At 29.8% G+C, this 115,343-nt stretch carries 114 protein-coding genes and 1 tRNA gene (2 of these 115 only partly in view); 45 read left to right on the top strand and 70 right to left on the bottom strand.

All coding sequences use genetic code 11. The features are described 5' to 3' along the window. Window positions 1–134, bottom strand: partial view of a ribosome silencing factor gene (gene rsfS / locus ACJJVY_RS09030; protein WP_405607135.1) — the 5' portion only. 235 nt of this gene lie to the left of the window's left edge; only the first 134 of its 369 coding nucleotides appear in the window; it begins with the start codon at window positions 132–134; its stop codon lies off the left edge, out of view. Window positions 135–220: 86 nt separating this feature from the next. On the opposite strand from rsfS, the gene ACJJVY_RS09025 reads away from it, so the two are divergent. Next, window positions 221–952, top strand: a complete 732-nt coding sequence (locus ACJJVY_RS09025) for a biotin--[acetyl-CoA-carboxylase] ligase (protein ID WP_405607132.1) — start codon at window positions 221–223, stop codon at window positions 950–952. On the opposite strand, the gene ACJJVY_RS09020 is transcribed toward ACJJVY_RS09025, so the two are convergent. Together ACJJVY_RS09020 and pyrE are read right to left on the bottom strand one after the other, a co-directional pair. Continuing rightward, window positions 949–1,338: an SRPBCC family protein gene (locus tag ACJJVY_RS09020; protein WP_405607129.1), complete on the bottom strand. Its 390-nt coding sequence runs from the start codon at window positions 1,336–1,338 to the stop codon at window positions 949–951. The genes ACJJVY_RS09025 and ACJJVY_RS09020 overlap by 4 nt on opposite strands. Window positions 1,339–1,346: 8 nt before the next feature. Then, a complete protein-coding gene (pyrE, locus tag ACJJVY_RS09015) occupies window positions 1,347–1,988 on the bottom strand; it encodes an orotate phosphoribosyltransferase (protein ID WP_405607126.1) in 642 nt (213 codons plus the stop codon). A gap of 7 nt (window positions 1,989–1,995) precedes the next feature. Here pyrE and ACJJVY_RS09010 point away from each other — a divergent pair, with 7 nt between their 5' ends. From ACJJVY_RS09010 to ACJJVY_RS09000, 3 genes are read left to right on the top strand one after another with little or no spacing between them, the layout of a single operon-like run. Then, entirely contained in the window at window positions 1,996–2,589 is a 594-nt protein-coding gene (locus ACJJVY_RS09010) for an NUDIX hydrolase (protein ID WP_405607123.1), read from the top strand. A gap of 52 nt (window positions 2,590–2,641) precedes the next feature. Continuing rightward, window positions 2,642–4,534 (top strand): SulP family inorganic anion transporter, encoded by a 1,893-nt coding sequence (locus ACJJVY_RS09005; protein WP_405607120.1) that lies wholly within the window; start codon window positions 2,642–2,644, stop codon window positions 4,532–4,534. A 4-nt stretch (window positions 4,535–4,538) separates the two neighbouring features. Continuing rightward, the gene (locus ACJJVY_RS09000) at window positions 4,539–5,510 is read left to right on the top strand and encodes a bile acid:sodium symporter family protein (RefSeq protein ID WP_405607117.1); all 972 of its coding nucleotides are present in this window, start codon (window positions 4,539–4,541) and stop codon (window positions 5,508–5,510) included. On the opposite strand, the gene ACJJVY_RS08995 is transcribed toward ACJJVY_RS09000, so the two are convergent. The 9 genes from ACJJVY_RS08995 to ACJJVY_RS08955 form a co-directional block, all read right to left on the bottom strand. Continuing rightward, entirely contained in the window at window positions 5,503–6,519 is a 1,017-nt protein-coding gene (locus ACJJVY_RS08995) for a cytochrome-c peroxidase (RefSeq protein ID WP_405607114.1), read from the bottom strand. The two genes, ACJJVY_RS09000 and ACJJVY_RS08995, sit on opposite strands and share 8 nt — an antisense overlap. Window positions 6,520–6,596: 77 nt before the next feature. Next, the gene (locus tag ACJJVY_RS08990; RefSeq protein ID WP_405607111.1) at window positions 6,597–7,469 is read right to left on the bottom strand and encodes an MbnP family protein; all 873 of its coding nucleotides are present in this window, start codon (window positions 7,467–7,469) and stop codon (window positions 6,597–6,599) included. A 38-nt stretch (window positions 7,470–7,507) separates the two neighbouring features. Further along, on the bottom strand, window positions 7,508–9,496 hold the full coding sequence (locus ACJJVY_RS08985) for a TonB-dependent receptor (protein ID WP_405607108.1): 1,989 nt from the start codon (window positions 9,494–9,496) through the stop codon (window positions 7,508–7,510). A gap of 4 nt (window positions 9,497–9,500) precedes the next feature. Then, entirely contained in the window at window positions 9,501–10,424 is a 924-nt protein-coding gene (locus ACJJVY_RS08980; protein ID WP_405607105.1) for a hypothetical protein, read from the bottom strand. 333 nt (window positions 10,425–10,757) lie between these two features. Next, window positions 10,758–11,123, bottom strand: a complete 366-nt coding sequence (locus ACJJVY_RS08975; protein ID WP_405607102.1) for a hypothetical protein — start codon at window positions 11,121–11,123, stop codon at window positions 10,758–10,760. Window positions 11,124–11,227: 104 nt separating this feature from the next. Next, window positions 11,228–12,334 carry a lactonase family protein gene (locus tag ACJJVY_RS08970; protein WP_405607099.1) on the bottom strand — a complete coding sequence of 369 codons (1,107 nt, stop codon included), beginning with the start codon at window positions 12,332–12,334 and terminating at the stop codon, window positions 11,228–11,230. Between the two features lie 3 nt (window positions 12,335–12,337). Beyond that, the gene (locus ACJJVY_RS08965) at window positions 12,338–14,107 is read right to left on the bottom strand and encodes a M14 family metallopeptidase (protein ID WP_405607096.1); all 1,770 of its coding nucleotides are present in this window, start codon (window positions 14,105–14,107) and stop codon (window positions 12,338–12,340) included. Window positions 14,108–14,111: 4 nt separating this feature from the next. Next, complete coding sequence (gene coaD, locus ACJJVY_RS08960; RefSeq protein WP_405607093.1) at window positions 14,112–14,567, bottom strand: pantetheine-phosphate adenylyltransferase; 456 nt, start codon at window positions 14,565–14,567, stop codon at window positions 14,112–14,114. Between the two features lie 42 nt (window positions 14,568–14,609). Continuing rightward, window positions 14,610–15,584 (bottom strand): D-alanine--D-alanine ligase, encoded by a 975-nt coding sequence (locus tag ACJJVY_RS08955; protein ID WP_405607090.1) that lies wholly within the window; start codon window positions 15,582–15,584, stop codon window positions 14,610–14,612. 92 nt (window positions 15,585–15,676) lie between these two features. Between ACJJVY_RS08955 and ACJJVY_RS08950 the strand changes: the two genes are divergently transcribed. Both ACJJVY_RS08950 and ACJJVY_RS08945 read left to right on the top strand, forming a co-directional pair. After that, window positions 15,677–16,234: a PASTA domain-containing protein gene (locus ACJJVY_RS08950; protein WP_405607087.1), complete on the top strand. Its 558-nt coding sequence runs from the start codon at window positions 15,677–15,679 to the stop codon at window positions 16,232–16,234. A 34-nt stretch (window positions 16,235–16,268) separates the two neighbouring features. Further along, entirely contained in the window at window positions 16,269–17,309 is a 1,041-nt protein-coding gene (locus ACJJVY_RS08945) for an RluA family pseudouridine synthase (protein WP_405607084.1), read from the top strand. A 60-nt stretch (window positions 17,310–17,369) separates the two neighbouring features. Here ACJJVY_RS08945 and ACJJVY_RS08940 read toward each other — a convergent pair whose 3' ends face one another. Continuing rightward, a complete protein-coding gene (locus ACJJVY_RS08940; protein ID WP_405607081.1) occupies window positions 17,370–17,888 on the bottom strand; it encodes a GNAT family N-acetyltransferase in 519 nt (172 codons plus the stop codon). A 160-nt stretch (window positions 17,889–18,048) separates the two neighbouring features. Between ACJJVY_RS08940 and yaaA the strand changes: the two genes are divergently transcribed. Further along, a complete protein-coding gene (yaaA, locus tag ACJJVY_RS08935; protein WP_405607078.1) occupies window positions 18,049–18,807 on the top strand; it encodes a peroxide stress protein YaaA in 759 nt (252 codons plus the stop codon). Window positions 18,808–18,878: 71 nt separating this feature from the next. Here yaaA and ACJJVY_RS08930 read toward each other — a convergent pair whose 3' ends face one another. Both ACJJVY_RS08930 and ACJJVY_RS08925 read right to left on the bottom strand, forming a co-directional pair. Beyond that, window positions 18,879–20,303, bottom strand: a complete 1,425-nt coding sequence (locus tag ACJJVY_RS08930; RefSeq protein ID WP_405607075.1) for an L-serine ammonia-lyase — start codon at window positions 20,301–20,303, stop codon at window positions 18,879–18,881. An 85-nt stretch (window positions 20,304–20,388) separates the two neighbouring features. After that, window positions 20,389–20,727, bottom strand: coding sequence for a DUF2853 family protein (locus ACJJVY_RS08925; RefSeq protein WP_405607072.1), 339 nt, complete (start codon window positions 20,725–20,727; stop codon window positions 20,389–20,391). A 248-nt stretch (window positions 20,728–20,975) separates the two neighbouring features. Here ACJJVY_RS08925 and dnaK point away from each other — a divergent pair, with 248 nt between their 5' ends. The 25 genes from dnaK to ACJJVY_RS08800 all read left to right on the top strand — a co-directional run bounded on the left by dnaK (window position 20,976) and on the right by ACJJVY_RS08800 (window position 52,177). Continuing rightward, window positions 20,976–22,886 carry a molecular chaperone DnaK gene (gene dnaK, locus ACJJVY_RS08920; RefSeq protein ID WP_405607069.1) on the top strand — a complete coding sequence of 637 codons (1,911 nt, stop codon included), beginning with the start codon at window positions 20,976–20,978 and terminating at the stop codon, window positions 22,884–22,886. Between the two features lie 189 nt (window positions 22,887–23,075). Then, window positions 23,076–23,627, top strand: coding sequence for a helix-turn-helix domain-containing protein (locus tag ACJJVY_RS08915; protein WP_405607066.1), 552 nt, complete (start codon window positions 23,076–23,078; stop codon window positions 23,625–23,627). Window positions 23,628–23,637: 10 nt separating this feature from the next. Continuing rightward, window positions 23,638–24,888: a tyrosine-type recombinase/integrase gene (locus tag ACJJVY_RS08910; protein WP_405607063.1), complete on the top strand. Its 1,251-nt coding sequence runs from the start codon at window positions 23,638–23,640 to the stop codon at window positions 24,886–24,888. Window positions 24,889–24,891: 3 nt separating this feature from the next. After that, window positions 24,892–25,731, top strand: coding sequence for a hypothetical protein (locus ACJJVY_RS08905; RefSeq protein WP_405607060.1), 840 nt, complete (start codon window positions 24,892–24,894; stop codon window positions 25,729–25,731). An 89-nt stretch (window positions 25,732–25,820) separates the two neighbouring features. Further along, entirely contained in the window at window positions 25,821–26,168 is a 348-nt protein-coding gene (locus ACJJVY_RS08900; protein WP_405607057.1) for a helix-turn-helix domain-containing protein, read from the top strand. Window positions 26,169–26,172: 4 nt separating this feature from the next. Next, a complete protein-coding gene (locus ACJJVY_RS08895) occupies window positions 26,173–27,381 on the top strand; it encodes a primase-helicase family protein (RefSeq protein ID WP_405607054.1) in 1,209 nt (402 codons plus the stop codon). A 222-nt stretch (window positions 27,382–27,603) separates the two neighbouring features. Further along, on the top strand, window positions 27,604–28,473 hold the full coding sequence (locus ACJJVY_RS08890; protein ID WP_405607051.1) for a toprim domain-containing protein: 870 nt from the start codon (window positions 27,604–27,606) through the stop codon (window positions 28,471–28,473). 95 nt (window positions 28,474–28,568) lie between these two features. Continuing rightward, window positions 28,569–28,868: a plasmid mobilization protein gene (locus ACJJVY_RS08885; RefSeq protein WP_405607048.1), complete on the top strand. Its 300-nt coding sequence runs from the start codon at window positions 28,569–28,571 to the stop codon at window positions 28,866–28,868. After that, window positions 28,865–29,761 (top strand): relaxase/mobilization nuclease domain-containing protein, encoded by an 897-nt coding sequence (locus ACJJVY_RS08880; RefSeq protein ID WP_405607045.1) that lies wholly within the window; start codon window positions 28,865–28,867, stop codon window positions 29,759–29,761. Before ACJJVY_RS08885 ends, ACJJVY_RS08880 begins: the two co-directional genes overlap by 4 nt. 7 nt (window positions 29,762–29,768) lie before the next feature. Beyond that, window positions 29,769–30,266 (top strand): hypothetical protein, encoded by a 498-nt coding sequence (locus ACJJVY_RS08875; protein WP_405607042.1) that lies wholly within the window; start codon window positions 29,769–29,771, stop codon window positions 30,264–30,266. A 319-nt stretch (window positions 30,267–30,585) separates the two neighbouring features. Then, window positions 30,586–31,671, top strand: coding sequence for a Fic family protein (locus ACJJVY_RS08870; protein ID WP_405607039.1), 1,086 nt, complete (start codon window positions 30,586–30,588; stop codon window positions 31,669–31,671). A gap of 98 nt (window positions 31,672–31,769) precedes the next feature. After that, window positions 31,770–33,326 carry an N-6 DNA methylase gene (locus tag ACJJVY_RS08865; protein ID WP_405607036.1) on the top strand — a complete coding sequence of 519 codons (1,557 nt, stop codon included), beginning with the start codon at window positions 31,770–31,772 and terminating at the stop codon, window positions 33,324–33,326. Continuing rightward, on the top strand, window positions 33,316–34,563 hold the full coding sequence (locus ACJJVY_RS08860) for a restriction endonuclease subunit S (RefSeq protein WP_405607033.1): 1,248 nt from the start codon (window positions 33,316–33,318) through the stop codon (window positions 34,561–34,563). The genes ACJJVY_RS08865 and ACJJVY_RS08860 overlap by 11 nt, the downstream gene beginning before the upstream one ends. Window positions 34,564–34,582: 19 nt before the next feature. After that, window positions 34,583–37,684 (top strand): metallophosphoesterase, encoded by a 3,102-nt coding sequence (locus ACJJVY_RS08855; RefSeq protein WP_405607030.1) that lies wholly within the window; start codon window positions 34,583–34,585, stop codon window positions 37,682–37,684. Window positions 37,685–37,718: 34 nt separating this feature from the next. Further along, on the top strand, window positions 37,719–39,509 hold the full coding sequence (locus ACJJVY_RS08850; RefSeq protein WP_405607027.1) for a DUF262 domain-containing protein: 1,791 nt from the start codon (window positions 37,719–37,721) through the stop codon (window positions 39,507–39,509). A gap of 10 nt (window positions 39,510–39,519) precedes the next feature. Beyond that, window positions 39,520–42,744 (top strand): type I restriction endonuclease subunit R, encoded by a 3,225-nt coding sequence (locus ACJJVY_RS08845; RefSeq protein ID WP_405607024.1) that lies wholly within the window; start codon window positions 39,520–39,522, stop codon window positions 42,742–42,744. A 345-nt stretch (window positions 42,745–43,089) separates the two neighbouring features. Further along, window positions 43,090–43,614, top strand: coding sequence for a hypothetical protein (locus tag ACJJVY_RS08840; protein WP_405607021.1), 525 nt, complete (start codon window positions 43,090–43,092; stop codon window positions 43,612–43,614). 78 nt (window positions 43,615–43,692) lie between these two features. Beyond that, complete coding sequence (locus tag ACJJVY_RS08835) at window positions 43,693–44,982, top strand: NAD(P)/FAD-dependent oxidoreductase (protein ID WP_405607018.1); 1,290 nt, start codon at window positions 43,693–43,695, stop codon at window positions 44,980–44,982. Beyond that, a complete protein-coding gene (locus ACJJVY_RS08830) occupies window positions 44,969–45,826 on the top strand; it encodes a LytR/AlgR family response regulator transcription factor (RefSeq protein ID WP_405607015.1) in 858 nt (285 codons plus the stop codon). The genes ACJJVY_RS08835 and ACJJVY_RS08830 overlap by 14 nt, the downstream gene beginning before the upstream one ends. A 106-nt stretch (window positions 45,827–45,932) precedes the next feature. Further along, entirely contained in the window at window positions 45,933–47,042 is a 1,110-nt protein-coding gene (locus ACJJVY_RS08825; protein WP_405607012.1) for an acyltransferase, read from the top strand. A 37-nt stretch (window positions 47,043–47,079) separates the two neighbouring features. Next, window positions 47,080–47,385, top strand: coding sequence for a hypothetical protein (locus ACJJVY_RS08820; RefSeq protein ID WP_405607009.1), 306 nt, complete (start codon window positions 47,080–47,082; stop codon window positions 47,383–47,385). 351 nt (window positions 47,386–47,736) lie between these two features. Further along, the gene (locus ACJJVY_RS08815) at window positions 47,737–48,654 is read left to right on the top strand and encodes a GyrI-like domain-containing protein (protein WP_405607006.1); all 918 of its coding nucleotides are present in this window, start codon (window positions 47,737–47,739) and stop codon (window positions 48,652–48,654) included. A gap of 97 nt (window positions 48,655–48,751) precedes the next feature. Then, the gene (locus ACJJVY_RS08810; RefSeq protein ID WP_405607003.1) at window positions 48,752–50,908 is read left to right on the top strand and encodes a TonB-dependent receptor; all 2,157 of its coding nucleotides are present in this window, start codon (window positions 48,752–48,754) and stop codon (window positions 50,906–50,908) included. A 200-nt stretch (window positions 50,909–51,108) separates the two neighbouring features. Next, complete coding sequence (locus ACJJVY_RS08805) at window positions 51,109–51,528, top strand: DUF2141 domain-containing protein (RefSeq protein ID WP_405607000.1); 420 nt, start codon at window positions 51,109–51,111, stop codon at window positions 51,526–51,528. 25 nt (window positions 51,529–51,553) lie between these two features. Further along, entirely contained in the window at window positions 51,554–52,177 is a 624-nt protein-coding gene (locus tag ACJJVY_RS08800) for a hypothetical protein (protein ID WP_405606997.1), read from the top strand. A gap of 95 nt (window positions 52,178–52,272) precedes the next feature. Here the strand turns inward: ACJJVY_RS08800 and ACJJVY_RS08795 are convergent, their stop codons facing one another. From ACJJVY_RS08795 to ACJJVY_RS08765, 7 genes are all read right to left on the bottom strand, one after another. Beyond that, window positions 52,273–53,358 (bottom strand): amidohydrolase family protein, encoded by a 1,086-nt coding sequence (locus tag ACJJVY_RS08795; RefSeq protein ID WP_405606994.1) that lies wholly within the window; start codon window positions 53,356–53,358, stop codon window positions 52,273–52,275. Window positions 53,359–53,444: 86 nt separating this feature from the next. Next, complete coding sequence (locus ACJJVY_RS08790; RefSeq protein WP_405606991.1) at window positions 53,445–53,975, bottom strand: 3-hydroxyanthranilate 3,4-dioxygenase; 531 nt, start codon at window positions 53,973–53,975, stop codon at window positions 53,445–53,447. Between the two features lie 162 nt (window positions 53,976–54,137). Continuing rightward, window positions 54,138–54,353, bottom strand: a complete 216-nt coding sequence (locus ACJJVY_RS08785; protein ID WP_405606988.1) for a DUF6500 family protein — start codon at window positions 54,351–54,353, stop codon at window positions 54,138–54,140. Window positions 54,354–54,355: 2 nt separating this feature from the next. After that, window positions 54,356–54,877 carry a DUF1697 domain-containing protein gene (locus tag ACJJVY_RS08780; RefSeq protein ID WP_405606985.1) on the bottom strand — a complete coding sequence of 174 codons (522 nt, stop codon included), beginning with the start codon at window positions 54,875–54,877 and terminating at the stop codon, window positions 54,356–54,358. Then, complete coding sequence (locus ACJJVY_RS08775) at window positions 54,878–56,302, bottom strand: FAD-dependent oxidoreductase (RefSeq protein ID WP_405606982.1); 1,425 nt, start codon at window positions 56,300–56,302, stop codon at window positions 54,878–54,880. Window positions 56,303–56,381: 79 nt separating this feature from the next. Next, window positions 56,382–57,641: a kynureninase gene (gene kynU / locus ACJJVY_RS08770; RefSeq protein WP_405606979.1), complete on the bottom strand. Its 1,260-nt coding sequence runs from the start codon at window positions 57,639–57,641 to the stop codon at window positions 56,382–56,384. Window positions 57,642–57,688: 47 nt separating this feature from the next. Further along, window positions 57,689–58,492 carry a M23 family metallopeptidase gene (locus ACJJVY_RS08765; RefSeq protein WP_405606976.1) on the bottom strand — a complete coding sequence of 268 codons (804 nt, stop codon included), beginning with the start codon at window positions 58,490–58,492 and terminating at the stop codon, window positions 57,689–57,691. A gap of 91 nt (window positions 58,493–58,583) precedes the next feature. Between ACJJVY_RS08765 and ACJJVY_RS08760 the strand changes: the two genes are divergently transcribed. After that, window positions 58,584–59,771: an NlpC/P60 family protein gene (locus tag ACJJVY_RS08760; RefSeq protein WP_405606973.1), complete on the top strand. Its 1,188-nt coding sequence runs from the start codon at window positions 58,584–58,586 to the stop codon at window positions 59,769–59,771. Between the two features lie 215 nt (window positions 59,772–59,986). Here ACJJVY_RS08760 and serA read toward each other — a convergent pair whose 3' ends face one another. Then, window positions 59,987–61,879, bottom strand: coding sequence for a phosphoglycerate dehydrogenase (serA, locus tag ACJJVY_RS08755; RefSeq protein ID WP_405606970.1), 1,893 nt, complete (start codon window positions 61,877–61,879; stop codon window positions 59,987–59,989). Window positions 61,880–62,019: 140 nt separating this feature from the next. After that, window positions 62,020–62,841 (bottom strand): hypothetical protein, encoded by an 822-nt coding sequence (locus ACJJVY_RS08750; protein ID WP_405606967.1) that lies wholly within the window; start codon window positions 62,839–62,841, stop codon window positions 62,020–62,022. Between the two features lie 187 nt (window positions 62,842–63,028). Here ACJJVY_RS08750 and gcvP point away from each other — a divergent pair, with 187 nt between their 5' ends. The 7 genes from gcvP to ACJJVY_RS08715 all read left to right on the top strand — a co-directional run bounded on the left by gcvP (window position 63,029) and on the right by ACJJVY_RS08715 (window position 78,598). After that, on the top strand, window positions 63,029–65,914 hold the full coding sequence (gcvP, locus tag ACJJVY_RS08745) for an aminomethyl-transferring glycine dehydrogenase (protein WP_405606964.1): 2,886 nt from the start codon (window positions 63,029–63,031) through the stop codon (window positions 65,912–65,914). Between the two features lie 179 nt (window positions 65,915–66,093). After that, entirely contained in the window at window positions 66,094–66,687 is a 594-nt protein-coding gene (locus tag ACJJVY_RS08740) for an outer membrane beta-barrel protein (protein ID WP_405606961.1), read from the top strand. Between the two features lie 870 nt (window positions 66,688–67,557). Continuing rightward, window positions 67,558–70,329, top strand: coding sequence for a triple tyrosine motif-containing protein (locus ACJJVY_RS08735; protein ID WP_405606958.1), 2,772 nt, complete (start codon window positions 67,558–67,560; stop codon window positions 70,327–70,329). A 302-nt stretch (window positions 70,330–70,631) separates the two neighbouring features. After that, window positions 70,632–73,664, top strand: coding sequence for a SusC/RagA family TonB-linked outer membrane protein (locus ACJJVY_RS08730; RefSeq protein WP_405606955.1), 3,033 nt, complete (start codon window positions 70,632–70,634; stop codon window positions 73,662–73,664). Window positions 73,665–73,720: 56 nt separating this feature from the next. Next, window positions 73,721–75,283: a RagB/SusD family nutrient uptake outer membrane protein gene (locus ACJJVY_RS08725; RefSeq protein WP_405606952.1), complete on the top strand. Its 1,563-nt coding sequence runs from the start codon at window positions 73,721–73,723 to the stop codon at window positions 75,281–75,283. Between the two features lie 154 nt (window positions 75,284–75,437). Then, window positions 75,438–77,753, top strand: coding sequence for a glycerophosphodiester phosphodiesterase family protein (locus ACJJVY_RS08720; protein WP_405606949.1), 2,316 nt, complete (start codon window positions 75,438–75,440; stop codon window positions 77,751–77,753). Further along, window positions 77,753–78,598 carry an endonuclease/exonuclease/phosphatase family protein gene (locus ACJJVY_RS08715; RefSeq protein WP_405606946.1) on the top strand — a complete coding sequence of 282 codons (846 nt, stop codon included), beginning with the start codon at window positions 77,753–77,755 and terminating at the stop codon, window positions 78,596–78,598. The genes ACJJVY_RS08720 and ACJJVY_RS08715 overlap by 1 nt, the downstream gene beginning before the upstream one ends. A 16-nt stretch (window positions 78,599–78,614) precedes the next feature. Here the strand turns inward: ACJJVY_RS08715 and ACJJVY_RS08710 are convergent, their stop codons facing one another. The 6 genes from ACJJVY_RS08710 to ACJJVY_RS08685 all read right to left on the bottom strand — a co-directional run bounded on the left by ACJJVY_RS08710 (window position 78,615) and on the right by ACJJVY_RS08685 (window position 84,498). Continuing rightward, window positions 78,615–79,382 (bottom strand): helix-turn-helix domain-containing protein, encoded by a 768-nt coding sequence (locus ACJJVY_RS08710; protein WP_405606943.1) that lies wholly within the window; start codon window positions 79,380–79,382, stop codon window positions 78,615–78,617. A gap of 45 nt (window positions 79,383–79,427) precedes the next feature. Beyond that, the gene (locus tag ACJJVY_RS08705; protein ID WP_405606940.1) at window positions 79,428–80,570 is read right to left on the bottom strand and encodes an MFS transporter; all 1,143 of its coding nucleotides are present in this window, start codon (window positions 80,568–80,570) and stop codon (window positions 79,428–79,430) included. Window positions 80,571–80,773: 203 nt separating this feature from the next. After that, window positions 80,774–81,529, bottom strand: coding sequence for a Type 1 glutamine amidotransferase-like domain-containing protein (locus ACJJVY_RS08700; protein WP_405606937.1), 756 nt, complete (start codon window positions 81,527–81,529; stop codon window positions 80,774–80,776). 66 nt (window positions 81,530–81,595) lie between these two features. Then, the gene (locus ACJJVY_RS08695) at window positions 81,596–82,561 is read right to left on the bottom strand and encodes a YpdA family putative bacillithiol disulfide reductase (protein WP_405606934.1); all 966 of its coding nucleotides are present in this window, start codon (window positions 82,559–82,561) and stop codon (window positions 81,596–81,598) included. Between the two features lie 12 nt (window positions 82,562–82,573). Beyond that, complete coding sequence (locus ACJJVY_RS08690; protein ID WP_405606931.1) at window positions 82,574–84,085, bottom strand: FMN-binding glutamate synthase family protein; 1,512 nt, start codon at window positions 84,083–84,085, stop codon at window positions 82,574–82,576. Window positions 84,086–84,246: 161 nt separating this feature from the next. Then, a complete protein-coding gene (locus tag ACJJVY_RS08685; RefSeq protein ID WP_068363688.1) occupies window positions 84,247–84,498 on the bottom strand; it encodes a type B 50S ribosomal protein L31 in 252 nt (83 codons plus the stop codon). A 251-nt stretch (window positions 84,499–84,749) separates the two neighbouring features. On the opposite strand from ACJJVY_RS08685, the gene ACJJVY_RS08680 reads away from it, so the two are divergent. The 4 genes from ACJJVY_RS08680 (at window position 84,750) to ACJJVY_RS08665 (ending at window position 88,724) form a co-directional block, all read left to right on the top strand. After that, window positions 84,750–85,793, top strand: a complete 1,044-nt coding sequence (locus ACJJVY_RS08680; protein WP_405606928.1) for a glutaminyl-peptide cyclotransferase — start codon at window positions 84,750–84,752, stop codon at window positions 85,791–85,793. A gap of 73 nt (window positions 85,794–85,866) precedes the next feature. Beyond that, the gene (locus ACJJVY_RS08675; protein WP_405606925.1) at window positions 85,867–87,384 is read left to right on the top strand and encodes a hypothetical protein; all 1,518 of its coding nucleotides are present in this window, start codon (window positions 85,867–85,869) and stop codon (window positions 87,382–87,384) included. Between the two features lie 52 nt (window positions 87,385–87,436). After that, window positions 87,437–88,117 (top strand): SDR family NAD(P)-dependent oxidoreductase, encoded by a 681-nt coding sequence (locus ACJJVY_RS08670; RefSeq protein ID WP_405606922.1) that lies wholly within the window; start codon window positions 87,437–87,439, stop codon window positions 88,115–88,117. Window positions 88,118–88,127: 10 nt separating this feature from the next. Next, complete coding sequence (locus ACJJVY_RS08665) at window positions 88,128–88,724, top strand: SprT-like domain-containing protein (RefSeq protein ID WP_405606919.1); 597 nt, start codon at window positions 88,128–88,130, stop codon at window positions 88,722–88,724. A gap of 46 nt (window positions 88,725–88,770) precedes the next feature. Here ACJJVY_RS08665 and ACJJVY_RS08660 read toward each other — a convergent pair whose 3' ends face one another. The 4 genes from ACJJVY_RS08660 to ACJJVY_RS08645 form a co-directional block, all read right to left on the bottom strand. Continuing rightward, window positions 88,771–90,234 (bottom strand): DUF389 domain-containing protein, encoded by a 1,464-nt coding sequence (locus tag ACJJVY_RS08660; RefSeq protein WP_405606916.1) that lies wholly within the window; start codon window positions 90,232–90,234, stop codon window positions 88,771–88,773. A gap of 124 nt (window positions 90,235–90,358) precedes the next feature. After that, window positions 90,359–90,431, bottom strand: a tRNA-Lys gene (locus ACJJVY_RS08655). Between the two features lie 62 nt (window positions 90,432–90,493). Further along, entirely contained in the window at window positions 90,494–91,261 is a 768-nt protein-coding gene (locus ACJJVY_RS08650; RefSeq protein WP_405606913.1) for an ABC transporter ATP-binding protein, read from the bottom strand. 3 nt (window positions 91,262–91,264) lie between these two features. Further along, window positions 91,265–92,005: an MlaE family ABC transporter permease gene (locus ACJJVY_RS08645; protein ID WP_405606910.1), complete on the bottom strand. Its 741-nt coding sequence runs from the start codon at window positions 92,003–92,005 to the stop codon at window positions 91,265–91,267. Between the two features lie 110 nt (window positions 92,006–92,115). On the opposite strand from ACJJVY_RS08645, the gene pafA reads away from it, so the two are divergent. Further along, window positions 92,116–93,768: an alkaline phosphatase PafA gene (pafA, locus tag ACJJVY_RS08640; protein WP_405606907.1), complete on the top strand. Its 1,653-nt coding sequence runs from the start codon at window positions 92,116–92,118 to the stop codon at window positions 93,766–93,768. A gap of 31 nt (window positions 93,769–93,799) precedes the next feature. On the opposite strand, the gene ACJJVY_RS08635 is transcribed toward pafA, so the two are convergent. The 36 genes from ACJJVY_RS08635 to fusA form a co-directional block, all read right to left on the bottom strand. Further along, window positions 93,800–94,474: a PrsW family intramembrane metalloprotease gene (locus ACJJVY_RS08635; protein WP_405606904.1), complete on the bottom strand. Its 675-nt coding sequence runs from the start codon at window positions 94,472–94,474 to the stop codon at window positions 93,800–93,802. Between the two features lie 3 nt (window positions 94,475–94,477). Next, complete coding sequence (ctlX, locus tag ACJJVY_RS08630) at window positions 94,478–95,413, bottom strand: citrulline utilization hydrolase CtlX (protein WP_405606901.1); 936 nt, start codon at window positions 95,411–95,413, stop codon at window positions 94,478–94,480. 17 nt (window positions 95,414–95,430) lie between these two features. Then, window positions 95,431–96,345: a dimethylarginine dimethylaminohydrolase family protein gene (locus ACJJVY_RS08625; protein ID WP_405606898.1), complete on the bottom strand. Its 915-nt coding sequence runs from the start codon at window positions 96,343–96,345 to the stop codon at window positions 95,431–95,433. A gap of 72 nt (window positions 96,346–96,417) precedes the next feature. Then, window positions 96,418–97,704, bottom strand: a complete 1,287-nt coding sequence (locus tag ACJJVY_RS08620) for a citrate synthase (RefSeq protein WP_405606895.1) — start codon at window positions 97,702–97,704, stop codon at window positions 96,418–96,420. A gap of 166 nt (window positions 97,705–97,870) precedes the next feature. Then, a complete protein-coding gene (eno, locus tag ACJJVY_RS08615; protein ID WP_405606892.1) occupies window positions 97,871–99,160 on the bottom strand; it encodes a phosphopyruvate hydratase in 1,290 nt (429 codons plus the stop codon). Between the two features lie 272 nt (window positions 99,161–99,432). Further along, on the bottom strand, window positions 99,433–100,551 hold the full coding sequence (gene carA, locus ACJJVY_RS08610) for a glutamine-hydrolyzing carbamoyl-phosphate synthase small subunit (protein WP_405606889.1): 1,119 nt from the start codon (window positions 100,549–100,551) through the stop codon (window positions 99,433–99,435). A 111-nt stretch (window positions 100,552–100,662) separates the two neighbouring features. Then, window positions 100,663–101,133: a 50S ribosomal protein L17 gene (gene rplQ / locus ACJJVY_RS08605; protein ID WP_405606885.1), complete on the bottom strand. Its 471-nt coding sequence runs from the start codon at window positions 101,131–101,133 to the stop codon at window positions 100,663–100,665. A gap of 60 nt (window positions 101,134–101,193) precedes the next feature. Next, window positions 101,194–102,186, bottom strand: a complete 993-nt coding sequence (locus tag ACJJVY_RS08600) for a DNA-directed RNA polymerase subunit alpha (protein WP_405606882.1) — start codon at window positions 102,184–102,186, stop codon at window positions 101,194–101,196. A gap of 93 nt (window positions 102,187–102,279) precedes the next feature. Beyond that, a complete protein-coding gene (gene rpsD / locus ACJJVY_RS08595; RefSeq protein ID WP_405606879.1) occupies window positions 102,280–102,885 on the bottom strand; it encodes a 30S ribosomal protein S4 in 606 nt (201 codons plus the stop codon). 81 nt (window positions 102,886–102,966) lie between these two features. Then, window positions 102,967–103,350, bottom strand: coding sequence for a 30S ribosomal protein S11 (rpsK, locus tag ACJJVY_RS08590; protein ID WP_237588097.1), 384 nt, complete (start codon window positions 103,348–103,350; stop codon window positions 102,967–102,969). 79 nt (window positions 103,351–103,429) lie between these two features. Continuing rightward, window positions 103,430–103,795 carry a 30S ribosomal protein S13 gene (rpsM, locus tag ACJJVY_RS08585; RefSeq protein ID WP_405606875.1) on the bottom strand — a complete coding sequence of 122 codons (366 nt, stop codon included), beginning with the start codon at window positions 103,793–103,795 and terminating at the stop codon, window positions 103,430–103,432. Next, the gene (gene ykgO / locus ACJJVY_RS08580; protein WP_004568720.1) at window positions 103,795–103,911 is read right to left on the bottom strand and encodes a type B 50S ribosomal protein L36; all 117 of its coding nucleotides are present in this window, start codon (window positions 103,909–103,911) and stop codon (window positions 103,795–103,797) included. The genes rpsM and ykgO overlap by 1 nt, the downstream gene beginning before the upstream one ends. Before the next feature lie 13 nt (window positions 103,912–103,924). After that, complete coding sequence (gene infA / locus ACJJVY_RS08575; RefSeq protein WP_004568721.1) at window positions 103,925–104,140, bottom strand: translation initiation factor IF-1; 216 nt, start codon at window positions 104,138–104,140, stop codon at window positions 103,925–103,927. A gap of 1 nt (window position 104,141) precedes the next feature. Continuing rightward, window positions 104,142–105,464 (bottom strand): preprotein translocase subunit SecY, encoded by a 1,323-nt coding sequence (gene secY / locus ACJJVY_RS08570; protein WP_405611629.1) that lies wholly within the window; start codon window positions 105,462–105,464, stop codon window positions 104,142–104,144. A 13-nt stretch (window positions 105,465–105,477) separates the two neighbouring features. Further along, window positions 105,478–105,927 (bottom strand): 50S ribosomal protein L15, encoded by a 450-nt coding sequence (rplO, locus tag ACJJVY_RS08565; RefSeq protein ID WP_405606870.1) that lies wholly within the window; start codon window positions 105,925–105,927, stop codon window positions 105,478–105,480. A 13-nt stretch (window positions 105,928–105,940) separates the two neighbouring features. Next, window positions 105,941–106,123, bottom strand: coding sequence for a 50S ribosomal protein L30 (gene rpmD / locus ACJJVY_RS08560; protein WP_405606867.1), 183 nt, complete (start codon window positions 106,121–106,123; stop codon window positions 105,941–105,943). Window positions 106,124–106,134: 11 nt separating this feature from the next. Further along, window positions 106,135–106,659: a 30S ribosomal protein S5 gene (gene rpsE, locus ACJJVY_RS08555; protein WP_405611626.1), complete on the bottom strand. Its 525-nt coding sequence runs from the start codon at window positions 106,657–106,659 to the stop codon at window positions 106,135–106,137. 3 nt (window positions 106,660–106,662) lie between these two features. Next, the gene (gene rplR, locus ACJJVY_RS08550; protein ID WP_405606866.1) at window positions 106,663–107,013 is read right to left on the bottom strand and encodes a 50S ribosomal protein L18; all 351 of its coding nucleotides are present in this window, start codon (window positions 107,011–107,013) and stop codon (window positions 106,663–106,665) included. A gap of 11 nt (window positions 107,014–107,024) precedes the next feature. Continuing rightward, window positions 107,025–107,570: a 50S ribosomal protein L6 gene (gene rplF / locus ACJJVY_RS08545; RefSeq protein WP_405606864.1), complete on the bottom strand. Its 546-nt coding sequence runs from the start codon at window positions 107,568–107,570 to the stop codon at window positions 107,025–107,027. A 10-nt stretch (window positions 107,571–107,580) separates the two neighbouring features. Continuing rightward, on the bottom strand, window positions 107,581–107,979 hold the full coding sequence (gene rpsH / locus ACJJVY_RS08540; RefSeq protein WP_208079943.1) for a 30S ribosomal protein S8: 399 nt from the start codon (window positions 107,977–107,979) through the stop codon (window positions 107,581–107,583). A gap of 162 nt (window positions 107,980–108,141) precedes the next feature. Then, window positions 108,142–108,411: a 30S ribosomal protein S14 gene (rpsN, locus tag ACJJVY_RS08535; RefSeq protein ID WP_068363324.1), complete on the bottom strand. Its 270-nt coding sequence runs from the start codon at window positions 108,409–108,411 to the stop codon at window positions 108,142–108,144. Window positions 108,412–108,414: 3 nt separating this feature from the next. Next, window positions 108,415–108,966, bottom strand: coding sequence for a 50S ribosomal protein L5 (gene rplE / locus ACJJVY_RS08530; RefSeq protein WP_405606861.1), 552 nt, complete (start codon window positions 108,964–108,966; stop codon window positions 108,415–108,417). Window positions 108,967–108,974: 8 nt separating this feature from the next. Then, the gene (gene rplX, locus ACJJVY_RS08525; RefSeq protein ID WP_405606859.1) at window positions 108,975–109,277 is read right to left on the bottom strand and encodes a 50S ribosomal protein L24; all 303 of its coding nucleotides are present in this window, start codon (window positions 109,275–109,277) and stop codon (window positions 108,975–108,977) included. Between the two features lie 13 nt (window positions 109,278–109,290). Beyond that, window positions 109,291–109,659, bottom strand: coding sequence for a 50S ribosomal protein L14 (gene rplN, locus ACJJVY_RS08520; RefSeq protein WP_405606857.1), 369 nt, complete (start codon window positions 109,657–109,659; stop codon window positions 109,291–109,293). Window position 109,660: 1 nt separating this feature from the next. Beyond that, window positions 109,661–109,918, bottom strand: coding sequence for a 30S ribosomal protein S17 (gene rpsQ / locus ACJJVY_RS08515; protein WP_091891527.1), 258 nt, complete (start codon window positions 109,916–109,918; stop codon window positions 109,661–109,663). Window positions 109,919–109,938: 20 nt separating this feature from the next. Then, window positions 109,939–110,130 (bottom strand): 50S ribosomal protein L29, encoded by a 192-nt coding sequence (rpmC, locus tag ACJJVY_RS08510; protein ID WP_077809829.1) that lies wholly within the window; start codon window positions 110,128–110,130, stop codon window positions 109,939–109,941. A gap of 11 nt (window positions 110,131–110,141) precedes the next feature. Next, window positions 110,142–110,573 (bottom strand): 50S ribosomal protein L16, encoded by a 432-nt coding sequence (gene rplP, locus ACJJVY_RS08505; protein ID WP_405606854.1) that lies wholly within the window; start codon window positions 110,571–110,573, stop codon window positions 110,142–110,144. Window positions 110,574–110,595: 22 nt separating this feature from the next. Beyond that, on the bottom strand, window positions 110,596–111,318 hold the full coding sequence (gene rpsC / locus ACJJVY_RS08500; RefSeq protein ID WP_405606852.1) for a 30S ribosomal protein S3: 723 nt from the start codon (window positions 111,316–111,318) through the stop codon (window positions 110,596–110,598). 11 nt (window positions 111,319–111,329) lie between these two features. Then, window positions 111,330–111,734 carry a 50S ribosomal protein L22 gene (gene rplV, locus ACJJVY_RS08495; protein ID WP_249981695.1) on the bottom strand — a complete coding sequence of 135 codons (405 nt, stop codon included), beginning with the start codon at window positions 111,732–111,734 and terminating at the stop codon, window positions 111,330–111,332. A 6-nt stretch (window positions 111,735–111,740) separates the two neighbouring features. After that, window positions 111,741–112,019 carry a 30S ribosomal protein S19 gene (rpsS, locus tag ACJJVY_RS08490; RefSeq protein ID WP_109403430.1) on the bottom strand — a complete coding sequence of 93 codons (279 nt, stop codon included), beginning with the start codon at window positions 112,017–112,019 and terminating at the stop codon, window positions 111,741–111,743. A 7-nt stretch (window positions 112,020–112,026) separates the two neighbouring features. Further along, window positions 112,027–112,851, bottom strand: coding sequence for a 50S ribosomal protein L2 (rplB, locus tag ACJJVY_RS08485; RefSeq protein ID WP_405606849.1), 825 nt, complete (start codon window positions 112,849–112,851; stop codon window positions 112,027–112,029). Between the two features lie 14 nt (window positions 112,852–112,865). Beyond that, a complete protein-coding gene (rplW, locus tag ACJJVY_RS08480) occupies window positions 112,866–113,156 on the bottom strand; it encodes a 50S ribosomal protein L23 (protein WP_405606847.1) in 291 nt (96 codons plus the stop codon). An 8-nt stretch (window positions 113,157–113,164) separates the two neighbouring features. Beyond that, entirely contained in the window at window positions 113,165–113,794 is a 630-nt protein-coding gene (gene rplD, locus ACJJVY_RS08475) for a 50S ribosomal protein L4 (RefSeq protein WP_405606845.1), read from the bottom strand. Continuing rightward, window positions 113,794–114,411, bottom strand: coding sequence for a 50S ribosomal protein L3 (gene rplC, locus ACJJVY_RS08470; RefSeq protein WP_405606843.1), 618 nt, complete (start codon window positions 114,409–114,411; stop codon window positions 113,794–113,796). Before rplC ends, rplD begins: the two co-directional genes overlap by 1 nt. Before the next feature lie 286 nt (window positions 114,412–114,697). Further along, window positions 114,698–115,003 carry a 30S ribosomal protein S10 gene (gene rpsJ, locus ACJJVY_RS08465; RefSeq protein WP_068363283.1) on the bottom strand — a complete coding sequence of 102 codons (306 nt, stop codon included), beginning with the start codon at window positions 115,001–115,003 and terminating at the stop codon, window positions 114,698–114,700. A gap of 18 nt (window positions 115,004–115,021) precedes the next feature. Continuing rightward, window positions 115,022–115,343 carry the 3' end of an elongation factor G gene (fusA, locus tag ACJJVY_RS08460; protein WP_405606841.1) on the bottom strand. The gene runs 1,796 nt beyond the window's last position, so 322 of the gene's 2,118 nt are visible here — the last part of the coding sequence; the start codon falls outside the window, past its right edge; it ends in the stop codon at window positions 115,022–115,024.

Below are 115,343 nucleotides of genomic sequence, written 5' to 3'. Positions count from 1 at the left end.
ATTATAAAATAATCGCAAACGGTATTTTCTATCTCTCGTAAGTCTAATAATTGAATATCTTCTCCTTTTACCTCATCAATTCCTTTTATGATTACAGAAATTAAATCGTCTGTACTTACTTTTTTATTTGTCATTAACTTTTTTCTAATTTAACGCAAAGTTATTATTTTTTTGCGACTATTTTGTGTAATTTTACAGTAGTTTACACTTTATTTAACACTTGAAAATAATCAAACTTAGTGCCATTGATTCTACAAATTCTTTTTTAAAGAATTTAGCACAAAATTCTAGCTTAGAAAATTTTACTGCAGTTGTTACCAAACATCAAACAAACGGAAGAGGTCAACAAGAAAGTGGCTGGGTAACTGACCCTAATAAAAACCTTACATTCAGCCTGTTTTTAAGGTTTAAGGACATAAAAATAGAGCAAAAAAAATATTTAAATTTCGCTGTTTCTTTAGCTGTTTATAATTTACTTTTTGACAAAAATGTGCCAAAACTTTCAATAAAATGGCCTAACGACATTCTGTCAGTTAACAGTAAGATTTGTGGCATTTTAATAGAAAATACTTTTTCTGGAGATAGAATCAAGAATACAATTATAGGAATTGGGTTAAATGTTAATCAAGAAATTTTCCCTCAATTTAATAGAAGTGCTACTTCCTTAAAATTAAAAACTAATAAAGAATATAATTTAGACCTTCTATTAGATGAGCTTTTAAAAGAAATTGAAAAAACTGTCAATTTATTTAAGTCTAAAAAATTTGATCAATTAGATAAAATGTATTTAGATGCTTTGTACAAAAAAAATATCCCTACTATGTTTAAAGATAGTAAGGATAAAGTTTTTATGGGAATGATCTCTGGGATTTCTAAAAATGGAAATCTACTAATTATATTAGAAGACGATTCGATAAAAGAATTCGGAATAAAAGAGGTTTCTTTCCTTTAAAGTTTTGCTATATTTTCTGTAAGTGTACCAACAAATTTTGTCAATGGTTTTTTAATCATCATTGTCATCATCGGATTAAACTCTCCATTAAATTTTAATTCTACTTCTGTTTTATTATCAGAAATTTTATTAATATCCGCAGCTAATGTAAAAGGTAATTTACTACTTGCAGCACCCAATGTAACATTAGAATATTCCGTTTTATCTTTTAATACCAATCTAATTTCTGGCATACCAGGTAAACTAAACAAAAAAGAATCTCCATCAACTTCAAATTTCTGGATATTTTCTGGCATCAATTGTTTAAAATTCTGTAAATCTGTAAAAAAAGTAAATACTTCCTCTGCTGATTTTTCTACGATAACTTTATTTCCGTTTATATTCATTGCTTTTGTTATTGTTTCCAGTCACTCGGACTTTTTCTCCAATCATTTAATGTAATCAACTCTTTATCTGTAATATAATCACTTTCTAAAGCTTGTTCCAGTAAATTTGTGTAATTACTCAAAGTAGTTAAACTTACATTTTTCTCTTCAAAATTCTTACTTGCAATATCAAATCCATAAGAAAAAATAGCAACCATACCTTTAACAACAGCGCCAGCTTCTTTTAAAGCTTCTACTGCATTTAAACTACTGTTACCGGTACTTATTAAATCTTCTATTACAACAACATTTTGTCCACTTTCTAAATGCCCTTCAATTTGGTTCTTTCTTCCATGTTTTTTAGGCTCTGGCCTAACATAAATAAAAGGCACTCCTAATTCTTGAGCCACTAAAACACCAATAGCAATTGCACCTGTTGCAACGCCTGCTATAACATCTGGTTTACCGTATTCTAATTCTACAATTTTTGCAATTTCTTCTTTTAAAAATATACGAACTGGAGGATAAGATAACGTAATTCTGTTATCGCAATATATTGGCGATTTCCAGCCTGAAGCCCAATTAAATGGATCATTCGGACTCAATTTTATTGCTTTAATTTGCAATAAAAGTTCAGCTGTTTTTTTTGCCGTATCTTTGTTTAAAATCATACTGCAAATGTATAAAGTTTTTGTAAATGAAAAACCAATTATTATAACTTCTTCAAACAAAGATGCTATTTTTCCTGTTTTTTCATTTAAAAGCATTGTTTTTAATGAAATTATCAACAAATTAGAAAACACAGAAACAAAAGGAATTATATTAATTTCTGATGACTTAGAATCTGATTGGAAATCTTTTCTTACAAACCTTAAAATGATTCCTGCTGCAGGTGGTTTAGTCTTAAACCCTAAAAATGAAATTTTATTTATCTACAGAAACGGTGTTTGGGATTTACCAAAAGGTTGGATTGAGAAAGGTGAGTCGATAGAAAACGCAGCTATTAGAGAAGTAGAAGAAGAATGTGGTATTTCTAATTTAAAGATTATAAACTCTTTAATAACCACATATCATATTTATTTTCATAAAGGAATTAAGTTAAAACAAACTTATTGGTTTTTAATGACTTCTGATGATTGTCAAGGGCTAACACCACAACTAGAAGAAGGTATTACCCAAGTTTCTTTTAAAAATAATACAGAAACAAAAGAAGCTTTAAAAAATACTTACCAAAACATTAAATTAGTGATTGATACCTACAAAGAAAGTTAGTTTTTTAAAAAAACCTTCTATCTTTGCCCACTTGTAAAAATTAACCAATACCATGACCGAATTTATCAAAAAAATAATACCTAACGCAAAAGATGATGTTTTAGCAGGAATAACCGTTTCTTTAGCTATGATTCCAGAAGTTGTAGCATTTGCTTTTGTGGCACAAATTAGCCCGATAGTAGCTTTATTTGGAGCCTTTGTTGTCGGAATTATTTCTGCATCTTTTGGAGGAAGACCTGGATTAATATCTGGAGCAGCGGGAGCTGTTGCTGTTATTTTTGTACATATGATACAAGAAGGACACGCTAAAGGTTTGTTATTTGAAAACCCTGTTGAAAACATGGGATATTTTTACTTACTAGCCGCAGTTGTTTTAATGGGGATTATACAAATACTTGCAGGTTTATTTAAACTCGGTAAATTTGTACGTTTAATTCCACACCCAGTAATGATGGGATTTGTAAATGGTTTAGCCATTGTTATCTTTATGGCACAATTAGGTATGTTTAAAGAAAATAAAAAAGATTTCTTTGGTCAAAACATGCGTAAAACAACCTCTAAAGAGCTTATATATAATGTATCTAACAATCAAGTAAAAGACATCGTTTCTAATACCGTTTTATTTTCTATTGATGGAAAATCAATAAAAAATGCTACTACAAATGAAGAAGTTTTTTTATTATCTGATGGGCAAGTTTTTGATACTAAGACGAAAAAAGTAGTTTTTAATGCTACTGAAGATGGTTTCTATTCTGTAAAAGACAGTGGAGTTGCTAAATCTACTATGCAAGGAACCACTTTGTATAAAATGATTGGTTTGGTTTTATTAACCATGTTAATTGTTTGGGGATTACCAAAATTAACTACAAAAATACCTGCTGCTTTAACAGCTATATTAATTGTAACTCTAGTTTCCATTTTTGGAGGCATTAACTCTATTAATGTAGGAGACTTTATTAGAGATGGAGGTGGAGCTGGTTTAAATGGTATTGATGAAATTTCTAAAAAATTAAACATATTAGAATTATGGAGCAACCTTCCTTTTAGCTTAGATACTTTAAAATTTATAGCACCTTATGCTTTCTTAGCTGCTTCTGTTGGTTTAATTGAAACTTTAATGACCATGAATTTAGTGGATGAATTAACTGAATCTAGAGGAAACGGGAATAAAGAATGTGTTGCCCAAGGAGCCGGAAATATTGTAAGTGGACTATTTGGTGGTACTGGTGGTTGTGGTATGATTGGGCAAACTGTTATCAATATTAATGCTGGCGGACGAGGAAGATTATCTGGTATAATGATGGCAATAACCTTACTAACATTTATTTTATTTGCTGATAAATATATAGAACAAGTACCAATTGCAGCATTAGTTGGTGTAATGTTTATGATGGTTATAGAAACTTTTGCCTGGTCTAGTTTTAGAATTTTAAAGAAAATACCCGTTTCTGATGCTTTTGTATTGATTATTGTTTCTGCCGTAACTGTTTTCTTTGATTTAGCAATTGCTGTTTTTGTAGGGGTAATTATTTCTGCATTATCTTTTGCTTGGACTAGCGCTAAGAAAATTAGAGCAAGAAAACGCTTTAAAGCAGATGGAACAAAAATTTATGAAATCTGGGGACCACTTTTCTTTGGAAGTATTACAGAGTTCAATGAAAAATTTGACATTAAAAATGATCCTGAAAATATAGAAATCGATTTTGTAGAATCTCGTGTCACAGATCATTCTGCCATAGAAGCAATTTTTAATTTAGTAGAAAAATATGAAGCAGCTGGTAAAACAATAATCTTAAAACATTTAAGTGAAGATTGTAAATTATTACTTTTTAAATCTAGTCCAATATTTAAAAATATAATTGTAGAGGACATTGAAGATCCTCGTTATCATTTGGCTGCAAATCCAGAAAAATTTCCAAAACCATTAGGCGAGTATAAGTTTTAATTCTATGAAATTTAAGATTGATAAATTTATCCTATCAATTATTGGAGTTATATTAATTGCTTATTTTTTTCCGAATTGGGCAACTGAAGATAGTAAAGCTCCCTTAAACACTATCAGTTCTATCGGTATTTCTCTTATTTTCTTTTTTTATGGACTCAAATTAAATCCAACCGAATTAAAATCTGGTCTTAAAAATTGGAAATTGCATATTTTAGTACAAGGAGCTACTTTTTTAATGTTTCCTTTATTAGTTCTTTTCTTTCGACCAATTATTCAAAACGAAGAACAAGAAACGATTTGGTTAGCGTTCTTTTTCTTGGCTGCATTACCATCCACTGTATCATCATCTGTGGTTATGGTATCAATTGCAAAAGGAAGTATTCCTTCAGCTATTTTTAACGCAAGCATTTCTGGTATTATAGGTATTTTAATTACACCACTCTGGATGGGGTTATTTATCAATAACCCACAAACAGATTTTAATTTTACCAATATATATATCAAACTTATTCTTCAAATTATTTTCCCTGTAGTTTTAGGCCTTTTATTACAACGTTTTTTAGGTAAATTTGCTCATAAACATAGTAGTAAATTAACCTTATTTGATAAATCCATCATTTTATTGATTATTTATAAAAGTTTTGCAGAGTCTTTTATAAATGGTGTTTTTAATGCTGTTTCTATTTTAGATTTACTAGCTATTTTTATTGGAGTAATCACCTTGTTTCTTATCGCTTTTTCCTTGACAGGATTTCTTTCAAAAAAATTAAATTTTAATAATGAAGATAAAATTACAGCTCAGTTTTGTGGTACAAAAAAGTCTTTAGTACACGGTACTGTTTTTTCTAAAATATTATTTAAAGGGATGTCTTCAATTGGTATTATGCTTTTACCTTTAATGCTATTTCATGCCACGCAAATTTTAATAATTAGCATTGTGGCTTCAAAATTAGCCAAAGAAAAAAATATTAATTGATAAAATCAGCATCACTTAAAGTATTCATAAATAAAATAAGATTGTTTTTTTCTTCTTCTGTTAATGGAATACTGTTGTTGTTTTCTTTTAAAATAGGATCTAAATTATCGCTTTCTAAAACACCACTATCTAAATAATCTAACACTTCTTTTAAAGTAGCAAATTGCCCAAAACTTCCGTACGGTGTTGTATATGCTACATTACGTAAAGACGGAACTCTAAAACTATAGATATCTTCTGTTAAACCCGTAATTCTTGCTCGACCAGCTTCTTCTGTATCTGGATTGATAGGGAAACCAATGTTTCTAAAACTTTGATCGGTAAACAATTCTGTACTATGGCAACTGGCACATTTATCCTGAAAAGTTTGATATCCTTGTGCTTCATCTTCTGTAAAAACAACGCCTTCTGCTCGTTTTACTTGATCGTATTTACTATTTGCAGAAATCAATGTATATTCAAACTGAGCAATACTGTTGTAAATTCGGTCTGGTGTAATTTCTTGATCACCAAAAGCTTTGTAAAATAAATCTATATAATCTTCGTCGTTTTCAATTTTACCAATCACTTCTAAAATCGAAGAATCCATTTCTTCATAAGTAATAATTGGTACTAATGGCTGGTCTTCTAATTGAAGTTTATTTCCATCCCAATTAAAAAATTGCATAAACGCCATATTTTGAACCGGTGGCGCATTACGAAGCCCAATTCTGCCTTCTATACCAATACCTTTTGCATTATGGTCTGCAAAAGCATTTTCTTGTATATGACAACTGGCACAAGAAATACTATTATCTGTGCTTAATCTTTTTTCATTAAATAATTTTTCACCTAATTCAACGCCATATTTTGTGGGTAAATTGACATAAAAAGAACTACTAAAATCAGGAAAATCAGTAGGAATACTTACATCTATTTCTGGATTCTCATAAGAAATCGGTTCATAATCTTCCTTATTACAAGAAGATACCAATAGTAAAATAAAAATGCTTCCAATTAATTTTTTCATCCTAAATAAATTATTTTATAAACTATTAAAAAAGCTGACTTGATTCTAAAAACCGAAGTCAGCTTTATCATGTCAATTTAGTTTTCTACACTAGTTATCGAAAACATTCCTGTAATATCACTATCTCCATTACCCCCAATATTATCAACAAACTTTTCCATTTCTGTTGCCGTATGAATACTTGGTGTAGCATTATTACTTAAATCTGCAGTAGAAACTAATACAACTTTGTTACTTTCTCCGCTTAAAAACATATCAAAATCTGCTTTAATCATTATTATTGGCGCATTATTACCAACAGTAGCATTAGTTGTAAGATCTAAAGTAATATCTCTATACGCATCTACCCCTTGTGTATAAGTGCTTTCATCTCCATTTGTTCCTTCTACAGTACTTCCAGAATGGAAAGATAATTCACTGTTATCTGCTCCATAAAATCCTTCAATTTTTGTAAAACGGTAACCTGTTCCCCATTCCCAATGCATTGCTGTATCATTTGCACCAGCTGCTGCATAAAAATTAGGAAAACTTACTTCATCTAACGTATTTAATTCTGTTTTTACACCTAATCCAAATTTAATTTGAGTGTATTCATCAGAAGGAATATCAGTTAAAACATATTGTAAAGTTTCTGTTTTAGACTGATCTACAATTGTTGCACCAGCATCTAAATCATTTACATGATAAGGAAACTCGTTACCCTCTGCATCTATTAAACGAATGTTAGTAATTACATATTTTAACTCTTCAAAATGATGCGCTTGTCCTTCTGTAGAAGTATTTACGGTTGCTTCTGCCGAAGTAGCATCGCCTAAAACAATCGTTGTTTCACCAAAAGTATTGTTAAACTCTAATATTACATCGTTTGCAACAGGAATACTGTCTTCACTACAGGATACAATTCCTAAAGAGATCAATGCTACTAAAAGGTATTTTTTTAAATTTTTCATTTGTTATTAATTTATTGGTTGTTATTTATTATTAATTTTTAAAAATTTATTTTTAAAGACGTAAAAATGTTACGTCCCATTCTTGGGATATTTCCCCAATCTGCATAGGTGCTATAATATTCGTTAAACAGGTTTTCTGCACCCACTTGAAAAACTGTTTTGTAATCTTTAATGTAAAAAGTATAATCTGCAGCAACATTCCAGTTTTTGTAAGAAGGTGTTTCGTCTTCTCCATATTCTGGACTGTAATTTTTTTGTTTAAAATCGCCATTAAAAGAAGTGCTAAACCCAAACTTTTTATGAGAAAAATGCAATGAAGTTTGATAACTTAATGGACGGATAAAAGGTAAATTATTTTGACTATCATCTAAACCACGCGCGTACGTTAATGCACCTTTAAAATGTAAATTCTGTAAAACAGTGTATTTTCCGTTTAATGAAAAGTTGAATAACGTAGCATAATCTAAAGATGTATATCCTTTTACACCCACCGATTGATAATTCATTGGGCTACCTAAACTTAAGATTCTTCCTATAATATAATTTTGAATATAGAAATAGTTCACTTTTGCTTGCGCACTAAATTTTTCGTTTTTAAAACCTGCACTTGCATTTACTTCATAAGAAATTTCATTTTCTAAATCCGGATTTCCAATGTAATCGTAACGATCGAAACTGTTATAAATATAATATCCATATCCTTCGGAAACAGAAGGCGCTCTATGACCGTAACCACTACCTACAGAAAAATCGAAATTGCCAATATTTAGGTTATAACCTGCATGTAAACTCGGTAAAAATCGTGTTTTTTCTTGCGGAGTTCCAGGATGAAAAATCCAATTGAATTCTACATATTTAGAATAATTGTAATTGACACCTAAACTACCACCAAAACTTACTTGACTTGCGGCTGAAATATCCCAATAATTATTCATAGAAATACCTGCATAAGTTGTAGTAACCCAAGGCCAACTATAGGCAAACATGGTTCTTTCGCTTCTGTCTTGCGGATACATACGCATTTCTGCAATTGATAAATTATTGTAGGCATTCAGTTGTACTTCTGAAGAAAAATTCTCTTTTTGAAGGTTTACTTTAGAAACCAATCCATAAGTGGTACTCCAACCTGGCATGTCCATATGCACCAAATTTTCTGGTCTTGTCGTATCATCCATATAATGTTCTACCGCATTAAAATACACTTTAGAATCCCACACTTTTACAATTCCTTTTTCAAAAAATTGCTTGTAAGCAACCGATGTAATTAACGCTCTAGACAATGACAAATCCATAGGCAATGCAGGAAAACCTACATCTTTGGCTTTGTCAAAAATAGCATCTACTCTTAAAGAAGATAAATCGCTCGTTTTATAAGCAACACCTAAAGAAGCATTTAATTTATTAAATTGAGAATGATTTACTTCATCATTATTTCCGTCTGAATAATTTTCTGCTTTTCTATGAGAAATACTAGCATCTACCACCAATTTATCACTTGAAAAAGAAACATTACCAAGGTTAAAAAACTGACTGTTATTAAATTCAAAACCTGTTTGATACGTTCCTTTGTAATTTTCTTGAACTGTAAATGCAGTGCTTTTTCTTTTTAAATCGATGCTACCAGCAACAGTTGCTCCGTGTAAACTACCTTCTTGTCCAGATTTTATATCAATATCAGAAAGATTATTACTTTCTAAATAAGAGGTTACTGGATCCATTTTATCGGTACAAGCACCAAAAACATGCATCCCGTCAATGGTAATTATAGAACGTTCTGTGCTCATATTATTTAACAAAGGTTCCCACGCATACGCACCACGTTTGATAAAACTGATATTCTCTGAAGAAGCCAAAAATTCATCCACAGAAACAGCCATTTTCATGTCTGTTTCTATTTTTTTCTTTTTAGCTGCAACAATTATCACCTCATCTAAGACTGTTTTTACACTGTCTTTTTTAATTTGAACCGTTTGTGCTTTTGCTACAAATGCTACCGATAAGAATACTCCTATTATAAATACTCTCATCGTCTTAAAATAAAATGTCTATATGCAGTTCTCCTCTTTCCCCTTCTACACCTGGTGTAAATTCCGTAGAAACTTCTGTACCTTTTATAGTTTGCCCGTTTTCATCATTAAAAATAAAATTCAACGTCCAATTTCCGGTCATTGTGTAATTAACAACGCCATAATACAAACCATCGTTTTCTTGGGTTAAATCTTCGTTGTTTGGTGATGAATGATTTCCCATAGAAGGTTCTGGCATTCTAGGATCTAACAACAATGTATGATTGTTTACTACTGAATATGAGTATTGTGTTGGATCTGGAAACGTACCTGCCTCACTAGTCGGTGGGTTGTATCTATAAATACCTGCCACCAAATCGTTTTGTGCAACACTTGGGCTTTGCGGAGCTACCAAAGCAATAAAATATTGCGCATCGTCATTCCCTGTAAAAGCTGTCATGTTTAAGTTCAGATTCGTTTGTTCTTCTATATAAATCGTCTCATTAACAGATTGTGTTTCATCATTATTAGTAAAATCAATATATAACTGCCAATCTACTGTAGAATCACTTTCACTTGTAAACACCGCATAACCTACATAATAATTTTCCGTTGCATCATAACTTAATTGATACGCATGCGGACAAGAAGATTTATTACCATTAGCATCTGTCATTATCGGTAAAAAAGTAACCTCAGAATTTTCTAAACTTTCATCCGTTTCTGTATTACTGATTGTTAGATGCACCTCATTATATCCTTTATATAAAGTACCGTTTAAAGCTTCTAAACTAATTTTATAATCTCCACTTGTTATTGCAGTTACTTCTTCAAATTCTATATATTCTGTGGTTTCTACGTTTAGCTCTGCCTCGTAATCCGTTTTATCTAGGGTACAAGAAGAAATCATAACGAAAACCACAAATACAATTACATGTAAATGTTTCATTATCTTATTACTGTTTTATTAAAAACTGTTAAAAAATAGTAGTAGCAATACGCTGACAAATGCCTTTTAATAAAATGAAAAGCATTGTAAACCATCAAGCAAATACAATTGAGATAATTGTACTATTACTACTAAAAATTAAATAGATTAAGAAACTTCACACCAAAGTATTTAACAAAAGGCTTATAGCATGTAAACACTATTAAATAGCATACTAACTTGTATTTATCTTGACTGTTTTGAGTCAAAAAAAAGTACAGCAAAACACCACTAAACAAATGCTGTTTAGCCTGATAAAATGGATGTAAAAAAGTTTCTTACCGGATAAAGAAATTAAACGAGTGGTGGGTGAAAAATAAAATCTGAATACTCAAATTTATAAATTTTATGATACACAGCTTCCATCTTTAAATTTTGATCTTTTAAAGAAAAGAAGGAATACTTAACTTTAGTCTCTTGAAAATAAACAATGGTATTTTCTATAATAGAAGTTTGATTTTTTTCATTACCAGGTTCCGAGTCAGAAGATTTAGCCAATTGTTTCATCAAATGGCATTTTCCATTACATTGTAGTTCTGGTTCTTCTTTATTTACACAAAGTTCGTTTTTAATATAGTCGTAAAAAGCAGCATACTCCAACAAGGGAAGTAAAGGCTTAAAAAGCAAAAATAATGATATAAAAATTGCAGCTGTTTTCACCCTGCGAATATCTTGCTTTTTTTAAAGTTTTCCTAAAATAAACAAACTTATTTAATTAACATAACCGTGCTTATTTTGAGTTATTTTATATATAGTTTTTAAATTTAAAACAAGATAAAAACTGGCATAGGAGCCTCAATTTCATCTACAAAAGTAAGTTTACCTGTTTCTGTATTTCGTTTAAATGATATAATATTATCCGTATCTTGATTTGCAACAAGTAAAAATTTTTGATCTTTAGAAAAAGAAAAATTACGAGGGCTTTTGCCTAAAACAGATTCGTGGTCAATTATTTTTAATGTTCCATCTTCAGAATTTACTTCATAAATTACAATGGAATTATGGCCTCGATTTGAAGCATATAAAAATTTACCATCTTTAGAAATATGTATATCTGCAGCATTACTATAATCTTTAAAACCTTTTGGTAACGTAGATATTAAAAAGTCTACAAAATAATTACCTCCTTTTTCTTTTATTAAAGAAACCGTATTATTTAATTCATTTAAAACATAAATCCACTTATTATTTGGATGAAATGATAAATGTCTTGGACCAGCACCCTCAACCAATTTTAATGTTTTATTTTCTGAATAAATAAGTTCATTTTTTTCTTCATCAATACTAGAAAACCATAATTGATTGGTTCCTAAATCTAAAGAAATAATTTGATTTTTGGTAGGATGAAACCATACAGAATGCGCATGTGGTACTTTTTGTCTTTCTGTTGTTCCTTTACCCGTATGTTGTTGTAAACTTAATAAATTTGTAATTCCGTTTTGATTATCAACCTTTAAATACCCAACATTTCCGCCAGTATAATTAGCAACTAAAACCTGGTTTTTATCATTTACAGTAACAAAACAAGGATGAGCTCCACCAGATTTAGATTCACTAACAAATAGTAAAGTATCTTTTTCTATTTTAAATGATTTTACAAAACCTGTTCTATCTTTATCTGTTTCATCAACCGATAAAAGCGTTTGATTATCTTTTGTTTTTGCTAAAAAAGACGGATTATTTGTTTCTGCAACTAAACCTTTTTTAGACAACTTACCTTCTGATGAAATTGAATATTTATAAATTCCTTTAGAATCTTTTTGGGTGTAGGTACCAACATAAAAAGAAGTTGTATTTATTTTTTTTGTTTCTGGTACTTTTTTACATCCGAATAAAAATATTGCTAATAGAAATGTTGACAGGTATTTCATAAATTAAAAAACTTTAAAAACAGGTAAACGTAAATGAGCTGGTTCGTAATTAGGTGAGTTTTTGTAAATAAAATCTAATTGCATTCTTGCATTTTTTGCAAACCTTGCCTCTGTTTTTAATTTGTCTTCAAATTCTTTTTTTAATGATGGATTTTCCGCTAAATATTCTGCTGCAACATCTTCGAAAACATAAGCAGAATAACCTTCTTTTTGTTGTAAAATAGTATCGAAAAAATTCCAATTAAAAAAAGAATCTGTTGCTTCTGCTTCTAATGTTTCTAATAAATACCTTACTCCGTTCTGATTTGTAGAAATATACAAATCCCCTTCTTTAAAGCTAATATTTTCTGAGGACTCTAAAACCGTTGTATTATAATGTAAATAATGACCTTCGTAAGGAGATTTTCTACTATCATAATCTTTGATGTGATTTACAGTAACAGCAATTGTTGTATCATTTTTTAAACGAGAATACTCGATATTATTATTCTTTAATCTCTCTATAATATCATGGAATCCTTTTGGTAAAATATACGCTTTTGGTATGGTAATTTCTTTTGTTATTGCATATTCATCATAATATTTTACCGTCTTTTCGTAAGGTTTATTTCTATCATAAAACAATCTTTTTCCGTTGGTAACTTTACTATCAATCATCTCGCCTTCATAACCTTTAAAATTGAATTCTCTATATTTCTCTTTATCAACCTTAAACTGAATTGGATATGTTTTTTTAGCTAAAATTTCATCCGTAGCTTTCCCTCGTAACTCTTTTATTTTCTCTGAGTTTTCTTCTGTAAAATCAAAAGCCGAAAACATTAAATCGTACGTTTGTTCTACTCTAATTTTATAAGGTTTCAACATGTGTGTTTCTACCATTAAACCCAACGTATTAAAAAGCGTTGTATACCCTGTAGAATATCTTGGCGAATCGAAAAATTGAGACCAACCTGCTTCTGGTGTATTACCCCAAACATTTACATAAGGCGTAATAATTACTCCTTTTCCTTCTAATGATTTTTCTAAATCCGGACGCATTTCATTTTGTAAAAAGGTTCCTAAATTACCACCTAATTTATTATGTTGCGTAAATAAATGCGTAATTGCATATTGATAATCTGCACCATTACTTACATGATTATCAATAAAAATATCTGGATTTACCGTATGAAAAATTTCTGCAAAAGCAGCTGAATTTCTACTATCTTGCTTTATAAAATCTCTATTTAAATCATAATTTCTAGCGTTTCCTCTAAACCCGTATTCTTTTGGCCCGTTTTGATTGGCTCTTGTATGCGAATTTCTATTTAATGAACCACCAATATTATAAATAGGAATTACACAAATTATAGAATTTTTATACTTTGCTTTTAAAGAATCGTTTTGTACAATGTCTCTTAACAACATCATAGAAGCATCTATTCCGTCAGATTCTCCTGGATGAATTCCGTTATTAATTAGAATTCTATTTTTTGGTGATTTTTTAATTTCATCAACATTATAAATTCCATCACTATTATAAACCACCAAATTTAATGGTTCTCCAGAATCTGTTTGCCCGAAAGAAAATAATGATATTTGGCTATACGCTTCTGATAAATCTTTGTAATAAGAAATTACATCTTTATATTCTGGCGTTTCTGTTCCTTTAGATTTCTCAAAAAGTGTTGTAAAATCTACATCTTCTTTAGATAAATCATTACAGGAAATCATCAAAATTAAAGAAGAAAAAAGTGTAATGGTTTTTAGTAAAGCGTTGGTTTTATTTTTCATTTGATTATTTTATTCTTACTGAGTCTGGTACAAAACTGGTATAATCTCCATTATTTCTGATAACATCTCTTACAATAGAGGAAGAAATATAGCTTTTTCCAGAAGATGTTAATAAGAAAATGGTTTCTGTTTCTGCTAATTTTCTATTTGTATGTGCAATTGCTTTTTCGAACTCAAAGTCTGCAGGATTTCTAAGACCTCTTAAAATATAATCTGCATTTTGTTCTTTGCAGAAATTAACCGTTAAACCTTGGTAGGTAACTACTTTTATTTTGGGCTCGTCTTTAAAACATTCTTCTATAAACTGTTTTCGCTCTTCTAAAGAAAACATGTACTTTTTATCAGCATTAATACCAATGGCAATAATAAGTTCATCAAACAATTTTACACCTCTTTCTATAATATCGTAATGTCCTATTGTAATAGGATCAAAAGACCCTGGAAAAATTGCTCTTTTCATTTTTCTTTTAAATTTAAGAATTAACTCACTAATAAATCTACTCTATTTAAGAGCAGACTCAATTGCATTTTCAAATAATTCACTTAAAGAAATACCTGATGCTTGTGCTTGTTGTGGTAAAATACTTTCTTCTGTTAAACCAGGTACTGTATTCATTTCTAAAAAATGAGGTTCTCCAGCAACAAAAATATATTCCGATCTAGAAAAACCAGACATATTTAAAACTTTATATACTTTTTCTGCAACCTCTTCTACCCTTAGTTTCTCTTCTTCAGAAATTCTTGCTGGTGTAATTTCTTGAGATTTTCCTTCGTATTTTGCTTCATAATCAAAGAAATCATTTTCTGATACAATTTCTGTAATAGGCAAAACTTTAGTTTCTCCTTTGTATTGAATAACTCCTACAGAAACCTCTGTTCCGTCTAAAAAAGATTCAATTAAAATTTCTGAATCTTCTTTATAAGCAACTTCTATTGCTGGTAAAATCTCTTCCTTTGTATGTGCTTTAGAAATTCCGTAACTAGAACCTGCATTGTTTGGTTTTATAAAACAAGGCAAACCAACTTTAGCTATAATTCTATCTACATCAACCTCATCTCCTTTATTTAAATAGATAGAAATGGCTGTTTTAATTCCGTATTCTTTTACAACACTTAAAGTATCTCTTTTATTAAAAGTTAATGCCATTTGATAATATGGTGCAGAAGTGTGCTTTAAATTAACAAGATTAAAATAAGCCAACAATTCTCCGTTTTCTCCAGGATTTCCATGAATTGCATTAAAAACACAATCAAAAGTTATTTTTTTATCACCTAAAAGAAAAGAAAAATCATTTTTATCTATTGGGTATTCTGTACTCTCATCATCTAAAGCTACCCATTTATCCTTTAGAATATGAACTCTAAAAGGATTATATTTCTCTTTGTCTAAATGGTTGTACACTACATTTCCACTTACTAAAGAAATGTTTACTTCGGATGAATAACCACCCATTACAATTGCAATATTCTTGATCATCGGATATAAAATAATAAAACAAATTTATCAAAATAATTATAGAAACAGCAACGTTTACTTTTTATATCTTTGCGTGTTCTAAAAATTAAAAAATGAGTGTTTTTAAGTTTCTAAAAAGTAAATTATTCTTTATACAAATTGCAATTGCAATTGCAGGATTATTAATCTTTATTTTTGCATTAAAATATTGGTTAGGAGTTTCTACCAATCACGATCAAAAAATTCAGGTTCCAGATTTACACAAATTGTCTTTAGAAAATGTAGATAGAACACTTAAAGAACTTAATTTAGATTATATAGTAATTGATAGCGCTAGTTTCAATCCAGAATATCCTAAAAAATCTGTGATAGAACAAAGCCCAGAAGCAGGTAATTTTGTAAAAGAAAAACGTAAAATCTATTTAACGTTAAATCCATCTAAATACAGAGATGTTACCATACCAGATTTAAACGGAAGCACTAAAAGACGTGCTATTTCTCAATTACGTTCTAAAGGTTTAAATATAGATACGAGTTTTACCTATGTAAAAGATATTGGTAAAGATGTGGTACGCGGTTTACTTTATCAAAAAGAAGTTTTAAATCCTGGTGATCAATTGCCTTTAAACTCTATTGTTGAGTTGGTTTTAGGTGATGGAGAAGGAAACTAAAAATTAATAAAACTTTTACTACAAAAGAAAACACATGCAAGAAAACCAGCCACAAGATATAGAAAACGACGATTTATACGAACATCATAGATTTACAGCTAGTGAAGGTCAAATTCCTTTAAGAGTTGATAAGTTTTTAATGAATTTTGTTGAGAACGCAACTAGAAGTAAAATACAACAAGCTGCTAAAGCCGGTAATATTTTAGTGAATGATGTTATTGTAAAATCGAATCATAAAGTAAAACCAAATGATGTTGTAAGAGTGGTTTTATCGTATCCGCCTGCAGAAAACTTGTTGGTTGCAGAAGAGATCCCTTTAGATATTGTTTATGAAGACGATACTGTAATTGTGGTTAACAAACCAGCCGGAATGGTTGTGCATCCTGGTCACGGAAATTATTCTGGAACTTTAGTGAACGGATTAATACATCATATAGAAAATTTACCAACCAACTCTAACGAAAGACCTGGTTTAGTACATAGAATTGATAAAGACACAAGTGGATTATTAGTAGTTGCAAAAACCGAATTTGCGATGGCAAATTTATCTAAGCAATTTTTTGACAGAACTACAGAGCGTTTGTATTATGCGTTAGTTTGGGGGAATATTGATGAAGATGAAGGTAGAATTGAAGGAAATATTGGACGAAGTTTAAAGAATCGTTTGCAAATGGCTGTTTTTCCTGATGGAGGTTTTGGAAAACATGCAGTAACTCATTTTAAAGTTTTAGAGCGATTAACATACGTTACTTTGGTACAATGTAAATTAGAAACAGGAAGAACTCACCAAATTAGAGCTCATTTTAAACATATAGGTCATACACTTTTTAATGACGAACGATATGGTGGAAATGATATTTTAAAAGGAACAACCTTTACCAAATACAAGCAGTTTGTACACAATTGTTTTAAAGTGTTACCAAGACAAGCGTTACATGCAAAAACCTTAGGTTTTACACATCCAACAACAGGAGAATTTATGCAATTTAATTCTGAAGTGCCAAAAGACATTACAGATTGTTTGGAAAAATGGAGAACTTATTCTGAGAATTCTAAAGATGTAGAATTGGATTAAAAATTTATAAAACTACTTTCCGATACAGAAAGTAGTTTTTTTATTTATCAGTCTTTTTCTCTAATCTATTTTACTTCTTTTTTCTAAAAGTACATTATCTTTCCAAACACCATATAATTGTGCAATCTTTTCTTTGAAACCAATTACTCTAAAACCACACTTTTTATGAAGATAAATACTTGCTTCATTTTCTCTAAAAACACCTGCTTGCAAAGACCAAATATTGTTTTTCTCACTAATAGCAATCAGTTCTTTTAATATTTTTTCTCCTAAACCATTACCTCGTTCTGCAGCTTTTACATAGACACTAACCTCAACAACTCCTTTATAAACTTCTCTTTTAGATGTTGCTGCTAAACTTCCCCAAGCAACAATTTTATCGTTTTCTTTTAAACCGATTCTCCCTATAGAAAGATATTTATTATTCCAAGTTTCCCAATCTGGTACAACAGTCTCAAAAGTTGCCATATTTGTAGCAATTCCTTCTTTGTAGATTGTTGCTACTTCATTATAATTTTCTTTATCGATTGTTACAATAGAATAAGATTCTTGCATTTTAATTTTATTAATTACACTCAAAGTTAAAAGTTTTTAATTAAAAAAATAGACACAACCTATCAACTACATGAAAATACTATTATAATTTCTTATAATAGTATTGTGTATTACTCTTAAAATACTTTTAAAAAGCCGTAATCCTTTGTATTTTTATACTCTAATTATTTCTGAATAGCAACAAATGAAAATCATAATATCACCAGCAAAATCTTTAGATTTCGAAAGTAAAGTACCAACTACTTTATATACACAACCTCGTTTTTTAGATCAATCTACTAAACTGAATAAAAAATTAAAGACGCTTTCTAAGAATAAATTATCTGAATTGATGAAAATCTCTGATGATTTATCGGCTTTAAACTATGACAGAAATCAATCTTGGCAAACACCTTTTACAATAGAAAATGCCAAACAAGCCATTTATTCTTTTACAGGAGCGGTTTTTCAGGGTATTGATGTCAACTCTTTAGAAGAAGAAAAACTTCCTTTTCTACAAGAAAATTTAAGAATCATATCAGGTTTATATGGCTTATTAAAACCTTTAGATTTAATTCAGCCTTATCGTTTAGAAATGGGTACTAAACTAAAAGTTGGTAGAACAGAAAATCTTTATAAATTCTGGAATGAAGATTTAGCTAATTCTTTAAACGAAGAATTAGAAAAAGGTGAATTATTAGTGAATTTAGCGAGTACAGAATATTTTAAAGCAATACCAAAAAAAGTTTTAAAAGTACCAATGATTACTCCTGTTTTTAAAGATTTTAAAAACGGAGAATATAAAACAATAATGACGTATGCTAAAATTGCAAGAGGTTTAATGGTACGTTACATTATAGAAAACAATGTTAAAACTATAGAGGGTTTAAAAGGTTTTAATGTTGATAAATATCGTTTTTCAGAAGAATTATCTTCAGGAAATGATTTAGTATTTACACGTTAAAATTAGTTTACAGTTTTCAGTAGCAGTTTACAGTAAGAAACTGTAAACTGCTACTGAAAACTGTCCACTGATTAACAATCTACAATTCTAACAGTAACAGCCAAACCACCTTCCGAAGTTTCTTTGTAATTTTTGTTCATGTCTTTTGCAGTTTCCCACATAGTATCAATTACTTTATCTAAAGGCACCAGAGATTCTTTAGGGTTGGTTTCTAAAGCCATTTCTGCGGCATGAATCGCTTTTATTGCTCCCATAGAATTCCGTTCAATACAAGGCACTTGTACCAAACCCGCAATAGGATCGCAGGTTAAACCTAAATGATGTTCCATCGCTATTTCTGCTGCTACTAAAGATTGCGCCGGAGTTCCGCCTAACAATTCTGTTAGAGCTCCAGCTGCCATTGCAGATGATACACCTATTTCTGCTTGACAACCTCCCATTGCTGCAGATATTGTCGCATTTTTTTTAAAAATACTTCCAATTTCGCCAGCAACTAATAAGAATTTTTTAATGTGATTAAAATCTGCTTCATGATTTTCTATAACTAAATAATACATCAAAACAGCCGGAATTACACCTGCGCTTCCGTTTGTTGGAGCTGTAACCACTCTACCTAAAGAGGCATTTACTTCATTTACAGAGAGAGCAAAACAACTTACCCATTTTAAAATCTCTCTAAACTTTACTTCAATATCTCTAATAGCACTAATCCACTCTTTAGGATTAGAATACACTCCGTCTTTTATTAATTTTTGATGTGTATCAAAAGCACGTCTTTTTACATTTAATCCTCCTGGAAGGATTCCTTTAGTATGGCAACCAAGATACATAGACTCTAACATCGTATCCCAAATCCTATGTAATTCAAAATCAACTTTATCCTCAGTATTTAAAACCAATTCATTTTGTAAAACGATATCAGAAATTAAAAAGTTTTCTTTTTCACAATAAGCTTCTAATTGAACAGCCCTATTAATAGGGAAAGGAAAATTCTTTTGATTTATTTCTATTTCTTCTTCTAGATTATCATTTTCTTGTACAATAAACCCACCTCCAATAGAGAAGTAGGTTTCAGTTGATATTTCTTTTCCATCAGAAAAACCTCTAAACGTAAGACCATTTGCATGAAAAGGTAGAAACTCTCTATTAAAAACAATTGAATCTTTAAAGAAAGGAATTTTTTTACCGCCTTTAAAATAAATTTCTTCTTGTGTATTTATTCTATCAACAATTATAAAAAGATCTTCTATTGGTATATATTCTGGGTCTGCTTCACTTAACCCTAGAAGAATCGCTAAATCTGTTGCATGCCCTTTACCTGTTAAAGATAAAGACCCGTATAAATCTACTTTTACAGCATCTATAACATCAAACAGATTTACTTTTCTAAGATGGCTTACCCATTCTTGGGCAGCTCTCCAAGGTCCTAATGTATGAGAACTTGATGGGCCAACACCAATTTTAAGCATATCAAAAACACTAATAAATTGTGACATTCGTAAGGATTAAACTTAATACGTTTGTAAAAATAAAAAAACCAACTCAATGAGTTGGTTTTTTTATTTAAAATATAATTTTTTATTAACTATAAATAGCTTCTTTACCAAATTCTACAGCTAATAGATAATAAACTACCGCTCTATATTTACTTCTTTCAGATTTACCAATAGCTTCAATAACTTTATCAATAGCTACATCTAACTGAGGCCCATCTTCTAAACCTAACTTTTTTATTAAAAAGTTCTTTTTAACTGTTATTAACTCTTTAGCATCAGACCCAGATACCGTTTCTGCATCTCTTTTATAAATAGATGGGCCCAAACCTTTTGTTACTGCTTTTAATAAATCCGCATCATAACTTAGACCTTTGTCGTCCATAAATTTAGAATACTGTGCTACTTTTTCGTCAAATTTACTCATGATTTTCTTTTTAATTATTAGTTTTATTTCATTTAAAGTTGAGCCTTACCAAATATAAGAAATTAAAAATTGATTTCAAATATTCTTCCTCTACATTATATTAGAAACACTTTATGTCATAATGTCACAATAAAATTCAATATTTTTTTAAATAAACTGACATTTAACAGTCAGAAAGCAGTTGGCATAGCCTTTGACTAATACACATTGTAAAATTGAATTTAAAAAATTAATATAAAATAATTATTATGAGTAAAATAATTGGAATCGATTTAGGAACAACAAACTCATGTGTTTCTGTAATGGAAGGTAATGAGCCAGTTGTAATTCCTAATGCTGAAGGAAAAAGAACTACACCATCTATTGTTGCCTTTGTAGAAGGAGGAGAACGTAAAATTGGTGACCCTGCAAAAAGACAAGCAGTAACAAACCCTACAAAAACCGTTTCTTCTATTAAACGTTTTATGGGAAATAAATTTTCTGAATCTTCTAACGAAATTAAGAGAGTACCTTATAAAGTAGTAAAAGGAGATAATGATACACCTCGTGTAGATATTGATGGTCGTTTATATACACCACAAGAAATCTCTGCAATGGTTCTTCAAAAAATGAAGAAAACTGCTGAAGATTACTTAGGAACAGATGTAAGTTCTGCTGTAATTACAGTGCCTGCATACTTTAACGATGCACAAAGACAAGCTACTAAAGAAGCAGGAGAAATTGCTGGTTTAAAAGTAGAAAGAATTATCAATGAGCCTACAGCTGCTGCTTTAGCTTATGGAATGGACAAGGCAAACGATGATAAAAAAATTGTTGTTTTTGACTTTGGTGGTGGAACACATGATGTTTCTATTTTAGAATTAGGAGACGGTGTTTTTGAAGTATTAGCTACAGATGGAGATACACACTTAGGTGGAGATGATGTTGATGCAAAAATTATTGACTGGTTAGCTGCAGAATTTAAAGCAGAAGAAAACATGGATTTGACAACAGATCCTATGGCTTTACAACGTTTAAAAGAAGCTGCTGAAAAAGCGAAGATTGAATTATCTTCTTCTGCTTCAACAGAAATTAACTTGCCATATATTACAGCTACTGCAAGCGGGCCAAAACACTTGGTAAGAACTTTAAGCAGAGCTAAATTTGAGCAATTAATCGATGATTTAATCAAAAGAACAATTGAGCCTTGTAAAACTGCATTAAAAAATGCTGATTTATCCACTTCAGAAATTGATGAAATTATCTTAGTAGGTGGTTCTACTAGAATACCTGCAATACAAGAAGCTGTAGAAAAATTCTTTGGAAAAGCACCAAGCAAAGGTGTAAATCCTGATGAAGTTGTTTCTTTAGGAGCTGCTATTCAAGGTGGAGTTTTATCTGGTGATGTTAAAGATGTATTGTTATTAGACGTTACTCCTTTATCTTTAGGTATTGAAACTATGGGGAATGTTTTCACAAAATTAATTGATGCAAACACAACAATTCCTACAAAAAAATCGCAAGTATTCTCTACAGCAGTAGACAATCAACCATCAGTAGAAATTCACGTTTTACAAGGTGAAAGAGCGATGGCTGCAGATAATAATACTATTGGTCGTTTCCATTTAGATGGTTTACCACCAGCACAAAGAGGAATTCCTCAAATTGAAGTAACTTTTGATATTGATGCCAATGGTATTATTAAAGTTTCTGCTTTAGACAAAGGAACTAACAAATCTCATGAAATTAGAATCGAAGCTTCTTCTGGATTATCTGAAGAAGAAATCGAAAAAATGAGACAAGATGCAGAAGCAAATGCGGATGCAGATAAAGCGGCTAAAGAAACTGCTGAAAAAGTAAATGGAGCTGACTCTATGATCTTTCAAACAGAAAAGCAATTAAAAGAATTTGGTGATAAATTATCTGATGATAAAAAAGGACCAATTGAAGCTGCTTTAGTTGAATTAAAAGCTGCTCATGAATCTAAAGATTTAGCACAAATTGATGCTGCTATGGAAAAGATTAATGAAGCTTGGAAAGTTGCCTCTGAAGAAATGTATGCTGCTGAACAAGCTGCAGGAGGAGCTGATGCAGGTGCACAACAAGGTCAACCAGAAGCTGGTAATGCAGATCAAGGTGGAGACAATGTAGAAGATGTAGATTTCGAAGAAGTAAAATAATTACGATTAACATCAATTACTAAATTGACTATAAAAAGCAGTAAACTAAACGTTTACTGCTTTTTTTTGTTAAAAACTTTAATCGTTATTAATGAATAATTATCGTTTTTAATCATAAATTTGTACCATATATGTACCGCGACTTAAAATGCGATAATCTGCAACTTATTATTAAATACTTAAAAAAATATGCCAGCTGCTAAATTTGAAATATCACGAGAATGTAAATTTTGTGGTGATTTGTTTCTTGCTAAAACCATTACATCAATATACTGCTCACCTAGATGTTCTAAATCAGCATATGCAAAAAAGAGAAAAGTAGAAAATATTAAAAAACTAAAAATTGAAAAGGCTTTAAAAATATCAAACGAAGAAGAATATATATCAGTTGCAGATGCTGTAGCATTATATGATGTTAGCCGTGATACTATTTACCGATTGATAAGAAGTGAAAAAATTACGAAATATAATTTAGGAAAGAGATTAACGAAAGTTTATCGAAAAGATTTAGAGGAGCTTTTTAATTTAAAACCTATAACCGAAACTATAACAGCTAAAGAAGAAGTTAAAACATTTAGATTAGAAAAAGAAGATTGTTATAGCATTGGAGAAATTACTATAAAATATGGGATTTCAGAAACTTCTGTATACACACACATTCGTAAATATGGGATTCCTACACGTCAATTAGGAAAAAGTGTTTATGCTCCTAAAACAGAAATAGATACTATATATAAATAATTTAACTGCAATGAAAAAACATATTAAAAACACAAAGGTTGCTGTTAAGCTTCGAAAAAGTGAATACCATAATGAATGGTACTTGTATATAGAAAGTTACCCTGTTATTATTCCTAACAAAGAAAAACCTCAAAGAATTAGGGAGTACTTAAACAGGACAATTACTACTCCAATTTGGGATAAAAAAAGAACAGCTAGAACTAAAACTGATGGAACTAAAACCTACAAGTCTAAAAGAGATATTAATGGAGTTATTCAATGTAAAAGTGATATTGATAATGAGAATTGTATATATGCAGATGGTGTTAAAAAATTAAGGCAAAAAGAATATGATAACGCTAACCTGTATAATGATACTGAAAAAGAATACTTAGAACAAAAGGAAAAATTAAAAGAAAACTTTATAAAATATTTTAATGATACTTTACGAAAACGCCATAAAAACAGTTCAAACTCTATTCAAGTTAATTGGAAAAGAACAATTGAATTATTAAAACTGTTTTATGGCGAATATTTACCATTTTCAAAGTTAGATTTATCTTTAGCAGAAGATTTTAAGAACTTTTTAAAAAATGCTCCTTGTGGTGGTGGGAAAAAAGGAATTATCTCTAACTCTACAGCTTCTACATATTATTCAATATTTAAAGCTTGCTTAAAGCAAGCTTTTGTAGATGGTTATTTAACGATTGATTTGTCTGCAAAAATAAAAGGTATTCGTGTAATTCAATCGAAACGAGAATACCTAACAATGGAAGAAATCAATAGACTTGCATCAACTCCTTGCGAATTACCAATTTTATTTAGAGCGTCGTTGTTCTCTATATTAACAGGCTTAAGGCTTTCTGATATTCAAAAACTAAAATGGAAAGAAGTTGTAATTGAAAACGGAAATGGAAAACTATTATTTACTCAAAAGAAAACTAAAGAAGTTGAATATACACCTATTTCAAATCAAGCATTAAAATTGTGTGGAACACCTAGTTTGCCAGAAAAAAATGTTTTTGAAGATTTACCTAATTCATCCTGGATATCAAGACCTCTAAAAAAATGGATTAAAGCATCTGGCATTCAAAAAAATATAACTTTTCATTGTTTTAGACACAGTTTTGCAATACTCCAACTGGCAAATGGAACAGAAATTTATACTTTATCTAAGATGTTAGGACACACTAACGTTACAACTACACAGATTTATTCAAGAGTATCAAACAATAAAAAAGAAATTGCGTCTCAAGTAATACAAATAAAAATTGATAAATAAGTTATGAAAAATCAGAATCTTTTAGAAAAAATAGTCCTTTACGGTAGTGTATTTGCTATAATCTTAATATTAGCAACACTATTTCGCCATGCTTCGATTTCCATGGGTAATGATGACGTTACTTCATCTATTGTATTTGTTATAATTTTTATATTAGGCACTCTTTCATATTTAATGATACACTTAGGGTTAATAGAAATTCTAAAAATTTTTACTAAAAAAGAAGTTATAGATCAAGGTGAAAATAAAAAGGTAAATAAGATTGTAGAAAAAAGAGATGAAGAAGCCGAAAATAAAGTTGTAGAAAAAAGTGAGGAGGAAAATAAAAATAAAGTTGTAGAGAAGGTTAAAGAGATAGATAAGGATGAAATCGAAAATAAAAATGTAGTTAAGTCTGATGATGATGAATTATCAAAAATTTTTGATAAAAAGTACCAAGAAAAAATCAGAATAGAAAAGCAAAAATTAGAAAAAGCTATTCAATATACAAAAGAACGTTTTACTTTATATCTGTCAAGAGAGGATTTAGCTAAATTGTGTAAATATATAGAGGTATATTCAAAACAAGGAAACTACGATACGATAACACCTATTGAAGTTAGTCAATTAAAATATTTTGATGTTAATCATTTTGGTTGGAATATTTGGAATTATTTTAACACACCAAACAATAGTATTACACAAATCAAAATAGCTAAATTTCTAAAAAACATATTTGAAGAACTGTATAAAAATGTAGAAGTTCATGCTATAAAAACTCGTCTTAAAGAAGCACCTGATAAAGGTATTATTAAAATAGAAGAAGATATTACTAATTTAACAGAACACAATCAATCAGCATAAATAAGTGTTTTTTATGTTTTTTCTATGTGTCGCTTAACCCATTGAAAAAACAAAAGTTATTTGCACCATAACAACTAAAAACAATAGTTATGGATACAAATGAAATTAGTTTTGAAAACCTACCACAAGCGGTAGCACATTTAGCCAATGAGATTGCAACAGTCAAGTATTTAGTACAAAAAACATACCTCCCCGAAGTAAAAGAACCAAGAATTGCTATTGGGATAGATGAAGCGTGTAAAGTTGTAAATAAAGCTAAATCTACAGTTTACACACTTTGTCGTAAACGCATATTACCATCTTATAAAAAAGGTAAAAAACTTTACTTTTTTAGAGATGAACTTTTAGATTGGATAGAAAATGGTAGAAGAAAAACTATGGAAGAAATCAATGATGATTCACAAAGTTACTTCGAACAAATAAACTCTAAAAAGTAGTATTATGGAGAGTAAAATTCCTTACATCAGGGTAGGAACAAGCTATTTCAAAATAGTACAAATACCCACAATTCATAATCAATTTAATGAAACTTTAATTAAGTGGGATAAAAACACCATTATACAAGATAAGAATAGAAATTATTTAAGTAAAATACCAAAATATGATGGTAGTATTTGTTTTCCTAATCACATCAATTTCTCAAAAAGTATTCACGGTTTTTACAACACCTATTCACCTTTAAAACATAAACCAAACAATGGATATATAGAAAGTACTTTAAAGTTCTTTAAACACATTTTTGGTAAACAATATGAGTTAGGTTTAGATTACTTTAAATTACTCTATGAAAAACCAACACAAGCTCTACCTGTTCTGTGTTTGGTAAGTAAAGAAAGAGCTACAGGTAAGAGTTCTTTTTTAAAATTTATGAAAGAAGTTTTTGGACATAATATGACTTTTTTGGACTCGCACTCCTTGAACAGTAACTTCAACCTAGATTGGGGAAACAAACTTTTATTAGGTTTAGATGAAGCGTTTTTTCAAAAAGAAGAAATTACAGAAAAGATAAAATACCTATCTACTGCAAGTAAGAATAAAATTGAAGCTAAGGGAAAGGAAAAGGTGGAAATAGATTTTTTTGGTAAATTTTTGATGTGCAGCAATAAAGAGGACTCTTTTATCAAATTAGATGCCGAATCCATAAGGTTTTGGGTGATAAAAGTACCAACTTTAGAATTTGAAGATGTTAATTTTTTAGAAAAATTAATTACAGAAATTCCTGCTTTCTTAGATTTTATACTAAAACGAAAATTTGCTAGTGAAAGAAAAACTAGAATGTGGTTTACTCCGCAACAAATATACACACCTGCCCTAAAAAAATTAATAGATAACAACCGTAATCACGTTGAAAAAGAAATTGCTCATCTGCTTTATAACATAATTGAAAAATTCAACCTTGAAGAAATCCACTTTAGTATTATGGACTTATTCGCTGCGCTGAATAAAACTAGAGTTAAAACTGATTTAACACAACTAAGAAAACTGCTAAATAACGGTTGGAATTTAGAGAAAAAAGACAACTGTTTTAAATACGAAAAATTTACAATTTTAAATGATGGTGAAATTGTTCTTACAAGTTCAAAAGGGAGATACTTTACTCTAAAAAAAGAGTTTTTACTCAAAAATTTTGATGATTTGATGACGGACTAACCTATATATACTTTAGAACTAGCAAAAATAAAGGATTATACCGTCATCAAAACCGTCATCAAAGCGTCATCAAAAAAAATACTGATGACAGAGTTTAATTAAAGTTGATGATTTGATGATAAGTTGATGACGCTCTTAACTCTTATGAACAAAAGGACAGAAGAGATTCGTCATCAAATCATCAACTTTTAGTCATTTTTCAATTACCCTAAATAATAACTTATGAATTGTAAAACAGCAAAGCTAATAGACCTAGTTTCTTATCTAAAAAAACAGGGTTTTAGAATAGGCAAAACCAATACTAAAGAAGTTTGGTTTTACTCCCCTTTTAGAGATAACGAAAGAACACCCTCTTTTAAAATTAATATTTCTAAAAACGTCTTTTTTTGCCATAGTTCTGGCATAGGAGGAACAATCATTGACTTTATAATGAAATACAATAATTGTTCAATTAAAGAAGCATTAGTTATTTTATCTAAAGGCACTTTTTCTATTCACCAGCAAACAAAACAAATTAAGAACGAGCCAACCCCCAACTACTCTATTAAAAAAGTAACCGAATTAACGAATCAAAAACTATTAGATTATTTAAGTAGCAGAAAAATCAATTTGCAATTTGCTAAACAATTCTGTTTTCAGGTTCATTATTCTTTTTCTAAAGGGAAAGAATTTTACGGAATTGGGTTTATGAATGATGTTGGTGGGTTAGAAATTGTAAATATTTTTAGTAAAAATTTTAGAAAAATTTGTTTAGGTAAAAAAGAAATTACAACTATAAATAATAATTCTGATGTTGTCAGTTTATTCGAAAGTCATTCAGACCTACTTAGTTATTTCAGTTTAAAAAAAGAAATCCCTAAAGAGAATTTCATAATCCTAAACTCTACTTCTTTAGTCAAAAAAACGATTGAATTATTAGTTGAATATTCGACAATCAAATTATTTTTTGATAACGATGAAGCAGGAAATAAAGCTACCAATTTTATAGTAGAAAATGCTAATGGAAAAATTATAGACAACAGAATACACTATAAAAAATACAATGATTTAAATGATTATTTAGTAGCAATTAACACCAATAATAAAAGGTGAAAATATATCAAGAGGTGTTATTGTACTGACAAATTCATCAATTTATCACTCCACTAACATCTTGTTTTTCTCCCGAAGGTCGCAAAAGAAAAAAAATGAAAAAAACAAAGAAAATAGAATTTAGAGTTACCCTTACGGAACATCTAATTATTAAAAATAAAGCAAAAAAAACAGGTGGCTCAATGTCTGAATATTTAAGAAGTATGGCATTAGGTTACGATTTAACTTACAAGCTAACTGCTGATGAAATTGAAGTCTACAAGCAACTAACTAAGTTTAGTGACAATTTTAGAAGAATAGGTAATTTATTCAAATTAGGAGATGTTACTGGTGTTAAAGAAACATCTATTGAAACATCTAAATTAATTAGAAACCATTTAAATAAACTTAAATGATAAGTAAAGCTAAATCTTGTACAGGCGGAACAGCACTCTTTAATTATGTTGTTAATGAGAATAAAGGCTATGAACTTTTACGTAACAATATTTCTGGAATAACCCCAAAGGAAATGTATTCTGATTTTTCAATTTTACAGCAACAAAATTTGAGGTGTAAAAATAATACGATAAGTATTGTTTTATCTCCTACTATAAACGATAGTATTAAAATGACTAATGAGCAGTTAAAAGCACTAACAAAAGATTTTTTAAAGGAAATGGATTTAGACCCTAAAACCAATCAGTTTATTGCATTTGTTCACACGGAAAAAGAACATAAGCACGTCCATATTATTCTAAATAGGGTTAAACAAGATGGTACTTTAATTAAAGATAGTTTTATAAGTAAGGAAGCGCAATTTGTAGCTCATGAAATGGCTTTAAAACACGGTTTTACTTCTGCTAAAGAATTAAAAAAAGTTAAAGAGCAAGAGCGTAAACTTTTTTACAAAGAGGTACGAAATCTAATTAAAAAATCACATTATTTAGTTCTAAAAGAAAAACCTAAAAGTTTAAAAATCTATCAAAATAAAATGTTAGAGCATGGAATTAAAGTGAATCCAACAATTAATAAGCAAGGTAATATTCAAGGATTTAGATTTTTACATGAAGCTACTGGAGCTGATTTAAAAGCAAGTGAAGTAGACAGAAATTTAAAATTGAATCAATTATTTTCTATTGAAAAGTTATCGAATAAAAGTGAAGTAAATGAATTGGTTATCTCACAAGATTACAATTTAAACAACTCATTGTTTAATGAGGTTATTTCTCAATTATCCGTAATTTATGGAGAAAACACAAATGATGATTTAAAACAAGAGAAGAAAAGAAAAAGAAATATTAGAAGATAATAATAAAATGGCAAAACAAACACAACCTAAAGTATCTGAATTAGTAGAAGTACTAATTCAACAACTATCTCAATTTGAAAAAGTGATAAATGATCGTAATACAATCCTTACCAAATCAATTTCAAAATTGAATGATATACAAATTGAAATTAATAATGAAGACTTTATAGAACTTGAACAAATAAATGAAGCTAATAGAAAAACTCTTAATAATGATTTTAAAAACTTTCATAAACAAACGGTAAAAAACAATACAGAACTATTAAAAATTCACAAAAATGTAAGTTCTAAAAGATTGCTTTATCTCATTATTATAAATGTTTTTCTTTTCTCAGTAACTGGACTTTCTATGTATGTAGCTATAAATAATCAGATTAATAAAACAGAATATAATACCTTAGTGAAAGAAAAAAATGATTTAAAAGAATATGTTAATATTACAAATGATTTTTTCTCTAAAAACCCAAAAACGGAAGCCTATTTTAAAGATTGGTTAAAGAAATAAATATACATTAACACATTTATATAAATGTACACTTATAGCTTTATGTTTTTGTAATTGTATACACTTATAACTTTGTATATTTATACAAATGCACATTTATACTTTTGTATAAAAAGACAAACTATACGTTACGCCTGCCGCTAGGGCTCATTTTAAAAATAATCTGATTTTTTTAGCATTGCTGTGAAGAGAAAAATCAAATTATTTTTAAAACGGAAAATACAAGAGTAAAATTTACTCTTGTATTTACTACAAAGGTAAATTTTCATTATATTTACCCTCGTTAATAAAACGTGAGTAATTATTACCCTTGTTCAAAATGACAGATTTTAATAGAAACACACCCTACAATAGCTTACCGCTATTGCCTCCGAAAAAAACACTAGAGACAACTACAGTTTTACGTAAAACTATTGATGCCAGTAGAGCATTAGCGCAGCTTAATGGTATGCTAACTAATCTACCAAATCCAACGTTATTTTTAGATACAATCCATCTACAAGAAGCAAAAGCAAGCTCCGAAATAGAAAATATTATTACAACTAACGATGATTTATATAAATCTTTAGTCGCCGATAAAAAGTTTGATAACCCAGCTACAAAAGAAGTACTAAGCTATAAAGAAGCACTTTGGAATGGCTTGCACGATATAGAAAAACGCCCTTTTATAAGTACAAATTTATGTATAGATATTGTACAAAGCATTAAAAAAAACACCGCAGGTATTAGAACAACTCCTGGCACTGCTTTAAAAAATGCTAAAGGCGAAACGATTTACACACCACCAACAGGAGAAACCGTTATAAGGGAGAAGTTAGCCAATTTAGAAACCTTTATAAATGAAAATGACACTATAGACCCATTAATAAAAATGGCGCTGATGCATTATCAATTTGAAGCTATACACCCATTTAGCGATGGTAATGGAAGAACAGGACGAATCTTGTTATTACTCTATTTAAAACTAGAAAAACTGTTAGATACACCTGCTATTTATTTAAGCGAGTATATTATAAAAAACAAAGCGGATTATTATAATAAATTACGTCAAGTTACCGAAAATAATGATTGGGAATCATGGATATTATACATGTTAGAAATGGTAGAATATACAGCTAACAAAGGTTTAAAACGCTTAAAAAATGTAACCGAGTTAATGGAACAGATGACTACCGAAATTAAAGAGAAATTGCCTAAAGCATATACTAAAGAACTTGTAGAAATACTATTTAGACTGCCATACACTAAGCGACAATTTTTAATTGATGAAAAACTAGGAACTCCTAAAACAGTAGGAAATTATTTAATAGCCTTGGAAGATGCAGGCTTTTTAACTTCCGAAAAAGTAGGTAAAGAAAAACTATATCTCAATCATAGATTAATGGCTGTCTTGGAAGATGGTTAATAAATCTAGATTGTTTTAAATTAGATATTTAATAATATAAGTAAACTCAAAAAAGTTTTAAGCTTTTGTATTGGAAGCTTAAAAGATAATAAAATATAATGGCTAAAAAAGAAGTAAAACAAAAATCTATAGAAGAAACACTTTGGCAATCTTGCGATAAATTAAGAGGTTCGGTAGAATCTAGCGAATATAAGCACGTAGTATTAGGCTTAATTTTCTTAAAATTTGCCAGCGATAAATTTGAAGAACGCAGAGAAGAATTAATTACAGAAGGACAAGAAAAATATGTAGAATTGAAAGATTTCTACAATATGAAGAACGTGTTCTTTTTAATGGAAACGTCTCGTTGGTCTTTTATCAAAGCAAACGCCAAACAAGACGATTTAGCTTTAAAAATCGATACTGCCTTACACCAAATAGAAAAAAACAATCCTGCATTGAAAGGTGCATTGCCAGACAATTATTTTTCTCGTTTAGGCTTAGACAAAACAAAACTCGCTTCGCTTATTGACCAAATAAGTGAGATAAATACCATTGCCGATAAGCAAAACGATATTGTAGGTCGTGTGTATGAATATTTCTTAGCCAAGTTTGCCATTAAAGAAGGAAAAGGGAAAGGAGAATTTTACACGCCTAAAAGTATTGTAAACTTGATTGCTGAAATGATAGAACCTTACCAAGGTATTATTTATGATCCTGCTTGTGGTTCTGGAGGTATGTTTGTGCAGTCTGTAAAGTTTATAGAAAACCACCATGGTAACAAAAAAGAAGTTTCTGTGTATGGACAAGAGTACACCAACACTACCTATAAACTAGCTAAAATGAATTTGGCTATTAGAGGAATTTCTGCCAATTTAGGAGAAAAAGCTGCCGATACTTTTGCTAACGACCAACACCCAGACTTAAAAGCCGATTTTATAATGGCAAACCCACCTTTTAACCAAAAAGATTGGAGAGCCGAAAGCGAACTGACTGATGATCCACGTTGGAAAGGCTATGAAGTACCACCAAAATCTAATGCCAATTATGGTTGGATTTTAAATATGGTTTCTAAATTATCCGAAAATGGAGTAGCTGGTTTTATATTGGCAAATGGAGCGCTTTCAGGTGGTGGTGAAGAATACAAAATACGTAAAAAACTAATAGAAAACAATTTGGTAGAAGCGATTGTAATTCTACCACAAAATATGTTCTATACCACAACAATTAGCGTAACTCTTTGGATTTTAAACAAGAACAAAACTAAAAAAACAGTAGACAAAGGTACAGAAACACGTAACTACCGTAACCGAGAGGAAGAAATACTTTTTATGGATTTACGCGAAAAAGGAGAACCTTTTGAGAAGAAGTACATACAGTTTTCTAATTCACAAATTGAAGGCATTGCTGAAACTTTACATACTTGGCAAACTGATATAGGTACATATGAAAATATACCTGAATATTGTTATTCGGCAACAAAATCTGAAGTCATTAAAAAAGATTTTTCATTAGTACCTAGTAAATATATTGAGTTTGTAAACCGAGACGAAAACATAGACTTTGACACCAAATTAAAAACATTACATACAGAACTCAGAGACCTTTTACAACAGGAAGCACAATCAAATTCTGAATTACAAAGTGTTTTTAAAACATTAGGTTATGAATTATAAAAAAATAGGTGATTTTATTCAGCAAGTAAATCTTAAAAATGAAGATGGTGAGGTTAAAAATTTACTTGGTGTAAACTTAGACAAAGTGTTTATGCCTTCGGTAGCCAACTTAAACGGTGTGGATATGACGAAGTATAAAATTATTAAAAAAGGTCAATTTGGTTGTAAGTTAATGAGCGTAGGGAGAGATAAAAAACTACCAATTTCTCATCTAAAAGATTGTGATAAAGCAATTATATCTTCTGCGTACTATGTTTTTGAAGTTAAAAATGAAAAAGAACTATTACCTGAGTATTTAATGATGTGGTTTTTAAGATCAGAATCAGATAGATTTTTATGGTTTTTAAGTGGTGGTGATGTTAGAGGAAGAATAACTTGGGACGACTTATGCACTCTTCCAATAAGAATCCCATCTATAGAAAAACAACAACAAATTGTAGACGAGTACAACACGGTGTCCAACCGCATACAACTCAACGAAAAAATAAACATCAACCTAGAAGCTATGGCACAGGCCTTATACAAGCATTGGTTTGTAGATTTTGAGTTTCCTGTTTATAAAAAAGATGGCACCCTGAGCTCTGTCGAAAGGTATAAGTCTTCTGGTGGAAAAATGGTGTATAATGAAGAATTAGATAAAGATATCCCTGTTGGGTGGAGTGTTGAGACAGTTAAAGATTTTTCAAAAGAAATGAAAAGTGGAGGAACACCTAGTAGAGCAAATATAGAATTTTGGAACAAAAAAGATATTCCTTGGTTAAAAACTGGGGAATTAAAAAACAAAGTAATAATTGAAGCTGAAGAATATATAACGGAAAAAGCTTTGAAAAATAGTTCTGCTAAATTATTACCGATTAATTCTGTATTAATAGCAATGTATGGACAAGGTAATACAAAAGGGCAAATAGGCTATTTAAAAATAAAATCTACAACAAATCAAGCCTGTTGCTCAATAATTTGTGAAAATGAATTTAACTCTACATTTCTCTATTATCATTTAAGAGTCAATAGAGACAATATCGTTAAAGATGCTATTGGTGGAGCACAACCAAATTTAAGTAAGGAATTAATTGAAAACATATACATTATTAAACCAACAAGCGAGATTCTAAAAAAAACTCCTTTTGTAGCAATAATGAATAATAAGTGGAAATCAACTTGTAAAAATAAAACCCTCCAAGAACTTCAAAGTCTCTTATTAGCAAAAATGACAAAAGTAGAAACTAAGCCATTGTAAAGTATAAAATTGAAAAAAAATGATTAGAATATTACATTTAACAGACTTTCATCTTAATAATAAAACTTTAAAAGATTGGGACGATTTTCTTAAAGATGCTTTTTTTAGAAAGTTGGATGAATTGCAAAAAGATAAAAAAATTGACCTTGTACTGTTTACAGGTGATTTAATTGATAAAGCTGGTAAAGATTATGGATCTGCTAGGGAAGGATTTAATTCATTTAAAAAATATATAATTGAACCAATTCTTACTAAGCTTGACATAGATATTTCTAAGTTTATAATTTGCCCTGGTAATCATGATATTAATAGAAATGCGGATAAATCTTTTCATGAAAGTGGTTTAAAACAAGATTTAAAAACAATAGATTCAGTTAATGCATTTACAAATTTTAATGAAAATGATTATGATGGAATTCAAAGACTGAAAGAATATAAGGATTTTGAATTTGAGTTATATAAAGAGGTTGAAGAAAAAGTACATTCAAAGTTTAAATTCTCTATTAAATTAATAATAGATGGTAAATCTATAGGGATTTCCTCTCTAAACTCTTCATGGAGGTGTTATGATGATCATGATTTTAAAAATCTTCTTATTGGAGAAAATCAAATCAATGACAATTATAAATTTATAGAAAATTGTGACATTAAAATAGCATTAATGCACCATCAACTTGATTGGATATCAGAAGTTGAGTCAAAAACTATTAAAAAACATATATCTAAGAATTTTGATTTAATTTTTAGTGGACATGTTCATCAAACAGATGTTGAACTTGTACAAAACCTGTCTGGAGAAAGCTTAAGAATAGTATCTCCTTCTGGACTAAATCAAATTAGAGAGACTGAAAGTAATTTCAGAAATGGATTTAGTATTATTGATTATAATGATAATACTAAATGTCATTTTTTCAAGTATGTTCATGACAACAAGATTTTTGTTGATAACACAGATGTGTGTGATAAAGGAATTTTGGAGATTAAAGTTAATTCACCAATGGTTTTAAATAAACCTGTAAATATGCAGACTGAGGTAGAAGATGACTTTTATGATTTTTTGCATGATAGCGGAGCTAATTTCACACATAGAAGCAAAACATTAACCCTTAATGATATCTATGTGTCTCCATTTATGGAAGAATTTAGTTTAGGTGATGACGAAGAAAGAGGTACATCATTTAAATCTGAAGATATTTTGAATAGAATTGGTGATAAAGACCTTACTCATACAATAATATTAGGTGAGGAAAATAGTGGTAAAACTTCATTTTGTAAGAAAATTTATTTAAATACATTAATCTTAGACAATAAAGTACCTATTTTTATAAAAGGAAGAGAGATAAAAAAAATTACTAAAGAAGATATTTCAAAATTAATTAAAAAGGAATTCAGGAAACAATACAAAACAGATGTTGATATAACAACTAAGAATTTGGTTATAATCATTGATGACTTAAATAATTGTAGACTCCCTCAAAAAAGTAAAAAGAACTTTATTTTAAATCTTTACTCTTTTTCCTTTCAAACGGTAATAACTTGGGATGAATATTTTACCTTAAGTGAGTTACTCGAATCTCAAGTTACAGCTGTTGATGTATATGAAATATTGAAATTCGGGGGTAAAAAAAGATTAGAATTAATTAGAAAATGGATCGATTTATTTGAAGACGAATTTGAAGATGAAGAAGCTAAAGAATTTCAAATTAAAGAATTATCTAAAATTGTAAATTCTGTAATCGGTAAGAACTTAATCCCTTCACTACCAATATATATATTAACAATTTTACAAGCCAACGAATTGAGTAGTACAACTAATTTTGAGCAAAGTACTTTTGGTCATTATTATGATGTTTTAATTAAATCTGCACTTGGACAAAAAATTAAAGCGAATGCTGAAATAGAAAAATATTATTCATATTTAACAGAGTTGTCATTTTGGCTTTATGATAAAAAAACTATTGAAATAGATGAAAACATGTTAATTGAATTTCATCAATATTTTATTAAAAAGTATAGTATTCAATTAAGCTTTCGAGAAGTTGCTGAAGTTTTGGAAAAGTGTAATTTAATTCAAAAAAACGAGTCGATTTATAAATTTAAGTATAAATATATTTACTTCTATTTTATAGGTAAATATTTTTCAGACAATTTAGATGATGAAATCATTCAAGCTGAAGTGACCGAATTATCAAATAGATTGTATCAAACAGAAAGCGCAAATATTTATATTTTCCTATCACATCATAGCAAATCCAAATTTATAATAAAACAAATTTTAGAGCGTGCGAGAGCTTTATTTAAAGAGGAAAATATTATAGAGTTTAACGATGACATTAAGGCAGTCAATGATTTAATTGAAAAAAAAGTTATTGATATAGTATTTGATGATAAAGTTGAAATAATAGATTCTGAAGAAGATAACTTAAAAATTGAAATACAGGATGAAAATGACGTCAATGAAGAAATAGATAGTATTTCAAAAGTTAATAAAGCATTTAAAACTATTGAAATTTTAGGCTATATTATTAAAAACAGATATGCTTCATTAACTGGTACAGATAAATCTAATCTAGTTGAGGAATTGTATAAGTTAGGCTTACGTTCTCTGAAATTTTTATTTAAGACATTATTAGAAGGGGAAGAATATATTAAAAATGAAATTATTGAATTGATAAAAAAAGACCCTAATGGCTCCCTAACAGTTCGAGAAAGGGAAGGTTTAGCGAAGCAGTTTATGTTCAACTTATTATACATGATTTCATATTCAATATTTAAACGTATTTCATCTTCTATTAGTTCCAAAGATTTAGAAATAACATTTAGTGATGTACGAGCTAAATTAGCCGTTTCTGGAGATGATAAAAAAAACAATGCCATCTCTTTAATTGATATAGCTGTCATTTTAGAATATAGTAAGACCTTTCCTGAAAAAGATATTAAACGTTTAGTTGATGAGATTAAACACAATCCTCTTGCTTTCCATATCCTACGCCGTCTTGGTCTTAATTTTATGCGAATGATTCCTATGAAAGAACAGGATCAACAACGTGCCAGTAATTTATTAAATATTTCAATAAAAAGCCAAAGAGTTATTACTGGGAAATCCTCAATTAGGAAATAATAATTTTAATTAATATCGATTACTAAAAAAATATATGGCAAAATATAGCGTACACCAACAAACCGTAGAAACTTTATTAAGTTGGATAAAATCTGGCGATATCGCCATACCAGAAATTCAACGTCCTTTTGTTTGGAAAGCTGCAAAAGTTAGAGATTTAATTGACTCTTTATATCAAGGCTATCCTGTTGGCTATATTATTACTTGGCGGAATCCAGATGTGAAGTTAAAGAACGGAGAATTATCGGCAGGTAAAAAAGTATTGATAGATGGGCAACAAAGAATAACGGCCTTAACAGCTGCTATTGTTGGGCAACGTGTTCTAAATAGAAACTATAAAGAAATTAATATTCGCATTGCTTTTAATCCTTTAACAGAAACTTTTGAGGTATTAAATAAAGCTAAAGAAAAAAGTCCAGAATGGATAAACAACATCAATCCTATTGTAAATGATGAAATTACAATTAGTAAAGCAAGAAAAAGTTATATAGCATTAAACCCAGACATAGATGAAGATTTAATAGAACAACGTATAGAAAAACTTAAAAGAGTTAAAAACCAACAAGTCGGGATTATTGAGTTAGATGCTAGTTTAGATATTGATACAGTAACTGAAATATTTATCCGTATCAATCAAAAAGGTGTAGTATTAAGTAATGCTGATTTTGTGATGTCTAAAATAGCTTCAGATGAGCAGCACGGTGGAAACAAAATGCGTAAAATGGTAGATTATTTCTGCCGTTTATTGGTAGACAAAGGTTTTATTAAACACATAGTAGATAACGATACCAATTTTACAATAAGTAACTACTACAAAGGCATAAAATGGATTGCTACAAATAATGATGATTTGTATTGTCCTGATTATATAGATATGCTTCGTGTAGCATTTACCTTTAAATTTAGTCGTGGTAAGTTTAGTGATCTAGTAGCCTTATTATCTGGTAGAAATTTTGAAACTAGAACTTATGAAGATGAAATATCAGCTGCCAGTTATCAAAAATTATCAGATGGTTTAGAAGCTTTTGTCAATCAAACCAATTACCAAAGGTTTGTTATGATATTAAAGTCTACTGGCTTAATAAATAGAAAATTAATTTCGTCTCAAAACAGTTTAAATTTTGCCTATGCATTGTATTTAAAACTGCGTGATGATAATATGAGCGAACCAGAAATACAGGGTTATGTAAAAAGATGGTTGATATTATCCATATTTATTGGTCGTTATTCCGGTTCGGCAGAATCTAGAATAGATGAAGACATCAAACAGATAAACACAAAAGGAATTGCAGCGTATTTATTACAAATGGAGCAAGCTCATTTAGGCGAAGGCTTTTGGAATTTTGGTTTAATGAACGATTTAGAAAGCTCTAGTGTAAACAATAATGCGTACACCTTGTACTTAGCTGCTCAGGTAAATAAAAATTCGGTTGCTTTCTTATCAAAATCTATGACAATTACTAGTTTAATTGAACAAAGAGGAGATATACACCATATTTTTCCGAAACAATATTTGATAAACAACGGTTATCCACAAAAAGCCTATAACCAAGTAGCCAATTTTGTGTACACAGAGCAAGCTACCAATATAAAAGTGGGTAAAATGCCACCTACCGAATATTTAAGGAAAATTAAAGACCAGATAAACCAAGGTGTTAATGAAGTTAGCACATTAGATACTGAAACTGCTTTAGTAGATAATATTAAAACAAATGATATTCCATCATTTATAACAGAAGCTACACACCAAGATTACACCAAGTTTTTAGAAGAAAGACGTAAACTAATGTCTAAGAAACTAAAAGCTTATTACGAAAGTCTATAAAAGTAAAAGTATGAGTCAAAAATTTACAGAAGCCCAATTAGAAGCTGCATTTTCTGAGTTGATTGCCATTGAAGGATATCCACATCATATAGGCGATACGCTTAACCGTAGTGAAGACGAAGTTATTTTAGCGGATGATTTACGTACTTTTTTACTTCAAAAATACAAGGAAGAAAACTTAACCAAACAAGAAACTGATAGTATTATTTTACAAATAAAAACCTTGCCTGCTTCTGACTTATATGAAAGTAACAAGCGTTTTATGTCTTGGTTATCTGATGGTTTTATTTTAAAAAGAGAAGATCATACGCAGAAAGATATTTATATCAACCTGGTTGATTTTTCAGGTTTAGAAAACCAAACAATAAGTAAAAACATAGATAGCTTGGTTGCAGAACCATCAACAAATTATGGAAATCTAAATATTTACAAATTTGTTACTCAATTAGAAATTACAGAAGCAAACCAAAAACGGATTCCAGATGGTATTTTATATATCAACGGATTGCCTTTGGTAGTGTTTGAGTTTAAAACTGCTATACGAGAAGAAACGACTATACACAATGCATACGAGCAATTAACAATACGTTACAAAAGAGATATACCACAACTTTTTATTTGCAATGCTTTTTGTGTAATTTCTGATGGCGTAAACAATAAAGCAGGTTCATTTTTTGCTCCTTATGAGTTTTATTACGCTTGGAGAAGAATTGCTGGTTTAGCTAAAGATGTAGACGGTATAAATTCTATGTTTACACTGGTGCAAGGCATGTTGCAGAAAAACCGCTTACTAGATATTATTCGCAATTTTATTTACTTGCCAGACAGCAGTAAAAGGAATGAAAAAATTGTGTGTCGTTATCCGCAATATTATGCTGCAAGAGCTTTGTATGACAATATAAAATTAGCTCAAAAAAACAGAGATGGTTCTGGTGGTGATGGAAAAGGTGGAACCTATTTTGGAGCGACTGGTTGTGGTAAAAGTTTCACGATGCTTTTTCTGACACGTTTATTAATGAAGAGCCAGTATTTTGGAAACCCAACAATACTATTAATTACAGATAGAACCGATTTAGATGACCAATTATCGTCTCAGTTTACAAACGCAAAAAACTATGTTGGTGATAACGGAATTTTAAGCGTAGAAAGCCGTAAACAATTGCGAGAAAAATTACAAGGTTGCGAATCTGGTGGTGTCTTTTTAACCACCATTCATAAATTTACAGAAGATTTGGCTTTGCTAACCGAAAGAACCAATGTTATTTGTATTTCTGATGAAGCACACCGAAGCCAAACCAATTTAGACCAAAAAGTTACCGTTACTGAAAATGGTGTGAAAAAGACCTTTGGTTTTGCTAAATACCTACACGATTCTTTACCAAACGCAACATTTGTAGGCTTTACAGGAACACCAATAGACGCTACGTTAGATGTGTTCGGGAAAGTGGTGGATGCCTACACAATGACCGAATCAGTAAAAGATGAAATTACTGTACGTATTGTGTATGAAGGAAGAGCAGCAAAAGTAATTCTAAATAATAGTGAACTCGCAAAAATAGAAGCTTATTATAATGAAGCTGCTAGCGAAGGTGCGAACGAATATCAGGTAGATGAAAGTAAAAAACAGTCGGCTAATATGAATGCAGTCTTGGGAGATCCAGACATTTTAAAGAAAATAGCCAACGATTTTGTAACACATTACGAAAATAGAGTAAACGAAGGAGCTACAGTAAAAGGAAAAGCAATGTTTGTATGCAGTAGTAGACCAATTGCCTACGCTTTTTATCAAAATTTAATAGCCTTACGTCCAGAGTGGGCAGAAATAAAAATAGCCGAAGACGGAGCAGAATTAACTGATAAAGAAAAGAAAGAAATAAAACCAATGCAACGTGTTAAAATGATAATGACACGCGGCAAAAACGACCCAAAAGAAATGTATGAAGCTTTGGGTACAAAAGAATACAGGAAAGAACTAGACCGACAATTTAAAAATGAAAAATCAAACTTTAAAATCGCTATTGTAGTAGATATGTGGTTGACTGGTTTTGATGTACCGTTTTTAGACAGTATGTATATCTACAAACCAATATCGCAACACAATTTAATTCAGACCATTTCTCGTGTAAACCGAAAATTTGCAGGGAAAAACAAAGGTTTAGTAGTCGATTATATTGGAATAAAAAAAGCAATGAATTTAGCTTTAGCTAAATATAATAAAGGAGACCAAGATAATTTTGAAGATATAGACGATTCTTTAACTGCGGTGAGAGACCAATTAGATCTGTTAGCTAAAATATTTCATAAGTTCGATAGTTCTAATTATTTTAATGGTTCGCCGTTAGATCAATTAAATACCTTAAATAAAGCTGTCGAATATGCTCAAAATACAAAAACCATTGAAACACGCTTTATGGGTATTGTGAAACGTTTAAAAGCTGCTTATGATATTTGTGCAGGAAGCGAAAAGCTAACCCAAACGGAAAGAAATTACACCCATTTTTATTTAGCAGTTCGCTCTATTGTGTTTAAATTGACTAAAGGAAATGCACCAGATACCGCACAAATGAATGCCAAAGTACGAGAAATGATTAAAGATGCTTTGCAAAGTGATGGTGTAGAAGAAATATTTAAAATTGGAGAAGAAGCCGATAGTCATCAAGATATTTTTGATGATGAATATTTAGCGAAGCTGGATAAAATAAAAATGCCCAACACCAAGATAAAACTATTACAACAATTACTTGCTAAAGCTATTGGAGAAATCAAAAAGGTAAACCAAGTAAAAGGCGTTGATTTCACTAAAAAAATGGAAGCTTTGGTAGCTAACTACAACGACCGTAGTGAAAATGACCTCTATCGTAGTGAGGTGTATGATGATATGGCTGAAGCATTAACAGATATGATTATGAAGGTTCGGGATGAATTTGATTCTGGAAAAAAACTAGGAATTGATTTTGAAGAAAAAGCATTTTATGATATTCTGTTAGAACTTTGTAAAAAATATGATTTTACGTATCCAGAAGAAAAACTAATTGAATTGGCTAAGAAGGTAAAAGAGTTAGTTAAAACGCAAGTTAAATATCCAGATTGGAATACAAGACCTGATATGAAGTCTGCTTTAAAAGTTGGTTTAATTATATTATTAGATGAGTTTGGATACCCACCAGTAGAACGAGATGAAGTCTATCAAGAAATTTTTACCCAAGCAGAGAATTATAAAAAGAATAGGAAATAAAGGCTAAGAAAATATCAGGAAATTATTTATCTTACCTTAAAGAGGTAAGCATGCCTATTGATATTACTGAGGTAGTTATATTACTTGTAAGTTTTACTCTATTTATTTAATAAATCGGATAAAAAGTATCCATATTTGTACCATAAAAACCTAATTAATTGATTAACAGTAGTAGTTATATTAGAAGAAGTAAAGTAAGCAGAGAACCAATTTTGTAAAACAAAATTGTGTGAATCGCTTATTCCGACGAAAGGAGGAATCTTTTAAAAAGAAAAACATATTTTCTTAAATAATAAAAACGCAATCATTAATTTGGTTGCGTTTTTTAATTCAAACTAATTCCATTTGAAAACGTACAACAAAACCAACTTCTTTAAACATACTTTTTGCGAATTCGAACAAATAGAAAACTTCGAATTTCCAGAAAACACCAATTATAAAAGTAAATCCGAAAGTATGTATTTCTATACAGATAAAGGAGTTTACAGAAAATCGAATCATTGGGGAAGAGTTGCCAACTGCAGATGGAAATTAATTGCTGATGATAATTATAAAAATCAACAAATAGTAATTGGTTTTGCGAAATGGCAGGACTTTTGCCCAATCAATTCTACAGAAAAAATATTCTTTATTGATGTAAATTTTGATAAAAAAACAGCTAAAATCAACCCTAAAAAAGAAAAGGAAACACTCTTTTTATTTACTTTTTCTGAGGCTCAAAAAAGAATAAAGCAAATTAATCACCTATTTAAAGACGATAAATGGGCAAATTATTTTGATGATGATATTGAAATTATCAGAAAGAATATTATTTCTGAGTTTATCAATTCTGATAAAACATTACAAGAGATTAAGTTATCTCATAAATAAAATTTATCTTATTATTTCCGTAAATTCGCAATTCAAAAAATCTAACAATTCAACTTTCTAACAATCCAAAAACCTAATATGAACATTCCACAAACTAGTTTTCCAAGAGTTGTAATTATTGGTGGCGGATTTGCAGGTCTAGCTGCAGCAAAAGGATTAGAAAAACAAGAATTACAAGTTGTTTTAATTGATAAACACAATTATCACACATTTCAGCCTTTATTATATCAAGTTGCAACTGGTGGTTTGGAACCAGATTCTATTGCTTTTCCTCTAAGAAAACGTTTTAACGATGTAGAAAACTTCTATTTTAGATTGGCCGAAGTTGAAAAAATCAATCCTGATAAAAACACCATAAAAACTTCTATTGGAAATTTAGAATACGACGAATTAATTATTGCAACAGGCTCTACAACCAACTTTTTTGGTAATACCAATATCAAAAAACATACGATGGAAATGAAGTCCATTCCTCAATCTTTAAATATTAGAAGTCTAATTATAGAAAATTTTGAAGAAGCTTTATTAACATCTAATATTGAAGAAAGAAATGCTTTAATGAACTTTGTAATTGTTGGTGGCGGACCAACAGGCGTTGAATTAGCAGGCGCTTTGGCTGAAATGAAAAAAGGAATTTTACCTAAAGATTATCCAGATTTAGACATTCGTCAAATGCAAATTAATTTGATTCAAAGTTCTGATTGCTTGCTAAAAGGAATGAGCGCAAAAGCCTCCGAAAAAGCCGAAGATTTCTTGATAAAATTAGGAGTTAACGTTTGGAAAAATTTACGTGTTTTAGATTATGACGGAAAAATAGTAACTACAAAAGGAGAAGATCATTTTAGAGCAGAAACTGTTATTTGGGCTGCTGGTGTAAAAGGACAAATGATTGATGGTTTAACCGAAGAATGTGTTATTGAAAGAGCTGCAAGAATTAAAGTTGATGAGTTTAACCAGGTTTTAAATTACCCAAATATTTACGCCATTGGTGATGTTGCTTGCATGGCTAGTGATAAAAATCCTTACGGACACCCAATGATGGCACAACCTGCCATACAGCAAGGAAAATTAGTTGCAAAGAATATTATTGCTAAATTATTCAACCAAAAACAAAAAGCTTTTGTTTATAACGACAAAGGTTCTATGGCAACTATTGGACGAAATAAAGCCGTTGTAGATTTACCAAAATGGAAATTTCAAGGAGTTTTTGCTTGGTTTGTTTGGATGTTTGTACATCTTTTTTCTTTAATCGGTTTTAGAAACAAAGCCATTGTTTTTCTAAATTGGGTATATAATTATATTCGTTTTGATAGAGAAACCCGTTTGATTATTCGTCCTTATAAAAAGAAAAAAAGTGCAATTTCTTAATTATTTTAATCAATTATATCCTTATTATTATAGAAATAGAAAGAATTTATTAATCATTTTATTTATTTTCTCTTTTCTAAGTTTTTGCTTTTCTTATTTATTTCAACCTTTTGAATTAAATATTTCTGAACACAAAGTAAATTCTAATTGGGTTTTACTAATTCATGCATTTATTCCCTTACCAATTGTTTTTGTTTATTTTTGGTTTGTAAATAAAAATCTAAAAGACGATACTTTTTGGACAATTGGTAAAGAAATTATTCACTTATCTATTGTTTTATTATTGATTGGAATTGCCGATTTTTTAATAAGAGATTTTATTTATACAAATCCTAATAATTGGTCTTTTCAATATTTGTTTGAAGAAATTAGAAATACCTTTTTAGTTGGTGTACTATTATTAATAATTATCCTGCCTTTAAACTTACATCGATTATTAAAAAAATATCAAAATAGCGCAACTAAACTAAGTTTTAAAAAGTCGAAATTTATACGCAAAAAAGAATCAATTCTAATAAACTCTTTTATTAATTCTGAAAGTTTTAATCTAAAAATAGACACTTTTCTATTTGCTAAAATTGATGGAAATTACGCTGAGATTTATACAAAATCTGAAAATAGTTTTGATAAAAAACTCATTAGAGTATCACTTAAAGAATTAGAAGAACAATTAAAAGAATTCAACTTTATTTTTAAAACACACCGTTCTTATTTGGTAAATACAAATCAGATAAAATCTATAAATGGTAACGCACAAGGTTATAAGCTTCAACTTAATAATTACCCTTTAGAAATTCCTGTTTCAAGATCAAAAATCAAAGAATTCAATTTTATTTTAGCATAAATTACACTTGTATTTCGTCACTTTTTGTTGTTATTGATAACATAAAAAAGATTCTATTAAATCTTTGTTTTAGGTTTGTAATTGCTAATTAAAAAAACAAAATATTTTGATTTTAGAAAGACGATATGATATTGATTGGTTAAGAGTAATCGCTATCGTAGCGGTATATTTTCATCATATAGGAATGCCTTTTAATGGTGATGATTTTCATATTATGAATGCAGAATCAAGCAAATTACTGGATGATATTATGGTTTATTTTGAGCAATTTAGATTGCCTTTATTATTTTTAGTTTCTGGTACAGGAACTATTTTTGCTTTTTCAAAAAGAAGTTGGTTTCAGTTTTTAAAAGAAAGAAATTATCGATTGATAATTCCTCTAATTTTTGGTATCCTTTTTATTATTCCTCCTCAAATTTTTTATGAGCATTATAGTAATTATAATTCTTATTTTGATGTCTATAAAAATTTAGATTTTGACGTAAATCACTTATGGTTTATTGGTAATCTTTTCATAATTTCTATAGCAGTTATTCCTTTTATATTATTTTTAAGATCAGAAAGATCAAATTCGTTTATCCATTTTTTTGAAGGTATAACAGCCAAAAAATATAGTTTGTTTTTAATAGTAATTCTATTAATAAGTTTAAAAATTATCACTAAAAAAATAAATCCTAGTAGTTCAAAAGACATTAGTAATATTTCTTCAACTACTTTTTACGGATTTTTCTTTATCACAGGAATAATAATTACAGCATCAACAAAAATTTGGATTCATTTAAAAAACTATCGAAAAACAAATTTCATCCTTCTAATCATTTCAACTGTTCTTTTTTATGTTTACTATTTTATGCCAAATAGATTTTTAACTCCGTATTTATCAATCGAAACTCGTTGGAATATTTGGTATATAGTTTGTTGTTTAGTAAGCTGGTCTTCTGTAATAACTTTACTTGGTTATGGACAAATTTGGCTCAATAAAAAAAGCAACATTCTTAAAAAATGTAACGAAGCTATTTATCCATTTTATGTATTACATCAAACAATAATTATAATTTTCGGCTTTTATATTATTCAATTTAACATGAATATTTCTTTAAAAATAGTCTTACTAATATTTACTACTCTTCCAGTAATTATACTAATTTATAGGTTTTTAATTTATCCTTATAAAATTCCAAGAATGTTATTTGGTATGAAAAAGAAAATAAATTAATGTTATTTTATATCTTTAGAAGCTAAAATAAACTTTGATGGAAAACAGGACGATTAAATGTCCCAATTGCGGAACTTTTAATAAAAACAGGGACTATTGTAAAGTTTGCAATACTTTAATCTCTCACAAAAAGAAAAGAGAACTTAAAGAAGCGAAAGTAAAACAGGCTCAAATTGATGAAGTTATTCACGAGTTAGAAAACCCTAATTTGGCTGAAAGACTAAAAAAACATCCAAATATATTTTATAAAATTATTGGTTGGGTTTTATACTCTGCAATTACAATTGTTAGTTTAATTGGTGCTGGTTTGGCTTGGTTTATTGCAATGGTAGCTGCAGGATAAAATGAAAAAAACGCTCTTTTATTACTTTCTTTTTTCCTTATTTACAGGAACATTTATTTATTTTCTTCAATACTTTTCGGTTCCATTACCGAGAGTAATTGGTTTTTACGTGAACGATTTTTTAATCATTCCTATTGTTTTATACACTAGTTTACAAATTTTAAAATGGTCTAAAAATGATAAAAACTACACATTAAGTTTATCGATTATTTTATACACATGTTTTTTATATAGCATATTATTTGAATTTATCTTTCCAAAATATTTAGCAAGATATACCAAAGATTTTATAGATGTTATTGTCTATTTTGCAAGCGGATTTGTATTCTATTATCTTCAAAAAACTAAAAAATGATTTCTGATAAAATTGCCAAAGAAAATATTGCTCGTTTAAATACCGCAATTGCATTTATAGAAGCTAATTTATCAGAAAAACTAACCTTAGAAATTGTTGCAGAAAAAGCACACTTTTCTCCTTTTCATTTTCATAGATTGTTTAAAATTGTAGTTGAGGAAACCGTACAAAACTTTATCCATAGAAAAAGAATTGAAAAATCTGCTGCTTACTTATTACATCAAAAAGAAAAAAATATTACTCAAATTGCAGAAGCTGTCGGTTACAATAATTTGTCTGCTTTTTCTAAAGCTTTTAAAAAATTCTACGGAATTTCTCCATTAACTTTTAAAGAAAAAAGTCCAGAAAAATATAGCAAGATTAGCAAAACAGAAAGCAAGATAGGAAAAGTTACTGTTACTTTTGAGCAATATATTTGCAACATCAATAACGCTTTAAACTGGTTACAAATGAATGCAAAAACAGAAATTAAAAAAGTACCAAGATTAGATTTAGCAACGATTTCTTATAAAGGAAAAATGGAAGCAATTGGCAGTGTCTATAATAGATTAGTAAAATGGGCAACACCAAAAGGATTGATAAATGAAGCAACAAGAATGCTTACTATTTACCATGATAGTCCTAAAATTACAGATCCAAATAATATAAGAATGAGTGCTTGCATTGTATTAAACGATGTTGTAGAAATTGATGGAGAAGTCAATTTAAAAATATTATCACCAACAAAATGTATCGTTTCTCGATTAGAAATTACCCCTTTTGAGTTTCAACAAGCTTGGGAATCTGCTTTTGCTTTTATGATTGAAAACGGTTACAAAAAATCAGAAATCGATCCTTTTGAAATTTACTATAACAATGCTGCAGAACATCCAGAAAATAAGTTTATTGTAGATTTATGTATTCCTATTTTATAGAATTACAATTCATCATTTAAAAATTACAACTCGGTATTTGTTTTTATTTTAAAAACAGATAACACTACATCTTTGTATCATCAAAAAACCAAAACTGATGAAACGCATATTATTTATTCTATTTACTATTTGTCAAATTTCATTATTTGCACAAACTACCATTTCAGGAAAAGTTACCGACTCAAAAAAAATTCCTATTAATGGAGCCAATGTTTATTTAGACGGAACCTACGATGGAACATCAACTAACCAAAAAGGAGAATTTTCTTTTAATACCGAAGAAAAAGGCGCTCAAACTTTAGTCATTTCTTTTGTTTCTTTTGAAACATTCACAAAAACTGCAGATGTTTCTTCTTTAAAAGATTTAAACATAAAATTACGAGACGATGTAAATTCTTTAGATGCTGTGGTAATAAATGCCGGAACTTTTGAAGCAGGCGAAAAAGCAAAAGTTACCGTTTTAAAACCCTTAGATATTGTTACAACCGCAAGTGCCATGGGCGATGTAATGGGCGCATTACAAACTTTACCAGGAACCTCTACAGTAGATGAAGACGGACGATTATTTGTGCGTGGTGGTGAAGCTGAAGAAACACAAATTTTTGTAGACGGAATTCGGGTTTTTACACCTTACACTCCATCCACACAAAACACACCTTCTCGTGGTCGATTTTCTCCTTTTTTATTCAAAGGAATTTCTTTTTCAACAGGTGGTTATTCCGCTGAATACGGACAAGCTTTATCGAGTGTTTTACAATTAAACACCATCGATGAACCTTTAGAAGAAAAAACAGATTTGTCTTTTATGACACTTGGTTTAGGCGTTGGAAATACTCAAATTTGGGACAATAATTCTTTTAGTGTTAATACTTCTTACATCAATTTAGCTCCATATCAAGAAGCATTTCCAGATAGAAACACCTATACAAAACCCGTGCAATCTTTAAATGGAGAAATGGTTTTTAGACATAAATTTAAAGACGAATCGCTTTTAAAAATGTACGGAGCTTTTAGTTACACCAACTTTGATGTAATACAAGAAGATATTAATTATGAAGATGGATTCCGTTTTGGGTTAAAAAACCGAAACTTATATTTTAACACCTCTTACAAAAATAAATTTGGCAATAATTGGCGTATAGAAAGTGGTTTTAGTTTTACAAACGATCATGCTAACATCAATATTATAAATGATGTTGTTACCGATAATGAAAACTCTATGCACTTTAAAGCAAAGTTAAAAAAGTCATTTTCTAGCCGATTTAAAATCAGTTTTGGATCAGAATATTTTGCAACTAATTTTGATGAAGATTATACAACAGAAAGCAATCAAAAGTTTGATTATGGATTTAACAACAACATTTTTGCATCTTTTGTAGAAACCGATATTTTCTTCTCTAAAAACTTAGCAGCAAAAGTAGGAATTCGTGCAGAAAACTCAGAATTATTAAAAGAATTCACACTTTCTCCAAGAGCTTCTCTTGCGTATAAAGTGAATAAAAACTCTCAATTTTCTTTGGCTTACGGACAGTTTTATCAGAATCCTAAAAACGAATATTTAAAATTCAGTCAAGATTTTAAAGCAGAAAACACATCACACTTAATTGCCAATTATCAAACTATAAAACAAGGGCAAATTTTTAGAATAGAAGCTTATTTAAAAGATTATAAAGACTTGGTAAAGTACAATGACGCGTATCCAATTTACACAAGTAACTTTAACAATAACGGAGATGGTTATGCCAAAGGTTTCGATATTTTTTGGAGACAAGACGGTAAAATAAAAAACACCGATTACTGGGTTTCTTACTCCTTTTTAGACACCGAAAGAAATTATAAAAATTACCCAACTGCAGCAACGCCTAATTTTGCTTCAAAACACAACCTTTCTGTAGTTGCCAAACATTGGGTAGAAAATTGGAAAAGTCAAATTGGTTTTAGTTATAATTTTGCTTCTGGTAGAAATTACACCAATCCAAACGAAGCTGGTTTTTTAAATAACAAAACCAAAAATTACAATTCTTTAAGCTTAAATTGGGCCTATTTAATAGATCAGCAAAAGATTTTATATTTTTCTGTAAACAATGTTTTAGGCAACAAAAATGTGTTTGGTTACAATTATAAAAACACACAAAATTCTAGTGGTAATTTCGATAGACAAGCCATTATTCCGAGTGCAGACAGATTCTTTTTTGTAGGTTTTTTCTGGACAATTAGCGATAATAAAAAAACAAATCAATTAGATAATTTATAGACGTTTGTCATTCCGAACGAAGAATGAGGAGGAATCTAAAAGAGATTTCTCAATCGCTTAAAATGGCTCATTTCGAAATGACAACTTAATACCAAAGACTAAATTTACAACTCAGAATCAAAAAACAACAATTCGGTATGTTTCTTGTTTTAAATTGGCAAAAACATCAGATATTTGAATCATCAATAAAAACAATCATTATGAAAAAATTACTTTTAGTATTCGCTATTATTTTTACTGGAATTTTAACTACAAATGCACAAGAAAAATCTTTAGATCTAACTGTTAATATTTCTGGGTTAGATTCTAATAAAGGTACTTTATTAGTAGCGCTTTACAACAAAAAAGAACACTTCTTAAAAAAACAATTTAAAGGTGAAGTTGCAATAATAGAAGACAAAAAATCTATAGTAGTTTTTAAAGATTTACCAAAAGGAGAATATGCTGTTTCTTTTGTACATGATGAAAATGATAACAAAAAAATGGATACCAATTTATTTAAAATCCCTACAGAAGATTACGGTTGTTCTAACAACGCTCGTGGTTTTATGGGACCTCCAAAATACGATGATGCTAAATTTCAATTATTAGAAAATAAAACTATTGAAATTAAAATATAAATAAACCAACTTAAACTTTATCAACATGAAAAAATCAATTTTAATTATCGCAATTTTCATTGCGACAGGGATTGCTGCGCAAACAAAATACCAAACAGGAATGCAAAAAGCATTTGATTTCTGGGAACAAGGAAAAATGACAGAAGCTTCTCAATTATTTGAAAGAATTTCTAAAGCAGAACCAACAAAATGGATGCCGGCTTATTACGCTGCAACAGTAGAAACTTTAACAAGTTTTGGCTTAAAAGACGAAGCTGTTTTAAAAGCAAAACTTACAAAAGCACAAGGATTTTTAGATGCTGCAAAAGCAAACTCAGAAAATAATCCAGAAATTTTAGTTGCTCAGGCTTTATTAAACTTAGGTTATATTGCTTTTGACGGACAAAAATATGGCATGACTTTATCTGGACAAAACAATCAATTATACGCAAAAGCATTGCAAATTGCTCCAGAAAATCCAAGAGTAATTTTAGCGCAAGCAGAATGGAATATGGGTTCTGCAAAATTCTTTGGCAAATCTACAGCACCTTATTGTGCAGAAATTGAAAGAGCTATAGAATTAAGTAAAACGGAGAAAATTGAAACTGAATTCTACCCAAAATTTATGCTAAAAAGAGCTCAAGAAGTTTTACAGCAATGTAAAAAGTAGTTTCCGGTAACTAATTGTCATTTCGAACGAAGAATGAGGAGAAATCTCATAAACTAAAATTTGTGAGATTTCTCTTATCGTCGAAATAACAAATATTATTCTATAATTTTACGAATCAACTCTTGCTTTGCAACCTCATCATCACCAAACAACCATTGCAACACATTGTCTTCCCAAATCTGCCCTTTTTCGGTTTCTGTAATAATATTTTCATCAATTGCTAAATCTAAAATTTTACCAGGATAAGAAGATTGTTTATCACTTTCCATTTCTCCTAAAGGATATGGATCGTCTAAACCCATTAAAACCTGACTTGTTCCTTGTCTCTCTAACATCAACTTTAACGAATCTGTATCGTGAACCAACGTATCAAAAAAGATGTTTTTATGTCCGACTGCTTTTCTAGGATGATGTTTTCCTTCAAATAAATCAGGTCTTCCATCAAAACCCTGAATTCTTCTTCCTAAATTCATTTGCGCCAATTGTCCTCCGTGCGCAAAACACGTTCTAATATTTTTAAAACGCTCTTGCATTCCGTTTAAAGTATAAAAATGATACGCGTCGCCACATTGTGCCAACATCCAAATTAAATGAAAACGCCAATTGGTATTTTCTAATTTTATCATTTTATCTCCATCGTACGGATGAATTTCAATTGCCAATTTGTATTGATCTGCCAATTCAAAAATCCGATCATTTTCTTCATCAAAAACGCAACGCCATTGCCCAATAGAATCCATAAAATGTGTTGGCAAACACAAAACTTTTAAATCTAATTCTTCTACACAGCGTTTCATTTCATCTAAAGCGCCGTAAATAAAACCTGGATGAATTACAAAACCACAGGTAAATTTAGACGGATGATTTCGTTGAATTTTAGCATTAAAATCATTTTGGAAACGCAATGCTTTTTTCATTTCTTCTAAGCGCAAACCATTTCCGTATAACTGAGAAAGGTTTAAAACAACTGCATGATCTAGTTTGTTTTTTTCCATCCACAATAATTTCTCGTCTAAGAAAAAACTAGAATCTGTAACCGGACGTTTCCATCCTTTTTGCAACATGTGTTTACGTTCATCATCTACCCAAAAAATTTCTTTTTCCTTCATAAATTGAGGAATTTCTTCTGGATAAGGCAACAAATGAGAATGTCCGTTTATGCGTAGTTTTCTGTTTTTCATATTTTTTGTTATTGCGATGCACAAGCCGTGTCAATCTTTTAATAAGAGATTACTTCGTCATTCTTCCTCGTAATGACGAACACGATTTATTTAACTTTTTGAGGTGCTTCCATAATGGTTCCGCATTTATTACAAGTACATTTTTTGATATCAGAATAATAGGTATCAAAAATTACAGGCAAATCAACTTCTATATTTTCTAACGGAAATTCTTCTCTATACAATAAATTTCCACAGTTTTCGCAATACCATTCTAAAGCATCTAACATACCTTCTGATCTCGGGTATTCGATAACCAAACCAACTGTATTTGCTTTTCTTTGTGGCGAATGTGGCACTTTTGCTGGTAACAAATAAATATCTCCTTCGTTAATTTCTACATCAATTTGAGTTCCTTTATCATCAATAATTTTTAAAATTATGTCTCCTTCTACTTGATAAAAAAATTCTGGAGTTTCGTTATAATGATAATCTTTTCTATTATTTGGTCCGCCAACAACCATTACAATATATTCGCCATTATCCCAAACTTGCTTGTTACCAACTGGCGGTTTTAGTAAATGACGATGTTCATCAATCCACTTTTTAAAATTTAAAGGTTTTACTAAATTACTCATATTTTTATGTTTTGGGCGTTTCCTAAAGGTCGGGCTTTTTACTATATCTTTTTTCTTGTTCTCGATACAAATTTGTTCATTCTTCACAAATTCACTCGAACTGACATAAAAAGGATGCCGTTTCAATCCCTAACGCTAAATTCCGTTCTAAATATAAACTTTTTACAGTTCTAAAACCATCTTTTTAATTTTAACTGCTTTTTCAAAATGATCTAATTCGTGCGTTTCAATCCACCATTTGGCAACTTCCATTAACAAAGCCGGATTGTCGTTTTTATTCTTAAAAAATGCATAAAAAGACAAACCTACATTCGTTCCTTTTTTAGCGATTTTCTCATCACAAACTTGTATTATTTTTTCTTTTATGGTTTTATTCATGTTTATTTTTTTGCTAATTCTAATAGCTTTTTTGTGGTCTTAAAATTACGAGTAGTTGCAATAACATTCAATTTTTTCTCGATAACATTATTGGTTAATTTTGTTTTTCCAAAACCAGAAATACAATTTAAATACACAACATCATTTTCTATTTTATATTGATCTTCTCCAATATTTTTAATATCAATTCTGGTTTCTTTAGCTGATTTATCTAAAAAACAAAACGCAACAATTTTCTCATTTTCTATTGAAAAAGGATAATTATTTAATGCTTTTTCCCATTCAGGAATTGTTTTTACGAAAACAGGAATTTCAAACCCAAATTTCGTTTTTATACTGGTTGTTATTTCTTTAGAAATTACTTCTTTCTTTTTATCGGATTCTAAAATAATATTTCCGCTTTGAATGTACGTTTGTACATTTTTAAATTGCAAATCGTTTAATAAATCTCGTAATGTTGCCATCGGAATTTTATTTTTTCCTGAAACGTTTATTCCGCGTAATAAAATGATGAATGTTTTCATTTACAAACCTGCAATTTTATCTTCCTTTAAAATGTTTTCTGTTTCTGTTTTTACTTTTTCTAAAATGATTTTTAACTCGTCTTTTGTCATATTTAAATGTGTATGAATTGTATCATCTGCAATTAAATTTAACAAAGCTTTGTCTTGCGCTCTTCCTTTTTTCATGGCTTCTTGATAACCTATATTTTCATTGAAAGTTACCATCGAATATTTAGAAAAATATTGACTTGGAAACGTTTTTTCTAAATCCATTTCTATTTTTCTTTTTTCTTTAAAAATAGGATTTGCTACATGGTCTCTCATTTCATAAAAATTGTCAATCGCTAAATCTGCAATGGCATTTGTGTCTTGTTTTCTTGCTTTTTCATAAGCTTTAAAAACTGCTTTCCAATCAAAGATTTCTCGACTGCGCTCGAAATGACAAAGAATTTCATCAAAAACAGTAACATCTTCAAAAGACGCATTCATTCCTTGTCCATAAAACGGCACAATTGCATGCGCTGCATCACCTAATAAAACAGTTTTATTTTGATAACTCCAAGGCGAACATTTTACGGTTCCTAAAACACCCGTTGGATTGTTTAAAAATTCTTCTTTTATATTAGGAATTAAAGCCAAAGCATCTGGAAATTCTTGCTCAAAAAAGTGTGTTATTTTCTCTTCGGATGTTAAATTTTCAAAATTAAATTCGCCTTCATCATAACTTAAAAAGAGTGTAACGGTAAAACTGCCATCTAAATTTGGCAAAGCAATTAACATAAAATCACCACGAGGCCAAATGTGTAAATGTTGATGACTAATTTGATGTTTACCATTTTTATCCGCAGGAATTTCTAATTCTTTATACCCGTGATTTAGATAGTTTTGAGCATAAGAAAACAAGAATTTACGCTCTAAATAATAACTTTTTCGAAGTGAAGAACCTGCGCCATCTGTACCAAAAATTACATCTGCTTTTATAGCGAATTCTTCTTTTGTTTTATAACCTTTAAAATGTGCTGTATTATTTTCTATATCAACATTTTTACATTTTTGATTAAAATAAATGTTGACATTTTGATGCTTTTCTACTTCGTTTAATAAAAGTGCGTTTAAATCGCCACGAGAAATGGAATTGATATATTCATTTTCTCTTCCTGAATAATTGGATGCAAACGTATTTCCTGCTCTGTCATGCATCAAACGACCATACATTGGTATACAAATTTCTCTTGCCTTCTCTTCTACTCCACATAAGCGTAACGCCTTAAAACCTCTGTCTGACAATGCTAAATTGATTGATCTTCCGGCAGAAATATCTACTTTTCTTAAATCGGGTCTACTTTCGTACAATTCAATTTTATATCCTCTTTGCGCTAAACGTAAAGCTAAAAGAGAACCACAAAGTCCTGCACCAATAATTAGTATTTTATCGTTTTTGTTCATTTTTTTCAATTGTCAGTTCGAGCGCAGTCGAGAACTAATAATAATCTCTCGACTGCGCTCGAGAAGACATTTTTAATTATTATAACAATCCTTTTAAAATTAAAACCATCGTATATACATCTTCAAAAGAATTATACATTGGAGTTGGTGCGCAACGGATAACATCTGGTTCTCGCCAATCTGTAATAATGTTATTTTCGGTTAGTTTTTTATGCAAACTTTTATCCGCAGTTTTTACTTGTATAGATAATTGACAACCTCTTTCTGATGGATTTTTTGGTGTGATAATCTTAATATCATCAGAACCAATTTCATTAATTAAAAACTCAAAATAACCCGTTAGTTTTTCTGATTTCTTTCGCAAGGCATCCATTCCAACCTCATCAAATAAGTCTAAAGAAGCTAAAATTGCTGCCATAGATAATATTGGCGGATTCGATAATTGCCAACCTTCTGCACCTTCCATTACATCAAAAGGCATTCGCATATTAAAACGTGTGGTTTTGTTATGATTCCACCAACCTGCAAAACGTGGTAAATCTTTATTTTTTGCGTGTTTTTCGTGAACGAACAATCCTGCCAAACTTCCTGGACCAGAATTTAAATATTTATACGTACACCAAGCTGCAAAATCTACATTAGATTCATGCAAATTAGGTTGAATATTTCCTGCTCCGTGTGCTAAATCAATTCCTACTAAACAATCTTTAGAATGACCGATTGATGCAATTTTCTTTAAATCTAAAAACTGCCCTGTGTAATAGTTGACACCTCCAATTAACAATAAGGCAATCTCATCACCTTGTTCATTTACAATGGTTTCTAAATCATCAATATTTAATAATTCTTCTCCTTCTCTAGGTTTCCATTCAATAATATCTTCTTTAGAAAATCCGTGAAACTCTAATTGAGATTGTACTGCATATCTATCCGAAGGAAAAGCATCAGACTCAATAACAATTTTATATTTGGTTTTTGTAGGTCTGTAAAAAGACACCATTAGTAAATGTAAATTGGTAGTAAGCGTATTCATTACCACAACCTCAAGTGGTTTTGATCCAACAATTTTTGCCATTTTATCGGTTAATAATTCGTGGTAATTTAACCACGGATTTTTAGCTTCAAAATGCCCTTCTACTCCTAAATTTGCCCAATCTTCTAATTCTTGATTGATGTATTTTTTAGTTGATTTTGGTTGCAAGCCCAAAGAGTTTCCTGTAAAATACAACCACTCTTTACCATTTTTGTCTTTAGGGATGTAAAACTGATTACGTAAATGTGCAAGTACATCTTCTTTGTCTTGTTGTTTAGCAAATGCTAAGGAATTTTGATATTGCATCTTATAAAAATGATTTACTCAAAGATAAAAACTTCTAATTTTAATAATTAATCTAAATAATAGATACCTTCTCTTCTTAATATTACGGGCACTCCGTCTTCATAAACCTTAAACTTCGTTTCATAAAATTTCCTTTTATCCAAATTTTGCAGATAAACACTAAAATGTAAGTGAGGCCCTGAAGACCAACCAATATTACCACTTTTCGCAATGAGTTGTCCTTTTAAAACTTTCTCACCAATTTTAACTTTTGCTGTATTTGTATCAATATGTACATATTCAGAAAATGAGCCATCGTTATGATAAATTATTATTTTATTATTATACTTAGAACAATCTTTATGATAGCAGGTTTTGGTATTGTAATCAACAACATCTATTACGATACCTTCTCTTGCTGCATAAACATCAGTTCCTATTGGTAATGAGAAATCTAAAGCTCTTTCTTTCATATGTGTTCTTTTACCAAAATGACCTTGTGAAATATTAAATTGACTATCTACTTTAAAAGGGAGATTGTAAACATAACTTGTATCAACCTTACTTAAATAACTACTGTAATTAAATTTTGTCTTATAATTAAACCCATAACTTCCTTTTTTTACTGATTTTAATAGCGTAATTACATTTCTTTTAGATCTAGCAGCTATAATAAATACCTTATGGTTCCCTTTGGATGATTTTAAATTATTTAACTTAAAATCGATTTTAACGAATACTGGACAGTATTCCTCATTATCGGCTAACACAGCAAATCCACCTTCAATTCCCTCATTATAAACCTTTAATTTTACTTGATTAAAACTTTTTATTGAGAATAGCATTAATAAAAGGAAAAAAATAACTTTCATAGATAATTTTTAATCAAATATAAGATTTCAAAATTCATTTCAATTTTTTTGAATTTCCTTTTTTTGTACTTTAGCTGAAAATCCATTATTAATGAAATTTACTAAACTTTTTTCACTTGTACTTTTAACAGTGTTCTTTTCTTGTAAAAATGAAACAAAATCAATATCTGAAATTAAAAACATACATGCTGAATTGAAGGCCCAATTTGCTCCTGATAAAAGAGTAGCATTGTTTGACATCAATTTTGAACAAGTAGACAATCAACTTATTTTAGAAGGAGAAACTACTACTAAAAAAGCCTTTGAAATTTTATTAGACAGCTTAAAAAACAGAAATTTAGAATTTACTAACAATGTTCGAATTCTGCCAGATTCTGCTGTTGGAAACTTACAATTTGCAGTAGCTAGAAACTCTGTTATCAACATTCGCTCTAACCCAAAACATTCTGCCGAATTAGGCACACAAGGTTTATTAGGCATGTCTTTAAAGGTATTGGATAAAAAAGGCGATTTTTATAGAATTCAAACTCCAGATAAATATATTTCTTGGGTTGACAGAGGCGGAATCACAAGAATGAATAAATCTGAAATTGATGCTTGGGATGAAGCTAAAAAAGTAATTTATACAGAAAACTTTGGCTATGTATATTCTGATAAATCTAATAACTCTCAAATTGTTGCTGATATTACTTTAGGCGGATTATTAAAGTACATTACTGAAGATAATGATTTTTATGAAGTTAAATATCCTGATGATAGAATCGGTTATATTAAAAAAGACGAAGCGGTTATTTACAGTAATTGGTTACAAAATGTAGACGCTTCTAAAGAGAGTATTGAATCTGTAGCTAAAACAATGATGGGTTCTCCTTATTTATGGGGAGGAACTTCTAGCAAAGGAATGGATTGTAGCGGTTTTACTAAAATGGTGTATTTAATTAACGGTTTTGTAATTCCTAGGGATGCATCGCAACAAATTACGGCTGGTAAAGTGGTTGACAAAGATTTAAAATTTGAAGGTTTAGAAAAAGGTGATTTAATGTTTTTTGGTAAAAAAGCTACAGCAGATAAAAAACAACGTGTTACCCATGTTGGTATTTGGTTAGGAAATGACAAAATGGAATTTATTCATTCTGCAGGAAATGTACATTTAAGTTCTATGGATGAAAATGAAGCCAATTATGACGAATTTAATAAAAACCGTTATTTAGGCAGCAAGCGTTATTTAGGCGTAAAAGATAAAATGATTATCGATTTAAAAGAAGAAATTAAATTATAGTTCTTTCATCTAGAACTTTGTTTCTTGTAAAGAAGAAATTTAATAAATAAATTTAGCCCTGATTGAACGGTTTGTTTGAGCTCTTTTTTGTTTTTTTCAAAAAAAGCGATAGCCTTTCGACTTCGCTCAAGATAAATTACAGATTGGAAATAGCTTCAAAAAAAAACACCTTCAAATTAAATCTGAAGGTGTTTTATACTTTATAAAGATACTTATTAATACAATACTCTAAATCTAATTGTACCTTCTACTTCTCTTAATTCTTCTATAACTTCTTTGTTATATTCTTTGTCTAAATCCGTAATTACATATCCAACTTTAGGGTCTGTAGATAAATATTGACCTGTAATATTTAAATCATATTTGGCTAAAATTTTATTGATTTTTGCCATAACACCAGGTACGTTTTCGTGAATATGTAAAAAACGGTGTGCTTTAGATTGTCTTGGTAAACGAATATTTGGGAAATTTACAGCGTCTACAGTATTACCAGAGTTGATGTAAGCCATAATTTTACTTGGTACAAAATCTGCAATATCTTTTTGTGCTTCTTCTGTACTACCACCAACATGAGGTGTTAAAATTACGTTTGGTAATCCTTTTAATTCTGTAATAAAATCTCCATTTTTTCTTGGTTCAGAAGGATAAACATCTACTGCTGCACCTGCTAATTTTCCGCTTTTTAATGCAGCAACCAATGCAGGAATATCAACTACAAATCCTCTTGCTAGGTTTACTAAATGTGCGCCATCTTTCATCTGAGCAATTTCTGTTTCTCCGAAGAAATTTTTATTAGCAGCATTATCATCTACATGTAAAGTAACCACATCAGAAACTTCTAATAAGTCTTTAAGTGTACTCATTTTTGTAGCATTCCCTAAAGACAATTTATCTTCAACATCATAATAATAAACATCCATACCTAAAGCTTCTGCTAAAACAGATAATTGTTTACCGATGTTACCATAGCCCACAATACCTAATTTTTTACCACGAACTTCTCTAGAACCTTGTGCTGTTTTATTCCATTGACCATTATGAATTTCTGTGCTTCTTTGAAAAACAGAACGCATTAACATGATAATTTCTCCGATTGCCAACTCAACTACAGAACGTGTATTACTATAAGGCGCGTTAAAAACAACGATCCCTTTTTCTTTACATGCCTCTAAATCAATTTGTTTGGTTCCGATACAAAAAGCACTAACCACCATTAATTTATCTGCAGCATCTACAACTCTTTGTGTTACGTTTGTTTTAGAACGAATACCTAAAACATGTACGTCTTTTATTTTTTCTACTAACTCGTCTTCAGACAAACTTTTAGAAACGGTTTCTACAGAAAAACCATCGTCTGTTAACTTTTTAAAAGCATCTGGATGTACGTTTTCTAGTAATAAAATTTTAATTCTGTTCTTTGGGTAACTTATATTTCTTGGCAACTTGTTAACGTATAAAAATTCATCTAAATTTGGGGCAATATGGTCTGCGTTTTCTGTAGTTTTTGTTCTAGAAACATTTTCTGTATAAGCAAAAAACTTATCTGCTATACCTGCTTCTCTAGTTACATAATCGCTATACCCATCACCAATAACTTGTATCTCTCCTTCTAACTCCATATCTTTTAAACACTTAATTTTTCCGTTGTGTTGAGAAAGTGGATTATTAGCATCAAAACTAACTATTTTACCATTTTCATCAAACTCGAAAGTGTTTGCATATACACGTTCTGAAGGTATATTGTATTCTTTTACAATAGGGTCTATAAATTCTTTAAATCCACAAGAAATAACATAAATATTATCTGCAAATTCTTCGAAAAAGGCTTTATTACTTTCAATAGATTTTGATACTTGCTTTTTTAAAGCTTCTATTAAAGCGGATAAATCGGACTTGTTTGCTTCTAATAACTTTATTCTTCTTTCTAAAGATTCTGTAAAGGAAATTTCGCCATCGATTCCTAAATTAGTTATATCAATTATTTCTTGAATAATTTCTTGTTTCTTAGGATTGTTTTCTAGCGTAATTTCTGCTAAAACATCTAGCGCTTCTACTTTTGTTAAAGTGCTATCAAAATCGAAAATATAATTTCTTTTTGTGTTACTCATTACTATAAAATCTTAAATGAATTTAAGTGTGTAAAGCTACAAATATAGTAGGGACTTATAAAGCCCTTTTATAGTTTTGTGATATCTTTTTAATTTGTTCTTATTCTTAAAAAAGTTTGTAATTAAAACTTGTTTAACAACTAAAAATTATGAAATCCTAAAAGAACTAAGCACCACATAATTGGCAGTGCTTCTACCCAAAAAGAACAATAATATTTAGACTGCTCGCTTTTAGTTCTCATCAAGAAAATAATTGTTAAAAAAAAGAAAATCATAAAAGGAGTTTTAGACAAACTAGAGGTAGAAATTAAATACTCTAAAAGCAAACAAAAAACGAGTAACATTAAGCCTAATTTCTTTGTTTTTTCTATTCCTATTTTTCTAGGAATTGTTTGTAGAGAAATAGCATCGTACTTAACATCTCTTATATCAAAAGGTAATATTAAAACAACCACAATTAAAAACCTTTGTAGCATTAATAAAATGATGTTAAAGGATACTTCTTCACCAAAATCTAACACAGGTAATAAGACTGTAAAACCTGCCCAAACAAAAGCAACTACTAAAATTTTTAAATAACTAATTTGTCTTAAATTCTTATCGAATCCACTAAAAAAAGGAACTGCATATAAAACAGTTAATAACGTAAAAGGCAGAGTAACAAAAAGTGTTTTTAGAGATATTTGATATGCAAAATAACCAAGTGCTAAAAAGGATATGAAAGAGAAAATTTGAATCGCTTTTAAATCTTTTGTTAAACTTCTGTGATGTAACTTGGCAACTCCTGCATATTTTACAAAATTATAACCTGTAATTGTACCAAAAAAGATGAAATAATTTAGGTTTAAGTTATTAGGTAAATCAAAATATATTTCCGTGATTCTTAGAAAAGCAAATACAGAAAAAGCAACATGAATACTTGCATTGATATAAAAATCGAAAACTAATTTTAGTAACCTCATCTAGCAAAAGTAAAGCTTATGTTAATAACATTTTAATTTGGTTGATAATTAACGGCATTTTATGAATTTTATATAAACTTAAAATCTTGTAAAATCCTTATTTTTGCTCGCTTAAACACACAATTTTTAATCTATTTATAACAAATACATAAATAGGTTGATTTATACTTAAACAAAACCTCAGTTAATGAATACAAATTCGTTTCAAAATAGACATATTGGTCCTAACCAAGAGGAGCAAAAAATAATGTTATCAAAAATAAAAGCTGAAACTATAGATCAGTTAATTTTTGAAACTATCCCTGATGATATTCGCCTAGAAAAAGAATTAGATTTAGCTCCTGCTAAAAACGAATATGAGTATTTAGCACATATTACAGAATTATCAGAAAAAAATAAAGTCTTTAAAAGTTATATTGGTTTAGGTTATCATGAAGCAATTGTACCTAGTGTAATACAACGTAATATTTTAGAAAACCCAGGTTGGTATACAGCTTACACTCCTTACCAAGCAGAAATTGCACAAGGTCGTTTAGAAGCTTTGTTAAATTACCAAACCATGGTTTGCGATTTAACAGGCATGGAGCTTGCAAATGCCTCTTTATTAGATGAAAGTACAGCTGCTGCAGAAGCAATGGCTTTATTGTTTGATGTTAGAGAAAGAGCTCAAAAAAAAGCGAATGTTAATAAGTTCTTTGTTTCTGAAGAAATTTTACCACAAACGTTATCTGTTTTACAAACAAGATCTACTCCTATTGGTATTGAATTAGTTGTTGGTAATCATGAAAAATTTGATTTTTCTGATGAATTTTTTGGTGCAATTTTACAATATCCTGGTAAACATGGTCAAGTTTTTGATTATGCTGATTTTGTTGCCAAAGCAAATGAAAAAAACATTAAAGTAGCAGTTGCTGCAGATATTTTATCATTAGTAAAATTAAAAGCTCCTGCAGAGTTTGGTGTTGATGTTGTTGTTGGTACAACACAACGATTTGGAATTCCGTTAGGTTACGGTGGTCCTCATGCAGCTTATTTTGCTACTAAAGACAAATATAAAAGAAGTATTCCTGGACGTATTATTGGTGTTACCAAAGATATAAATGGAGAACGTGCTTTGCGTATGGCTTTACAAACAAGAGAGCAACATATAAAAAGAGAAAAAGCAACCTCTAATATTTGTACAGCACAAGTATTATTAGCTGTTATGGCTAGTATGTATGCCGTTTACCACGGAAAAGATGGTCTAAAACATATTGCAGATGCTGTACACAATAAAACAAAATTAGTTGCAGATTATTTAGAAAAAGCTGGTTTTAACCAATTAAACACTTCTTATTTTGATACTTTATTAATAGAAATAGATTGTATTAAATTAAAATCTGTTGCAGAATCTTTTAAAGTAAACTTTAATTATGTAGATGATAAACACATTTCTATCTCTATAAATGAAGCAACTACACAGAAAGATTTAATGAAATTGTTTACCCTTTTTGGTCAATTAAAGAAAAAACCAGATTCTTCTGAGGCAGAAAATGTTGGTAATTTCAATCAAATTTTAACTCAAGAATCTTTTAATTCAGATTTTGAAGTTATCACAGAAAATACAAAAAGAAACACTCCATTTTTAGAAAGTGCTATTTTTAACACGTACAGATCTGAAACAGATATGATGCGTTATATTAAAAAATTAGAACGTAAAGATTTAGCTTTAAACCATTCTATGATTTCTTTAGGTTCTTGTACAATGAAGTTAAATGCAGCTTCAGAAATGCTACCATTAAGTAATCCTCAATGGGGAAACATTCATCCATTTGTCCCTTTAAATCAAGCAGAAGGATATCAACAAGTTTTAAAAAGATTAGAACACCAATTAAATGTTATTACTGGTTTTGCTGGTACGTCTTTGCAACCAAATTCTGGTGCACAAGGTGAGTTTGCTGGTTTAATGACTATTAGAAAATACCACGAATCTAACGGAGATGCTCATAGAAATATCTGTTTAATTCCTGCTTCTGCACACGGTACAAATCCTGCCTCAGCAGTTATGGCTGGTATGAAAGTTATTGTTACCAAAACTGATGATAAAGGAAATATTGATGTCGAAGACTTACGAGAAAAAGCAATTCTACACAAAGAAAACTTATCTGCTTTAATGGTAACATATCCTTCAACACACGGAGTTTATGAAAAAGCGATTAAAGAAATAACGCAAATTATTCATGATAACGGCGGACAAGTTTATATGGATGGAGCAAATATGAATGCGCAAGTTGGTTTAACAAATCCTGCAACGATTGGCGCAGATGTTTGTCACTTAAACTTACACAAAACATTTGCAATTCCACATGGTGGTGGTGGTCCTGGAGTTGGCCCAATTTGTGTTGCTCCACAATTAGTGCCATTTTTACCAACAAACCCAGTAATTTCAACCGGAGGTGATAATGCTATTACAGCCATTTCTGCTGCTCCTTGGGGTTCTGCCCTAGTTTGTTTAATTTCTTACGGTTACATTACAATGTTAGGCGCAAAAGGATTAACAGATTCTACAAAAAATGCCATTTTAAACGCAAACTATATTAAAGAACGTTTACACGGACATTACAATAGTTTGTATACAGGAGAGATGAACAGAGCTGCACATGAAATGATTATTGATTGTAGAGATTTTAAACAAAACGGAATTGAAGTTGTAGACATTGCAAAACGTTTAATGGATTATGGTTTTCATGCACCAACAGTTTCTTTCCCCGTTGGTGGAACCATGATGATTGAACCAACAGAATCTGAATCTATCGCAGAATTAGATCGTTTTTGTGATGCAATGATTTCTATTAGAAAAGAAATTGAAGTTGCAACTAAAGAGGATGATAATAATCCTTTAAAAAATGCACCTCATACTCAAGAAATGTTAACTTCGGATGAATGGACGTTTCCTTATACAAGAAAACAAGCTGCTTTTCCGTTAAAATATATTGCTGACAATAAATTTTGGCCAACTGTACGTAGAGTTGATGATGCTTTTGGAGACAGAAATTTAATTTGTTCTTGTAATCCAATAGAAGATTACATGTAAAGGTTTTCTGTTTAAAAGTTAAAATCCGTTTTATTATACTAAAAGAAATTTCAGTATAATAAAACGGATTTTTTGTGTCTAAAAAAATTAGTTTGTGGCATATTCAAAAATTAACATTAAACTACCTCTTTAGGAACAGTCTTTGATTCTAACAAAGCTTAATCTTAAAAATTTAAAGAATGAAAAAATTAATACTTATTACTGCAATTTTATTTTATGGAATTACAAATGCTCAGGAAAAAGGGACTTGGGTTTTTGGAGGTGAATTAAACTTTTCTAATGGGGAAAATGACTATCAAGATTCAACATCAGATTTTAAAGCCTTTAGAGTTACAGCAAAAACAGGATATGTTTTTACAAAAACCAATTTAGAATTAGGATTGGGTTTAGGCTATAGTACAAGTAAAAATGAAAGTTATGATTATGAAAATAAATATAATTCTTATACCATTTCTCCATACATAAAAAAGTATCTTCCTATAAACGATACATTTAGTTTTTTCTTACAAGGTGAAGTTGCTTTCTCTAATTATAACAGAGAAGAAAGCGGTAACTATTCTAATGATATAGATAGAAATGATTTATTTATTGGTATTAGACCTGGCTTTGTATTCTTTGTTACTAAAAATATCGCCTTAAATGCTAATATTGGCGCTTTAGGCTATAATACTAATAAATATGAAACAGACAACCTTACTGAAGTTAAAAGCAATTCTTTTAATTTTAATTTAAACTCTTCTAACTTAATCTTTGGGTTATCTTATTATTTATAAAATAGAATACATAAGTTTTTCTTGATATTTTAAACCGTTACTTTTTACTTAAAAACCATGTAAAAAGTAACGGTTTTTTTAGGCATTAATTTTGATACAATAATTATAATTGACAACTTATTTTAAAAATGATAAGATACAAGTACTTAATTGGTTCCGCATTTTTAATCCTTTTTATGTTTTTTATTTTTGTTCCTAGACCTTCCGAAAAAATATATATTCTATATGACAAAGATAAAATCTATTGTAATCTTGAAATAATAAAAAACAATTTACAAAAAGAATCATTTTTAATATGTCAAGATTTAGAGGCTATAAACTTTGTCAAAAAATCAAATAATAAATCAAAGTATATTAATCTAAATCAATTAAAAAAATTCGATACTATATCTTATAAAAATTTACTAAAAAGGTTTAACAATAATAAATTAAATCAAGAAAAAAACAGTTTTGACTTATTAAATAGAAATAAAAAAATTGATTTTAATTTAATCATAAAACATAATTATTCTAACAAAATAAAAATTATTTCTGTAAAACAAATTCAAGTTTTATGTTCTTACAAAATTGAATGATTAAAATATTTACAATGAAATTATAAAAAAACAAGCAACTTAAAGATGCTTGTTTTTTTTGTTGATAGCAAGATATCTAAAATAATCTTTTTATTAAAAACAATAATTTAAAAAACCATTCTTTAAGAAATCATTAATTTAATATATCCTAAACGTTGTGTTTTTAAACCAAAGAATATTTGGACATATATTACTACAAGATTGATGTAATTTTGAGCTTTGATAGGTTCAATTATGCTTTAAAGCCAACCAAACATCAAAGTAAAAAATTACTGAAACACGTTACTTCTTAAATATGAAAATTTTTCATTTTACTTTTTTCTTTTTCATTTACCTTATATCATTTAGCCAAGAATTACCTCCTATAGAAAATTTTTCAGCTTCCGTCTATGGTGGAGACAATCAAAACTGGATGATTTCTCAAAGCGAAGAAAATTACATTTACGTGGCAAACAATAAAGGACTTTTAGAATATAATGGTTCTAAATGGAACACTTATGCATCTCCTAATAACACAAAATTAAGAGCAGTAAATGCTATTGGAAATAGAATTTATACAGGTTGTCATGAGGAATTCGGGTATTGGTTAAAAAATGAATATGGTACATTAGAATATACTTCATTAATTCCGAAATTAGGAATACAAAATATTAATAATGATAGAATTTGGAATATTGTTGATTATAATGAGTGGGTTTTATTTCAATCTAGCCACGGTTTATATTTTTATAATAAAAATACCGAAGAATTTAAGACAATCACTTCTAAAAATATTATTTACAAAGTTTTTAATGTTGAGAATCAAATCTATTATCATGTAGCTAATGAAGGAATTTATTGTATCAAAAATGGAGAAACTAAATTATTAAATAACAATAAGGTTGTTATTAATGATAGAGTTATTAATTTATTTAAGGTTAAAGATGATATTGTTGTTTTAACACGAAGTTCTGGTTTTTTTAAAATTAAAAACGAAGGTTTAATTACATGGAATGTTGAAGCAAATAATCGCCTAAAAGAACTGAGTATTTTTAATAGTATTCAACTTAAAGACGGCAGTTTTATTGCGGGTACAATATCTAATGGAATTGTTAAAATAACAAATCAAGGAAAAATTGAATATCTAATAAACCAAAAATTAGGTTTAAGTAATAATACCGTTTTATCACTATTTGAAGATAACAAAAGTAATGTTTGGGTAGCTCTTGATAATGGCATTGATTATATAAACATGAAATCGCCATTAAAAACCTTTATTGATTATGACGGAGTTTTAGGTACGGTTTATTCAACCATCATTTTTAATGATTTTTTGTACGTTGGTACAAATCAAGGTTTGTTTTACAGACCTCTTAATAAAACCAATGAACAATTTATTTTGATAAAAGGGACTGCAGGACAAGTTTGGAGTCTTTATAACGACAATGATAAAAATCTTTTTTGCGGACATCATTTGGGTACTTTTCTTATAGAAAAAGGCAAATCAAAAAAAATAAGTTTTGCTTTAGGAGCTTGGAATTTTAAGAAAATTCCAAATCATAAAGATTTAATACTACAAGGTAATTACGATGGTTTGTACATTTTAGAATACAAAAAGAATACTTGGTCTATTAGAAATAAGATTGAAGGCTTTAATAATTCATCACGCTTTTTTGAATTAAGTCATCAAAATAAAGTACTTGTAAACCATGAATATAAAGGTGTTTTTGATATTTCTTTAAATGAGGCTTTAACAAAAGCAACATCTGTAACCTTAAGAAACGAATTGTCTATTGGCGAAAATTCTAGTTTAATAACTTATCAAAATAAAATTTTATATACTTCTAACAACGGTATTTATGAGTACAACTCAACTCAAAATAATTTTAAAAAAGACACTTTATTGAGTCCTCTTCTTGCTTCTAAAACATACACTTCTGGTAAAATGACTTTTGATAAAACAGGAAAACTATGGATGTTTTCTAAAAATAACATCAGTTTTATCACCAATAATAATCTTACAAATACTCCCGAAACTACAGATATTTATATATCATCAAACTTAAAAAAAGGTGTTTTAGGGTTTGAGAACATACAATACATTAATAATGAAAAATATATAATTGGTATTGTAAATGGTTATTTAACGATCGATTTATCTAAATTAAAATTCAATAAAAATCATACGATATTTCTAAATAACATCCATAAAAAAGATATAGACTCAAAAACAGCACGTTTATCATTAACTAAAAATGGTGAATTTGATCATAAACAAGGTATTTTATCTTTTGATTATTCAATTCCTGAATATTATAAATATTTAGATGTTACCTATCAATATCGATTACTTGGAAATACTGATCGTTGGAGTAATTGGTCTAAAAACGCTAACATACAATTTGAGAATTTATCCTATGGCGATTATAAATTAGAGGTTAAAGGAAAAGTAGGAAATCAAACTACTAAAAACATCGTATCCTATACTTTTAAAGTAAATAAACCATGGTATATATCTAACTTATTACTATTAATTTATTTTATCACATTCATCTGTATTGGTTTTTTAATACATAAAACATATAAATTTTATTATGGAAAAATCTTAAAACACGAGCAAGTTAAAAATGATCGTACCATTATTGAGATTAAAAATGAAAAATTAAATCAAGATATAGAAAGTAAAAACAGAGAATTGGCAATCTCTACAATGAGCATTGTTAAAAAGAACGAGTTGCTTAGAAAAATTAAGAAAGAATTAAAAAATGTAAAAGACAACGAAGATGTAGAAAGTGCTGTAAACTTAATAGAAAACAACTTAAACAACAATAAAGATTGGAAATTTTTTAAACAAGCTTTTAATAATGCCGATAAAGATTTTATGGATAAAATTAAAGCCATGCATCCAGAGTTAACATCTAATGATTTAAAATTCTGTGCTTACTTAAGACTTAATTTATCTTCAAAAGAAATTGCTCCTTTATTAAACATCTCCACAAAAAGTGTAGAAACGAAACGTTATAGATTAAGAAAAAAAATGAACTTACAACACGATGAGAGTTTAGTGGGCTATATTTTAAAATTTTAAACCTTTACAAGATTTATTTTCACCTAGACTTTACCACTACAAACAACCATTTACCCCTCTATTTTAGAGAGTTAACATAAAGTTAATATTGGAACACAACTACTGTATTTTCAACGATTTTTTACAATTAAAAAGTGTTTTTTTACATAAAAAACCTATTATTTCACTGTTGTCGGGGTGTAAAATTTTAATTTCAAAAGAGATTGCATTTAAATTTGCCCAAGCTTTTTAAGGGTTGTAAAATCTATAATAATCAAAACAACATCTTAAGCTTTAAATAATTTTAACTAAATAAATCATTCATGAAATTAAAATTTCGAAAATTAAGAAATTCAGTACTCTTTGGTCTTTTTTTAGTTTGTGGTTCCTTTACTTTATTGGCCCAAACTTCAATAAAAGGAAAAGTACTTTCATTAACAGATAAAATGCCGTTACCCGGTGCATCTGTTTCTGAAAAAGGAACTGCTAACGGTACTTCCACAGATTTTGATGGAAACTTTTCGTTAAGCATGTCAAATCCATCAGGTATTCTAGTAATATCATATGTTGGATTTAAAACAAAAGAAATTAGTGTTAATGGTACCGAGATGATTATTTCATTAGAAGATGACAATATGCTAGATGAAGTTATTGTTGTTGGTTATGGTACACAAAGTAAAAGCGATATTGTGAATGCAGTAGCAACAACAGACCTTTCTAAGGCAACATTAACTCCAACGTCAGACGTTAATGAGTTATTGAGAGGTAGAATTGCAGGTTTACAAGTTGAAGTAGGTGGTGGAACTTTAAGACCAGGAGGTACTTCTGATATTATTTTTAGAGGTCAAGGTTCTATAGAAGGTAATGTAAGTGCTATTTATGTTGTAGATGGTATTGTTAGAGATGGCGGTATTGAAGATATAGATTCTGATGATATAGAATCTATAGAGTTTTTAAAAGACGCATCAGCACAAGCAATTTATGGTTCTAGAGGTGCTAATGGTGTGGTATTAATTACTACAAAAAGAGGTAAATCTGGTAAAGTTAGCGTAAACTATCATGGCTATGTTACTACAAAATCTATTGAAAAAAACTTTGATGTTTATAGTGGACAAGAATTTGCTCAGTTGAGAAGAGAAGCCGTTAGATCTACTATTGACGGAGATGCATATCCTGTAGATTCTGATATTTTTTCTGAAATAGAATTAGCAAACATAGAAAATAATGCATTTGTAGATTGGGAAGATGAACTAATGAGAAATGGTATTATAAACAACCAAGCGATTAGTATTTCTGGAGGTACAGAACTTACCAAAGTATTTGCAAGTATCAATTATTTTAAAGAAGATGGTATTATACCAACATCTAGCTACACAAGAAAAACATTACGTTTAAATGTAGATCAACAAATAAGCGATAAATTTTCTGTAAATTTTGATTTAAATCTATTAAATGATAATACCAGTAGAGCTGCTAGTGTTAATGTTATTACAACTTCACCATTAGGTAGTGCTTATGATGAAGATGGAAACCTTACTCAATTTCCTAGTGGTGAAGAATCATCTGCAGTAAACCCAATTTGGAATCTTAATGAACAAGAAAATGTAGAAAAAGGGAACGATTATGTTATAAACGTTACACCTAGTTGGCAAATAACAAAAGACTTAAAATACCAACTAAAAACAAACTTAACAAGAAGAACGTCTGAAAGGGGGCAATACTTATCTTCTTTAAGTTCTGCGGGTGATGATGTTGATGGTATTGCTAGAATAGAAAACCAATTAACAGAATCGTATCTTATAGAAAACATACTTACATACGATAAGGCTTTTAATGAAAATAACAAATTCAACCTAACTTTAGTGCAATCTGCACAAGAAAATGAATACTCTAGAACTTTTACAGAAGGGCAAGGGTTTACCAATGAAAGCTTAGGATATAATGGTATTACAAATGCTATTGGTAACGTAACTGTAGAGCGTGATAAAAACAAACAAACACTTGCTTCTTTTATGGCAAGAGCTCGTTACAACTTACAAAACAAATATTTGTTTACCTTTACTGCTAGAGCAGATGGTGCTTCTGTAAATTCTGCAGATAACAAATGGAGTTACAATCCTGCAGCTTCTTTTGCATGGAAAATACATAACGAAGATTTTTTAGAAAATGTTGATTTTATTCAAGAATTAAAACTAAGAGCAAGTTATGGTTCATTGGTTAATGATTTAGGTATTGCTTACACATCATTATTTACAGCTGAAGGTCAAAATTATATTTTTGATAGTGAATCTGCTTCAGGATATTCTCCTTCAACAATTTTACCTAATACCGATTTAAAATTCGAAAGAATAACAACAACTAACATCGGTTTAGATTTTTCTATGTTCAACAGAATGTTAGTAGGAAACGTAAATTGGTATGATGCAAGAACAACAGATTTGTTATTAAAAAGAGGTGTACCTTCCACTACAGGTTATAGTTATACTTATTTTAATGCAGGAGAATTACAAAACACCGGTATAGAATTAAGCTTAACAGCTAATCTTATTAACAAAGAAGATTTTAAATGGTCAGTTTCAACAAACTGGTCTAACAACAAAAATAAAATCGTAGAGCTTTATAATGATGGTGACGGAAATCCAATACTTAATGATGATACTTATGGTTATTATGTTGGCCAACCCGTTGGTGTAATTTATCAATATGCTTTTGATGGTATTTGGCAAGAAGGAGAAGATTTTGAAAATGCACCACAAGCAAATTCAGAATCTATATTTACCCAAGATTTAAGAGCTGGTGATATTAAAATTAAAGACACCGATGGTGATGGTATCATAACTCAAGATGATAGAGTTTTTACAGATCCTAATCCAGATTGGTTTGGTTCATTTTCTACAACTGTAGCTTACAAAGGTTTTGATTTATTTGCTGATTTTTATACAGTACAAGGTGCTACAAAAATAAATCCTTTCTTATCTAGTTACAATAATGGAGGTACATTGTCTGGTAAATTAAATGGAGTAAAAGTAGATTACTACACCCCAGAAAATCCTTCTGCAAACTTTCCTAGACCAAATTACGACTCTACTCCTTTATATTTAAATTCATTAGCAGTAAGAGATGCTTCTTATCTAAGATTAAGAACCGTAAGTTTAGGATATACTTTTAACAATCTTATTAGTGAAAAACTAAACTTAGAACAACTTAGATTTTATATTACCGGTACAAACTTATTTACCAACACAGATTACATTGGGTACAGTCCAGAAGTAAATATTAGAGATACTTTTTCAACAGCAGACACTGGTTATCCAGATGCAAGAAGCTTCACCTTTGGAGTAAAAGTTAAATTTTAAAAAATTAAGAAAAGATGAATTTAAAGAATTTTTACATAAAATTAAAAAGTAGTTGTATGCTACTTATCATGTTATTTTTCGTGATCTCTTGCCAAGATTTCTTAGAAGAACAACCAAGCACATTAATAGATTCTGATTACATATATACAACTGAAGAAGGTTTAAAATCTGGTGTTGTAAGTTTGTATAAACTAAATAGAGATCGTTACGACGTAAGTACCGAAGATTTTATGGGAGCTGTTCTTATGTCTTCTAGAAGTGATTTAGCATTTAGTAGATCTGGTTACACTGGTTTAATGGGTAGATATCAAAGAGGAATTTCTTCTATTGATTATGGTACGCAACTTGCCTCTTCTTTATTTTGGAAACACTTTTATAATGTAGCAAACAAAGCAACAGCAATTATTAATGCAGCAGAAGCTATAGATGGTATTGATGAAGATGCTAAAAATAAAATTATTGCTGAAGCTAAATTTTTTAGAGCAAATTCATATTTCTATTTATACAGAATGTATAATAACATTTTTATAACTACCGAAACTGTAACCGTAGATAATGCATTTGATATCGTGAATGACAAATCTTCTGAAGAAGAAATTTTTGAACTAATTAATAGTGATCTTAGTTTTTCAATTGAAAATTTAGATTGGACAGATACTTTTGGTCGTGTTACAAAAGGAACTGCTAAACATGTAAAAGCTAAAGTAGCCATGTGGCAAGAAGATTGGACAGAAGCAGCAGAACAAGCAGTATCATTGATAGAAGAAGGTCCGCATAGTTTAGTATCTTCTACTGCAGATGTTTTTGCAGGAAATAGAAATAATTCAGAATCTTTATTTGTTATACAATCTGAAGACGATTTATCTGGAGGAGGAAGTACAACTATGATCAATGCAAATTATGTTGCTCAGTATTTTAATATCTCAGGTATTGAATCTAATGTAGAACAAGGCGGACGAGGTTTTGCACGTATATTACCAAACCTATATTTGCTTAACTTATTATCAGAAGACCCAAATGATACTAGAGATGATGACACTTATTTTAGATTGAAATATTATTATACCTCTGGAGACAGAATTGGAGAAGAAGTTGATAATTATGCACCCATAACCGATTTAGACAACCCGAGTAGTAATTACACAACCTATTACCAAAGAATGAATCCTTCTTGTATCAAATTTGCTCAAGAAGACAATGATCCAGATTCATATTTAAATAGAAGCAACGTTACGGTTTACAGGTTGGCAGAAACTTATTTAATTGCAGCAGAAGCTATCATGAAATCTGGTTCAGGAGATCCGTTACCTTACATAAATGCAGTTAGATTAAGAGCAAATACAACTGCTTTAACAAGTATAACAGAACAAGATATTTTAGATGAAAGAGCTCGTGAGTTAGCTTTTGAAGGACAACGTTGGTTTACTTTAAAAAGAATGGGACAAGAAGTTATTGACAGACAAATTACTAGTTATGCTGGTGATGGTGAATATTTTCCTGCCAACTTAGGTGAAAAAGATCCTAGAGATAATTGGCAATCACATTATATCAATTGGCCAATTGCTCAAATAGATTTAGATCTATTAGGTTCTGATTATCCTCAAAATGATGGATATTAATAATATATTATAAAAATGTTAAGGCTGTTTAAAACAAGTTCTTATAATTTAATTTTGCAGATATATTCGTTAAAATATTTTCACAAAATTAATAAGAATATTTATTTTACTTTTTAAACAGCCTTATTTCTATTTCAAATTATCAATTTTAATTATGCGCTTTTCATTTTCTTTTCTAATTTTATTTTTATGTTTAATTTCTTGTAAAAAACAACTTCTTAAAACAGATACAAGTAACATAAAATCTAAAGTAATTTCTCATAGAGGTGCTTGGAAAAAGCTTGATTTACCTCAAAATTCTTTAGCTTCATTTAGGCAAGCAGTACAGATGAAATTTGCAGGTTCTGAGTTTGATGTAAACATGACGTCAGACGATTCTTTGGTAATTACACATGGACCAAAATATCATAACCTATTTGTAGAGAAATCAACCTATAAAGAATTATTACCATATAAACTTTCTAATCAAGAAAAAATACCAACCTTACAAGAATTTATCACTTCAGGTAGTAAAAATAATACCTCAACATTGTTTATCTGTGAAATAAAACAATCTACAATTAGTCCAGAAAGAAGTGAGATTATTGCTGAAAAAATCTATAATGTCTACAAAAAAAATAATGCATTAGATAAAGTAATTTTCATCAGTTTTGGATATAAAATTTTAACCAAATTAATTTCTTTGGATAAAAACATTAAAACCATGTACTTAGGGAGTAACAAAACTCCAAAAGAAATGAAAAAAGACGGAATTTATGGAGTAAATTATAGAATTGCTGCGCTTAAAAAGAATCCTGATTGGATAGAAGAATCCAAAAAGAATGGTCTTATTTTAAATTCTGGAACGGTAAATAGCATAGAAGATATGGATTGGTTAATCAATAAAAAATTTGATTACATTTCTACAAATGAGCCAGAATTATTAACGCAAAGAATTCAGTTTTTAAAAAATAAAACAAAAGAAATAAAAACACAATTTGCCAATAATAGCATTATCGCGCATCGAGGTGCCTGGAAAAAAAATGAACTCCCAAAAAACTCGATTGCTTCTTTAAAACAAGCAATTAAACTACAAACTTTGGGTAGCGAGTTTGATGTAAGAATAACTTTAGATAGTGTTTTAGTTGTAACACACGACAATAAATACAACAATCTTGTTGTCGAAAAATCTACTTATAAAGAGTTATCTCAAACCAAATTATCAAATGGAGAAACATTACCTACTTTAAGAAACTACTTATTAGCAGGATTAGAAAATAACACAAACACAAGTTTAGTTTGTGAAATAAAACCAACTTCATCAAAAGAAAAAAACTTATTAGTTGCCAATAAAACATTAACATTGGTAAAAGAGCTAAAAGCAGACAAAATTATTTCTTCTTACATCAGCTTTAGTTTTGATATTTTAGAAGCTATCATTGAGGAAAATCCGAATGTAAAAACACAATATTTAGCAGGTTCTAAATCTCCATTAGAATTGAAAGAAGCTGGTATTTCTGGATTGGATTATCATGTTTCTATTTTTAAAAAACAGACTGATTGGATTGTTAAGGCAAAAGAATTAGGACTAACTTTAAATGCTTGGACCGTAAATAAAGCAGAGGATATTGATTGGTTATTAGCCAATGATTTTGATTATATAACAACAGATGAGCCTGAACTTGCTCTTGAAAAATTCAACAATTTTCCCGTTACAAGAGATTATAAATTGGTTTGGAGCGATGAATTTAATTACTCTGGAAAACCAGATTCTTTAAAATGGAAACATGAAATTGGTTTTAAAAGAAATGAAGAAAAACAATATTACACAGATAGCTTAAAAAATTCTAGAGTAGAAAAAGGCTTTTTAATTTTAGAATCTCACAAAGAAAAAATTGCAAATCTTACTTTTAAAAGTGTAGAAGATACTAATTGGAGAAACAACCAAAAATATGGTGAATATACTTCTGCAAGTTTAACTACAAGTGGTTTAGCAGAGTGGACTTATGGACGCATAGATATTCGTGCAAAATTACCAAAAGGAGTGGGTCTTTGGCCAGCATTTTGGATGTTAGGCGAAAATCAATCGGAAGTAGGTTGGCCAAAATGTGGAGAAATTGACATTATGGAACACGTAGGTTTTGATCCTGATTCTATTTTTGGAACCATACACACCAAAGCGTACAACCATATGATTGGCACTCAAAGGGGAAAAAGTATTAAAATAGAAAAACCTTATGAAAGTTTTCATACCTATTCAATTATTTGGACACCAGAATCTATTGATTTTTTATTAGATAATGAAGTTTACAACCATATTGAAAACGACCACAAAACCACCGATGAATGGCCATTTGATCAAAATTTTCATATAAAAATAAATACAGCAATTGGCGGAATGCTTGGCGGTAGAAAAGGCATTGATGATCCAATTTTCCCACAACAATTAGTCATTGATTATGTTCGCGTTTATCAAAAAAATCAGAAATAATGAAAGCAGTTTACCTATTCCTTTTTAGTTTGTTTATTTGTGCTTGTAGTTCTAAAAAAAGAGTTACATCACCACTTAAAGTAATGACGTATAACATACGTTTAGATGTTGCTTCTGATGGAGAAAATGCATGGCCAAACAGAAAAGATTTTTTAACCAATCATATACTTTTTTTAGCTCCTGATGTTTTAGGTGTTCAAGAAGCAAAACCTAATCAAATTGAAGATTTAAACAATGCTTTAACTGGTTATAAGTTTATTGGAGAAGGTAGAGATGGTCTCAAAAAAGGAGAATATTCTGCCATTTATTACAATTCAGAAAAAGTAGAAGTTATAGAAGAACATACTTTTTGGTTATCTAAAACACCCACCAAAGTTTCTATAGGTTGGGATGCTGCTTGTCCTAGAATTTGTACTTACGGATTATTTTCTTTTAAAAATTCTGATAAAAAATTCTGGGCATTTAATACGCATTTAGATCACGTAGGTAGTATTGCTCAAAAAAAAGGATTGCAGCTTATTTTAAATAAAATAGCCTTAAAAAACACAGAAAATTATCCTATCATTTTAACAGGTGATTTAAATGTAACGCCTGATAATGATATTTTAAAAGAAACCAAAAAAATAATGAACGACACTAAAAATGTAGCAAACATAAGATTTGGAGCAGATGGTACATTTAATGGTTTTAAGTATAATCAGCCAGTTACTAGAAGAATAGATTACATTTTTATCTCAAAACTAAACACTCTAAAAGTCGATAAATATGCTGTTTTATCTAGCGTTGTAGACTTTAAATTCCCCTCAGATCATTTTCCTGTTTTTGCAGAATTAAAACTAGAATAAATAAATTATTAAGCTTTTAAAACGAATGTTCCTTCTTAAAAACAGACGGACTAACACCTACATTTTTTTTAAAAAAACGAGAAAAGCTACTTAAAGAATCGAAACCTAAATAAAATGCCAATTCTTTTGTGGTTATTTCTCCTTTAATAAGTTTTCGTTTGGCTTCTGTAATTTGACGCTGTTGTATAATTTGTTTTGCTGTTAAATTTAGTTTTTCTTTTAAAATTTGATTTAATCGTTTACTACTAATTCCTATTTGTTCTGCATAAAACTCTGTAGTTATTTCTGTTAAAAAAGAAGTTTCCATTAATTCTAAAAATTGAAACACTCTTTTTTGATTTAAATCTTGTTTTAGGAAACCATCATTTTGAAAACGAATTAAATAAAGCAACAATACTTTAAGCAACGTTTTAAACATAATATAAGAAGATTTTTTATTCTGATATTCTTCTTTTAACAATAAAATTAGCTGTGTTATTTTATCAACCTCAGCTGTGTTATTTATATAAAATTGAGGATATTTATTAAATAATGAAAAAATATCTAAAGCAAACTCAATATCATCTTCATCAATTAAATCTCTTTCAAAATTGATTAAAACACCTGTATTTTCATTAAAAATATTATCAATAAAAACTTCATTTAAAGGTTTAAAGTAAATAACCAAAGAGTTATCAGAACAAAATTCAATGTAAATTCCCATTGAATTTTCTGAGAGAATTTCAGTTTCATTTTTAAAATTATCTATAATTTGGATTCTTGTATTCCAATCTTTTTGATTCATTTACAATTGATGTATTTCATCAAATGTAAGAAGATTTTTTCAACTCTATTCTTTTGCTTTTTTTAGAAACATTATATATAAAACAATTCCTATTAATAAGGCTAAACCTGATGCAATTCCATAAATAGCAGTATAGTTATTAGAAATATATTCTACAAAAGTAGATAAAAACTGACCGCCAAAAACTCCCATAGAAAACAAACCTAAATTTTTCCCTTGGCTTTTTAATGTACTTGCTTCTAACATCATATGATTTAATAACGGAATGGTAAAACCAAAACCAATACCAATAAAAATAGCTGTAAGTATTAAAAAAGGTAAACTAGAAGTTGTTGCCAATACAAAATAACCAAATATAAAAAAAACAAAACCCAAAGAAACCGTTTTACCGTCTCCTAACGCTTTTACCATTTTAGGCATTTGACTTGCTGTAACAATTGCAATTAGAGAAATAAAAGCCATTAAGTAACCTGTTTTAGACTCACTAAAACCAAAAGATCCTGGTAAATATAAAGGTAAAGTAACAAAGCCTACAAAAAACAACATCATTGCTAAAAGAGAAGCTATAAATATTAATTTTACCTTTGTTTTATTTTTAGTATCATCTATAGATTCTCTAGAAGTTTTTGCTGTTTGATGATTGATTTTAGGCAAAGTTTTAGCCACTAAAAACAAACAACATAAAGCTAATAGATAAATATAAAATGGGAATTGCCAATGTTTTTCACCTAAAATACCGCCAATTGCTAAAAAGACAACGCCTCCTAATTCTATAGACATTCCTTGCCATGCAATCATTTTCATTCTGTCTTCACCTGTAAAAAAATCGCCAATATAAGCAGTTACAGAAACTTGAATAGCAACCGTTGCTGCGCCTAATAAAATTCTATCTAAAATTAATAGATAATCATTGGTAATAAACGCACCTATTAATCCTAAAACAGCATAAGGAACTAGACCTAAACTCAACAATTTAATAGTACCTAATTTAGGCAAAAGCTTACCGATTAGCGGAGCAAAAAGCACTACACCTAAAGACGGTAATGTTATTAACCAACTAGGTGAAAAACCTAAATCTTTATGTTCTACAATTCCTGATAAAGAAGGTGCTATTACCGTACCAACCATTATGGTTAAACTACTTACAAATAGTAATGTAAAAACTCCGAAGTTTGATATTTTATTCATACTGCAAAACTCCAACTATTCTTATAAAACATATTTATCTCTTTTCTAAATAAGTATGCAAAATTGGAAATAACTTAAATTTATTGATGATAATTACTAAGAAGTTTATTTCTTAAATACTAAAAAAATCGTTTCCTTTTACTGACAACCTCAGCAAAGTGAAATGATTTTCTATTTAAATGAAAAAAAGAGAGACTGATTCTTTAATCTTTCAAAATAATTTTATCTAACTTTTTTTCTACTATTTCTCCATCTACTAATGATACATAATAACAATTATGCTCTTCCCCCATAGACAATACTTTAAATGGCTTACCATTTTTAAAAATAATACCAGAATTATTATCCATTGCATAACCTGCTTTAAAAATACCTTCTTTAATATTTTTTTCATACAAAGGTCTGCGGTATTCTTCTTTATCATAATGAGGACTGTGACTATAAGGTAAGAAACCTAAACCTTCTACCACGCTTAATTCTTTGGGTCTAGAATCTGTTGTTCCGTTATCAAACCAACATAAAGAACCTGCGCTTCCACCAGCTAAAACAATTCCTTTTTCTAATGCTGTTTTTAACACCTTATCAATGCCTTGTGCTTTCCAAATAGCAATCATATTAAGTGTATTTCCACCACCAACTATAATAGCATCCATATCTAATAAAACCTCTTCAAATGTTTCCTTTTGTCTGTAAGAACTTATCCAAACCTTTTGCGCATAAGGTTCTATTGATAAACCACGAGCTTGTTCATACCATTTAATTATATTACTTTCTTTGTCTCCGGAAGCCGTTGGTAAATAACAAATTTTAGGCTTTTCTTTTCCTGTTAATTTAATAATCTCTTTTAGAAAAGCATTACTTAATGCTCCGTTTCCTGTAGGAAAAATATATTGATCTTGGCTAAAAGTAAATGCTGTCATAAAGAAAGAAATAAGACATAAAGTGATGAGTTTTTTCATTAATTAGTGTTTTTAATTTACACAAATATAATTTTTAACACTCAAAATCAAATAATTAAATATAATTTATTTTTTCTCTAAAATATCTTTTACAATCATTTTTGCATGTATTCTAGAGTTTTCTATAAACCATTTATGTGTTTCTAAACCTCCACAAATTACACCAGCTAAATAAACACCTCCTACATTGGTTTCCATCGTATCTTCATCATAGACAGGAATTTTCTTTTCATCATTAGAAAAAGCAACTCCAACTTGTTCTAAAAATGTAAAATTTGGTTTATACCCCGTTAAAGCTAACACAAAATCATTTGGTAAAGTTTCTAATCCGTTTTTTGTATTGATTGTAATTGTTTCTTTACTGATTTCTTTAACTGTAGATTTATAATATACTTTAATACTCCCTTCTTTAATTCTGTTGATAATATCTGGTCTTACCCAATATTTTACACGCTCTCCAATTTCATCTCCTCTTATAATTAAAGTAACCTCAGCCCCTTTTCTATAAGATTCTAAAGCGGCATCTACAGAAGAATTACTCGCACCTATAACGACTAATTTTTGTCCAGCAAAATAATGCGGATCATTATAGTAATGAGAAACTTTTGGCAAATCTTCTCCAGGAATATTTAAAGTATTTGGGATATCATAAAAACCTGTAGCAATAACAATGTTTTTAGACTTGTAACTATTTTTTTCTGAAACAATTGTAAACTCTTCATCTTCTTTAGAAATCGAATTTACTTTTTCAAATAATTTAATATTTAATTTATTTGAGGTTGCAATTCTTCTATAATACTCTAAAGCTTCGCTTCTTCTTGGTTTTGCTTCTTTACTAATAAAAGGAATATCATCAATCTCTAACTTCTCTGAAGAAGAGAAAAACTGCATATTTACCGGGTAATTATATAAGGAATTGACAATAGGTCCTTTCTCTAAGATTATATAACTCAAACCTTTCTTTTTAGCTTCTAATCCGCAAGCAATTCCAATTGGTCCTCCTCCAATAATAACGATATCAAAATATTCCATAAATGTTTTTCTTTAATTGTTGTAATAAATAGTTTCTAAACTTTCTATTTCATCATTTTTTTGCCTTCTAAAAACCTGATTTGCTTTTACATCTGCAATACCAGCAATTCCCATAGCTGCAACCACTTCTTTTACAGAAGAAATTGTTTTATTATGATAGTTTTTAACACGCACATTTTTCTTTTCTACAACCAAGGCTTTTACCAAATCTGGGTCTTGTGTAGCAACACCAACAGGACAAGTATCTAAATTACATTCTCTTGCTTGTATGCAACCCAAACTTAACATAAAACTTCTTGCCATTGCAATTGCATCTGCACCTAAAGCCAAATATTTTACAATATCAAAAGCATCTATAGCTTTACCAGAAGCAATAATTTTAATCTGATTTTTTAAATTATATTTTATCAATAATTTATTTACAAAAACCAAACCCTCTAACAACGGAGTTCCTATATAATTTGTAAATTCCATTGGCGCAGAACCTGTACCTCCTTCTCCACCATCTACAGTAATAAAATCTGGATAATTATTTGCTTTAGAAAACGCTTCTATCATGCTTTCTATTTCTTCATTATTCCCTACACAAAATTTGATTCCTACTGGTTTTCCTCCTGATAAGTCTCTTACTTTTTGAATAAAAACAATCATCTCCTGATAACTAGAAAATGCAGAATGACCAGATGGAGAATCTACTTGCGTACCAACATCTACAGAACGTATTTTAGCAATTTCTTCTGTGTTTTTTTCTGCTGGTAAAATTCCTCCATGGCCAGGTTTAGCTCCTTGAGAAAATTTAATTTCAATCATTTTTACTTCTGGTCGAATGGCATTTGCTTTAAAAGTAGCATCATCAAAAACACGTTTTCCATCAACCGTTTTACCTGCCCCAAAATAACCAGTTCCTACTTGAAAAACTAAATCTGCACCTTGTAAATGATAAGAAGAAATTCCTCCTTCACCTGTATTATGAGCAAATTTACCCATTTTTGCTCCTTGGTTTAAAGCCATAATAGCATTTTTACTCAAAGAACCAAAAGACATTGCAGAAATATTAATCAAAGAACTGTGGTATTTTTGACTACATTTATCCGACCCAAATAAGACTCTTTCTCCGGTTACATGATGATGATCTTTAGGAAAGATAGAGTGTTTTACAAACTCATATCCTTTAGCATACACATTATGCTGAGTACCAAAAGGAATCGTTTCTTTGTTTAATTTAGAACGTTGATAAACAATACTTCTTTTTTCTCTATTTATTGGTGTACCATTTAAATTGTCTTCTATAAAATATTGTTGAATTTTATCTCTTTCTTCTTCAAAAAACCAACGTAAACGTGCCACTAAAGGAAAAGCTCGTAATAAAGAATGTTGGGTCTGTAAACTATCATAAATAGCTACTAAGGTTAATAAACCAGATATAGAAATTAAAATTATAGTTCCGGTTTGAGGTATAAAATACACCAAAACACCACACAAAGTAGTAATTAAAAATAAGATAAATAATATTGTATTTCTCATTATAAAATAGTTGTTTTAAAAAAAGCTAAAAATACTCTTTTAGTACGATTTTTATTGATTGACCTTACAAATAGTTTACACAAACTATTTATAAGTTTAGCATAAAAAAACTCCAACAAATAAATGTTGGAGTTTTAAATATGTTTAAAATTCTAAGAAAATTATTTCTTGAATTTTGCGTATTTGTTTTTGAACTTGTCAATACGTCCTGCAGCATCAATAAGTTTAGATTTACCAGTGTAAAATGGGTGAGATGTTCTAGAAATCTCTAATTTTACTAAAGGATACTCTACACCATCAACTTCTAAAGTTTCTTTAGTGTCTACAGTAGAACGAGTTAAAAATACATCTTCGTTAGACATGTCTTTAAATGCTACCATTCTATAATTTTCTGGATGAATTCCTTTTTTCATTTTATTATATTTTAATACTTTAATGTTATGTTTGCATAAGTAAGTTGGTAAGGCTTACTTTTATCTCTAAATAGTTGTTTTTTACTATTTTGAGGATGCAAATTTAACTATATTTTTTTATTTACAAATAAATATTTCATTTTTATTTAAGTAAATAATCACATTAGTTACTTTTACTCTTACTTTTGTTGGTGAATAAAGGCTTTTCATCATTTTATTAAAAAATTAAAAGACTAAAATTAAATATAAAAATGAAAAATAATTCTCTAATTATTGCTTTTTTTGCTTGTTTTCTATTTATTACTTCTTGTTCTGATGTCTATAAATTTAGTTTACAACACAAAAAACAAGTTTCTTTAAACACTAATTTAGACGTTACTTTAAAAGAAGAAGACAACAAAACAATTAATAATGTTCAGTTTTTTATAAACGGTAAAGAAATTACATCTAAAGGAAATACAGTTTCTATAAACACAACAGATTTAGGTGTTGGTAAACATCAAATTTCTGCTTTGGTTTTTTATCCTGAGAAAACTAAAAAGATTAATAATTTCTTTGAAGTTTTAGCTAATAAAACACCTGTGGTTTATGATTATAAAATTATTAACGAATATCCGCACGACACAAAATCATATACACAAGGTTTAGAATATTACAATGGTTTTTTATATGAAACTACAGGTCATAAAGGAGAATCTAAACTTAGAAAAGTAGAAATAAAAACAGGAAAAGTGCTACAAAACATAGATTTAAATAATCAATATTTTGGAGAAGGAATGACCATCTTCAATAATAAAATTTACTGGCTAACTTGGCAAGCTAAAAAAGGTTTTGTTTATAACTTAGAAACTTTTGAGCAAGAAAAAGAATTTACTTATAATAACAGTAAAGAAGGTTGGGGATTAACACACAATGATGAATATTTAATTAAATCTGACGGAACCAACAAAATTTGGTTTTTAGATCCAGAAACTTTAGAAGAAAAAAAATCGATTCAGGTTTATACTAATAAATATGCGGTTGGAGATTTAAATGAATTAGAATTGATAAACGGAAAAATTTACGCTAACAAATACCAACAAAATGCTATTGTTGTAATTGATCCAAATACAGGTGTTGTCGAAGGAATTGCAAATTTAAAAACTTTAGAAGCTCAAATGAAAAAAACGCAAGAATTAGTTGAACATGATGAAGTTTTAAATGGTATTGCTTTTGATGCCGAAAACAACAGACTTTTTGTTACTGGTAAACATTGGGGTAAGGTATTTGAAATAGAATTAATAAAAAAACAATAATTAATCTTACAAAAAATTCTATTTCTAAAAGATAAACAACTCTCGCTTCTTAGAGATTACAGAAATTAAATTTATGCGCCACTATATTTCTTTTATTATTTGTATTGTTCTAATTTCTATGAGTTCTTGTAGAAAAGATTTTGATACAATCCCTAATTCTGGGAAATTAGAATTTTCTAAAGACACAGTTTTTTTAGATACTGTTTTTACAAACATAGGTTCTGCTACATACAATTTAAAAGTATATAATAGAAGTAATAACTCTATAACTATTCCGCAAATAAAATTAGAAAACGGAACCTCATCTAATTATCGATTAAATGTTGATGGAATTACTGGTAAAGATTTTACAGATATAGACATACTTGCTAAAGACAGTATTTTTGTTTTTATTGAAACTACAATTAATGCCGAAAATGTTATAGACCCTCTTTATACTGATAAGATTTTATTTGATACAGGAGACAACCAGCAAAATGTAGATTTGGTTACTTTAGTACAAGACGCTAATTTTATTTATCCTGGCAAAGACCCGATTACAATGAAAATTGATAGCCTTACTTTAGATGGAGAACCAACCAGTTTACAAGGTCGTTTTTTAGAAGATAATGAGTTAACATTTACCAATACCAAACCAACCGTTATTTATGGTTATGCTGCAGTTGCATCAAACAAAACATTAACAATTAATGCTGGCTCTAAAGTGTATTTTCATGATAATTCTGGTTTAATTATAGACAATAATGCTACTTTAAAAGTAAATGGAACATTAGCAGAAAAAGTGATTTTTGAAGGAGATCGATTAGAAAATAGTTTTAATGATGTTCCTGGACAATGGGGTACAATTTGGATGCGAGCAGGAAGTAAAGAGCATGAAATTACACATGCACAAATTAAAAATGGAGTAATTGGCATTTTAATTGACAGCATTGGCTCTACCTCTACACCTACGTTAAAATTAGAAAGCACAGAAATTTACAATCATTCTAACTACGGAATTTTAGCAAGAGAAACCAATATAGAAGGAAATAATGTGGTTGTTGGTTCTGCAGGACAAGCTTCTTTAGCTGCTATTATTGGCGGAACATATAATTTTACACATAGTACTTTTGCTAATTTTTGGAACAACGGAATTAGACAATTACCAGCCGTTTTAGTCAACAATTTTTTTACATATACAGATGAAAGCGGTCAAGATATTATAGAAACTAGAAATTTATACGCAGCAAATTTTACCAATTGTATATTTGATGGAAATAGTAATATTGAATTTATTTTGGATAATGTTGACGCTAGTGGTTTATTTAATTATAATATAAGTAACTCTCTAATTCAGTTTAACGACACAAACGATTCTTATGCTGAGGTAGCAGAAATGGATTTTACTTCTGATTTTTATCAAAATATCATTTTAAACGGAAATTCTGATTTTAGAAATTCTCAAAACGAAGATTTTATAATTGGTGATAATTCTGATGCTATTAACACAGCAAAAGCAACTATTTTTACAACAGATATTTTAGGCATTAATAGAAGTACAAATCCTGATATTGGTGCTTATCAGCATATTATTTTTGAAGAAGAAGATTAATGGATTATTTTCTTTTTACTACAAATAAAATTACTTCTTTAAATTTATACAAATGAAAAACATTGTTATTACAGGAACAAGCAGAGGAATCGGTTTTGAGTTAGCTAAGAAATTTGCTAACAACGGGCATAAAGTTTTAGCCTTATCTAGAAATACAAAACCTTTAGAAGAATTTAATCATAAGAATATTACAGTAATTTCTGTTGATTTATCTATAAAATCAGATTTAGAAAAAGTAACTGATTTTATTAAAAATAACTGGAAACAAGTTGACGTTTTAATAAACAATGCCGGTAAACTAATCAATAAACCGTTTACAGATTTAACTTCTAACGATTTTTTAGAAGTATATAAAGTAAATGTTTTTGCGGTAGCAGAAATTACAAAGTTGATGATTCCTTTTATGACAAAAGCAAGTCATGTTGTTACAGTAAGTTCTATGGGAGGAATTCAAGGAAGCATGAAATTCCCCGGATTAGCAGCTTATTCTTCTGCTAAAGGTGCTGTTATTACTTTATCAGAATTACTAGCCGAAGAATACAAAGAACAACAAATTGCATTTAATGTTTTAGCTTTGGGTGCTGTACAAACAGAAATGCTTGAAGAAGCTTTTCCGGGCTATATTGCACCAACTTCTGCAATAGAAATGGCAAATTATATTTTTGATTTTTCTTTAACTGGAAATAAATATTATAACGGAAAAGTATTACAAGTTTCATCTACAACTCCGTAAAAAAAGCAGATTGAATTCTAATTTTCAACATTTTATTCCACAAAAAGCTATTCCTTTTATTCAATTTTTAATTGATGAGCATTCTTTTGATCTAAAAATTGTAAATCAAAGGCAAACTAAACACGGAGATTTTAGAGAAATGCCTAACGGAAGATTTCAAATTACTGTAAATAATAACCTTAACCAATACCAATTCTTATTAACATTAGTCCATGAAATTGCGCATCATGTAACACATCAAAAATTTGGAAGAAAAGTTTTACCTCACGGAAAAGAATGGAAAATGGTTTTTCAGCATTTAATGTTACCTTTTTTACGTCCAGATATTTACCCTAAAGAAATGCTTCCTCATTTAGCCAATTACTTTAAAAACCCAAAAGCAAGTACAGATGCTGATGTTAAATTATCTTTAGTTTTAAGAGGAAATACAGCAGAAACAGGAAAAAGTTTTGTTTTCCAAATTCCTTTTGATGGTTTTTTTGAATTTAAAAATATCATTTACAAAAGAGGTAATAAACGTAGAACTCGATTTGAATGTATAAATATGAGTAATAAAAAAGTGTATTTATTCAATCAAAATACAGAAGTTCGGTTTTATAATCCTTAAATAATTTCAATAAAAAAAAGCATCCTAAAATGGATGCTTTTTTTTATTAATCTCTTTTAATAAATAAAGTGTCTAGTTTCATTTCTTTTTGAAGCCATGTTCTTAATTCATTTTCTTTAAACTGAATAAGATCATCTGATAATGATAAATCCCATTTAATCATAGCAACTGGTATTGTATCAATTTTTATAAAATCTTTTGAAGATAAAATATTTGCAAACCCAATTTCTTCAATATCATTGTACCTAATTTTAGCATCTTTGGCTATTCTACTAAATGCAATTGCTTTATTATTTTTATTAAGTGCATCTTCCTCTATCCTAGTATTTAAAATTGCAATAGTGCTTTCTAAATCTGTAATTTGACTTTGTAAGTCTTCAATCGTTTTTTTACTTTCTTCTAACTCTTGTCTTTTTTCCTTGTAAGCAGTAGTAATTAACTCAAAACTTTTGGTATCACTCCCTTTTATTTTAATTTTAAAATCTTTAATTCTATCATAATCAGTATCTTTTAATTGATTGATAAGTAAGTTTTTCTCACCATCAGTTACCTCATTAAAAAAACTTAATCTAATTTCTTTTCCACTTATATCTAAATCTGGATCACCCAAAATTTGAAAATTAGGAATAGATTCAACTTCATTTTTAATAAATGTATTAAATTGTCGTTCTATTTGGCTTTCTTCAAAAACTCTTAAAAAGGTAATAATTGCAGGAATCATAACAGCTACACCCACTACAGATGCAATTGTAGCATAACGCTTTCTTTTAGCTGCATTTGCGTATTTATGCATCGGAAAACGCAATAATTTTAAAACTAAAAAAGTAGCTAATGCTATAAATATAGTATTAATTGTAAATAAATATAAAGCACCAAAAAAATAAGCCCACTTACCTTTTGCCAATCCATAACCCGCTGTACATAATGGAGGCATTAAAGCTGTAGCAATTGCAACACCAAAAATAACGGAAGCTACTGTCCCTTTTTTTGTTCTTGCAACCATAAGAGCCAAACCACCAAAAAATGCAATTAAAACATCTCTAATATCTGGACTAACTCTACCTAATAATTCCGAATTATCTTCACTTAAAGGAAAGAAATAAAAGAATAAAAAAGATGCAAATAAACTTAAGCCTATCATTACTCCTAAATTTATTAACGACTTTTTAAAAGTATTAATGTCATTTAAAGCAAAAGACATTCCTATACCTAAAATAGGCCCCATTAATGGGGATATTAACATGGCTCCAATTACAACAGCTGTGGAGTTTGCATTTAATCCAATAGAGGCCACAAAAACAGCAAAAATAAGAATCCAAGCAGTTGCTCCCTTAAAAGGAATATCAGCTTTAATCGCATCAATTGTTGCGTTATGGTCTGTATCGTGTCTAAAATCAAAAAGCTCGGTTAAAAACTTTTTTATACTTGCAAACAAACCTTTAGCTTCTTCTTTTATATCCTGCTTAGGTTTCTCTTCTAAAGGTTTTTTATTTAGATTAGTTTCTTCCATTAAATACTGCTGTTAGAATTATCATTGGAAAGATACAAAAATTTAAAATTGACAATCTTATCATCTTAAAATTATTTCTTCCATAAAAAAAGCTTCACATAAATGTGAAGCTTTTAATTTAAAGTGACCGGGCTGGGGCTCGAACCCAGGACCCTCTCCTTAAAAGGGAGATGCTCTACCAACTGAGCTACCAGGTCATTGCCTTTCGTCTTAGCGGCTGCAAAGATATTCTTTTATTTTGTTTATCCAAACTTTTCTTTTATTTTTTTTCATTTAAATAAGTATCTCTAACTTTCTTAAATAAATTAGAAGAATACACAAAATCTACAACTGTTTCATTATCAGTTTTAAATATATCTTCACTGCTTCCTTCCCACGCTTTTTTACCATCTTTTAAAAAAATAATTTTTTCTCCAATTTCCATTACAGAATTCATATCATGTGTGTTAATTACAGTTGTAATTTTATATTCATCTGTAATCTCTTTAATCAAATTATCTATTACAATAGCTGTTTGAGGGTCTAAACCAGAATTTGGTTCATCACAAAATAAATATTTAGGATTCATTACAATTGCTCTTGCTATAGCAACTCTTTTTTGCATTCCTCCAGATAATTCTGCTGGTAATTTTTTATTAGAGTTTTCTAAATTTACTCTTTTTAAAACAAAATTTACACGCTCTAACATTTCTGCTGGAGATTTTTTAGTAAACATTTTTAGAGGAAACATTACATTTTCTTCTACTGTTTGAGAATCAAACAAAGCACTTCCTTGAAAAACCATGCCTATTTCTTGTCTCCATTGTTGTTTTTCTTCGTCAGTAAATTTAGTATTTATCCTTCCGTCAAAAGAAATTGTCCCTTCTTCTGGAGTATGTAAACCAATTAAAGATTTTAAAAATACTGTTTTACCAGATCCACTTTGCCCAATAATTAAATTGGTTTTTCCTGGGTGAAAAGTAGCCGAAATACCTTTTAAAACTTTTACGTCTCCAAAGCCTTTTTTTAAGTTATTTACTTCTATCATATCTTAGGTTAAAAGCATTTGAGTTAATAAATAATTTGTAATTACAATTAAAATAGTTGTCCAAACTACAGATTGAGTACTTGCCCTACCCACAGCAATAGAACCTCCTTTTACGTAATAACCATGATAAGATGGAACGGTAGCTATTAAAAATGCAAATATTAATGTTTTAATTATTGCGTATGTTAATAAAAAGGGATCAAAATCTAACTGAACTCCTTCTATATAACTTGTTCCCGAAAAAAGACCAGACAAAACTCCAGAAACCCATCCTCCAAAAATACCTAAAAAAATACCCAATGATACTAAAAAAGGATAAAAGAAAACAGTAGCTATAACTTTAGGTAACACCAAATAATTTAAAGAATTTATACCCATTACCTCTAAAGCATCTATTTGTTCGGTTACACGCATTGTACCAATACTAGATGTAATATAAGAACCAACTTTACCTGCTAAAATAATTGAACAGAAAGTAGGTGCAAACTCTAATATTATAGATCGTTTTGCTGCAAAACCAATTAGAGATTCTGGAATAAAAGGGTTATCTAAATTTAATGCTGTTTGAAGTGCAATTACACCACCAATAAAGAAGGAAATAAACATAATAATCCCTAAAGATTTAATTCCTAAATCTTCTATTTCTCTAAATATGGCTTGATAAAAAACTCTTAATCGTTGAGGCCTCTTAAAAATCCGCCCTAACATTATAAAATATTTACCAATATGTTCAAGATAATTCATTCAAATAAAAATTTATGCTAAAGTATTAAATAATCATTAATAGAAAGTAAATCTGCGTTAATCAAAACATAAAATTATTACTTTTGAATAATCTTAATAATTAATTTAATATGAAATTTAAAATAGCTCCTATTTTTTTTAGTTTACTTCTTCTTTTAAGTTGTAATAATACAGAGGAGAAGCAACAATCTAAGGTAACAAAAAAATCTAAACTGGTAGTTGGTATTGTTGTCGATCAAATGAGGTACGATTACTTAACAAGGTATGCAGACCGGTTTGGAGAAGATGGTTTTAATAGAATTCTAAACAACGGATTTTCTTTAGAAAACGCACACTATAACTACATACCAACCTATACTGCTGTTGGTCATACAACTGTTTATACAGGTACAACACCAAGCGAACATGGTATTATTTCTAACAATTGGTACGATAAAGTTTTAAAAGAATCTATTTATTGTGTAGACGATGCTAATTATAAAACTGTTGGTAATAATAGTGAAAACGGACAAAAATCACCAAAAAGACTTTATACTACAACAATTACAGATGAGTTGCATTTAGCTCAAAATATGCAAGGTAAAACAATAGGAATTTCTATTAAAGATCGTTCTGCAATTTTACCTGCTGGTCATTCTGCAAATGCAGCTTACTGGTATGATGGTGGTAATTTTAACAATTGGATTACAAGTACTTTTTATATGGATGATTTACCTAAATGGGTAAAAGATTTTAATGCTAATAATAAAGCCGATGAATATTTAAATCAGCCATGGGAAACACTTTACGACATTAGTACATATACAAGTAGTAGAGCTGATGATAATATTTTTGAAGGAAAATTTAAAGGGGAAGCTACACCAACTTTACCAAAAGATTTAAAATCTTTAAGAACTAAAAATGGGAATTTTAGTTTGATAAAAACAGTACCTGCTGGTAATACTTTTACAGTAGATTTTGCTAAAGCTGCTATTCTTGGAGAAAATTTAGGAAAAAGTGAATACACAGATTTCTTAGCGCTTAGTTTTTCTACTACAGATTATGTAGGACATAAATACGGAGTTGCTGCAGTAGAAACAGAAGATACTTATTTACGTTTAGACAAAGATTTAGAAGACTTTTTTCAGTTTTTAGATAAAGAAGTAGGTAAAGACAATTATACTTTATTTTTAACAGCAGATCATGCAGCTGTTCACGTTCCTGCTTATTTACAATCTTTAAAAATACCAGCTCATTATCTAAGCACTAAAAAGTTTCAAGAATTTGTTTTAAATATCACTAAGAAATACTTTAATTCTGTAGATTTAATCGAAAACATTTCTAACTATCAAATATTTTTGAATAAAGAAAAAATAGAATCCTTAAAATTAGATGTTAATACAGTTGCTCAAAAATTAGCTGATGAAGTTGTTAATTATGATGAAATTTACAAAGCTGTAACGGCAAGAACTTTACAGACAACTAATTTTACTTCTGGAATTATGAACTCTCTTCAAAATGGTTATAATCAAAAGTTTTCTGGTGATGTATTAATGATACCTAATCCTGCTACTTTAATTAGCGGTAGAACTGGTACAAGCCATGGTTCTGGATACTCATACGATACACATGTACCAATGATTTTTTACGGAAACGGAATTAATAAAGGTACTTCATCTAAAAGGTATAATGTAACAGACATTGCACCAACACTTGCTAACTTATTAAAAATTGAAGCTCCGAATGCAACCAACGGAATTGTAATTGAAGAAGTACTTAATTAAAACTTGTACTAAAAAATAATTTAGAACACCATCAAACTCTAAAAACAGAGCTTTGTTGGTGTTTTTTTATGGCCTTTTTTGATAAGAAAACTCCTATAAATAAAGATATAAAAGCGCCTATAGATATACCTGGAATAAAATTAATAAATAAGAAAAAATCATAAGCTCCATGAAAGAGTGTTGCAAAAAATAATCCTGTAAAATTTAAAACCACTCTGTTTTTAGAAAACTTTGCTTTTCCCATAAAATATCCCATCAAGATAGCGAAAGTTGCATGAGCCGGAACTGCTGTAAAAGCTCTTACAATTCCTGTAGAAACTCCATATTGATAAACATATAATACATTTTCTAAAGTAGCAAAGCCCATAGAAACCATCACTGCATATACAATTCCATCAAAAGGCTCGTTAAACTCTTTATTTCTTTGCGCATAATATCTTACAATTATGTATTTAGAAAACTCTTCTACCAATGCAACAACTATAAATGCTTTTAAAAATTGTTGAAAAACACTGGTTTTAATCGTTAATGGAATGATTTTACCTGCAAAACCACCTAATATTGTAGTTATTAAAACACTTAAAGTTACTCCTAAAAGAAAATTTTTGAATAAAAAAGCTATTGGTTCTTTCTCAAATTTATCTTTAAAATAAATATAAAGTATAATTATAGTTGCGGGTGCAATTGCTAAAAGCAATAAATTCATTTTTTATTTTTTGGGTAAAAAAACTTCTGCCATCATACAACGAGCACTTCCACCCCCACAAAATTCAATAGTATCTAAAGGGCTAGAAATAATTTTACAATAATTATTAATCTGTGCTTTTTGAGATTGTGACAAACTTTTAAAAGCGGCATCACTCATAATTAAAAAACGTTCATCATTTGCACCTTTAACTTGCAACATGTTTCCTGCAAAATTATTTACTTGCTCTTCTGTAATATCAATTACTTTTTTACCATCTTCTTTTAAATGTTTTAAGAGATTTTTACGCTCTTTTTTATCATCAATAGAAGACAAACAAACTATAGCAAAATTTTCTGCAACACACATCATTACATTTGTGTGATATATTGCTTCTCTACTATTATTTACGGTTTGGTATGCTGTAAAAACAACCGGTGTATACTCAAAATCTTCACAAAACTCTATAAACAACTCTTCATCTGCTCTTGGAGAAAGTGCACAGTAAGCTTTATTATTTTGTCTATCTAAAATCATACTACCTGTTCCTTCCAAAAAAAATTGTTCTTCTTCTGCAGAAGTATAATCAACAACATTGTCAATTAAAAAACCTTCTTTTTCTAATTGAACCAAAATATCTTCTCTTCTTTCTAAACGTCTATTTTCTGCAAAAATAGGATAAATAGTTACCGTTCCATTTTCATGAAAAGAAATCCAATTATTAGGGAAAATTGAATCTGGAGTATCAAATTCTTCTGTATCAGAAACTACAATTACATTTACACCAACACTTCGTAGTTTATCTACATAGACATCAAATTCATTCTGAGCTTTTTTATTTATTACAGACGGAAGTGTATTTGTAAACTCTTTTTGATAAAAATTATTGACAGCTGTTTGTTCATTCATCCTAAAATTGATAGGACGAACCATTAAAATAGTATTTGTTATTTGTTGCATTTCTTCTATTAAAAAAATTAATCTCTATATAATGGTAATGTAGAGCATCTAAGTAAACCTTCTTGTTTTGCAATTTCTGAATAAGAAACTTCTTCTACAGTAAATCCTTTCTCTCTTAACCATTTATTTAAACGTGTAAAATTTTTCTCAGAAATAATAATATCCTCAGAAATAGAAAAAATATTACTGTTCATATTGTACATCTCTTCTTTGGTTATTTCAAAAACATTTTCTTTTCCGAAGAAATTAAGCAACCATTGATATTCACTTTCAACCAAAAAACCATTTTTATGAAGTATTGCTTTATCCTTACCAATAGGTTGAAAACAACAATCTAAGTGTAATGCATTTTCTTTTGGATCTGTGTTGGATTTTCTTAACTCGAAAGATTTTACCGTTTTATGAGGAAACATTTCTTGTATTGCAATAACTGCATCTGTATTAGTACGAGCAGTAATATAATTTGCATAATCTGCACCTGAATAAGTTCCTATAAAAATATACTCATTCCATGGCATTACATCTCCTCCTTCTACATGGCATTCCTCTGGTAAAACAACTACCTTTTCTGAGTCTATTTGAGATATTACTTTATCAATAGCTTTATATTCCTTCTCTCTATCTGGCAATATATTTGCTTCTATAAAAACATCATCTATTACAAATGCAATATCTCTAGAAAATATTTGGTTATAATTTTTGATTATATCTGGTCTAAAAACTTGTACATCATATTTTTTAAAAACTTCAGCTACAGCTTCCATTTCAGAAACCATATCTTCTTCTCTAGGATAAGTATTGGCTAAAACGTGCTCTATACTCTTAGGATCATAACAATCCTCTACCTTAGGGATTCCTCCATTACTAATTGCAGTGCCTAAAATTACTGCTCTTAATCTTGAGGTTTCGTTTTTAATATTTAGTTTTAACATATTTTAAATGTAATAAAAAAAAGCTTCATATAAATGAAGCTTTTAATTTTTGGTAAAAATAATACTATTATTTTATCTTTTCTCTAATTCTACAAAAGGTCTTAAATTTTCTCCTGTATAAATCTGACGAGGTCTACCTATTGGTTCTTTCTTAAGTCTCATTTCTTTCCATTGAGCAATCCAACCAGGTAAACGTCCTAAAGCAAACATTACTGTAAACATTTCTACAGGGATTCCCATAGCTCTGTATATTATACCCGAATAGAAATCTACATTAGGATATAATTTTCTATCCACAAAATAAGGATCATTTAAAGCTTCTTGTTCTAAACCTCTTGCAATTTCTAAAATTGGATCTTCAACTCCTAAATCATTTAATACTTCATCAGCCGCTGCCTTAATGATTTTTGCTCTTGGATCGAAATTCTTATAAACTCTATGACCAAATCCCATTAAACGGAAAGGATCATTTTTATCCTTTGCTTTAGCCATATACTTTTTGGTATCTCCACCATCTTCTTTTATAGCCTCTAACATTTCTAAAACGGCTTGGTTTGCACCACCATGTAAAGGCCCCCAAAGAGCAGATATACCTGCTGATAAAGAAGCAAATAATCCTGCATGAGAAGAACCAACTACTCTTACTGTAGATGTAGAACAATTTTGCTCATGATCTGCATGTAAAATTAATAACTTATCTAATGCATTTTTAATGATAGGATTCATTTTAAAATCTTCATTAGGTTGCTTAAACATTAAATACATAATGTTCTCTACATAACCCAAAGATTTTTTTCCATAATTTAAATGCATACCTTTTTTCTTACGCATAGACCATCCTACTAAAACAGGGAACTTACCTAAAATTCTAACTATGGCATTATACATATCTTCTTTAGACTCAATATTTACAGAAACTGGGTTAAAAGCAGTTAATGCACTTGTTAAAGAAGATAAAACACCCATTGGATGTGCTGTTTTAGGGAAAGCTTCTAAAATTTTTCTAACATCATCATCTACTAAAGAATGCTCTTTTATGTCTGCATGAAATTTATCTAATTGCTCTTTATTAGGTAAATCTCCAAAAATTAAAGCATAAGATACCTCTAAGAAATCTGCTTTTTCGGCTAATTCTTCTATAGAATAACCTCTGTACCTTAAAATTCCCTTTTCTCCATCTAAAAAAGTAACAGCACTCTCACAAGAACCTGTATTTTTAAAACCTGGATCAATAGTTATTACACCATTTGTTACGCTTCTTAGTGTTTTAATATTTATAGCAACTTCATTTTCTGTTCCTTTTACAAGCGGAAATTCGTATGAATTATCTCCTATTTGCAACTTAGCTGTATCTGACATTTATTTGTATTGTTTAGTGCTACGAATATAGCATATTTTAAAGAAATTTAAAAGTGGTTCGTTATAGTTTTTATATATCATAAAATAACACATGATTATAAATTAGATATATAAAAAAAACCTCATAAAAATATGAGGTTTTTAAAATATTTAAGTTAAAAAATATTTATATTTTAAACGCTTTTTCTTTAGGAAAATAAGCAGTTTCAGCTAATTCTTCCTCTATACGTAGTAATTGATTATACTTTGCCATTCTATCAGAACGTGAAGCAGAACCAGTCTTAATTTGCCCACAATTTAATGCTACAGCTAAATCAGCAATTGTATTATCTTCAGTTTCACCAGATCTATGAGACATTACAGAAGTAAATCCTGCATTTTTAGCCATATTTACAGCAGCAATAGTTTCTGTTAAAGAACCAATTTGATTTACTTTAATTAAAATTGAGTTTGCAATTCCATTTTCAATACCTCTTGATAAACGCTCTACATTAGTAACAAATAAATCATCACCAACTAATTGTACTTTATCTCCAATTTTATCAGTTAAATATTTCCAACCTTCCCAATCATTTTCATCCATACCATCCTCTATAGAAATAATAGGATATTTACCAGCTAATTCTGCTAAGTAATCTGCTTGTTCTTGGCTAGTTCTTACTACACCTTTACTTCCTTCAAATTTAGTGTAATCATAAGCTCCATCAACATAAAATTCTGCAGCAGCACAATCTAAAGCTATTTTAACTTCATCTCCAAAAGAATATCCAGCATTTTCAACTGCTAAAGCAATTGTTTCTAAAGCATCTTCTGTTCCTCCAGGTAAATTTGGTGCAAAACCTCCTTCATCACCTACAGCTGTAGATAAATCTCTATCATGTAAAACTTTCTTTAAATTATGAAAAATTTCAGATCCCATTTTCATAGCTTCTGTAAAAGTTTCTGCCTTAACTGGCATTATCATAAATTCTTGAAAAGCAATAGGAGCATCAGAATGAGAACCACCATTGATGATATTCATCATCGGTAATGGTAAAGTGTTTGCAGATACACCACCAACATATCTATATAAAGGCATACCTAACTCGTTAGCAGCAGCTTTAGCAACAGCTAAAGAAACACCTAATATTGCATTTGCACCTAATTTAGATTTATTTGCAGTTCCATCTAAATCAATCATTAGTTTATCAATCGTGTTTTGTTCAAAAACTGATGTACCTAATAATTCTTCTGCAATAATATTATTAACATTATCTACAGCTTTTAAAACACCTTTACCCATGTAATCTTTACCACCATCACGTAACTCTACAGCTTCGTGCTCTCCTGTAGATGCTCCAGAAGGAACTGCTGCTCTACCTAAAATTCCATTTTCTGTAGTTACATCTACTTCTACTGTTGGGTTTCCTCTTGAATCAAAAATTTGACGTGCGTGAACGCTAATTATAATGCTCATTTTTTTATTGTTTAATTAATTTAACTCTTCTAGTTACTGATGCTAAATTACAAAATGTCTAATGTATTTAATAATTTGTATCAAATTAATTACGAAAACGTTTGCAAATAATTTTATGGCAAAAAATAAAAAACCCACTCATTGTATGAGTGGGAAAATTGCTATGAAAAAGTGTGTGATTTTTAACTCACATTATAAATTTAATTTTAAAAAATTAAAACTTATTTAAATTCTGATGAACCGCAATAAAGTAAAGTTAATTGGTAATAATCTTAAGACATAACTTTTTTAGCCGCCTTAATATTTGTAATAAATTGATCAAACAAATATTCTGAATCATGTGGCCCGGGACTAGCTTCTGGATGATATTGTACAGAAAAAACATTCTTATCTTTCATCTTAATTCCTGCAACTGTATTGTCATTTAAATGAACATGAGTGATTTCTATATCTGCATTTGCCTCTGTTTCTTCTCTATTAATAGCGAAACCATGGTTCTGAGAAGTTATTTCTCCCTTACCCGTTAATAGGTTTTTTACTGGGTGATTAATCCCCCTATGACCATTATGCATTTTATAAGTAGAAATACCGTTTGCTAAAGCAATAATTTGATGTCCTAAACATATACCAAAAAGAGGTAAATCTCTTTTAATAATTTCTTTAGCTACTTCTTGGGCTTCTACTAACGGTTCTGGATCACCAGGTCCATTAGAAATAAAATATCCATCAGCATCAAAAGATTCTAAATCAGAAAAAGAAGAATTGAAAGGAAATACTTTAATATATGCTCCTCTTTTAGCTAAATTTCTTAATATATTTTTTTTAATACCAATATCTAATGCTGCTATTTTAACATCAGAATTTTCGTCTCCAACAAAATAAGGTTCTTTTGTTGAAACTTTTGATGCTAACTCTAAACCTTCCATACTTGGTACTTCAGATAGTTGTTTTTTTAATCCATCAATATTATCAACATCAGTAGAAATAATTGCATTCATAGAACCATTATCTCTAATATATGCTACTAGAGCTCTAGTATCAACATCAGAAATTGCTACCAAATTATGTTCTATAAACCAATCTTTTAAGTTCCCATCAGAATCTACTCTTGAATGTGTAAAACTGAAGTTTCTACATATAAGACCAGAAATTTTAATCCCATCAGATTCAACTTCATTATCATTAACACCATAATTACCAATGTGAGCATTTGCAGTAACCATCAATTGTCCAAAATATGATGGATCTGTAAAAATTTCTTGGTAACCTGTCATTCCGGTATTAAAACATATTTCTCCAGTTGAAGTCCCTTCTATACCAACAGATTTTCCGTAAAAAATTGTTCCATCTGCTAATAAAACTAAAGCCTTTTTTCTCGTTTGATATTTCATTGATTGTGCTTGTGTTACTATATTGTAATTGTTAATACAAAAATATAAAAAAAGGGATAAACGTAAACGCTTATCCCTTTTATATTAATTTAAAAAAACTTCATGAATTAATTATTCTTCAGTTTTTTCTTCTGTTTGTGTTCCTTCTACCTGAGCAGAATCAGCTTTTTTTCTACCTCTACGAGTAGACTTTTTAGCTTTTTTGCCTTTAGGGTTATAGATTTCGTTATAGTCAACTAATTCTACCATTGCCATAGGAGCGTTATCTCCTTGACGATTACCTAATTTGATAATACGAATATAACCACCTGGTCTATCTCCTACTTTTACAGAAATTTCTTTGAATAATTCTGTAACAGCATACTTATCTCTTAAGTAAGAAAATACAATACGTCTGTTGTGAGTTGTATCTGCTTTAGATTTAGTAATTAATGGCTCAACAAAAACTCTTAATGCCTTTGCTTTTGCAACTGTAGTATTAATACGTTTGTGTTCAATTAATGAACAAGCCATATTTGCTAACATCGCCTTTCTATGCGCTGTTTTTCTTCCTAAATGATTGTGTTTCTTTCCGTGTCTCATGACGCTTGTTTTATACTTTCATCTTGCATCTACCCATTTTGAGGAGCAAATTATGAAAGGTTAATCTCTATCTAATTTATATTTTGTTAAATCCATTCCGAAACTTAAACCTTTAACAATAACTAGTTCTTCTAATTCTGTTAATGATTTTTTACCAAAATTTCTAAATTTCATTAAATCGCTTTTATTAAAAGAAACTAAATCTCCTAATGTATCAACTTCTGCAGCTTTTAAACAATTTAAAGCTCTTACAGATAAATCCATATCGATTAATCTAGTTTTTAATAACTGACGCATATGCAATGATTCCTCATCATATGTTTCTGTTTGTGCAATTTCATCTGCCTCTAAAGTGATACGCTCATCTGAGAATAACATAAAGTGGTGAATTAAAATTTTTGCAGCTTCAGTTAATGCATCTTTAGGGTTTATTGATCCATCAGTATCTATATCGAAAACTAATTTTTCATAATCCGTTTTTTGCTCTACACGATAATTTTCGATTGCATATTTTACATTCTTAATTGGTGTGTAAATAGAATCAGTAAAAATTGTTCCTATTGGTGCTGATGATTTTTTATTTTCATCTGCAGGTACAAATCCTCTACCTTTTTCTATAACTATTTCTGCATTTAATTTTACAGATTTATCCATATTACAAATAACTAAATCTGGATTCAATACTTGAAAACCTGAAATAAATTTTTGTAAGTCTCCAGCTGTAAATTGCTCTTGGCCAGATAAAGATATAGAAACAGTTTCTCTGTCTGTTTCTTCTATTTGTTTCTTAAAACGAACTTGTTTTAAGTTTAAGATAATTTCTGTAACATCTTCTACAACACCAGGTACTGTAGAAAATTCGTGTTCAACACCATCAATTCTTAAAGAAGATATTGCAAAACCTTCTAAAGAAGATAAAAGTACTCTTCTTAAAGCGTTACCTACTGTTAAACCAAAACCTGGTTCTAAAGGTCTAAACTCAAATCTACCTTTAAAATCAGTAGATTCTATCATTATTACTTTATCAGGTTTCTGAAAATTTAAAATTGCCATTGTCTTCGTTTTAATTGTTATTTGGTTGCGCGGTTTGTAAGTGTGAAGAAATACTTACAAACCCTTTGGCCAAATCTCAATATGATTAATTTATTACTTAGAATATAATTCTACGATTAATTGTTCTTTGATGTTTTCTGGTATCTGTAATCTTTCTGGTGCTTTAACAAAAGTTCCAGATTTAGTATCAGAATTCCAAGTTAACCATTCAAAAACATTACTATTAGATGCTAATGCATCATCGATAGCTTGTAATGATTTAGACTTTTCTCTAACAGCTACAACGTCTCCGTCTTTTAAACTATAAGAAGGAACGTTTACAATTTCTCCATTAACAGTAATATGTCTATGAGAAACTAACTGACGTGCTCCACTTCTAGAATTTGAAACTCCCATTCTATAAACAACATTATCTAAACGAGATTCACATAATTGTAATAATATTTCACCTGTAATTCCTTGAGAAGCTGATGCTTTTTTGAATAAGTTACTGAACTGACGCTCTAATATACCATAAGTATATTTTGCTTTTTGCTTCTCCATTAATTGAGTAGCATATTCAGATTTTTTTCCTCTTCTTCTTGCATTACCATGCTGTCCTGGAGGAAAATTTCTTTTTTCGAAGTTTTTATCTTCACCAAAAATTGCTTCTCCAAACTTACGAGCAATTTTAGTTTTTGGTCCTGTATATCTTGCCATTTCTTTTGTATTATAAATAGGGATTATGAATTAAGGCTAACTCCTTCGATAATCTAAGTCCTATTAAGTTAAAATATTTAATTATACTCTTCTTCTTTTCGGAGGACGACATCCATTATGAGGAATTGGAGTAACGTCAATAATTTCTGTTACTTCAACACCAGCATTATGTAATGATCTAATAGCTGATTCTCTACCATTACCTGGTCCTTTTACATAAACTTTTACTTTACGTAAACCTGCTTCTTTAGCTGGTTCTGCACAGTCTTCTGCTGCTAATTGAGCTGCATAAGGAGTGTTCTTTTTAGAACCTCTAAAACCCATTTTACCTGCAGATGACCAAGAAATTACATCACCTTTTTTATTTGTTAAAGAAATAATGATGTTATTAAAAGAAGCTGTTACATGTGCTTCTCCAATAGAATCAACTATTACTTTACGTTTTTTTGAACTTGCTTTTGCCATAATTCTTTTAATTTAGTAATTTAGTTTTCTAACCTTATAGTATTAATACTATTATTAGATCTTTATTACGTTAACTAACTTATTTTTTCTTGTTAGCTACAGTTTTTCTCTTACCTTTTCTTGTACGAGAGTTATTCTTAGTTCTTTGACCTCTTAAAGGAAGACCAAGTCTATGACGGATTCCTCTTTGACAACCAATATCCATTAAACGTTTTATGTTTAACTGTACTTCAGAACGTAATTCTCCTTCGATTGTAAAAGAACCAACTTCTTCTCTAATTGCTGCGATTTGATCATCTGTCCAATCTTGAACTTTAATGCTCTCATCTACTTTTGCTTCTGCTAAAACTTTTTTAGCTCTGCTGCTTCCTATACCAAAGATGTAAGTTAAAGCAATAACTCCTCTTTTATTCTTTGGAATATCAATACCTGCTATTCTTGCCATTACCCTTGTCTTTGTTTAAATCTAGGATTTTGTTTATTTATTACGTATAATCTACCTTTTCTGCGTACTATTTTGCAGTCGGCACTTCTTTTTTTAACTGATGCTCTAACTTTCATCTGCTTTGTTTTTTTAGTATCTGTAAGTAATTCTTGCCTTTGATAAATCGTAAGGACTCATTTCTAATTTAACCTTATCACCAGGTAATAATTTAATATAATGCATACGCATTTTACCAGAAATGTGTGCTGTAACTATATGTCCGTTTTCTAATTCTACACGAAACATTGCATTTGATAATGCTTCTGTAATTGTTCCGTCTTGTTGAATTGCTGATTGTTTAGCCATACTATTTATTCGATTTTCTTTTGCTATTCCCTCCTTTCATTAAACCATCATAATGACGATTTAATAAATAAGAATTAATTTGTTGCAATGTATCAATTGCAACACCAACCATAATTATTAATGATGTACCTCCGTAAAACATTGCCCAACTTTGTTGTACTCCAAACTTTGCAACAACTGCTGGCAATATTGCCAAACCAGCTAAAAACAAAGATCCTGGAAATGTAATTCTAGATAAGATACTATCTAACATATCGGCAGTATCCTTACCTGGCCTTACACCTGGTATAAAACCACCACTTCTTTTTAAATCATCAGCCATTTTATTCGTAGGAATAGTAATTGCTGTATAGAAATAACTAAAAATGATGATTAACAATGCAAAAATAACATTATACTGCCAACCATTATGATCTGTTAAACTGACCAACGCTGGAAATTTTTGACCTAAAGTTAAAGGCAAAAACATAATTGCTTGTGCAAAAATGATTGGCATAACACCAGCTGCATTAAGCTTTAAAGGAATATAATCCCTAGATCCAGCAACATTCTGCACACTACCTGCAACAGTTCTTCTAGCATATTGTACTGCTATTTTTCTAACTGCTGTAACTAAAAGTACAGATAATAAAATCACCACAAACCAAACAATAATTTCAATTAAAATCATCATTAAACCTCCTGCACCAGCATTTGTTGTTTTAGAAACAAATTCTTGTAAAAAAGCAGATGGAAATCTAGCAATAATACCTACGGTAATTAGAAGAGATATTCCATTACCAACTCCTTTGTCAGTGATACGCTCACCTAACCACATTGCAAAAACAGTACCTGCTGTCAAAATTATAATTGAAGAAACCCAAAAAGTTGCTCCACTTACTAAAAAAGCCTCTGGACCTAATCCAAATTGTGTTTTAATAGCAGTTATATAAGTTGGTGCTTGTACTAAAGTAATACCTATGGTTAACCATCTTGTTATCTGTGTAATTTTTTTTCTTCCACTTTCTCCATCTTTTTGTAATTTTTGCAAATAAGGAACCGCAATTCCCATTAACTGAACTACAATAGATGCAGAAATATAAGGCATAATTCCAAGTGCCATAATAGACGCTCTAGAAAATGCTCCACCAGTAAATGCGTTCAATAATCCTAAAAGACCATCTGAAGTACTCTCTTTTAAAGCTGAAAGTTGTAACGGATCTATACCTGGTAAAGGTACAGATGCCATAAAACGGTATACAGCAATTAAACCGATAGTAAGAAGAATTTTGTTCTTCAACTCTTCGATGCTAAAAATGTCTTTTAATCTATTAATAAAATTCATCATTTACGGGGTGTTATAAAGTAACAGCTTCACCACCAGCAGCTTCAATAGCAGCTTTAGCAGTTCCTGTATATTTATGTACAGTAATATTTAATTTAGATTTTAATTCTCCTCCTCCTAGTATTTTTACTAGGTCATTTTTACCTACTAAACCATTAGCAACTAAAACATCTAAATTAACTGTATCTGTTATTTTTCCACTATCAACTAAAGATTGTAATTTATCTAAGTTGATACCTTGATACTCTTTACGATTGATATTAGTGAAACCAAATTTTGGCACACGTCTTTGAAGTGGCATTTGTCCTCCCTCAAAACCAATCTTTTTAGAATAACCAGAACGAGATTTCTGTCCATTGTGACCTCTTGTTGCAGTACCACCTTTTCCAGAACCTTCACCTCTTGCAATTCTTTTTTCCTTTTTAACGGAACCTTCTGCTGGTGTTAAATTATGTAAACTCATTTTTATAAATATCTTATTTAATTTCTTCAAAAGAAACTAAGTGTTTAACTGTATTTACCATACCAACTATAGATGGAGTTGCCTCGTGTACTACAGTTTGGTTCATTTTACGTAAACCTAATGCTTCTAAAGTTGCCTTTTGACTCTTAAGACGCCCGATTTGACTTTTTACTTGTGTAACTTTAATTTTTGCCATCGTTCTTAGATTTATCCGTTAAATACTTTCTCTAAAGAAATACCTCTTTGTTTAGCAATAGAAGCAGCACTACGTAATTGTAACAATGCATCAAAAGTTGCTTTTACAACGTTATGAGGATTTGATGATCCTTGAGATTTTGATAATACATCATGTATACCTACTGATTCTAATACGTGTCTTACAGCACCACCAGCAATAACTCCGGTACCATGAGATGCAGGTTTAAGAAATACTTTAGCTCCACCAAATTTACCTTTTTGTTCATGAGGTAAAGTTGCATCTAAAATAGGAATTCTAACTAAATTTTTCTTTGCATCTTCAACTGCTTTAGCAATTGCAGAAGAAACATCTTTAGATTTACCTAAACCATGACCAACAACACCATTACCATCACCAACAACAACAATTGCAGAGAAACCGAATGCTCTACCACCTTTTGTAACTTTAGTAACACGTTGTACTCCAACTAATCTATCTACAAGCTCTAATCCGCTTGGCTTTACTCTTTCTACGTTTTTATATCCTTGCATAATTTCTTAAAATTTTAAACCAGCTTCTCTTGCAGCGTCAGCTAATACTTTAACTCTACCGTGGTATAAATATCCGTTTCTATCAAAAGCAACTGTTTCTACCCCTACTTTTACAGCTTGTTCAGCGATTGCTTTACCAACAGCTGTAGCAGCTTCAGATTTTGTACTTGCTTTAATTTCTTTATTTCTAGATGAAATAGAGGCTAATGTTACTCCATTTACATCGTCAACTAGTTGAGCATAAATTTCTTTATTACTTCTATAAACCGACAATCTTGGTTTTGTAGCAGTACCCGAAATTATTTTTCTAATTCTTTGCTTAATTCTAGTTCTTCTTTGTAGCTTTGATAATGCCATAATACTATATATTATGCAGATTTACCTGCTTTTCTTCTTAATACTTCACCAACAAACTTAACTCCTTTTCCTTTATATGGTTCTGGAGCTCTGAAAGAACGAATCTTTGCAGCCACTTGACCTACTAATTGTTTGTCAAACGAAGATAATTTAATGATCGGGTTTTTCCCTTTCTCAGATACTGTTTCTATTTTAACTTCAGGAGCTAAATCTAAAACAATATTATGAGAGAAACCTAAAGCTAAATCTAATTTCTGTCCTTGATTAGAAGCTCTATAACCAACTCCAACCAATTCTAATTCTTTAGTCCATCCTTTAGAAACTCCTTCAATCATATTATTGATTAAAGCTCTCATTAAACCATGTTGTGCTTTATGGTCTTTACTTTCTGACGCTCTATCTAAAACAACAGATCCATCTTCTATTTTCACAGTAATTCCATCTGAAATAGTTTGAGATAACTCACCTAATTTCCCTTTTACTGTAACTACGTTGTCTTTAATGTTTACATCTACACCTTGTGAAATGCTAACAGGATTTTTTCCAATTCTACTCATCTCTTAAGATTTAATAAACGTAACATAAAACTTCTCCTCCAACGTTCTCTAAACGTGCTTTTTTGTTTGTCATTACACCTTTTGATGTAGAAACAATAGCAATTCCAAGTCCATTTAATACTCTTGGCATCTCTGTAGAGCCAACATATTTACGTAAACCTGGTGTACTGATACGTTGAATTTTTCTAATTACTGACTCTTTTGTGTCTTTGTCATATTTTAAAGCTATCTTAATAGTTCCTTGAACTTTATCGTCATTGAACTGGTAACTTAAAATATACCCTTGATCAAACAAAATTTTAGTCATTTCCTTCTTCAAGTTTGAAGCTGGAATTTCTACTACTCTGTGTCCTGCAGCGATTGCATTTCTTACTCTTGTAAGAAAATCTGCGATTGGATCTGTATACATACTTATTTATATTGCGATTACGGTTTTCAAATATCTCTATTTATGTTACAGATTTCTCTGTGATAAATGAACCTATAATCAGTTAAAATTCTTATACTCAAAAAAAATAGAGCGTGCAAAGATACACATTCTATTTTTAATATTAAGCTTTATTTTTGATTTCTACCAACTTGCCTTTTTAACACCTGGTATTAATCCTTGATTTGCCATTTCACGAAACGTTACACGAGATATACCAAATTGTCTCATATATCCTTTTGGACGTCCAGTAAGTTTACATCTATTATGCATTCTAACTGGTGAAGCGTTCTTTGGTAATTTTTGCAATGCTTCATAGTCTCCAGCTTCTTTTAAAGCTTTTCTCTTTTCTGCATATTTTGCAACTGTTTTTGCTCTTTTACGTTCGCGAGCTTTCATTGATTCTTTAGCCATTTCTTAATTTTTTTTGAATGGTAAACCTAATTCTCCTAATAATGACTTAGCTTCTTTATCAGTGTTTGCAGATGTTACAAAAGTAATATCCATACCACTAATTTTTTTAACTTGATCAATATTGATTTCTGGGTAGATGATTTGTTCAGTAATACCTAAATTGTAATTACCTCTTCCATCAAAACCATTAGCTTTTATACCGTTAAAGTCTCTTACACGTGGTAAAGAAGCAGTAACTAATCTATCTAAAAATTCATACATTTTATCTCCACGTAAAGTTACTTTAACACCAATTGGCATTCCTTTACGTAATTTAAATGATGCAACATCTTTCTTAGACATCGTAGAAACAGCTTTTTGACCTGTAATTTTAGTCAACTCTTCTACAGCATAATCTATTAATTTCTTATCTGCAATCGCAGCACCAACACCTTTAGAAACAACAATTTTTTCTAATTTAGGTACTTGCATTACATTTTTATAACTGAATTCTTCAGTAAGAGCTTTAACAACTCTTTCTTTGTATTCTGCTTTTAATCTTGGTACGTAACTCATGATTATTCTTATTTTTTAGTTTTTTTAGAGATTCTAGTTTTAGTATCTCCATCAACTTGATAACCTACTCTTACAGCTACACCATCTTCTACTAACATTAAGTTAGAAATATGTAATGAAGCTTCTTTTTTTACAATACCACCTTGAGGATTTTGTGCGCTAGGTTTAGTATGCTTAGAAACTAAGTTAACACCTTCTACCAATACCCTATCCTTATCTTTTATGATTTGTAAAACTTTTCCTTCAGATCCTTTATGATCTCCTGCAATTACTTTTACAGTATCTCCTGATTTTAATTTGAACTTCTTCATCTTATATAATGATTTAAAGCACTTCAGGTGCTAATGATACTATTTTCATGAATTGTTTCTCACGAAGCTCACGAGCAACAGGACCAAATACACGAGTTCCTCTCATTTCCTCTGTAGGATTTAAAAGTACACAAGCGTTATCATCAAATCTAATATAAGATCCGTCTTTACGTCTAACTTCTTTTTTAGTTCTTACAACAACTGCTCTAGATACTTGACCTTTTTTTACAGTTCCGTTAGGAGTTGCAGATTTAACAGCTACAACAATCTTGTCTCCAATACTTGCGTAACGTTTTTTTGTCCCTCCTAAAACTCTAATTACCAAAACTTCTTTAGCTCCAGTATTATCTGCTACTTTTAATCTTGATTCTGTCTGTAACATATTATTTAGCTCTTTCTAGGATTTCTACTAATCTCCAACGTTTAGATTTACTCATAGGTCTAGTTTCCATGATCCTAACAGTATCTCCTTCGTTGCAATCATTCTTTTCGTCGTGTGCAACATACTTTTTCGTTTTTAAAACGAATTTACCGTACATCGGGTGCTTAACTCTTTTCGTTTCTGATACAACAATAGACTTCTCCATTTTGCTACTAGAAACAACACCAATTCTCTCTTTTCTAAGATTTCTTTTTTCCATCTTTAAAACTGACTATAGAATTATTGTAATTCTCTTTTTGTTAATTCTGTTGCAATTCTTGCTACAGTTCTTCTTAAGCTTCTTAATTGCAACGGATTCTCCAAAGGAGTAATTGCATGTGCCATCTTAAGATCAGTATAATTCTTTTGCAACGCTCCAAGCTTCTCGTTAAGATCTGCTATAGATAATTCTTTTATTTCTGATTGTTTCATTTTACTTAGAATTATGCGTTAATATCAAAATCTCTTGCTACTACAAACTTCGTTTTTACCGGAAGTTTTTGTGCTGCTAAACGTAAAGCTTCTTTTGCAACATCTATTGGTACTCCACCAACTTCAAACAAAATTCTACCTGGTTTAATAACTGCAACAAAATGATCTGGTGCTCCTTTACCTTTACCCATACGTACTTCTAAAGGTTTCTTAGTAATAGGCTTGTCTGGAAAAATTTTAATCCATAACTGACCTTCTCTTTTCATATGACGAGTAGCCGCGATACGAGCTGCTTCAATCTGACGAGATGTTAATAAATTCTGGTCTACAGATTTGATACCAAACGTTCCGTTAGAAAGTTGATTTCCTCTACCAGAAATACCTGTCATATTTCCTTTTGCCTTCTGTACCTTACGGTATTTTACTCTTTTTGGCTGTAACATTTTTAATTTCTAATTTTAAAAATTATTTTCTTCTACGAGGTTGTTGACGTTTAGATCTGTCACCACCTTTAGCACCACCTTGTTTCTTAGACAAGCCAACTAATGGAGATAATTCTCTTTTACCATAAACCTCACCCTTCATAATCCATACTTTAATACCTAATCTTCCGTATTGAGTATGAGCTTCAACAAGTGCATAGTCGATATCTGCTCTAAAAGTAGAAAGAGGAATTCTACCTTCTTTATAATGCTCAGAACGCGCCATTTCAGCTCCATTTAAACGACCTGAAATTTGAATTTTAATTCCTTCAGCATTCATTCTCATTGTTGCTTGTATAGCCATCTTTACTGCTCTCTTGTAAGAAATTCTATTTTCAATTTGACGAGCAACACTAGTTGCAACTAATTTTGCATCTAATTCTGGACGTTTAATTTCAAAAATATTAATTTGAACTTCTTTACCTGTAATTTTCTTAAGCTCTTCTTTTAACTTGTCTACCTCTTGACCTCCTTTACCAATAATGATACCTGGACGTGCAGTAGTGATAGTAACGGTTACAAGTTTTAAAGTACGCTCTATAATTACTCTAGAAACACTTGCTTTAAATAATCTAGCACTAATGTACTTTCTTATTTTATCATCTTCAGCAATTTTATCTCCGTAGTCATTACCACCATACCAGTTAGATTCCCAACCTCTGATGATTCCTAAACGATTCCCTATTGGATTAGTTTTTTGTCCCATTTCTACTTTGATTAATTACTTAAATTTTTACTACCTAACTCTAAAGTAACGTGGTTAGATCTCTTACGAATTCTATGAGCACGCCCTTGTGGAGCTGGTCTTAATCTTTTTAACATTCCTGCGCTATCTACACAAATAGATTTAACGAATAATCCAGCGTCTTCTATAGATGCATCTTCATTTTTAGCTTGCCAGTTTGCAATAGCAGACAATAACAATTTTTCTAAATTTATAGATGCTTCTTTAGGGCTAAACTTTAAGATTTGTAAAGCCTTCTCAACTTCTACTCCTCTTACTTGATCTGCTACTAAACGCATTTTTCTTGGTGACGTAGGACAGTTAGTAAGCTTCGCGAAAGCACGTTGCTTTCTATCTGCTTTTAACTGATCTGCCATATTTTTTTTACGAACTCCCATTTCCTACTATTTTTTTCCTTTATTTTTTGCACCAGCGTGTCCTCTAAAAGAACGAGTTGGTGAAAATTCGCCTAATTTGTGCCCTACCATGTTTTCTGTAACATATACTGGTACAAACTGACGTCCGTTATGAACAGCAATAGTTTGTCCTACAAAATCTGGAGAAATCATACTTGCTCTAGACCAAGTTTTGATTACAGTTTTGTTACCAGCTTCTACATTAGCCAACACTTTTTTCTCTAATTTATAGTGAATGTAAGGTCCTTTTTTTAATGATCTTGCCATAACTTAATTATTTCTTTCTACGTTCGATAATGTACTTATTACTAGCTTTAGTCTTAGATCTAGTCTTAAATCCTTTAGCAGGAATACCATTTCTAGATCTTGGATGACCTCCAGAAGAACGTCCTTCACCACCTCCCATTGGGTGATCAACTGGATTCATTCTTACAGCGTTAACTCTTGGTCTTCTACCTAACCATCTTCTTCTACCAGCTTTACCAGAAACTAATAATTGATGATCTGAGTTAGACACAACACCAATAGTTGCAGTACATGTTAACAAGATTAATCTTGTTTCACCAGAAGGTAATTTTACAGTTGCATACTTACCATCTCTTGCCATTAATTGAGCAAAAGATCCTGCAGAACGAGCCATAACAGCTCCTTGACCAGGATGTAACTCAATACAACAAATTGTAGTTCCTAAAGGAATTTCACTTAAAGGCATTGCATTACCTATTTCTGGAGCGATTCCGCTACCTGAAACGATTGTTTGACCTACCTGTAAACCGTTTTGTGCAATTACATAACGTTTTTCTCCATCAGCATAACTAAGTAAAGCAATAAATGCTGTACGATTTGGATCGTACTCTATAGTTTTTACTGTTGCAGGGATACCGTTTTTATCTTTCTTAAAATCGATAATACGATATTTCTGTTTATGACCACCTCCGATATTACGAGTAGTCATTCTTCCCTGATTGTTTCGACCTCCAGATCGTTTTTTCGGAGCAAGTAAACTTTTCTCCGGCTTATCAGTTGTTATGGTGTCGAACCCATTTACAACTCTAAAACGCTGACCTGGTGTTATTGGTTTTAATTTTCTAACTGACATTCTGTCTTTTTTCCTTAAAGATTGTTATAAAAATCAATGCTTTCTCCTTCTGCTAATTGCACGATAGCCTTTTTGTACCCACTCTTAATACCAGTTACTAAACCTTTTTTAGTAAACTTAGTATTTCTTTGAATTGGATAATTTAAAGTTCTAACGCTAGATATAGAAACTCCATAAGCTTTTTCAACAGCTTCTTTAATTTCTAATTTATTAGCTTTTGTATCTACTACAAAAGAATAACGATTAAACAATTCGCTATCTCCTGTTGCTTTTTCCGTGATAATAGGTTTAATTAAAATACTCATTATGATCCCTATTTACTTAAGTTTGTATTAATTCCTTCTAAAGAACCTTCTGTTACAACAATCTTACTAGCGTTTAAAACACCGTAAGTATTTATTTCTGAAGCCTTAACTACTTTAGAATTTTTAATGTTACGAGACGATAAATACACATTTGCATTATCCCCTTCTAAAACAAATAATGATTTTTTAGTTTCTAACTCTAAAGCTTTTAACAAGTTTGTAAAGTTTTTTGTTTTTGGAGATTCAAAATTAAAATCTTCAATAACTACTAAATTCTCATCATTAGCTTGAATACTTAAAGCTGATTTACGAGCTAAACGCTTTAAGTTTTTATTCAATTTAAAAGAATAGTTTCTTGGTCTTGGTCCGAACATACGTCCTCCACCTCTAAAAACACCAGACTTGATAGAACCTGCTCTTGCAGTACCAGTTCCTTTTTGTTTTTTTATCTTTCTTGTAGAACCTGAAATTTCAGCTCTTTCTTTAGACTTATGAGTTCCTTGACGCTGATTAGCTAAGTACTGCTTTACATCTAAATAAATTGCATGATCATTTGGCTCTATTCCAAATACATCTTTAGAAAGTTCAACTTTTCTACCTGTATCTTTTCCTGTAATATCTAAAACTGCTACCTCCATTATTTCTGAATAGTTACAAAAGCATTTTTGTGTCCAGGAACCGCTCCTTTAACAACAAGTAAGTTCTTTTCAGCAACTACTTTTAACACTCTTAAGTTTTGAACTTTTACTTTATCTCCTCCCATTCTTCCTGCCATACGCATTCCTTTGAACACTCTTGCAGGATAAGAAGCAGCACCAATAGAACCCGGAGCTCTTAATCGGTTATGTTGACCGTGAGTAGCTTGACCTACACCACCAAATCCATGACGTTTTACAACACCCTGAAAACCTTTACCCTTAGAAACACCCGACACATCTACAAACTCACCTTCTTCAAAATGATCTACAGATATAGAATCCCCTAATTTATACTCTTCCTCAAACCCTTGAAATTCAACGACTTTTTTCTTAGCAGTGGTGCCAGCTTTTTTAAAGTGACCGTCTAACGATTTGTTAGAACTCTTCGCCTTTTTGTCATCGAAACCAAGTTGCAACGCATTGTATCCGTCAACCTCTTCGGTTCTGACTTGGGTGACAACGCAAGGACCTGCTTCGATTACAGTACAAGGAATATTCTTCCCGTTCTCGTCGAATAAGCTGGTCATTCCAATTTTTCTTCCTATTAACCCAGACATTTAGTTAAAATTTTAGACGATAAGTATTTTTTACCCAGCGCGTCTATTAATAATTATTTGTTTGAAACCATTGTTTCACTTAATCCTTTAAGTTTCGAACAAAAAAAACAGCGCAAACAAACTCAACGCTGATTTTGTTTTCTCCGTTTTTCCGTCGCGAAACGCTCTGGACATGTTACTATTATTGAATTTGACTTCAAAAATAGCATACCCTACTCTATTTCGGGTTGCAAAAGTATAAAAAACTTTCGGTTTAACAAAATTAAACCGAAAGTTAATTAAAAACTTAAACTTTTATCTCAACTTCTACACCACTTGGTAACTCAAGTTTCATTAAAGCATCAATAGTTTTTGAAGAAGAACTATAAATGTCTAATAATCTTTTGTAAGCAGCTAATTGAAATTGCTCTCTAGATTTTTTGTTTACGTGTGGAGAACGTAATACCGTAAAAATCTTTTTATGTGTTGGTAAAGGTATTGGACCATTTACTACAGCACCAGTACTCTTTACAGTCTTTACAATTTTTTCAGCAGATTTATCTACTAAATTGTAATCGTAAGACTTTAATTTTATTCTAATTTTTTGACTCATCTTAAATAATTTAGTGGATTAACCTTTAGATTTAGCAATAACTTCTTCAGATACACTAGAAGGAGTTTCAGCATAATGTGAAAATTCCATTGTAGAAGTAGCTCTACCAGAAGACATAGTTCTTAAAGCAGTAACATAACCAAACATTTCTGATAATGGCACTAACGCTTTTACAACTTTAGATCCATTACGATCACTCATGTCGTTTACTTGACCTCTTCTTCTATTTAAATCACCTACAATGTCACCCATATTTTCTTCTGGAGTTAACACTTCTAACTTCATTAAAGGTTCCATAATTTTAGCCTTAGCAGATTTTGCTGCAGCTTTATAACCCATT

Source organism: Polaribacter sp. Asnod1-A03, assembly GCF_045063585.1.
In the GTDB taxonomy this organism is placed as follows: domain Bacteria; phylum Bacteroidota; class Bacteroidia; order Flavobacteriales; family Flavobacteriaceae; genus Polaribacter.
This window is presented reverse-complemented; position numbering and strand designations above follow the sequence as displayed.

What these genes read in the sequence shown, in the direction of transcription:
- ACJJVY_RS09020 (WP_405607129.1), bottom strand. Translation starts at nt 1,338, where the DNA reads ATGAATATAAACGGAAATAAAGTTATCGTAGAAAAATCAGCAGAGGAA.
- pyrE (WP_405607126.1), bottom strand. Translation starts at nt 1,988, where the DNA reads ATGATTTTAAACAAAGATACGGCAAAAAAAACAGCTGAACTTTTATTG.
- ACJJVY_RS09010 (WP_405607123.1), top strand. Translation starts at nt 1,996, where the DNA reads ATGTATAAAGTTTTTGTAAATGAAAAACCAATTATTATAACTTCTTCA.
- ACJJVY_RS09005 (WP_405607120.1), top strand. Translation starts at nt 2,642, where the DNA reads ATGACCGAATTTATCAAAAAAATAATACCTAACGCAAAAGATGATGTT.
- ACJJVY_RS09000 (WP_405607117.1), top strand. Translation starts at nt 4,539, where the DNA reads ATGAAATTTAAGATTGATAAATTTATCCTATCAATTATTGGAGTTATA.
- ACJJVY_RS08995 (WP_405607114.1), bottom strand. Translation starts at nt 6,519, where the DNA reads ATGAAAAAATTAATTGGAAGCATTTTTATTTTACTATTGGTATCTTCT.
- ACJJVY_RS08990 (WP_405607111.1), bottom strand. Translation starts at nt 7,469, where the DNA reads ATGAAAAATTTAAAAAAATACCTTTTAGTAGCATTGATCTCTTTAGGA.
- ACJJVY_RS08985 (WP_405607108.1), bottom strand. Translation starts at nt 9,496, where the DNA reads ATGAGAGTATTTATAATAGGAGTATTCTTATCGGTAGCATTTGTAGCA.
- ACJJVY_RS08980 (WP_405607105.1), bottom strand. Translation starts at nt 10,424, where the DNA reads ATGAAACATTTACATGTAATTGTATTTGTGGTTTTCGTTATGATTTCT.
- ACJJVY_RS08970 (WP_405607099.1), bottom strand. Translation starts at nt 12,334, where the DNA reads ATGAAATACCTGTCAACATTTCTATTAGCAATATTTTTATTCGGATGT.
- ACJJVY_RS08965 (WP_405607096.1), bottom strand. Translation starts at nt 14,107, where the DNA reads ATGAAAAATAAAACCAACGCTTTACTAAAAACCATTACACTTTTTTCT.
- coaD (WP_405607093.1), bottom strand. Translation starts at nt 14,567, where the DNA reads ATGAAAAGAGCAATTTTTCCAGGGTCTTTTGATCCTATTACAATAGGA.
- ACJJVY_RS08955 (WP_405607090.1), bottom strand. Translation starts at nt 15,584, where the DNA reads ATGATCAAGAATATTGCAATTGTAATGGGTGGTTATTCATCCGAAGTA.
- ACJJVY_RS08950 (WP_405607087.1), top strand. Translation starts at nt 15,677, where the DNA reads ATGAGTGTTTTTAAGTTTCTAAAAAGTAAATTATTCTTTATACAAATT.
- ACJJVY_RS08945 (WP_405607084.1), top strand. Translation starts at nt 16,269, where the DNA reads ATGCAAGAAAACCAGCCACAAGATATAGAAAACGACGATTTATACGAA.
- yaaA (WP_405607078.1), top strand. Translation starts at nt 18,049, where the DNA reads ATGAAAATCATAATATCACCAGCAAAATCTTTAGATTTCGAAAGTAAA.
- ACJJVY_RS08930 (WP_405607075.1), bottom strand. Translation starts at nt 20,303, where the DNA reads ATGTCACAATTTATTAGTGTTTTTGATATGCTTAAAATTGGTGTTGGC.
- ACJJVY_RS08925 (WP_405607072.1), bottom strand. Translation starts at nt 20,727, where the DNA reads ATGAGTAAATTTGACGAAAAAGTAGCACAGTATTCTAAATTTATGGAC.
- dnaK (WP_405607069.1), top strand. Translation starts at nt 20,976, where the DNA reads ATGAGTAAAATAATTGGAATCGATTTAGGAACAACAAACTCATGTGTT.
- ACJJVY_RS08915 (WP_405607066.1), top strand. Translation starts at nt 23,076, where the DNA reads ATGCCAGCTGCTAAATTTGAAATATCACGAGAATGTAAATTTTGTGGT.
- ACJJVY_RS08910 (WP_405607063.1), top strand. Translation starts at nt 23,638, where the DNA reads ATGAAAAAACATATTAAAAACACAAAGGTTGCTGTTAAGCTTCGAAAA.
- ACJJVY_RS08905 (WP_405607060.1), top strand. Translation starts at nt 24,892, where the DNA reads ATGAAAAATCAGAATCTTTTAGAAAAAATAGTCCTTTACGGTAGTGTA.
- ACJJVY_RS08900 (WP_405607057.1), top strand. Translation starts at nt 25,821, where the DNA reads ATGGATACAAATGAAATTAGTTTTGAAAACCTACCACAAGCGGTAGCA.
- ACJJVY_RS08895 (WP_405607054.1), top strand. Translation starts at nt 26,173, where the DNA reads ATGGAGAGTAAAATTCCTTACATCAGGGTAGGAACAAGCTATTTCAAA.
- ACJJVY_RS08890 (WP_405607051.1), top strand. Translation starts at nt 27,604, where the DNA reads ATGAATTGTAAAACAGCAAAGCTAATAGACCTAGTTTCTTATCTAAAA.
- ACJJVY_RS08885 (WP_405607048.1), top strand. Translation starts at nt 28,569, where the DNA reads ATGAAAAAAACAAAGAAAATAGAATTTAGAGTTACCCTTACGGAACAT.
- ACJJVY_RS08880 (WP_405607045.1), top strand. Translation starts at nt 28,865, where the DNA reads ATGATAAGTAAAGCTAAATCTTGTACAGGCGGAACAGCACTCTTTAAT.
- ACJJVY_RS08875 (WP_405607042.1), top strand. Translation starts at nt 29,769, where the DNA reads ATGGCAAAACAAACACAACCTAAAGTATCTGAATTAGTAGAAGTACTA.
- ACJJVY_RS08870 (WP_405607039.1), top strand. Translation starts at nt 30,586, where the DNA reads ATGACAGATTTTAATAGAAACACACCCTACAATAGCTTACCGCTATTG.
- ACJJVY_RS08865 (WP_405607036.1), top strand. Translation starts at nt 31,770, where the DNA reads ATGGCTAAAAAAGAAGTAAAACAAAAATCTATAGAAGAAACACTTTGG.
- ACJJVY_RS08860 (WP_405607033.1), top strand. Translation starts at nt 33,316, where the DNA reads ATGAATTATAAAAAAATAGGTGATTTTATTCAGCAAGTAAATCTTAAA.
- ACJJVY_RS08855 (WP_405607030.1), top strand. Translation starts at nt 34,583, where the DNA reads ATGATTAGAATATTACATTTAACAGACTTTCATCTTAATAATAAAACT.
- ACJJVY_RS08850 (WP_405607027.1), top strand. Translation starts at nt 37,719, where the DNA reads ATGGCAAAATATAGCGTACACCAACAAACCGTAGAAACTTTATTAAGT.
- ACJJVY_RS08845 (WP_405607024.1), top strand. Translation starts at nt 39,520, where the DNA reads ATGAGTCAAAAATTTACAGAAGCCCAATTAGAAGCTGCATTTTCTGAG.
- ACJJVY_RS08835 (WP_405607018.1), top strand. Translation starts at nt 43,693, where the DNA reads ATGAACATTCCACAAACTAGTTTTCCAAGAGTTGTAATTATTGGTGGC.
- ACJJVY_RS08820 (WP_405607009.1), top strand. Translation starts at nt 47,080, where the DNA reads ATGGAAAACAGGACGATTAAATGTCCCAATTGCGGAACTTTTAATAAA.
- ACJJVY_RS08815 (WP_405607006.1), top strand. Translation starts at nt 47,737, where the DNA reads ATGATTTCTGATAAAATTGCCAAAGAAAATATTGCTCGTTTAAATACC.
- ACJJVY_RS08810 (WP_405607003.1), top strand. Translation starts at nt 48,752, where the DNA reads ATGAAACGCATATTATTTATTCTATTTACTATTTGTCAAATTTCATTA.
- ACJJVY_RS08805 (WP_405607000.1), top strand. Translation starts at nt 51,109, where the DNA reads ATGAAAAAATTACTTTTAGTATTCGCTATTATTTTTACTGGAATTTTA.
- ACJJVY_RS08800 (WP_405606997.1), top strand. Translation starts at nt 51,554, where the DNA reads ATGAAAAAATCAATTTTAATTATCGCAATTTTCATTGCGACAGGGATT.
- ACJJVY_RS08795 (WP_405606994.1), bottom strand. Translation starts at nt 53,358, where the DNA reads ATGAAAAACAGAAAACTACGCATAAACGGACATTCTCATTTGTTGCCT.
- ACJJVY_RS08790 (WP_405606991.1), bottom strand. Translation starts at nt 53,975, where the DNA reads ATGAGTAATTTAGTAAAACCTTTAAATTTTAAAAAGTGGATTGATGAA.
- ACJJVY_RS08785 (WP_405606988.1), bottom strand. Translation starts at nt 54,353, where the DNA reads ATGAATAAAACCATAAAAGAAAAAATAATACAAGTTTGTGATGAGAAA.
- ACJJVY_RS08780 (WP_405606985.1), bottom strand. Translation starts at nt 54,877, where the DNA reads ATGAAAACATTCATCATTTTATTACGCGGAATAAACGTTTCAGGAAAA.
- ACJJVY_RS08775 (WP_405606982.1), bottom strand. Translation starts at nt 56,302, where the DNA reads ATGAACAAAAACGATAAAATACTAATTATTGGTGCAGGACTTTGTGGT.
- kynU (WP_405606979.1), bottom strand. Translation starts at nt 57,641, where the DNA reads ATGCAATATCAAAATTCCTTAGCATTTGCTAAACAACAAGACAAAGAA.
- ACJJVY_RS08765 (WP_405606976.1), bottom strand. Translation starts at nt 58,492, where the DNA reads ATGAAAGTTATTTTTTTCCTTTTATTAATGCTATTCTCAATAAAAAGT.
- ACJJVY_RS08760 (WP_405606973.1), top strand. Translation starts at nt 58,584, where the DNA reads ATGAAATTTACTAAACTTTTTTCACTTGTACTTTTAACAGTGTTCTTT.
- serA (WP_405606970.1), bottom strand. Translation starts at nt 61,879, where the DNA reads ATGAGTAACACAAAAAGAAATTATATTTTCGATTTTGATAGCACTTTA.
- ACJJVY_RS08750 (WP_405606967.1), bottom strand. Translation starts at nt 62,841, where the DNA reads ATGAGGTTACTAAAATTAGTTTTCGATTTTTATATCAATGCAAGTATT.
- gcvP (WP_405606964.1), top strand. Translation starts at nt 63,029, where the DNA reads ATGAATACAAATTCGTTTCAAAATAGACATATTGGTCCTAACCAAGAG.
- ACJJVY_RS08740 (WP_405606961.1), top strand. Translation starts at nt 66,094, where the DNA reads ATGAAAAAATTAATACTTATTACTGCAATTTTATTTTATGGAATTACA.
- ACJJVY_RS08735 (WP_405606958.1), top strand. Translation starts at nt 67,558, where the DNA reads ATGAAAATTTTTCATTTTACTTTTTTCTTTTTCATTTACCTTATATCA.
- ACJJVY_RS08730 (WP_405606955.1), top strand. Translation starts at nt 70,632, where the DNA reads ATGAAATTAAAATTTCGAAAATTAAGAAATTCAGTACTCTTTGGTCTT.
- ACJJVY_RS08725 (WP_405606952.1), top strand. Translation starts at nt 73,721, where the DNA reads ATGCTACTTATCATGTTATTTTTCGTGATCTCTTGCCAAGATTTCTTA.
- ACJJVY_RS08720 (WP_405606949.1), top strand. Translation starts at nt 75,438, where the DNA reads ATGCGCTTTTCATTTTCTTTTCTAATTTTATTTTTATGTTTAATTTCT.
- ACJJVY_RS08715 (WP_405606946.1), top strand. Translation starts at nt 77,753, where the DNA reads ATGAAAGCAGTTTACCTATTCCTTTTTAGTTTGTTTATTTGTGCTTGT.
- ACJJVY_RS08710 (WP_405606943.1), bottom strand. Translation starts at nt 79,382, where the DNA reads ATGAATCAAAAAGATTGGAATACAAGAATCCAAATTATAGATAATTTT.
- ACJJVY_RS08705 (WP_405606940.1), bottom strand. Translation starts at nt 80,570, where the DNA reads ATGAATAAAATATCAAACTTCGGAGTTTTTACATTACTATTTGTAAGT.
- ACJJVY_RS08700 (WP_405606937.1), bottom strand. Translation starts at nt 81,529, where the DNA reads ATGAAAAAACTCATCACTTTATGTCTTATTTCTTTCTTTATGACAGCA.
- ACJJVY_RS08695 (WP_405606934.1), bottom strand. Translation starts at nt 82,561, where the DNA reads ATGGAATATTTTGATATCGTTATTATTGGAGGAGGACCAATTGGAATT.
- ACJJVY_RS08690 (WP_405606931.1), bottom strand. Translation starts at nt 84,085, where the DNA reads ATGAGAAATACAATATTATTTATCTTATTTTTAATTACTACTTTGTGT.
- ACJJVY_RS08685 (WP_068363688.1), bottom strand. Translation starts at nt 84,498, where the DNA reads ATGAAAAAAGGAATTCATCCAGAAAATTATAGAATGGTAGCATTTAAA.
- ACJJVY_RS08680 (WP_405606928.1), top strand. Translation starts at nt 84,750, where the DNA reads ATGAAAAATAATTCTCTAATTATTGCTTTTTTTGCTTGTTTTCTATTT.
- ACJJVY_RS08675 (WP_405606925.1), top strand. Translation starts at nt 85,867, where the DNA reads ATGCGCCACTATATTTCTTTTATTATTTGTATTGTTCTAATTTCTATG.
- ACJJVY_RS08670 (WP_405606922.1), top strand. Translation starts at nt 87,437, where the DNA reads ATGAAAAACATTGTTATTACAGGAACAAGCAGAGGAATCGGTTTTGAG.
- ACJJVY_RS08660 (WP_405606916.1), bottom strand. Translation starts at nt 90,234, where the DNA reads ATGGAAGAAACTAATCTAAATAAAAAACCTTTAGAAGAGAAACCTAAG.
- ACJJVY_RS08650 (WP_405606913.1), bottom strand. Translation starts at nt 91,261, where the DNA reads ATGATAGAAGTAAATAACTTAAAAAAAGGCTTTGGAGACGTAAAAGTT.
- ACJJVY_RS08645 (WP_405606910.1), bottom strand. Translation starts at nt 92,005, where the DNA reads ATGAATTATCTTGAACATATTGGTAAATATTTTATAATGTTAGGGCGG.
- pafA (WP_405606907.1), top strand. Translation starts at nt 92,116, where the DNA reads ATGAAATTTAAAATAGCTCCTATTTTTTTTAGTTTACTTCTTCTTTTA.
- ACJJVY_RS08635 (WP_405606904.1), bottom strand. Translation starts at nt 94,474, where the DNA reads ATGAATTTATTGCTTTTAGCAATTGCACCCGCAACTATAATTATACTT.
- ctlX (WP_405606901.1), bottom strand. Translation starts at nt 95,413, where the DNA reads ATGCAACAAATAACAAATACTATTTTAATGGTTCGTCCTATCAATTTT.
- ACJJVY_RS08625 (WP_405606898.1), bottom strand. Translation starts at nt 96,345, where the DNA reads ATGTTAAAACTAAATATTAAAAACGAAACCTCAAGATTAAGAGCAGTA.
- ACJJVY_RS08620 (WP_405606895.1), bottom strand. Translation starts at nt 97,704, where the DNA reads ATGTCAGATACAGCTAAGTTGCAAATAGGAGATAATTCATACGAATTT.
- eno (WP_405606892.1), bottom strand. Translation starts at nt 99,160, where the DNA reads ATGAGCATTATAATTAGCGTTCACGCACGTCAAATTTTTGATTCAAGA.
- carA (WP_405606889.1), bottom strand. Translation starts at nt 100,551, where the DNA reads ATGAAATATCAAACGAGAAAAAAGGCTTTAGTTTTATTAGCAGATGGA.
- rplQ (WP_405606885.1), bottom strand. Translation starts at nt 101,133, where the DNA reads ATGAGACACGGAAAGAAACACAATCATTTAGGAAGAAAAACAGCGCAT.
- ACJJVY_RS08600 (WP_405606882.1), bottom strand. Translation starts at nt 102,186, where the DNA reads ATGGCAATTTTAAATTTTCAGAAACCTGATAAAGTAATAATGATAGAA.
- rpsD (WP_405606879.1), bottom strand. Translation starts at nt 102,885, where the DNA reads ATGGCAAGATATACAGGACCAAAAACTAAAATTGCTCGTAAGTTTGGA.
- rpsK (WP_237588097.1), bottom strand. Translation starts at nt 103,350, where the DNA reads ATGGCAAAAGCAAGTTCAAAAAAACGTAAAGTAATAGTTGATTCTATT.
- rpsM (WP_405606875.1), bottom strand. Translation starts at nt 103,795, where the DNA reads ATGGCAAGAATAGCAGGTATTGATATTCCAAAGAATAAAAGAGGAGTT.
- ykgO (WP_004568720.1), bottom strand. Translation starts at nt 103,911, where the DNA reads ATGAAAGTTAGAGCATCAGTTAAAAAAAGAAGTGCCGACTGCAAAATA.
- infA (WP_004568721.1), bottom strand. Translation starts at nt 104,140, where the DNA reads ATGGCTAAACAATCAGCAATTCAACAAGACGGAACAATTACAGAAGCA.
- secY (WP_405611629.1), bottom strand. Translation starts at nt 105,464, where the DNA reads ATGAATTTTATTAATAGATTAAAAGACATTTTTAGCATCGAAGAGTTG.
- rplO (WP_405606870.1), bottom strand. Translation starts at nt 105,927, where the DNA reads ATGAGTTTACATAATTTAACACCAGCAGAAGGTTCCGTTAAAAAGGAA.
- rpmD (WP_405606867.1), bottom strand. Translation starts at nt 106,123, where the DNA reads ATGGCAAAAATTAAAGTTACACAAGTAAAAAGTCAAATCGGGCGTCTT.
- rplR (WP_405606866.1), bottom strand. Translation starts at nt 107,013, where the DNA reads ATGGCATTATCAAAGCTACAAAGAAGAACTAGAATTAAGCAAAGAATT.
- rplF (WP_405606864.1), bottom strand. Translation starts at nt 107,570, where the DNA reads ATGAGTAGAATTGGAAAAAATCCTGTTAGCATTTCACAAGGTGTAGAT.
- rpsH (WP_208079943.1), bottom strand. Translation starts at nt 107,979, where the DNA reads ATGTATACAGATCCAATCGCAGATTTTCTTACAAGAGTAAGAAATGCA.
- rpsN (WP_068363324.1), bottom strand. Translation starts at nt 108,411, where the DNA reads ATGGCTAAAGAATCAATGAAAGCTCGCGAACGTAAAAGAGCAAAAACA.
- rplE (WP_405606861.1), bottom strand. Translation starts at nt 108,966, where the DNA reads ATGAGTTACGTACCAAGATTAAAAGCAGAATACAAAGAAAGAGTTGTT.
- rplX (WP_405606859.1), bottom strand. Translation starts at nt 109,277, where the DNA reads ATGAAGAAGTTCAAATTAAAATCAGGAGATACTGTAAAAGTAATTGCA.
- rplN (WP_405606857.1), bottom strand. Translation starts at nt 109,659, where the DNA reads ATGTTACAGACAGAATCAAGATTAAAAGTAGCAGATAATACTGGAGCT.
- rpsQ (WP_091891527.1), bottom strand. Translation starts at nt 109,918, where the DNA reads ATGGAAAAAAGAAATCTTAGAAAAGAGAGAATTGGTGTTGTTTCTAGT.
- rpmC (WP_077809829.1), bottom strand. Translation starts at nt 110,130, where the DNA reads ATGAAACAATCAGAAATAAAAGAATTATCTATAGCAGATCTTAACGAG.
- rplP (WP_405606854.1), bottom strand. Translation starts at nt 110,573, where the DNA reads ATGTTACAGCCAAAAAGAGTAAAATACCGTAAGGTACAGAAGGCAAAA.
- rpsC (WP_405606852.1), bottom strand. Translation starts at nt 111,318, where the DNA reads ATGGGACAAAAAACTAATCCAATAGGGAATCGTTTAGGAATCATCAGA.
- rplV (WP_249981695.1), bottom strand. Translation starts at nt 111,734, where the DNA reads ATGGGAGTTCGTAAAAAAAATATGGCAGATCAGTTAAAAGCAGATAGA.
- rpsS (WP_109403430.1), bottom strand. Translation starts at nt 112,019, where the DNA reads ATGGCAAGATCATTAAAAAAAGGACCTTACATTCACTATAAATTAGAG.
- rplB (WP_405606849.1), bottom strand. Translation starts at nt 112,851, where the DNA reads ATGTCAGTTAGAAAATTAAAACCAATAACACCAGGTCAGCGTTTTAGA.
- rplW (WP_405606847.1), bottom strand. Translation starts at nt 113,156, where the DNA reads ATGAGTATTTTAATTAAACCTATTATCACGGAAAAAGCAACAGGAGAT.
- rplD (WP_405606845.1), bottom strand. Translation starts at nt 113,794, where the DNA reads ATGGAGGTAGCAGTTTTAGATATTACAGGAAAAGATACAGGTAGAAAA.
- rplC (WP_405606843.1), bottom strand. Translation starts at nt 114,411, where the DNA reads ATGTCTGGGTTAATAGGAAGAAAAATTGGAATGACCAGCTTATTCGAC.
- rpsJ (WP_068363283.1), bottom strand. Translation starts at nt 115,003, where the DNA reads ATGAGTCAAAAAATTAGAATAAAATTAAAGTCTTACGATTACAATTTA.